109 protein-coding genes and 3 tRNA genes (1 of these 112 cut by a window edge) are annotated in these 114,127 nt (G+C 58.1%); 48 read left to right on the top strand and 64 right to left on the bottom strand.

What is annotated here, in order from left to right; all coding sequences use genetic code 11:
• Nucleotides 1-918, top strand: the 3' portion of a protein-coding gene (locus tag ACIPF8_RS20910) for an isovaleryl-CoA dehydrogenase (RefSeq protein WP_400424818.1). Its footprint begins 729 nt before the window's first position; 918 of the gene's 1,647 nt are visible here — the last part of the coding sequence; the start codon falls outside the window, past its left edge; it ends in the stop codon at nt 916-918.
• 44 nt (nt 919-962) lie between these two features.
• Here ACIPF8_RS20910 and ACIPF8_RS20905 read toward each other — a convergent pair whose 3' ends face one another.
• The 5 genes from ACIPF8_RS20905 to ACIPF8_RS20885 all read right to left on the bottom strand — a co-directional run bounded on the left by ACIPF8_RS20905 (nt 963) and on the right by ACIPF8_RS20885 (nt 9,923).
• Nucleotides 963-2,999 carry an alpha/beta hydrolase family protein gene (locus ACIPF8_RS20905; RefSeq protein WP_400424816.1) on the bottom strand — a complete coding sequence of 679 codons (2,037 nt, stop codon included), beginning with the start codon at nt 2,997-2,999 and terminating at the stop codon, nt 963-965.
• Nucleotides 3,000-3,224: 225 nt separating this feature from the next.
• On the bottom strand, nt 3,225-5,654 hold the full coding sequence (locus ACIPF8_RS20900) for a penicillin-binding protein 1A (RefSeq protein ID WP_400424813.1): 2,430 nt from the start codon (nt 5,652-5,654) through the stop codon (nt 3,225-3,227).
• Between the two features lie 74 nt (nt 5,655-5,728).
• Entirely contained in the window at nt 5,729-6,544 is an 816-nt protein-coding gene (locus ACIPF8_RS20895) for an alpha/beta hydrolase (RefSeq protein WP_400424810.1), read from the bottom strand.
• A gap of 113 nt (nt 6,545-6,657) precedes the next feature.
• Nucleotides 6,658-9,072: a DNA internalization-related competence protein ComEC/Rec2 gene (locus tag ACIPF8_RS20890; protein ID WP_400424807.1), complete on the bottom strand. Its 2,415-nt coding sequence runs from the start codon at nt 9,070-9,072 to the stop codon at nt 6,658-6,660.
• Between the two features lie 53 nt (nt 9,073-9,125).
• A complete protein-coding gene (locus tag ACIPF8_RS20885) occupies nt 9,126-9,923 on the bottom strand; it encodes a TatD family hydrolase (protein ID WP_400424804.1) in 798 nt (265 codons plus the stop codon).
• Nucleotides 9,924-10,116: 193 nt separating this feature from the next.
• Here ACIPF8_RS20885 and ACIPF8_RS20880 point away from each other — a divergent pair, with 193 nt between their 5' ends.
• Nucleotides 10,117-11,121, top strand: a complete 1,005-nt coding sequence (locus ACIPF8_RS20880; protein WP_400424801.1) for a flavin reductase — start codon at nt 10,117-10,119, stop codon at nt 11,119-11,121.
• A 29-nt stretch (nt 11,122-11,150) separates the two neighbouring features.
• Here ACIPF8_RS20880 and ACIPF8_RS20875 read toward each other — a convergent pair whose 3' ends face one another.
• The 3 genes from ACIPF8_RS20875 to ACIPF8_RS20865 form a co-directional block, all read right to left on the bottom strand.
• On the bottom strand, nt 11,151-11,948 hold the full coding sequence (locus ACIPF8_RS20875) for a DUF1223 domain-containing protein (protein WP_400424798.1): 798 nt from the start codon (nt 11,946-11,948) through the stop codon (nt 11,151-11,153).
• Nucleotides 11,949-12,722: 774 nt separating this feature from the next.
• Entirely contained in the window at nt 12,723-13,493 is a 771-nt protein-coding gene (locus tag ACIPF8_RS20870) for an SDR family oxidoreductase (RefSeq protein ID WP_400424928.1), read from the bottom strand.
• A 35-nt stretch (nt 13,494-13,528) separates the two neighbouring features.
• Nucleotides 13,529-13,831: a 4a-hydroxytetrahydrobiopterin dehydratase gene (locus ACIPF8_RS20865; RefSeq protein WP_400424795.1), complete on the bottom strand. Its 303-nt coding sequence runs from the start codon at nt 13,829-13,831 to the stop codon at nt 13,529-13,531.
• Between the two features lie 253 nt (nt 13,832-14,084).
• Between ACIPF8_RS20865 and ACIPF8_RS20860 the strand changes: the two genes are divergently transcribed.
• Together ACIPF8_RS20860 and ACIPF8_RS20855 are read left to right on the top strand one after the other, a co-directional pair.
• Nucleotides 14,085-14,336: a hypothetical protein gene (locus ACIPF8_RS20860; protein WP_400424792.1), complete on the top strand. Its 252-nt coding sequence runs from the start codon at nt 14,085-14,087 to the stop codon at nt 14,334-14,336.
• A 138-nt stretch (nt 14,337-14,474) separates the two neighbouring features.
• Nucleotides 14,475-15,014 (top strand): NADPH-dependent FMN reductase, encoded by a 540-nt coding sequence (locus ACIPF8_RS20855; RefSeq protein ID WP_400424789.1) that lies wholly within the window; start codon nt 14,475-14,477, stop codon nt 15,012-15,014.
• Nucleotides 15,015-15,027: 13 nt separating this feature from the next.
• On the opposite strand, the gene ACIPF8_RS20850 is transcribed toward ACIPF8_RS20855, so the two are convergent.
• Complete coding sequence (locus ACIPF8_RS20850) at nt 15,028-15,387, bottom strand: DUF1304 domain-containing protein (protein ID WP_400424786.1); 360 nt, start codon at nt 15,385-15,387, stop codon at nt 15,028-15,030.
• 131 nt (nt 15,388-15,518) lie between these two features.
• On the bottom strand, nt 15,519-16,169 hold the full coding sequence (locus ACIPF8_RS20845) for a glutathione S-transferase family protein (protein ID WP_400424783.1): 651 nt from the start codon (nt 16,167-16,169) through the stop codon (nt 15,519-15,521).
• Nucleotides 16,170-16,609: 440 nt separating this feature from the next.
• On the opposite strand from ACIPF8_RS20845, the gene ACIPF8_RS20840 reads away from it, so the two are divergent.
• On the top strand, nt 16,610-17,011 hold the full coding sequence (locus ACIPF8_RS20840) for a YXWGXW repeat-containing protein (protein WP_400424780.1): 402 nt from the start codon (nt 16,610-16,612) through the stop codon (nt 17,009-17,011).
• A 63-nt stretch (nt 17,012-17,074) separates the two neighbouring features.
• Here ACIPF8_RS20840 and ACIPF8_RS20835 read toward each other — a convergent pair whose 3' ends face one another.
• From ACIPF8_RS20835 to ACIPF8_RS20810, 6 genes are all read right to left on the bottom strand, one after another.
• Nucleotides 17,075-17,290 (bottom strand): hypothetical protein, encoded by a 216-nt coding sequence (locus ACIPF8_RS20835; RefSeq protein ID WP_400424778.1) that lies wholly within the window; start codon nt 17,288-17,290, stop codon nt 17,075-17,077.
• A gap of 62 nt (nt 17,291-17,352) precedes the next feature.
• Nucleotides 17,353-17,550 carry a hypothetical protein gene (locus ACIPF8_RS20830; protein WP_400424775.1) on the bottom strand — a complete coding sequence of 66 codons (198 nt, stop codon included), beginning with the start codon at nt 17,548-17,550 and terminating at the stop codon, nt 17,353-17,355.
• A gap of 84 nt (nt 17,551-17,634) precedes the next feature.
• Nucleotides 17,635-19,521 (bottom strand): protease pro-enzyme activation domain-containing protein, encoded by a 1,887-nt coding sequence (locus ACIPF8_RS20825; protein ID WP_400424772.1) that lies wholly within the window; start codon nt 19,519-19,521, stop codon nt 17,635-17,637.
• Between the two features lie 504 nt (nt 19,522-20,025).
• Nucleotides 20,026-21,006 carry a DMT family transporter gene (locus ACIPF8_RS20820; protein ID WP_400424769.1) on the bottom strand — a complete coding sequence of 327 codons (981 nt, stop codon included), beginning with the start codon at nt 21,004-21,006 and terminating at the stop codon, nt 20,026-20,028.
• 125 nt (nt 21,007-21,131) lie between these two features.
• Nucleotides 21,132-21,881 carry a 2OG-Fe dioxygenase family protein gene (locus tag ACIPF8_RS20815; protein ID WP_400424766.1) on the bottom strand — a complete coding sequence of 250 codons (750 nt, stop codon included), beginning with the start codon at nt 21,879-21,881 and terminating at the stop codon, nt 21,132-21,134.
• Nucleotides 21,882-23,120: an argininosuccinate synthase-related protein gene (locus tag ACIPF8_RS20810; protein ID WP_400424763.1), complete on the bottom strand. Its 1,239-nt coding sequence runs from the start codon at nt 23,118-23,120 to the stop codon at nt 21,882-21,884. It lies immediately after the preceding gene.
• Nucleotides 23,121-23,255: 135 nt separating this feature from the next.
• Here ACIPF8_RS20810 and ACIPF8_RS20805 point away from each other — a divergent pair, with 135 nt between their 5' ends.
• The gene (locus tag ACIPF8_RS20805; protein ID WP_400424761.1) at nt 23,256-24,206 is read left to right on the top strand and encodes a LysR family transcriptional regulator; all 951 of its coding nucleotides are present in this window, start codon (nt 23,256-23,258) and stop codon (nt 24,204-24,206) included.
• Nucleotides 24,207-24,208: 2 nt separating this feature from the next.
• Here the strand turns inward: ACIPF8_RS20805 and ACIPF8_RS20800 are convergent, their stop codons facing one another.
• The 4 genes from ACIPF8_RS20800 to ACIPF8_RS20785 all read right to left on the bottom strand — a co-directional run bounded on the left by ACIPF8_RS20800 (nt 24,209) and on the right by ACIPF8_RS20785 (nt 29,779).
• Nucleotides 24,209-24,649: a GtrA family protein gene (locus tag ACIPF8_RS20800; RefSeq protein WP_400424758.1), complete on the bottom strand. Its 441-nt coding sequence runs from the start codon at nt 24,647-24,649 to the stop codon at nt 24,209-24,211.
• Nucleotides 24,646-25,611 carry a glycosyltransferase family 2 protein gene (locus tag ACIPF8_RS20795; protein ID WP_400424756.1) on the bottom strand — a complete coding sequence of 322 codons (966 nt, stop codon included), beginning with the start codon at nt 25,609-25,611 and terminating at the stop codon, nt 24,646-24,648. Before ACIPF8_RS20795 ends, ACIPF8_RS20800 begins: the two co-directional genes overlap by 4 nt.
• Nucleotides 25,612-25,683: 72 nt before the next feature.
• Complete coding sequence (locus ACIPF8_RS20790) at nt 25,684-27,255, bottom strand: hypothetical protein (protein ID WP_400424753.1); 1,572 nt, start codon at nt 27,253-27,255, stop codon at nt 25,684-25,686.
• A 232-nt stretch (nt 27,256-27,487) separates the two neighbouring features.
• Nucleotides 27,488-29,779, bottom strand: a complete 2,292-nt coding sequence (locus ACIPF8_RS20785) for a YfhO family protein (protein WP_400424750.1) — start codon at nt 29,777-29,779, stop codon at nt 27,488-27,490.
• 378 nt (nt 29,780-30,157) lie between these two features.
• Between ACIPF8_RS20785 and ACIPF8_RS20780 the strand changes: the two genes are divergently transcribed.
• The 20 genes from ACIPF8_RS20780 to ACIPF8_RS20685 all read left to right on the top strand — a co-directional run bounded on the left by ACIPF8_RS20780 (nt 30,158) and on the right by ACIPF8_RS20685 (nt 49,596).
• Nucleotides 30,158-30,466: a hypothetical protein gene (locus ACIPF8_RS20780; protein WP_400424747.1), complete on the top strand. Its 309-nt coding sequence runs from the start codon at nt 30,158-30,160 to the stop codon at nt 30,464-30,466.
• A gap of 50 nt (nt 30,467-30,516) precedes the next feature.
• Nucleotides 30,517-31,461 (top strand): 4-hydroxy-tetrahydrodipicolinate synthase, encoded by a 945-nt coding sequence (dapA, locus tag ACIPF8_RS20775; RefSeq protein WP_400424744.1) that lies wholly within the window; start codon nt 30,517-30,519, stop codon nt 31,459-31,461.
• Between the two features lie 7 nt (nt 31,462-31,468).
• Entirely contained in the window at nt 31,469-32,083 is a 615-nt protein-coding gene (locus ACIPF8_RS20770) for a hypothetical protein (RefSeq protein ID WP_400424741.1), read from the top strand.
• A 107-nt stretch (nt 32,084-32,190) separates the two neighbouring features.
• Nucleotides 32,191-33,273, top strand: coding sequence for a calcium:proton antiporter (locus tag ACIPF8_RS20765; RefSeq protein ID WP_400424738.1), 1,083 nt, complete (start codon nt 32,191-32,193; stop codon nt 33,271-33,273).
• A gap of 456 nt (nt 33,274-33,729) precedes the next feature.
• Entirely contained in the window at nt 33,730-34,983 is a 1,254-nt protein-coding gene (urtA, locus tag ACIPF8_RS20760) for an urea ABC transporter substrate-binding protein (RefSeq protein WP_400424735.1), read from the top strand.
• Between the two features lie 55 nt (nt 34,984-35,038).
• Nucleotides 35,039-35,371, top strand: coding sequence for a hypothetical protein (locus tag ACIPF8_RS20755; protein ID WP_400424732.1), 333 nt, complete (start codon nt 35,039-35,041; stop codon nt 35,369-35,371).
• Between the two features lie 280 nt (nt 35,372-35,651).
• Nucleotides 35,652-37,256: an urea ABC transporter permease subunit UrtB gene (urtB, locus tag ACIPF8_RS20750; protein ID WP_400424729.1), complete on the top strand. Its 1,605-nt coding sequence runs from the start codon at nt 35,652-35,654 to the stop codon at nt 37,254-37,256.
• Entirely contained in the window at nt 37,253-38,392 is a 1,140-nt protein-coding gene (gene urtC / locus ACIPF8_RS20745; RefSeq protein WP_400424726.1) for an urea ABC transporter permease subunit UrtC, read from the top strand. The genes urtB and urtC overlap by 4 nt, the downstream gene beginning before the upstream one ends.
• Entirely contained in the window at nt 38,389-39,267 is an 879-nt protein-coding gene (gene urtD, locus ACIPF8_RS20740) for an urea ABC transporter ATP-binding protein UrtD (RefSeq protein ID WP_400424723.1), read from the top strand. The genes urtC and urtD overlap by 4 nt, the downstream gene beginning before the upstream one ends.
• A 6-nt stretch (nt 39,268-39,273) precedes the next feature.
• The gene (gene urtE / locus ACIPF8_RS20735; RefSeq protein WP_400424720.1) at nt 39,274-39,972 is read left to right on the top strand and encodes an urea ABC transporter ATP-binding subunit UrtE; all 699 of its coding nucleotides are present in this window, start codon (nt 39,274-39,276) and stop codon (nt 39,970-39,972) included.
• A 6-nt stretch (nt 39,973-39,978) separates the two neighbouring features.
• Nucleotides 39,979-40,875 (top strand): urease accessory protein UreD, encoded by an 897-nt coding sequence (locus ACIPF8_RS20730; RefSeq protein WP_400424717.1) that lies wholly within the window; start codon nt 39,979-39,981, stop codon nt 40,873-40,875.
• Nucleotides 40,876-40,950: 75 nt separating this feature from the next.
• Complete coding sequence (locus ACIPF8_RS20725; protein WP_061532893.1) at nt 40,951-41,253, top strand: urease subunit gamma; 303 nt, start codon at nt 40,951-40,953, stop codon at nt 41,251-41,253.
• A 20-nt stretch (nt 41,254-41,273) separates the two neighbouring features.
• Nucleotides 41,274-41,618, top strand: coding sequence for an urease subunit beta (locus ACIPF8_RS20720; protein WP_400424713.1), 345 nt, complete (start codon nt 41,274-41,276; stop codon nt 41,616-41,618).
• A complete protein-coding gene (ureC, locus tag ACIPF8_RS20715) occupies nt 41,615-43,318 on the top strand; it encodes an urease subunit alpha (protein ID WP_400424710.1) in 1,704 nt (567 codons plus the stop codon). The genes ACIPF8_RS20720 and ureC overlap by 4 nt, the downstream gene beginning before the upstream one ends.
• 23 nt (nt 43,319-43,341) lie before the next feature.
• A complete protein-coding gene (gene ureE / locus ACIPF8_RS20710) occupies nt 43,342-43,857 on the top strand; it encodes an urease accessory protein UreE (protein ID WP_400424707.1) in 516 nt (171 codons plus the stop codon).
• Nucleotides 43,858-43,873: 16 nt separating this feature from the next.
• Nucleotides 43,874-44,554 carry an urease accessory protein UreF gene (locus ACIPF8_RS20705; RefSeq protein WP_400424704.1) on the top strand — a complete coding sequence of 227 codons (681 nt, stop codon included), beginning with the start codon at nt 43,874-43,876 and terminating at the stop codon, nt 44,552-44,554.
• A gap of 37 nt (nt 44,555-44,591) precedes the next feature.
• Entirely contained in the window at nt 44,592-45,221 is a 630-nt protein-coding gene (ureG, locus tag ACIPF8_RS20700; RefSeq protein WP_061537543.1) for an urease accessory protein UreG, read from the top strand.
• A 28-nt stretch (nt 45,222-45,249) separates the two neighbouring features.
• Nucleotides 45,250-45,852, top strand: coding sequence for a HupE/UreJ family protein (locus tag ACIPF8_RS20695; RefSeq protein WP_400424701.1), 603 nt, complete (start codon nt 45,250-45,252; stop codon nt 45,850-45,852).
• A gap of 174 nt (nt 45,853-46,026) precedes the next feature.
• Complete coding sequence (locus ACIPF8_RS20690; protein ID WP_400424698.1) at nt 46,027-46,899, top strand: pirin family protein; 873 nt, start codon at nt 46,027-46,029, stop codon at nt 46,897-46,899.
• Between the two features lie 462 nt (nt 46,900-47,361).
• Complete coding sequence (locus ACIPF8_RS20685) at nt 47,362-49,596, top strand: NADP-dependent isocitrate dehydrogenase (RefSeq protein ID WP_400424695.1); 2,235 nt, start codon at nt 47,362-47,364, stop codon at nt 49,594-49,596.
• Between the two features lie 867 nt (nt 49,597-50,463).
• Here ACIPF8_RS20685 and ACIPF8_RS20680 read toward each other — a convergent pair.
• From ACIPF8_RS20680 to rpoE, 20 genes are all read right to left on the bottom strand, one after another.
• Nucleotides 50,464-50,539: transfer RNA gene (locus ACIPF8_RS20680), tRNA-Gly, on the bottom strand.
• 10 nt (nt 50,540-50,549) lie between these two features.
• A tRNA-Cys gene (locus tag ACIPF8_RS20675) sits at nt 50,550-50,623 on the bottom strand.
• 122 nt (nt 50,624-50,745) lie between these two features.
• A tRNA-Gly gene (locus ACIPF8_RS20670) sits at nt 50,746-50,821 on the bottom strand.
• Between the two features lie 127 nt (nt 50,822-50,948).
• Complete coding sequence (gene pgsA, locus ACIPF8_RS20665; protein ID WP_400424692.1) at nt 50,949-51,554, bottom strand: CDP-diacylglycerol--glycerol-3-phosphate 3-phosphatidyltransferase; 606 nt, start codon at nt 51,552-51,554, stop codon at nt 50,949-50,951.
• A gap of 128 nt (nt 51,555-51,682) precedes the next feature.
• Nucleotides 51,683-53,551 (bottom strand): excinuclease ABC subunit UvrC, encoded by a 1,869-nt coding sequence (gene uvrC / locus ACIPF8_RS20660; RefSeq protein ID WP_400424690.1) that lies wholly within the window; start codon nt 53,549-53,551, stop codon nt 51,683-51,685.
• Nucleotides 53,552-53,570: 19 nt separating this feature from the next.
• On the bottom strand, nt 53,571-54,635 hold the full coding sequence (nagZ, locus tag ACIPF8_RS20655; protein WP_400424687.1) for a beta-N-acetylhexosaminidase: 1,065 nt from the start codon (nt 54,633-54,635) through the stop codon (nt 53,571-53,573).
• Nucleotides 54,632-55,024, bottom strand: coding sequence for a holo-ACP synthase (gene acpS, locus ACIPF8_RS20650; protein ID WP_400424684.1), 393 nt, complete (start codon nt 55,022-55,024; stop codon nt 54,632-54,634). The genes nagZ and acpS overlap by 4 nt, the downstream gene beginning before the upstream one ends.
• A 15-nt stretch (nt 55,025-55,039) precedes the next feature.
• Nucleotides 55,040-55,795: a pyridoxine 5'-phosphate synthase gene (gene pdxJ, locus ACIPF8_RS20645; protein ID WP_400424682.1), complete on the bottom strand. Its 756-nt coding sequence runs from the start codon at nt 55,793-55,795 to the stop codon at nt 55,040-55,042.
• A 48-nt stretch (nt 55,796-55,843) separates the two neighbouring features.
• Complete coding sequence (locus ACIPF8_RS20640; RefSeq protein ID WP_400424679.1) at nt 55,844-57,046, bottom strand: benzoate/H(+) symporter BenE family transporter; 1,203 nt, start codon at nt 57,044-57,046, stop codon at nt 55,844-55,846.
• A 72-nt stretch (nt 57,047-57,118) separates the two neighbouring features.
• Nucleotides 57,119-57,997 carry a DNA repair protein RecO gene (recO, locus tag ACIPF8_RS20635; protein WP_400424677.1) on the bottom strand — a complete coding sequence of 293 codons (879 nt, stop codon included), beginning with the start codon at nt 57,995-57,997 and terminating at the stop codon, nt 57,119-57,121.
• Nucleotides 57,998-58,007: 10 nt separating this feature from the next.
• On the bottom strand, nt 58,008-58,934 hold the full coding sequence (gene era / locus ACIPF8_RS20630; RefSeq protein WP_400424675.1) for a GTPase Era: 927 nt from the start codon (nt 58,932-58,934) through the stop codon (nt 58,008-58,010).
• Nucleotides 58,931-59,881, bottom strand: a complete 951-nt coding sequence (gene rnc, locus ACIPF8_RS20625; protein ID WP_400424673.1) for a ribonuclease III — start codon at nt 59,879-59,881, stop codon at nt 58,931-58,933. The genes era and rnc overlap by 4 nt, the downstream gene beginning before the upstream one ends.
• A gap of 42 nt (nt 59,882-59,923) precedes the next feature.
• Nucleotides 59,924-60,295, bottom strand: a complete 372-nt coding sequence (locus ACIPF8_RS20620; RefSeq protein ID WP_400424671.1) for a DUF4845 domain-containing protein — start codon at nt 60,293-60,295, stop codon at nt 59,924-59,926.
• 20 nt (nt 60,296-60,315) lie between these two features.
• The gene (lepB, locus tag ACIPF8_RS20615; RefSeq protein ID WP_400424669.1) at nt 60,316-61,233 is read right to left on the bottom strand and encodes a signal peptidase I; all 918 of its coding nucleotides are present in this window, start codon (nt 61,231-61,233) and stop codon (nt 60,316-60,318) included.
• Complete coding sequence (lepA, locus tag ACIPF8_RS20610; RefSeq protein ID WP_400424668.1) at nt 61,230-63,023, bottom strand: translation elongation factor 4; 1,794 nt, start codon at nt 63,021-63,023, stop codon at nt 61,230-61,232. The genes lepB and lepA overlap by 4 nt, the downstream gene beginning before the upstream one ends.
• A gap of 502 nt (nt 63,024-63,525) precedes the next feature.
• A complete protein-coding gene (locus ACIPF8_RS20605; protein ID WP_400424666.1) occupies nt 63,526-63,798 on the bottom strand; it encodes a glutaredoxin family protein in 273 nt (90 codons plus the stop codon).
• An 83-nt stretch (nt 63,799-63,881) separates the two neighbouring features.
• The gene (locus tag ACIPF8_RS20600) at nt 63,882-65,378 is read right to left on the bottom strand and encodes a DegQ family serine endoprotease (RefSeq protein WP_400424925.1); all 1,497 of its coding nucleotides are present in this window, start codon (nt 65,376-65,378) and stop codon (nt 63,882-63,884) included.
• 12 nt (nt 65,379-65,390) lie between these two features.
• Nucleotides 65,391-66,410, bottom strand: a complete 1,020-nt coding sequence (locus ACIPF8_RS20595) for a MucB/RseB C-terminal domain-containing protein (RefSeq protein ID WP_400424663.1) — start codon at nt 66,408-66,410, stop codon at nt 65,391-65,393.
• A 1-nt stretch (nt 66,411) separates the two neighbouring features.
• Entirely contained in the window at nt 66,412-67,035 is a 624-nt protein-coding gene (locus ACIPF8_RS20590) for a sigma-E factor negative regulatory protein (RefSeq protein ID WP_400424660.1), read from the bottom strand.
• A gap of 58 nt (nt 67,036-67,093) precedes the next feature.
• Nucleotides 67,094-67,696 (bottom strand): RNA polymerase sigma factor RpoE, encoded by a 603-nt coding sequence (rpoE, locus tag ACIPF8_RS20585; RefSeq protein ID WP_061532876.1) that lies wholly within the window; start codon nt 67,694-67,696, stop codon nt 67,094-67,096.
• 290 nt (nt 67,697-67,986) lie between these two features.
• Between rpoE and ACIPF8_RS20580 the strand changes: the two genes are divergently transcribed.
• The gene (locus tag ACIPF8_RS20580) at nt 67,987-68,274 is read left to right on the top strand and encodes a hypothetical protein (RefSeq protein ID WP_400424657.1); all 288 of its coding nucleotides are present in this window, start codon (nt 67,987-67,989) and stop codon (nt 68,272-68,274) included.
• Between the two features lie 69 nt (nt 68,275-68,343).
• Here ACIPF8_RS20580 and fabF read toward each other — a convergent pair whose 3' ends face one another.
• The 8 genes from fabF to ACIPF8_RS20540 form a co-directional block, all read right to left on the bottom strand.
• Nucleotides 68,344-69,585 (bottom strand): beta-ketoacyl-ACP synthase II, encoded by a 1,242-nt coding sequence (fabF, locus tag ACIPF8_RS20575; protein ID WP_400424654.1) that lies wholly within the window; start codon nt 69,583-69,585, stop codon nt 68,344-68,346.
• 30 nt (nt 69,586-69,615) lie between these two features.
• Nucleotides 69,616-69,858 carry an acyl carrier protein gene (acpP, locus tag ACIPF8_RS20570; RefSeq protein ID WP_061532874.1) on the bottom strand — a complete coding sequence of 81 codons (243 nt, stop codon included), beginning with the start codon at nt 69,856-69,858 and terminating at the stop codon, nt 69,616-69,618.
• A gap of 171 nt (nt 69,859-70,029) precedes the next feature.
• On the bottom strand, nt 70,030-70,800 hold the full coding sequence (gene fabG / locus ACIPF8_RS20565; RefSeq protein ID WP_400424651.1) for a 3-oxoacyl-ACP reductase FabG: 771 nt from the start codon (nt 70,798-70,800) through the stop codon (nt 70,030-70,032).
• Nucleotides 70,797-71,729, bottom strand: a complete 933-nt coding sequence (gene fabD / locus ACIPF8_RS20560; protein WP_400424648.1) for an ACP S-malonyltransferase — start codon at nt 71,727-71,729, stop codon at nt 70,797-70,799. Before fabD ends, fabG begins: the two co-directional genes overlap by 4 nt.
• A gap of 192 nt (nt 71,730-71,921) precedes the next feature.
• Nucleotides 71,922-72,908 carry a beta-ketoacyl-ACP synthase III gene (locus ACIPF8_RS20555; RefSeq protein WP_400424646.1) on the bottom strand — a complete coding sequence of 329 codons (987 nt, stop codon included), beginning with the start codon at nt 72,906-72,908 and terminating at the stop codon, nt 71,922-71,924.
• Entirely contained in the window at nt 72,905-74,026 is a 1,122-nt protein-coding gene (gene plsX / locus ACIPF8_RS20550; RefSeq protein ID WP_400424643.1) for a phosphate acyltransferase PlsX, read from the bottom strand. The genes ACIPF8_RS20555 and plsX overlap by 4 nt, the downstream gene beginning before the upstream one ends.
• A gap of 148 nt (nt 74,027-74,174) precedes the next feature.
• Nucleotides 74,175-74,357, bottom strand: coding sequence for a 50S ribosomal protein L32 (gene rpmF / locus ACIPF8_RS20545; protein ID WP_014006864.1), 183 nt, complete (start codon nt 74,355-74,357; stop codon nt 74,175-74,177).
• A gap of 189 nt (nt 74,358-74,546) precedes the next feature.
• Entirely contained in the window at nt 74,547-75,047 is a 501-nt protein-coding gene (locus tag ACIPF8_RS20540) for a YceD family protein (protein WP_400424640.1), read from the bottom strand.
• Between the two features lie 127 nt (nt 75,048-75,174).
• On the opposite strand from ACIPF8_RS20540, the gene ACIPF8_RS20535 reads away from it, so the two are divergent.
• Together ACIPF8_RS20535 and ACIPF8_RS20530 are read left to right on the top strand one after the other, a co-directional pair.
• Nucleotides 75,175-75,816, top strand: coding sequence for a Maf-like protein (locus ACIPF8_RS20535; RefSeq protein ID WP_400424638.1), 642 nt, complete (start codon nt 75,175-75,177; stop codon nt 75,814-75,816).
• Between the two features lie 12 nt (nt 75,817-75,828).
• On the top strand, nt 75,829-76,581 hold the full coding sequence (locus ACIPF8_RS20530; RefSeq protein WP_400424635.1) for an SAM-dependent methyltransferase: 753 nt from the start codon (nt 75,829-75,831) through the stop codon (nt 76,579-76,581).
• A gap of 409 nt (nt 76,582-76,990) precedes the next feature.
• On the opposite strand, the gene ACIPF8_RS20525 is transcribed toward ACIPF8_RS20530, so the two are convergent.
• The 4 genes from ACIPF8_RS20525 to ACIPF8_RS20510 all read right to left on the bottom strand — a co-directional run bounded on the left by ACIPF8_RS20525 (nt 76,991) and on the right by ACIPF8_RS20510 (nt 80,205).
• Entirely contained in the window at nt 76,991-77,974 is a 984-nt protein-coding gene (locus tag ACIPF8_RS20525) for a S49 family peptidase (protein ID WP_400424632.1), read from the bottom strand.
• Between the two features lie 52 nt (nt 77,975-78,026).
• Nucleotides 78,027-78,398: a Rieske (2Fe-2S) protein gene (locus ACIPF8_RS20520; protein WP_400424629.1), complete on the bottom strand. Its 372-nt coding sequence runs from the start codon at nt 78,396-78,398 to the stop codon at nt 78,027-78,029.
• A 39-nt stretch (nt 78,399-78,437) separates the two neighbouring features.
• Nucleotides 78,438-79,097 carry an HAD-IIIA family hydrolase gene (locus ACIPF8_RS20515; RefSeq protein WP_400424627.1) on the bottom strand — a complete coding sequence of 220 codons (660 nt, stop codon included), beginning with the start codon at nt 79,095-79,097 and terminating at the stop codon, nt 78,438-78,440.
• A gap of 106 nt (nt 79,098-79,203) precedes the next feature.
• On the bottom strand, nt 79,204-80,205 hold the full coding sequence (locus tag ACIPF8_RS20510) for an RluA family pseudouridine synthase (RefSeq protein ID WP_400424624.1): 1,002 nt from the start codon (nt 80,203-80,205) through the stop codon (nt 79,204-79,206).
• 694 nt (nt 80,206-80,899) lie between these two features.
• Between ACIPF8_RS20510 and ACIPF8_RS20505 the strand changes: the two genes are divergently transcribed.
• The 7 genes from ACIPF8_RS20505 (at nt 80,900) to ACIPF8_RS20475 (ending at nt 89,790) form a co-directional block, all read left to right on the top strand.
• The gene (locus ACIPF8_RS20505) at nt 80,900-84,070 is read left to right on the top strand and encodes an Rne/Rng family ribonuclease (protein ID WP_400424622.1); all 3,171 of its coding nucleotides are present in this window, start codon (nt 80,900-80,902) and stop codon (nt 84,068-84,070) included.
• A gap of 186 nt (nt 84,071-84,256) precedes the next feature.
• The gene (moaA, locus tag ACIPF8_RS20500) at nt 84,257-85,369 is read left to right on the top strand and encodes a GTP 3',8-cyclase MoaA (protein ID WP_400424620.1); all 1,113 of its coding nucleotides are present in this window, start codon (nt 84,257-84,259) and stop codon (nt 85,367-85,369) included.
• Nucleotides 85,370-85,381: 12 nt separating this feature from the next.
• A complete protein-coding gene (mobA, locus tag ACIPF8_RS20495) occupies nt 85,382-85,987 on the top strand; it encodes a molybdenum cofactor guanylyltransferase MobA (RefSeq protein ID WP_400424617.1) in 606 nt (201 codons plus the stop codon).
• A gap of 46 nt (nt 85,988-86,033) precedes the next feature.
• Nucleotides 86,034-87,344 carry a gephyrin-like molybdotransferase Glp gene (gene glp, locus ACIPF8_RS20490; protein ID WP_400424614.1) on the top strand — a complete coding sequence of 437 codons (1,311 nt, stop codon included), beginning with the start codon at nt 86,034-86,036 and terminating at the stop codon, nt 87,342-87,344.
• Between the two features lie 28 nt (nt 87,345-87,372).
• A complete protein-coding gene (locus tag ACIPF8_RS20485) occupies nt 87,373-88,677 on the top strand; it encodes an MFS transporter (RefSeq protein ID WP_400424611.1) in 1,305 nt (434 codons plus the stop codon).
• 73 nt (nt 88,678-88,750) lie between these two features.
• The gene (locus tag ACIPF8_RS20480) at nt 88,751-89,311 is read left to right on the top strand and encodes a GNAT family N-acetyltransferase (protein ID WP_400424608.1); all 561 of its coding nucleotides are present in this window, start codon (nt 88,751-88,753) and stop codon (nt 89,309-89,311) included.
• An 86-nt stretch (nt 89,312-89,397) separates the two neighbouring features.
• Nucleotides 89,398-89,790 (top strand): VOC family protein, encoded by a 393-nt coding sequence (locus tag ACIPF8_RS20475; RefSeq protein WP_400424605.1) that lies wholly within the window; start codon nt 89,398-89,400, stop codon nt 89,788-89,790.
• A gap of 89 nt (nt 89,791-89,879) precedes the next feature.
• Here the strand turns inward: ACIPF8_RS20475 and ACIPF8_RS20470 are convergent, their stop codons facing one another.
• Nucleotides 89,880-90,143 (bottom strand): hypothetical protein, encoded by a 264-nt coding sequence (locus ACIPF8_RS20470; RefSeq protein ID WP_400424602.1) that lies wholly within the window; start codon nt 90,141-90,143, stop codon nt 89,880-89,882.
• 328 nt (nt 90,144-90,471) lie between these two features.
• Here ACIPF8_RS20470 and ACIPF8_RS20465 point away from each other — a divergent pair, with 328 nt between their 5' ends.
• From ACIPF8_RS20465 to ACIPF8_RS20440, 6 genes are all read left to right on the top strand, one after another.
• Nucleotides 90,472-92,730, top strand: a complete 2,259-nt coding sequence (locus ACIPF8_RS20465) for a TonB-dependent hemoglobin/transferrin/lactoferrin family receptor (RefSeq protein ID WP_400424599.1) — start codon at nt 90,472-90,474, stop codon at nt 92,728-92,730.
• Between the two features lie 27 nt (nt 92,731-92,757).
• Nucleotides 92,758-93,852, top strand: coding sequence for a hemin-degrading factor (locus ACIPF8_RS20460; protein ID WP_400424597.1), 1,095 nt, complete (start codon nt 92,758-92,760; stop codon nt 93,850-93,852).
• Between the two features lie 26 nt (nt 93,853-93,878).
• A complete protein-coding gene (locus tag ACIPF8_RS20455) occupies nt 93,879-94,748 on the top strand; it encodes a hemin ABC transporter substrate-binding protein (protein WP_400424923.1) in 870 nt (289 codons plus the stop codon).
• Between the two features lie 19 nt (nt 94,749-94,767).
• Nucleotides 94,768-95,877: a FecCD family ABC transporter permease gene (locus ACIPF8_RS20450; protein ID WP_400424594.1), complete on the top strand. Its 1,110-nt coding sequence runs from the start codon at nt 94,768-94,770 to the stop codon at nt 95,875-95,877.
• 30 nt (nt 95,878-95,907) lie between these two features.
• A complete protein-coding gene (locus ACIPF8_RS20445; protein ID WP_400424591.1) occupies nt 95,908-96,729 on the top strand; it encodes an ATP-binding cassette domain-containing protein in 822 nt (273 codons plus the stop codon).
• Between the two features lie 67 nt (nt 96,730-96,796).
• Nucleotides 96,797-97,180, top strand: coding sequence for a VOC family protein (locus tag ACIPF8_RS20440; RefSeq protein ID WP_400424589.1), 384 nt, complete (start codon nt 96,797-96,799; stop codon nt 97,178-97,180).
• 39 nt (nt 97,181-97,219) lie between these two features.
• Here the strand turns inward: ACIPF8_RS20440 and rmuC are convergent, their stop codons facing one another.
• From rmuC to ACIPF8_RS20395, 9 genes are all read right to left on the bottom strand, one after another.
• Entirely contained in the window at nt 97,220-98,686 is a 1,467-nt protein-coding gene (gene rmuC / locus ACIPF8_RS20435; protein ID WP_400424586.1) for a DNA recombination protein RmuC, read from the bottom strand.
• A gap of 55 nt (nt 98,687-98,741) precedes the next feature.
• Nucleotides 98,742-99,188, bottom strand: coding sequence for a group II truncated hemoglobin (locus ACIPF8_RS20430; protein ID WP_400424583.1), 447 nt, complete (start codon nt 99,186-99,188; stop codon nt 98,742-98,744).
• Between the two features lie 72 nt (nt 99,189-99,260).
• On the bottom strand, nt 99,261-101,765 hold the full coding sequence (locus ACIPF8_RS20425) for an ABC transporter permease (RefSeq protein ID WP_400424580.1): 2,505 nt from the start codon (nt 101,763-101,765) through the stop codon (nt 99,261-99,263).
• A gap of 134 nt (nt 101,766-101,899) precedes the next feature.
• Nucleotides 101,900-102,484: a DUF4126 domain-containing protein gene (locus ACIPF8_RS20420; protein ID WP_400424578.1), complete on the bottom strand. Its 585-nt coding sequence runs from the start codon at nt 102,482-102,484 to the stop codon at nt 101,900-101,902.
• A 90-nt stretch (nt 102,485-102,574) separates the two neighbouring features.
• Nucleotides 102,575-103,336, bottom strand: a complete 762-nt coding sequence (locus tag ACIPF8_RS20415) for a sulfite exporter TauE/SafE family protein (protein ID WP_400424575.1) — start codon at nt 103,334-103,336, stop codon at nt 102,575-102,577.
• A gap of 98 nt (nt 103,337-103,434) precedes the next feature.
• Nucleotides 103,435-104,526: a chorismate synthase gene (gene aroC / locus ACIPF8_RS20410; protein ID WP_400424572.1), complete on the bottom strand. Its 1,092-nt coding sequence runs from the start codon at nt 104,524-104,526 to the stop codon at nt 103,435-103,437.
• 190 nt (nt 104,527-104,716) lie between these two features.
• Nucleotides 104,717-105,787, bottom strand: a complete 1,071-nt coding sequence (locus ACIPF8_RS20405) for a nucleoside hydrolase (protein ID WP_400424569.1) — start codon at nt 105,785-105,787, stop codon at nt 104,717-104,719.
• Nucleotides 105,788-105,827: 40 nt separating this feature from the next.
• Nucleotides 105,828-107,714: an MFS transporter gene (locus tag ACIPF8_RS20400; protein WP_400424566.1), complete on the bottom strand. Its 1,887-nt coding sequence runs from the start codon at nt 107,712-107,714 to the stop codon at nt 105,828-105,830.
• 156 nt (nt 107,715-107,870) lie between these two features.
• Complete coding sequence (locus ACIPF8_RS20395; RefSeq protein ID WP_061532846.1) at nt 107,871-108,317, bottom strand: CBS domain-containing protein; 447 nt, start codon at nt 108,315-108,317, stop codon at nt 107,871-107,873.
• 148 nt (nt 108,318-108,465) lie between these two features.
• Here ACIPF8_RS20395 and ACIPF8_RS20390 point away from each other — a divergent pair, with 148 nt between their 5' ends.
• From ACIPF8_RS20390 to ACIPF8_RS20375, 4 genes are all read left to right on the top strand, one after another.
• A complete protein-coding gene (locus tag ACIPF8_RS20390) occupies nt 108,466-109,797 on the top strand; it encodes an O-acetylhomoserine aminocarboxypropyltransferase (RefSeq protein ID WP_400424562.1) in 1,332 nt (443 codons plus the stop codon).
• 1 nt (nt 109,798) lies between these two features.
• The gene (locus tag ACIPF8_RS20385) at nt 109,799-110,686 is read left to right on the top strand and encodes an alpha/beta fold hydrolase (RefSeq protein ID WP_400424559.1); all 888 of its coding nucleotides are present in this window, start codon (nt 109,799-109,801) and stop codon (nt 110,684-110,686) included.
• A 41-nt stretch (nt 110,687-110,727) separates the two neighbouring features.
• Nucleotides 110,728-111,045 (top strand): Mpo1-like protein, encoded by a 318-nt coding sequence (locus ACIPF8_RS20380; RefSeq protein WP_400424556.1) that lies wholly within the window; start codon nt 110,728-110,730, stop codon nt 111,043-111,045.
• 137 nt (nt 111,046-111,182) lie between these two features.
• Entirely contained in the window at nt 111,183-111,380 is a 198-nt protein-coding gene (locus ACIPF8_RS20375) for a hypothetical protein (protein WP_400424554.1), read from the top strand.
• Nucleotides 111,381-111,383: 3 nt separating this feature from the next.
• Here the strand turns inward: ACIPF8_RS20375 and ACIPF8_RS20370 are convergent, their stop codons facing one another.
• The gene (locus ACIPF8_RS20370) at nt 111,384-112,673 is read right to left on the bottom strand and encodes a YihY family inner membrane protein (RefSeq protein WP_400424551.1); all 1,290 of its coding nucleotides are present in this window, start codon (nt 112,671-112,673) and stop codon (nt 111,384-111,386) included.
• A gap of 88 nt (nt 112,674-112,761) precedes the next feature.
• Here ACIPF8_RS20370 and wrbA point away from each other — a divergent pair, with 88 nt between their 5' ends.
• Both wrbA and ACIPF8_RS20360 read left to right on the top strand, forming a co-directional pair.
• Nucleotides 112,762-113,406, top strand: a complete 645-nt coding sequence (wrbA, locus tag ACIPF8_RS20365) for an NAD(P)H:quinone oxidoreductase (protein ID WP_400424548.1) — start codon at nt 112,762-112,764, stop codon at nt 113,404-113,406.
• Nucleotides 113,403-113,846 carry a DUF2069 domain-containing protein gene (locus tag ACIPF8_RS20360; RefSeq protein ID WP_400424545.1) on the top strand — a complete coding sequence of 148 codons (444 nt, stop codon included), beginning with the start codon at nt 113,403-113,405 and terminating at the stop codon, nt 113,844-113,846. Before wrbA ends, ACIPF8_RS20360 begins: the two co-directional genes overlap by 4 nt.
• 61 nt (nt 113,847-113,907) lie before the next feature.
• Here the strand turns inward: ACIPF8_RS20360 and ACIPF8_RS20355 are convergent.
• Nucleotides 113,908-114,127 (bottom strand): hypothetical protein (locus ACIPF8_RS20355; RefSeq protein WP_400424542.1); only part of this gene is annotated, 220 nt, incomplete at its 5' end.

Here is a 114,127-nt window from a genome sequence, read left to right as displayed (position 1 = left end):
CCACGCTGGCAGCCGGACGGCAGCAAGAATCCGATCCAGATCCAGCGCCTCAAGGACAAGCTCGGCAATCGCTCCAATTCCAGCAGCGAGGTTGAGTTCAAGGATGCTTTCGGCATCATGGTCGGCGATGAGGGCCGAGGCATCCCGACCATCATCGAAATGGCTAACCACACCCGCCTCGATTGCGTCATCGGCGCCGCTGGCCTGATGCGCCAGGCGCTGGTGCAGGCGCTGCACCATGCACGCCACCGCAGCGCTTTCGGCCGCCTGCTGGCGGAGCAACCGCTGATGCAGAACGTATTGTCCGACCTGGCGCTGGAAAGCGAAGCCGCAACGCTGCTGATGCTACAACTGGCGAGCGCATTCGAACATCCGCAAGATCCGCTGCAACGCGCCTGGCGCCGCATCGTCACACCGGCAGCCAAGTTCTGGATCTGCAAACGGGCGCTGGAATTCACCGGCGAATGCATGGAAGTCTGGGGCGGCAACGGTTATGTCGAAACCGGCCCGATGGCGCGCTTCTACCGGGAGGCGCCGGTCAATTCGATCTGGGAGGGTTCAGGCAATGTAATGTGCCTGGACGTGCTGCGCGCGATTGAACGTGAGCCGGCCGGCTTTGGCCTGCTGCTGGAACAACTGGCCGAAGTAGCCAGCGGCCACGCCGGCCTGCGCGCCATGCTGGATGAGTTGCTCAAGGATCTGGCGACGCCGCCGGAACAACGCGAAATGCTGGCGCGCCGCTTTGTACAACGACTGGTGCTGACCGTCCAAAGCGCCCTGATGCTGCAGCACGCACCGACTGCAATCGCCGACGCGTTCATCGCCAGCCGCAATGAAGCAGCCGGCGGCCGCGTCTACGGTACGTTGGCGGCTGCGCATCTGCAACGGCAGATTTTGCAGCGCGCCTGGCCGCAGTAATCATCGTCCGGCCTGATGAGATCGGGCCGGACGCGAATTGCTCGCTATTGCGGCTTGCCGATCTGCTGATCCAGGAATTTGGCGACACGCGTCCAGAAGTCGACGTTATTCTTCTCCAGCCGCCAGCCGTGGCCCTCTTCCGGATATTCGATCCACTCGACATTCGGATTGCCCGCCTTGACTGCATCGCGGAATTTCGTGCCATGCACAATCGGCACCCGCACATCGGAGCCGCCGTAAGCCAGCAACAAAGGCTGCTTGATGCGCGCCGCATTCTCTAACGGAGAAGTCGCCTTCAATTGCGCAGCGTCCTTTTCCTGATCGCCAACCAGTACCGGCATGCCGAATCGCAGGTATTCGTTCGACATGTCACTCCAGCTAACGTCGTACATCAAGTTGATGTCAGTCACCCCGGCCCATTCGAATCCGCAGCGATACAGCGACGGATCGTTGACCAGCCCCATCAGCGTGGCGTAACCGCCGTAGCTGGCGCCGGCGATGCAAATCCGCTTTGGATCGGCGATGCCCTGTGAGATCGCCCATTTGGCGCCATCGGCAACATCGTCCTGCATCTTCAGTCCCCACTGTTTCCAGCCGGCGCGGAAATGCTGCCAGCCAAAACCGGTGCTACCCCGATATTCCGGCTCCAGCACCGCGTAGCCGCGCGATGCCAGGAACTGCACTTCACGATTCCAGCGCCAGGCGCCGTCGCGCACGTAAGGACCGCCATGCACCAGCACCACCAACGGCAGATTGTTCTTGCCGGCGCCTTTCGGCATGGTCAGGTAGGCCGGAATTTCCAGGCCATCCCTCGCCTTGTAGCGCACCATGTCCTTGGGCGACATTTGCTGCGGATCGATCTGCGGCATCGAATTGCCAAGCATTGTCAGTTTTTTTGTTGCGCTGTCGAAGAGGAAGTAAACCGTCGGCTGGACATCGGAAAACGATTGCACCAGGACATAGGAAGTCTCGGGACGATAAGCGACGCTGATCTGGTTGACCGTTGACGGCAGCAAGTCATTGACCGATTTTTGCATCGCCTGCATTGCCGGATCCAGCCATTTGGTATCGTCAGCGTCCGTTTCGAAACGCACACCCAGTATCTTTTTATCGTTATTGACAATCGAACCCGAAAAATCGTAATCCTTGAGTGAGATCAACGGCTCAGGATCGATGCTGTTTTTGCTCAAGTCATAGCGATAGAGCGACACCTTGTCATGACCGTGCCGGGCTCGCACATACAGGGAACCATCTGGGCCAAAGAAATACGGCGCGAAGCCATCACCGGTATAAGAGTTGAACTCGGCCAGCTTGCGCCAGGCGTTCTTCTCTGGATCACGATAAAACACCGACTCCATTTCGCCATCTATCGTCGTGGCGATGCGTGGCTCCCCTTGCTGATCGATGAGCCAGGAGATCGTCAAGCCAGGGCGATCAATAATCGTTGAATGACCGGTTTTGGTATTCAGGCGCAATAAATTGGTCGGCTTCACCGAACGGTTCTTGACCGCGCCCCACGTCACATCAAACTGATAGACATAGATATCGTCGGAATCGTGAATCGTGGAGAAGAACGAAGTATTCCAGGGCAAGGCGCCGCGCACGCTGCTACTGGATCCCTGCAGGAAAGCAACCGTGCGATCAGCCAGCTGACGAAATTCCGTGCCATCCCGATTGATCGCATACAAGCCCGCCCCTTGCGTCTGGTTGCCGACACCGACTTTCCTGTCACCGGCATCGAACACCAGCCTGTCGTTATTCACCCAGTGGAACTGCCGGATATCGGCATCATCGAAACTGGCAATCACTTTTGGCACACGATCGACGACATCCATCACTCCCAGCCGCACATAGCCATCCTTGGCCGGCACCAGCATTGCGACGTAGCGCGCATTCGGGGACAGCTGGGCACTGGTCAGGGTCGGGTAGTCGAAAAAACTTTGAACGCTTGGCGGTTTGGCTGGCGCTGGCGCTGGAGCTGGGGCCGGGGCTTGCGCCGTGGCGATTCCGCACATCGCAGAAAAAGACAGTATCAGTACAACTGGAAAAAGCCGGATTCTTTGCAAAGTACGAAAAGGCATTGCATGTTCCTTTAGGCTAGCCGTTAGTTATCAAACAACAAGATCGTTATAGACAATCTGTCCGTACAGAAAGTTAGCCAGTTTATTTCTATTTCCATAAAAAAACTATATTGCCGTCGATGCAATTGGCAAAGCTGAAGCAAACCTCTACGCAGCGCTAAAAAAAACCGGCAATACCCTCAACGGGTATTGCCGGTTTCTTTAACTTCCCGACTCTATGCTGACTCAATGACCGCCGAATAATTTGAGGATGTTCTGCTTCTCATCTTCCTGGCTCGTGGTTGGTCCCGGGGTGCCGGCTGCCGCGGGCGCCGGCGTCACAGGCACGCCGTCAGGACCAATGTCGATGGGGGCGCCGCTACCGCCGCCCAAACCGAGCGAGGCGATGAAGCCGTTGCCCGGCGTGAAGTTATCGAAGTAAAACTCATTGTTGATCATGGTGATCCCCGCCGGCATCGGCATCTGGTATTCAGGAACGCCACGCAACGCGCGCCCCATGTATTCGGTCCAGATCGGCAGCGCCAACTGTGCGCCGAACTCGCGGCTGCCCAAGCTCTTCGGCTGGTCGTAGCCCATCCAGGCTACCGCCACCAGGCTGTTCTGGTAACCGGCGAACCAGCCGTCGAACGCATCGTTGGTGGTGCCGGTCTTGCCGGCCAGGTCGGTCCGATGCAGCACATTGGTGCCGGCGCCAGTGCCGCGCTGCGCCACCGATTGCAGCAGGCTGGTCATGATGTAGCTGTTGCGGGCATCGAGTACACGCGGCGCATTCTGACCGGCTATCTGCGGCTCAACCTTGGACAGGTCGACGCCACGCGCGTCGGTCACCTGTGCGATCAGATAGGGATTGACCCGGTAGCCGCCGTTGGCCAATACCGCGTAAGCGCTCACCAATTGCAGTGGCGTGACTTGCCCTGCCCCCAATGCCAATGGCAGGTAAGGCGGCGTTTTATCGATGTCGAAACCGAAGTGGCTGGTCACGAATTCCTGTGCGTACTTGACGCCGATGGCATCCAGCAGGCGGATCGACACCAAATTCTTCGAGCGTTGCAAGCCGGTGCGCAGTGGCATCGGTCCATCGGGCTGGTCGTCATCCTTCGGCTCCCAGGCATCCTGCCCCGGGCCGCCAGGATAGGACACCGGCGCGTCGTTGATGATCGATGCCGGGCCGAAGCCTTTTTCCAGCGCCGCCGAGTAGATGAACGGCTTGAAGGTGGAACCAGGCTGGCGCCAGGCTTGCGTAACGTGATTGAATTTGTTCTGGTTGAAATCGAAACCGCCGACCAATGCCCGGATCGCGCCAGTCTGTGGCGTCAGCGAGACCATGGTCGCCTCGACTTGCGGCAGCTGGGTGATCTGCCAGCCCTTGGCGGTATTGATGACGCGAATCACCGAACCCGGCTGGATGCGCAAGCCTTTACCCGCCTTTGGACTCAACGCCGATGCCGCCAGACGCAAGCCTTCGCCGCTGATGGTCACCGCATTATCGCTGCGCAACATCACTTGCACCTGCTTGGCGTCAGCGCTCAACACCACGGCCGGCACGATGTCGTCATTGTCGGGACGGTCCTGCAACGCATCCTCGATGGCCTGGTCGCGGTCATCGCCGGCGGGCGGCAACTCGATAGTGGCTTCCGGACCGCGATAACCATGACGGCGATCGTAATCCATCACGCCCTTGCGCACCGCGTCATACGCGGCGGTCTGGTCGGCCGAATTGAGCGTGGTGATGACGGTCAGGCCGCGCGTGTAGGTATCGTCCTTGTATTGCGCATACAGCATCTGCCGCACCATTTCGATCGCATATTCGGCGTGCACACTATAGGTGTTGCCCTTGGTCTTGACCTGGATATCTTCCGCGATGGCCTGGTCGTATTGTTCCTGGCTGATGAACTTCAGCTCCAGCATGCGCTTCAGGATATATTCCTGGCGGATTCTCGCGCGCTTCGGATTGACCACCGGATTGTAGGCCGACGGTGCTTTCGGCAAACCGGCCAGCATCGCGGCTTGCGCCAGCGAGATATCTTTCAGGTCCTTGCCGAAATAGACGCGTGCCGCTGCGGCGAAACCGAAGGAGCGCTGCCCCAGATAGATCTGATTCATGTAAACCTCGAGAATCTGATCCTTGCTCAGCGCAGTCTCGATCTTGTAGGCCATCAGCATTTCGTAGATCTTGCGCGAATAGGTCTTTTCGCTCGACAGGAAGACGTTGCGGGCGACCTGCATCGTGATGGTGCTGGCCCCTTGCGTAGCGCCGCCGTGCATGACATCGCTCAGGACAGCGCGCATGATGCCGATCACATCGACCCCGCCGTGCTGATAGAAGCGCGCATCTTCGATGGCCAGCACCGCATTCTTCATGTCGGCAGGAATGTCATCCAGCTTGACCAGGCTGCGTCGCTCTTCGCCGAATTCGCCGATCAGGACATGATCGGCCGTATAAATGCGCAGCGGTACTTTGGGCCGGTAATCGGTGATGGCGTCGAGATCGGGCAGTTGCGGCATCATGACCACCAGCGCATAGGTCACCAACAATCCGCCGATGACCGCGCCGGCCAGCACCAGGCCGCCGATACTCAATAGCAGTGCGCGGGTCAAACTACCGCTCTGCTTGGACTTGTTTACATCTTGATTGGATTTCTTTGTTGATGACATAGCAATATTCGATGGAAATAGCCCTGTATCCTACAACATGCGAGGGCTAAGGGCGTCGAAATGGCCAGTTAACTTTATGCGCGAGGCGTCGACAGCAACGATTCAATCATCTGCCGCGTCGTCGCAGCGGCCAGTTCCGGCGTCTCCATCGGGAACAGATGGCCACCTGGAATTTGCCGGAAAAACTTGCCGACCAGGCGTTTGGTTGCCTCCAGGCCGGCCTGCCGGCATTCGACCGAGTCGACGCCACCGACAAAACCGATCGGCACCGGAAAACTGCGCTTCAGCACCCGCCCCATGTCATGCGGCAGGGTTCGATAGACCGCCGTTTCGATATCGCGCCGGAAGCGCAGGACCATATTGCCCTGCTCTTCTTCCAGGCCGTAATTGATGTAATCGCGCAGCACCTGCGGCGCCCAGTTGGCGAACACCTGCTTGCTGGCGAAATGCTGATAGGCCGCTTCCGCGCTCGGCCACAGGTTGCGGCGCTTGGCTGAAAAGCGCGCCTGCGAGACCCGGTTGTCCAGACCCAGCGCCTTTGCGCCGCGCAGCAAGCCGGCGCGCCAACCCGTCACCACCGGCGTATCGAGCATCACCACACAACGTACCAGGTCTGGACGCTGCTGCGCCGCCAGCAACGCCAGGCCGCCCCCCATCGAATGCCCGACCAGGATCACCGGTTGGTCGTAACGCGCAGCCAATTCATCGATCAGTTCCTGCACCAATGCCGGCCAGCCATCGGTCACCGGATACTTAGGGTTATGGGCATGGATGTCCAGCGAGCGGACATCGTAGTCATGCCGCAGGTAGTCCAGGAACTGCCGATAGGTACCTGACGGGAAGCTGTTGCCGTGGATGAAGTGCAAAATCGGGTGTTTCGGATAGCTCATAGGTGGGACAAGAAAGCGGATTTAATTTTAGAGCCCATTAAAAACCGAAAACAACGGTGCGACAAAGGGAATTTTAGAGCTTGCGCTCAGAACCGAAAGCCGATTCCTGTGCGCTAGCGGCCATACCAGTAGCGGCGATGCTGCTCGCGATACGCGACCGCGGAGAGGCCCGTATCGAATTTCAGCAGGATTGCACCATCCTCATCGCTGCGCATAATCTTTATGCCCAGTTCACGATATCGCTCCAGCACTTGCTGCTTCGGATGCCGAAAACGATTGCGATATCCAGCCTGGAACAGCGCGATTTGCGGATCGACTTCATTCAGGAAAGCCGCGGTCGATGAGGTGCCGCTACCGTGGTGCGGCGCCAGCAGGACGCTTGCCTTCAATTGACCGGCATGGCTGGCAACCAACTCCTTTTCCTGCAGCGCCTCGATATCCCCGGGCAATAGAATCGCCTGATCTCCATGCGTGATCTTGATGGTGCAGCTGACTGCATTCGGTTTGTCGATTTTCTTCGCCGGCTGCGCAGCATAATGATCCAGTCGCGGATACAGCATTTCAAACCGCGTGCCTCCCCATTGCCATGCCTGCCCTTCGTGGCAGCGTCGATGGTCGGCGGCGGCCGCGACAATCGGATGCGTCGCGGCCAACGATGAATACACCGTCGCCACATTGATGTGGTTCATCACAGACAAGGCGCCTCCTGAATGATCGATGTCGGCATGCGAAACGATCAGCACATCCAGCGCATCGATGCCGCGCGCCCGCAGGTACGGAACGATAATGCGATTGGCGGCGTCGGACTTGCCGCCATAGCCCGGGCCGGTGTCGTACAACAGGCGCTGCGTAGGCGTCTCCACCAGCACCGCCATGCCTTGCCCGACATCCAACGCAGTGACCCAGACCTCTCCGGCGCCTGGCCGGCTGCCGCCATCCAGCAGCAACGGCAACCAGCCGCATAAAGCCAGCCAGCGCAACGGCCAGCCACGCGGCGCAAGCATCCACAAGGTGGCAAGCAGCGCGATGGCAAGCGTCCACGGGCTGGGAAACGCCGCCTGCCACACCGCAAACGGCAACGCGCTCAGCCAGCCCAGGAGTCCCGCCAATTGTTCCACCAGCGCGTGCGCCGCAATCAGCAGCCAGGTCGATACCGGCGCCGGCAGCACACAGGCAGCCAGCGCCAACGGCGTAACCGCCAGCCCGATCACGGGAATAGCCACTGCATTGGCCAGCGGACCAATCAACGACACGCGTCCAAACAGCAATATCGTCAATGGCAGCAAACCGATGGTGACTGCATATTGCGTCATCCCGGCCGCCTTGAAGCCGTGCCACCAGTTGCCGGCTGTCGATGCCTGTTCGGCGGCGCCTGGCTGCATGCGCCCCAGCCCGGTATAAAGGATGACGCCGACAGCGAAGAATGACAGCCAGAATCCGGGCCATAACACCGCCCACGGATCGATCAGCAAGACCAGCGCCAAGGCAACGCAAAGCACATGCGAGACGCTGACGATACGGCCGCTCCACAAGGCCAGCGCGACTACTAGCAGCATGTATAGCGTGCGCTGCGCCGGCACGCCGAATCCGGCCAGCAACACGTACACAAGCGCCGCCAGCGCTCCGCTCAACGCCGCAACTTTCTGCGCCGGCAACAGCAACGGCAATCTGGCCTTGGTAAAAAATGAGCGACGCCACAGCGCTCCCATGACGGCAGCAAAAAGCGTCGCAATCATCGTAATGTGCAAACCTGAAATGGCGACCAGGTGGCTCACTCCGGTCCGATTGAACACTTCCCAGTCGGACTGATCGATGGCGCGCTGGTCACCGATCACCAACGCCACCAGCACGCCGGCATAGCGACGATCGGGCAAGGCATGCAAGATGCGGTCGCGCAAATTGCTGCGCGCGGCTTCAATCAGATTTCCTGGACTGAGCACGAACGCTGTCAGCAACTGGTTTTTCAACTGCTGCTTCTGATCAGAACGGACATAGCCGGTGGCGCGCAGATTGCGTTCCAGCAGCCACGCTTCGTAGTCAAACAGATGGGGATTGGCGTTGCCATGGGGGCGCTTCAAACGCACGGTCAGCCGCCAGCGCGAACCCGCCTCGATTAGCGGAAGATTCGCTTCGGCCATGTCACCTGGTGCTGAGGATGTTTGGGTCGCCGGACGATACCAGGCCAATGACAAGCGTTCGGGAACGACCGGCATCTCGCCGTCCTGTTCCAGCACACTCTCCACCGCAAAGGTAAAGCCGACGCCGCGCTCGAAATGCGACGGCAAGCCATCCACCGTGCCAATCAGCGTGATGTCTCGCCCCTCCCACTGCGTCGGCAACTCCTGGCGCAAATAGTATTGGGCAAACAAGCCCGCCCAGGCAAAGCCGAATATCGCACCTACCAGGAATTTTAAAGGCAGCGCAACATGCCGATTACCGATCTTGCTCGCAACGACATAGACTCCGATTGCCAGCACCAGCAGACAACACAGCATCCAGCTGGCCGGCAATGCCGGTTGAGTTTGCAAAAAGACAATTCCAAGCGCGAACCCGATAATGGCGCTGCGCATTCCGGCCCGACTTAGCGGAGTGCCGCCAATCGCGGCAAGGCTGCGCGGGCGTTGGCCGATGTCGCCGCAGCCAGCTCGGAGATTGGCATACCGCGCAATTCGGCCAGCACCGCGCCGATCCGGGGGATTTGTTGGGGACTGTTTTTTTCCGGATGCAACCAGGCCGGCGACATATCCGGCGCGTCGGTTTCCAGCACCAATGCACTCATCGGCAGTTCAACCGCCAGGCGCCGAATCTGCAAGGCACGTGTGAAAGTCATCGCGCCGCCGAACCCAAGCCGGAAACCGAGCCGAATAAATGCCTCGGCCTGCTGGAAACTGCCGTTGAATGCGTGGGCAATGCCGCCCTGCACCTTGATGCGGCGCAAATGCTTGAGCAGGATGTCTTGCGAACGCCGCACATGCAGCAGCACCGGCAGATCGAATTCGCGCGCCAGCTTCAACTGCTCAACGTAGAAATGTTCCTGTTTTTCGCGCGACGGCCCGTGTTCCATGCCGGGTACGAAGAAGTCCAGGCCGATTTCGCCAATCGCTACAAAGCGCGGATCGGCCATTGCTGATTCGATTGCCGTACGCAATGCGAGCAGATCGGATTCATCAGCCTGCGGTGCATACAGCGGATGGATGCCCAATGCATAGGCACAATTTGGCAGCTGCGCCGCATGCCTGGCGACGGTCTCGAAATTGGCGCGCTCGACTGCCGGAATGACGATCCACTGCACCTGTTGTTGTGCCGCTTCAGCGGCGACCAGCGCCTGCTCGCCGGAAAATTCGGCGGCATCCAGATGGCAGTGCGTGTCGATCCACATCCGGGAACCTTTAGAAATGATGAGGCCAAAATACCGACAATCGGTAGTGGCAAGAATTGATAGATTGATATCCTAGCATGTGACAACAGCCGGCTGTTTAAGCATCTGCATAAGGCATCCGTATAAACAATCCCGTCGCGCAAAGCCAGAGCCTGATAACATGATGCCAAAAAGTATTTAGAAAGCAATGCAGATGTCTACCGCAAACCAGCCTTCGGTTCCTCAACAAGTGTTCGACCAGCGCGAATTCCGTAATGCACTGGGAACCTTCACCACCGGCGTTACCATCATCACCGCGTGCCAGCCCGACGGCACGCTGGTTGGCGTCACCGCCAACAGCTTCAACTCGGTCTCGCTCGATCCGCCGCTGGTGCTGTGGAGCCTGGCCAAATCATCCAACAGCCTGCCCGCTTTCGAACAGGCCGAACATTGGGCCGTGCATATCCTGTCGCATGACCAGGATCAACTCGCCACGCATTTCAGCAAGCGCGGCCACGACAAGTTCGCCGGCTTAACTATCGAACGCGGCCTCGGCGACGTACCTTTACTGGCTGGCTGCACCACCCGCATGCAATGCAAAACCGCCTATCGCTATGATGGCGGCGACCACATCATCATGGTCGGCGAAGTCATGAACTTTGAACATTCGGACATGCCGCCGCTGGTTTATCAGCGCGGCAACTACGCCATCGCCACCCGCAAGGAACTGGCCGACGAGGCCGAAGCGCTGATCAAGGCGACCGCCTCATCAAACGGCGGCGACGAGAATTCATTGAGCTACCTGCTCGGCACCGCTTATTTCCAGATGTACGGAAAATTACGCGCATTCGGCGCCGAACACGGTTTGAACGATACCGAGTTCTTCGTATTGAACGCGCTGGCGGCACGCCAGGGCCGCAGCCTGGAAGAATTGAACCGGCTGTTCGTGTATGCCGGCCATTCGCCGTTGCTGCATGTGCTGGACGACATGAGCGCGCGCGGACTGCTGCAAATTGCAGTGGATCAGGGCGACCATCACGCGCGCGGGCTGTTCTACCTGACGCCGCTGGGGCAGGATTTGGCGCAGCAGATTGCTACTGCCGGCCGCCAAAGTGAAGCCGAGATGCTGGCCAACCTGGGCACCGTCGACGCCATCGCCATGCGCACGCTGCTGCGCCGCTTCATCAACCTGCCGGGCTACGACAAGCTCGACGAGTGATGCTTGTTTAATCCAATCTGGCGGCTGATTCAGCGATCGACCACCAGATTGGCCACTTGCAGCACTTCGCCGCTGACGGCATTCTGCACAAACGTCACGATGCCGAAATGATCGGCGCGGATATCGGGCGCGATGCTGTCCAATGCGATTTTCTCGTGGATTTGCGCAACGCCGTTTTTCAGCGCGAATGGCCCGAGCCAGCGCCGCACCACATAGTCGTGATGCAAGGTCACACCGCCGTTTTCGCCCGCCGACACCTTCGATACCAGCTTGTTTTCATACAGCGCGACATAGGCGTTGTGGCTGTCCTTTGAATCCTGGCGCAATTTGACATTGGAGCTCAGGTCGAATGTACGCGCTGTCGTCGAAGCCAATTTGATCGAGATATCCGCCGGCGCGGCTTGCGCGGTGATATTGCTGATTGCGCCGTCGAAGGCGCTGCCGGAGCTCCAGCGCCTTAGCTCTCTGCCGCCGACAAAAATTTCTGGGGTGTACACCACGCGGCTATTCGTGAATGCGGCCAGTTCTTGTTGCCGTACTGTGAAGCGGTGGTCGCCGAAGCGGTCTTTCCAACCGAGGTTGTCCCAGTAGTCGACGTGCAGGGCGAGCGGTACGATGCTGTTGGACTTGGCTTGTGCGCCGAGCTTGGATAGCCATTGGTCGGCGGGCGGGCAGCTGTTGCAGCCTTCGCTGGAATAGAGTTCTACCAGGGCGACGCGGTTGGCGGGGCTTTGGGCGGTGTAGTCGGTGGCGTGTGCGATGGCGGGGATGCTTGCGGCCAATGCGGCCAGGGCCATGGTTTTGGTGAGGTTGACAAGAATTCGCACTTTGGTCTCCAGGGCTGATGAATGTTGTGGTTTAGTCGTACAGTGATCAGCTTCCTTACAGATTTTATGCTCTTGTGCAGCGAATCACCGGGCGGCGCGTGGGAAGCGCACACCACCATTCGATCGACAACGACGCCCCCACGCAGTTAAATGGGGTCGGAGTTTTTTTTCGGCGGTCTTTTGCCGAAAATTACTCTGATCCCATTTAACGGGCCACGGAGTGAGTGCGGTGGTGTATCAGCTTTGTTCGTCTGATTCTAATTAAAACGGTTGCTACTCCGTGGAGACTTGCCGGGGGCGGCCCGGCAGCCGCTCACTTTTTGCTTCGCCAAAAAGTAAGCAAAAAGGCGATCGCACAGCCGTTGCCCGCCTTCGGCGGGTCCCCAAATGAGCCGTGCGCCAGTCGGATGGGACACAAACTCGCTTCGCTCAAACATGTGTCCCATAATTCCCGACTGTCACCCGTCCCATTTGGCAACGTCAGCATGCGAAAAGTCAAAAGCAACGGCAACGTCAAAAGCCAATTCAAAAGCAGCGTCAAAAACAACTTCAACATCAAAACCAACCCCGAGCAGTTAAATGGGGTCAGAGTTTTTTTTCGCGGCTTCTTGCGAAAATTACTCTGACCCCATTTAACGGACCACGGAGTAAGTGCGGTGGCGCATCAGCCCTATTCGCCGAACGTTACTTAAAACGGTTACGACTCCCTGGATGCTAGCCAGGGTCCGCCCGGTGACCTCTCAGCTTTTCACTACAACGATCCTCCACCTGACCTCAAGGCGCACGATAGAGGTTGATTACGTCGCGGTCTACGCGTACCAGGTTTTGGCCGGCGTCGACTACGAATTCGGCGCCGTTGAATGATGGTCTGGTCAGCAGCAGGATGGCGTCGGCGATTTCGGTTACTGGGGCGATGTAACCTAGCGGCGTTGAACGGGCTGAGGAGTATTCGAAATCGGCCTGGGTCTGGTCGCCGCTGGGGGTCATCAGGCCGGGATACAGGGCGTTTACCCTGAGTACTGGAGCGCTGGACATCGCGAGCATTGCGGTCAGGTTGCCTAGCGCGGCCTTGGCCACGGTGTAGCTGAAATCCTCGGGGTGAAAGTTGGCGCGTACTTTCTGATCGACGACATTGATCACTACGCCCTGCTGTCCGCGTTGCTGTGCTTGCTGATAAAAAGCCTGGGTCAGCAGCAGCGGCGCGCGGCAGTTGACTTGCCACGAACGCTCCAGATCTTCCAATGCGAAATCAGCCAACGTATCCGGGAAAAAAATCGCAGCGCAATTGACCAGCACATCGAGCCGGCCGAACCGGGCGTATGTCGCGGCAATCATCGCCTGCAATTGCTGCGGATCCTGCAGATCAGCCTGCTGCAGCAACGACACGCCGCCACCGGCCTCTATGGCCTGCACGGTATCCAGCGCATCCTGTTGCGAACTGCCGTAGTGCACCACGACCGCATAGCCTGCTTGCGCGAAGCGTTCTGCGATCACTCTTCCGACCCGTTTGGCGGCACCGGTAATCAGCACCACGGCTTGTGTCATGTCGGCTAGCGGCGGGGTATTGGGCGCATGCGTGCTCAATTTTTGACGGCAGCGCTGGCCACGCGCTCCATGAATTGCGCCAGGCGCAGGTCGAGGTCGGTGACGCCGTTGGCGTCGTGGGTAGTCAGCAGCACGACCACGCGGTTGTAGACGTTCGACCACTCCGGATGATGATCCATTTTTTCCGCCAGTAAGGCTACCTGGGTCATGAAACCGAAGGCGGCGTTGAAATCGGCAAACAGGAAAGTCTTTTGAATCGCATCGCGGCCGTCGACAGCAGTCCAACCGTTGAGGCCTTGAATCGCGGCGGCGGCGCCGATGTGCGTAGAGTGTGGCATTGGAATATCCGTTCGTGAAAACTCCAATTCTATAACCGGAAGCGATGGAATGAGAAAAAGATATCTACCGGCTGCCACTGCCTGGGCGTGGCACAGGGGAAAACCGCCCCCTTGCGGCGCGGCCTCAAAAGATCAACAATTGTAACGGCAAGATTTTTTTCGAAGTGCTGTCAACCAGCTGCCGCGCCATCGGCGTTAATGAGTTGCCATCAACGAGTTGCGATATCCGTCCTCGTCAATTAAAGGAGCCACCATGAATTCGAAAATCACTGCTGCACTGTTCTGCGCGCTCGCTCTGGCTGGCGCTTCCGGCGCCGCCAGCGCCAAAGGCTGTATCAAGGGTGCCGCCGTAGGCGCGGTAGCCGGCCACTATGCCGGTCATCATGCGGTTATTGGCGCAGTCGGCGGCTGCGTGGCCGGACGTCACCTGGCCAACAAGAAGGCAGCCGACCAAGCAGCAGCCGCGCATGCTGCCGCGCCGGCCGCACCTGCACCCGCCAAATAAGCCGTTCCGCTGCAAACCCGCGCAGGACCTGATCTGCGCGGGTTTTCTCTTGCAAGCCGACAAACCAAGAATGCCATTACCGGCAAACAACACGGCATGTTGGCATAATGAGAGCCCGTATGCATTCCCTTGGGCAACATGAAATTCCTGGCAATCTCCGGCAGCCTGCGCGCCGCCTCCCTCAACTCCGCTTTGCTGCGTGCCCTCGCCCGTGTTTCACCGGATGACATCGAAGTGGAGCTTTACCCTGGCCTGGGTGAACTGCCGCTATTCAACCCGGATCTTGAAGCCGACGATCCGCCAGCTGTCGCTGAATTGCGTCGCCGGATCGTGTCGGCCGATGCACTGCTGATTGCCAGCCCGGAATACGCGCATGGAATTACCGGCGTCATGAAAAACGCACTCGACTGGATGGTAAGTTGCGAAGCGTTCGTGTTCAAGCCGCTGGCTTTGTTGAACGCATCGCCGCGCGCGGTGCATGCCCAGGCAGCCTTGCGTGAGGTCGTCACGGTGATGTCGGCGCGCATTGTCGATGAGGCTTCCATCACCCTGCCGATTCTAGGCGCGCACCTCGATGAACAACAGATCGTCGATCATCCGCAGATTGCCGCAGCACTGCGTGGAGCCTTGACGGCTTTACGCCAGGCCGTGCTGGCACCGCCATCGAGCCCGCACTAATTTTTTCCGTCGCTTAGCGGACGATGAACAGCAACGCCAGAGCGATCAGCGCCGGCAATGCCTGGATGAAGAAAATTTTGCGGCTGGCGGTGAGTGCACCAAAGATGCCGGCGACGATCACGCATGCCAGGAAAAACACCTTGATCGAGAAACCGGGCGCGCCCAGGCAAATGCCCCAGGCCAGTCCGGCCGCCAGGAAGCCGTTATACAAACCCTGATTGGCCGCCAGCGCCTTCGATGCTGCGGCAAATTCCGGAGTCAGGCGGAAAGTCTTGATGCCGAACGGTTTATCCCAGAGGAACATCTCCAGCACCAGGAAATAAACATGCAGCAAAGCGACCAGCGCGATCAACAGGTTGACGACAGTATTCAAGACAAACTCCCTTTTTATTTATTGTGAATGCAACGGCCGATGCCATATCTGGCAGCGCCTGGCCACTTTGATTTACTACGAACACGATCAAACGCCGGCCGGACGACGGCATGTCTGTCGCCGGCCTTCCCTCATTCCTTGGCTGCGACCTGGCTGGCATGCAACGCCGCCAGCTCGGCATCCAGTGCCGCCACGCGCTTGGCTGCCGGGCGCGCATTGATGCGGCCGATGTAGGCCTGGATCAACGGTGTCAGCGGCACCAGCTTGAAGGCTGTGGTCCACGTCAGCGCTGTCCCCCAGAGGATGTCGGCGGCGCTGAATTTTTCGCCCAGGATGTATGGCCCTTTCTCCAGCTGGTCGGTCAGGGTCTTCCACATGGCATCGAAATCGCCGTAGGGGCAGGTGGATGGTGGGGTCGGCGCATGCTTTTGTGCACGGTCGATCAAGGCCGGCTCAAAACACGAACCGTAATACACCATCCAGCGCAGGTACGGTCCGCGCAGCGGATCGTCCAGGGCCGGCGCCAGGCCGGCATCCTGGTACAGGTCGGCGAGATACAGGAACACCGCTGGCTGCTCGGTGATCAGCGCATCGCCATGTTTGATGGCGGGCACCTTGCCCATCGGATTGATCGCCAGATACGCAGCTTGGCGCTGCTCTCCAGCTTTCATGTTGAGCGCGTGCAGTTCGTAATCGGCGCCCAGTTCCTCCAGCAGGATACGGGCGCCGCTTGAACGCGTGTTGGGCGAATGAAAAAACGTAACCCGACGATTCGATGCCATGTTGAGTGTCCCTTTTATCGTTATATTTCCGTGGAAGCCAACCACGTTTTCTGATGGCCGTTTGTGGCCAAAAATATATCGCAATTCATGCCAGCGATCCGGTCGCGGACAGCTGCACACGATAGTGTCGGATACAGTAGGAAACATGCAAGCAATATTGCGCGCTCCGGTTAGTCGAAATACTCCATTTCCAGTGTCAATCGACGCCATTACTTAATCTATTTACAACACCCATTAAGCCATATCGGTCATGTCAATTATGCCCTGTGGATGAGGTTTTTTCATAGAGGAAATCGATGCGGCGCACGTCAATTCTCAGATCGATTTAACAGATTCCGCCTGTAAGTTGAATGTGAAAAGTGTAAGCAAATGCACGGGACACAATTTCTGGCGTCTGACTTCGTACAATCGATAGCACTGAACACATTCAGGAGCGCAAATTGAAACACCCACTCAGCATCGCCGCCATCATCGCCGGACGCTTTTCCAATTTCATATCTTCGCCTCCCAAGGAGTCCGAAGAAATCAACGTTATTCTGAAGAACGCGCCGCCGCCATCCAAAGACGAAATCACGCCTAGCCCACGGGCCGGTATGGTGTGGAGTCCAGGCTTCTGGAATTATGTCGGTGGCTGGTATGTATGGGAAGCGGGTCATTGGGAGCTGGATCGGCAAGACCAGCAGTATCAGAAACCCGGATGGCAGAAGGTCATCCACGGCTGGAAGCTGCAACACGGCGGATGGCGCGTCACATCGGTGAACTTTATCAAATCGGGATTGACAGTTAAGGGCCAGGATGACGGCGTCGAAGCACGTTACGATCCGCTGGCAGCGTTTCGCTGAACCTGGCCGATTGATTTACACGGCAGAGCCATAAGGTAGCTGCCGCCGATTTTCCAACTAAAATTATCCAGGCCGTTTATCGATCGCATCGCGGCGCAGCCGGCTGCGCTCCTGGCAGCGAAAGCAAATCCAGCGCTTGGATTTATTTCGGATGACAAATTCGCCCTCTGCCACTGGCACCTCACCTTGATGATGCGAACAAAAGCGCTTACCGGTCACATTGGCGGTAGCCTGCGTCACCAACGCCAGCCGGTCTTGTCGTTGCAGATATGCGGTCATGACTGATTGCTCCTTCTACGATTTCTTGCCAATACAGGTATTCGTCCTGAAATCCGATGCGGCTATTTTCCGAATGGATTGATGTTGACGGCTTCCTGGGCACTGGCAGCCACGGGCTTGCTGTCACTGACGCCATGTGCGCCGATCGCAACAGCCGCCCTCGCATCCATTCCACCACCGTCCGTTAGCCATACCGCATAAACGCCGCAGGCGCCTAGGATCAGCGCCGCAACAATCCAGGTTAAATTCGACCGGTTCATTTCCATCTCCCCGAACGCAATTAACACCCGGAAGACCTGCTCGGTCCTCCGGGCGAACTGCCCTACATCAAGAACAACGCATCATCAACGAGCAAAATCCGATGTGTTATGGATGAAGGTGTTCAGGTTGGCGATGTTCAGGCTGCCGAAGCCTGTGGTTGCATCCCAGCCTTTGGCTGCCTTGTAGCCGTACGAGCTGCTGGCGCCATTGGTGCCGGAAGTCACGTCGTGCAGCAGCGCAGCATTGGCAGCCAGCGGGAAATACTTGTAGAAGCTGGCTGCCGGGAAGCCCAACGCATTGCCGTTGGCCGATTGCAGACGCGCCCAAGTGCCGGTGAAGATCGGCGCTGCCAGGCTGGTGCCGCCTACTGTGCCGGTTTGGCCGTTGTAGTAGATGGTGGCGCCGCTGGCGCTGGCGGCATCGAATGCGATGTCAGGCAGGCCGCGGGTAGTCTTGCCGGCCGCGATCACGCCCGATTGATAGGAAGGCGCTGCTTCGTACTTGCTGTAGCCGCCACCGGTTGCCCACAGGCGCTTGGTTGGATCGGAATCGCCATTGGCGTCGTACACGCCAATCGCGCTCAATCCTTCATTCCAGACGGTTTCGCTGCTGTAGGCGCCGGATGTGGTGTACAAGGTCGTGCCGCCGACAGCGATCACATAAGGCGAGCTGGCTGGCTCGCTGACGTCATAGGTGGATTTGTTCTTCGGCACGCCTGGTGCGCCGGAGATCGAGCTGGTCTGGCAGTTGTAGGTACCGGCGTCGCCTGTCGAGATCGAGAAGGTCTGCCCTTGCGCCACGGCTTGCTTGAACACGTTGTCGTCAGCGGCCTGGGTGCCGTCGCTATGCGTATCCGATTCGCAGCCGCCGAGCGAGACGTTGATCACTTTTGCCAGGTTATCGCTGACTGCCTGGTTATAGGAGGCGGTGATGCTGCTGAAATTCATGTCTGGCGATGCGTAGAATATCAACTGCTGTACTGCGCCGCCGGAGGTGCCGGTGATGGTCTGGCTGTCCAGGTTCCATTCGACCTGGCCGGACGTATCGCTGTAATCGCTGCCGGCAGGACCGGTTTGCACCACCGAGGTGTTGACGGTGGCGAAGCCGTTGGCTGAAGTGAAGGTTCCCAGATCGGTGATCGTCGGATCGATATTTCCTTCGGAGATGATGGCGACCGTTGTGTTGGATGCGGTCGGCGTCGAGCCAGCGTTATAAATCGACGGGAACTGTGCCGGGCTGTGCGGCGTTGCTACCGGCGTTGCGCTTGGCTTGGCCTTCGCCTTGGCTTGCAGCGCTACGCTGCCTTCTGTATTTGGTATCCAGCGATGATGAGTCTGGGCCACTGCGACGTTTTGCAAGCCGAGCACCGAGCCGACGATATTGCCGAGCGCTGCAGGCACTTGCGCTGCGTCGGTATTGGCGAACACATTGCGGCCATCTTGCTGGAAGCGCTTGAGCGAGGTGCGGAATGCGGTTTGCACGGTAGCAGCTGTACCGTCTGCGAACACCAGTTGGCGGTTAGGCGAAATCCGGATGTTGACAAAGCCGGACTTGCTCAAGTGCGCAACCACCGCGGCTACATCTTTTTCCGTCGGCGCATACAACGCAGCGAACTGCGCGGGCTTCAAGAATTTGCCATAGGACGCAGTGCCTGGCGTATGCAGGTCTTGCAGGAACTTGTCGAGTTTGGCTTCGTTGCGCAGGTTCAGGCTCAGTGTTACATGGACCTGTTCGCCTTGCGCCAATTGCACCGCCGATGCAGCTGGCGTTGCGACGCTAGCGTCAGCCGCCAGGCTTTTCTGATTCGCTTGCACTTGCGGCAAGAATGCCTGGGTCTTGGTTGCTACCCAAGTGCTGGTATCCGCCACAGCAGCATGGACGGACAAGGATGCAAATACCAGGGACAGCGCTAATGACAAAGCCGAAACCTGGGGAATCGCAAAATTTCCTGCTAGTACTTTCGATTTCATATCGCTTATTCCTATTGAATTGAACAGATAAAGGAAGCCTCAGCCCTGCACTGAATGCACAGTGCATAGGTTGGTCTGGCGCTGGAATCTGCGTCACGCGCCGTGACGCAGTTATTAACGGACTTGCAGTCCGCTAAACGGATGGCCGGAGCGTAATCGCTACCTGAGCCTGAAGACGGGAGGGGATGTGGTGCGCAGGGCGCGAGAGATTTCGTCGGACGACGATGGCGGCAAAATGGCGTAAATCAAATTGAATCTGGCGCAAATCATGATGCTTCCCTCTTGAGGATAAACAACGACACTCTTTGCTCTTATGGAGTGATTGCCGTGTGAAAAATCAGTATTTTTTCATCTCTTTTTAAAGCAGAAATCAGATACTTCAATGATCCAGAATATAGACATAATTTCCGTGTGGCAATATCATTTATCGTGATATTTTTTTATATCGATTCGCGTATTTCATTGCATAGGTGACTCAGTCCGGTGTGACGCCTGCGCCCTGCCTCACTGGCCGGGATCGATGCCGGCGCCGGCGATCGGACGGCTCTCCGGCTTGATATCGCGCGCCGTAAAAATCCAACCAAGACTGAATAAAGAGCGCGGCAAAGTAGCCCACAGCGTGGCGCCGACAATCAGCGCGCCGCCAACCCAGGACATGGTGCTAAGCTTCTCACCCAGCCACAGGGCAGCAAACAGCGCACCGAATACCGGCTCGCTTCCCATCAACAGAGAAACCCGTGTGGGGTTGGTCCGCCGTACTCCGTAGTTCTGCGCGAAAAAAGCAAAGATCGTGCAAAACAACACCAGGTAAATCGTCCCAAGCCAAAATCCGGAATCCACCGGAAGAGCCGGCAAACCGCCTTGCGTGAACACGCCGGCGACAATCAGGCTGCCGATTCCCACTACGCCCGACTGCACCGCTGTCAGGGTCAGGGTGGCCATGTTCTTGTCGAGCGTCAGGCGCTTTGTCATGCATACCATCAAGGCCCGCAGCAATGCCGCCACCAGCATCAGGCCGTCGCCGAAATTGAAAGTCAGGTTACTGCCTGAAGTCAGCAGCCAGGTGCCGAGCAGCGAGACGAAAGCAACCAGAAAGGCACTACCGCCAGGGCGCCGCCGCATTACCAGCCATTCGACAAAGGGCGTAAACACGACGCACAAGCTAATCAGGAAAGCGGCATTGGAGGCTTGAGTCAGCACCACGCCGAAGGTTTCGCACATCAGGATGGCAAGCAGGATGAAACCGAGCGGCAGTCCGGCGCGCAGCGCAGCGCGCCCTTCAGGCCTTGCCAGCTGACGCAAGCTTGGCAACAACAGCAGGAAAGTCATGCAAAAACGAATCGCCAGGAAACCCATCACCGGGTAATACGCCAACGCCTCTTTGGCGACGCCATAGCTGGTGCCCCAGACGACAGCTACCAGCAGCAGTAGCAGGTCGGCGACCCAGAGGCTTTTTACAGGTGAGTTGGTGAATGGTTTCGTCACTTCGCTTTACTCCGGATAGCGCTAACAGCACTATCAGTTGGTATAAAAAAGTTCCGTCAACGGGGATAGATGAGCGGAACAAACGGCGGGAGCACCGAGGATATGGGGTCAGGAATAAATCACGTTCATGTTCGGGTATAGGCAATCACCAGCACGTCCCGGAAGGCTTCGCGCTTCGGTTCCAGCGGCAGCACCTTGGTTACGCCATGCATGGTCCTGGCGTCGTCGGCCAGCATCAAGTCCATCGGGTCGGTCAAGGTATAGCGGCACATCAGTTTGCCGGCGATATCCGTGATATAGGTTTCGCCACCAAGCACGTTATGCCGGCGCACCATCATGGTGACGATGTAGTCAACGCCGTCGCGGTGCAAGCCTTCAGGCGTCGGATTGCCAGGAGTATGGTCACTGGCGCGGATCCGGTACGGATGCAGGCGGATATTCCATTTACCGCCCCGTCCCTGCACCTGGTCGAACACCCGGGCCAGCGACAGCAGCAATCCGGACAGGAAAGGACTTTCGACGAAATGCCGCTCCAGCGGTTCGAAGTGGCGCGCGACATCACCGTTGAGCTTATTGATATAGCCCGGCTGTTGGTACGGTCCATGCGGCAATTGGTGCAACACGCCTTCGGCATGATCCAGTTCAAACGCGCCGTAGCGGCGGAAGCGATAACTACCGTTGTCGCCCATGTAGCGGTCTTGCGGCAGATTGTTCCAGCATGCGGAAAATTCGTTCCAGGTCGCAGGATCAACATCGCAAGCAGCCTGCAACGCCCTGCCGGACAACACACTGAACAAGCGCGCCTCGACCTCGTCGCTCAGATGATCAATGATGGGCGGCGCCAGCCTGATCGGCGCCAGGGCATCGATTTCCATTTAGTTTTCCTCGGCCAGTATCTTTTTCACGGCCAGCAATGGATTGGAAGGCAGCGACAACTGACGGCTGGAACGTTGCGCCGCGATGTCTTTTTCCCAGCTGTCGCGATCGGTCAGATACAGCGGCGCCGCGGCCTTGATTGCGCAGACGTCGGCAGCACCGGCACGCAGGCGGTAATTGACAGTACCGGTCACGTATTGTGCGGTTTCTACGATAAAGCGATCGGTCGCCACGCGCAGCGGCGTGAACCAGCGGCCTTCAATCGCTTCACGCACCCAGAGCTGCTCCATCCGCAGTTTTTCGCGCAGCAGTTCCGCATCCAGCACCGCGGTCTCCAGATGGCGATAGGCTTCCAGCAAGGCCATGGCGGCCGGCGCTTCACGCACTTCCAATACTTTCTCGCCCTGCTCCAGATGCTCCAGGCCGCAATAACGACCGATGCCGAATGCGCCGACGCGCCGGTTCAGGCGTGCGATCAATTCGACCAGCGGCAGTGCTTCGCCATCAATCGCAACCGGACGGCCACCGTCGAAAGAAACCGACAGGTCAACGCTGGCCAGTCCCGGATCGGGTGCGGAGGTCCAGTCGAACAACGATTCCGGTACCCAGAACGATTCCGGATTATCGAGCGAGCCAGACTCGAACTCGCGGCACCACAGGTTGGCGTCGCCGCTGATGCCGCGCGCCTGGAAATGCGGTAGGCCGGCAGCGCGCAGTGCTTCGATTTTTTCTTCGCGCGAAATCGCTGTGTATTCATACGGTGTGCCGTAATAGCCGACATAACCGAGTTGCGCAATCGCGCCATTCAGGCGGCGCAGGCTGTTCTGCGATTGGTTGGCGGTGTGGACGATGGCATTGCAGTCCAGCCGCATTGCCGTCTCGACCGCGAAGCGGGCAATGATCGGCCGCGACAGCGACGAACTGATCGGATAGATACCCATGTAGCGGGCATTGGCGCGGATCGCCGGCAGCACCGCATCTTCGGCAAAGGCTTGCTGACCATCGATCACCAGAAGTTCGGCGCCGAAGTGCGCGGTGATCTGCTGCAGGTCGGCGACATTGACACCCTCGCCCAAATCGACCGTCAGGGCGGTCACCCGGCAACCGCTGTCGACCAGGCTTTTCAATGCATAGGTGCTATCCAGTCCACCGCTGAACAAGGTCAGGACGTGCTCACTATGGCTGGCGACACTTTTCAGGTCATCGATACTGCGTATTCTTTTTAGCGGCTGAATCATGGGCGCTCCGGACATCCAAATACAAGATAGTATTAATCAATCGAAAAATATTTCTTCGTGTAACTTATTATGTTTTATTCTGCCGATTACGATAATCTATCGATTCAGAACAACACTTGTGCTCAGTGGGAATAAATGGCTAATCGATACATCAAACTGATGCCGGATATGGCGATTTTTGTACGAGTGGTGGAAACCGGGAGTTTTTCGGCTGCCGCGCTTGAACTGGGCATGACCCCCTCGGCGGTCAGCCGCCAGGTATCCCGGCTGGAGCAGGCGCTCTCGGTAAGGCTGCTTGAGCGCACCACCCGCAAGCTGCGCCTGAGCGAATCCGGCAGTGAGGCTTACCAGCGTTGCCTGGAAATGGTGGGCGCCGCCAGGGCGGCGATGGAAGTGGCTGACAAGTTCGTGGCGATCCCGCAAGGCTTGCTGCGGGTTGGCATGCCGAAGGCCTTCGGTAAATCGGTGGTGACGCCGCTGATCCCCGGCTTTCTGGCGAAATATCCGGAAGTCGATGTGCAATTGATACTGACTGATCGCCATGTCGACCTGATCAACGACGATGCCGACCTGGTGATCCGCATCACCGGCCAGCCGGCCGATGGCTTGGTGGCGCGGCCATTGATGTCAATCGATCAAGTTCTGTGCGCCACTCCCAGCTATCTGGCGCAGCATGGCACACCGAAAGAACCACAAGACCTGTGCGGACACAGTTGCCTGTACCTGGGTGAAACGCCGGGCGATTCCGACTGGCGCTTCCTGCGCCAAGGCGAATCAACCATCATCAAAGTGCGCGGACGCTACGTCGTCAATCACAGCGAAGCGCGGCTGGAAGGTGTGCTGCAAAACCTGGGGATTGGCTGCCTGCCCTATTTCATCGCCCGCGCTCCGCTGGAACAAGGTTTGGTGCGGGCCGTGCTGACCGAATGGGAATTCGTCGCGGCCTATCAGGGAACCGCCTTCATACAATATCTGCCGACACGTTATCTGGCGCCCAAGATGCGGGTCTTCATCGATTACCTGGCAGCGCATATGGAAGCTGACTTGAAGCCGTTGGACCGGCGGCGGCTGGCCGCCGGGAACTGATGTCAGTGGTCTGAATGTGGATACACCCAGCGCCGCAAACTCAGATAATTGAATACCATCGCGGTTCCCGAACCGGCCATCAAGGCAACGACCGGGTACGCGTGCAATACAGGAAAACAAGCGATCAAGGCAGAGAATATCGCCAGGTTCAACAAGGCGCCGGCAGTCTGCACCGCGAGATAGCCTGCGTATTCCCGCTTGGCTCGCACCGGAGCACGTGCCGTAGCTGTCGTGATGAACACGAAGCTGCGGTTCAACAGCCAGGTGACGAACACCGCGACCAGGAAAGACAGTACCCGCGACAGGTAAAGCGGCAAACCGGCGTACTTGTAGAACACCATCATCAGGCAGGCATCGACCACGAAGCCGATGCCGCCCACCACCACAAAACCGAACGCACTGGCCGGCAGCCAGCGGATGTTTTTCAGAAAGCCAGGAGTCATCGGCGTTCCGAACGGGCCAGCCAGCGCAACTCGAACTCCATGCGCTGCTGATGCGCGACCGAATCGAGCACCAGGCCGATACCCAAAGCCATCACCGCCGCCACGCACATGCCGGTGGCCAGGATCGCCAGCGGCACATGATAGATGAATCGATACTGGATCCAGTCATCGAATACAGGCGCCCCGGCCAACAAACCCAGCAACAGCAGCAGCAGGCTCAACACGCTGAAAAAAGCCAATGGCCGGTAATAGCGGAAAATCTGGGCAATCGCAAACAGGACCCGGGTGCCGTCGGAAAAGGTATTGAGTTTGGAAACGCTGCCGCTCGGGCGGTCCTTGTAGGCGACCGGGATTTCGACAATACGCATGCGCTTGTGCAGCGCATGCAGCGTCATGTCGGTTTCGATCTGGAATCCCTCAGCCAACACCGGATAGGTCTTGACGAAATCACGGCTGAAAACCCGATAGCCACTCATGATGTCGACCAGCTTGGCACTGAACAGTTTGTTCACCATCCATTGCACCAGGCCATTGCCGAAACCGTGGAACGAGCGTTGATTCTCACGCGCGTAATCGCCGCCGGACTGGCGGTCGCCGACCACCATGTCGGCGCGCCCCTGCAGCACCGGCTCCATCAGTTCGCGTGCCTGATCCGCCGGATAAGTCAGATCGGCATCGGCCAGCACATAAATATCCGCATTGATGTCGATAAATGCGCGCCTGAGCGCGCTGCCCTTGCCCTGCCGGTTTTCATCGATAACCCCGCCTTGGCAGGCCAGTTCCTGCAAGACCTGGCTCGCAATAGCGCCGGTGCGGTCGCGGGAATTGTTGTTGATGACGTAGATGGCGGCTTCCGGCAATGCCTCACGGAAGGCTCGGATCGTGCCCTCAATCGTCAATTCTTCGTTATAAGCCGGCAGAATAACTGCGACATTTTTCTCTACCGCTTCATTTTTCAGCATGTTTCGTGGTCCCGTTTTTTATCTCTAAGCTCAGTGGCTTTTTTCTCAGCTTATGTAATCCAATTTCGCAAATTAATCATGGAACAACCGCGGGCGACCTAGATGAAATGCATAGCTGCTGATCTTGATCGATACTCCGCCGGTACCTGCCGTCACGCCCGCCCCGGGCACAAACACAAGCTGGTCCGTGTTGATGGGACGATTAAATAAAAGGCGAACTCCCCATGGCGCGGGCAAAAGACGAAAATCTCGTACCTTCTGCAGTTCCTTTCCGTCATACCAAACCCGATGCTCACCGAAGTAGACCTCGGTAAATCCACCGGAAAGCCCGGAAAAATCAATGAAGTCAATTCGGCTTGGCGCAAATCGAAGTTGGAACCCAGCATCAGGAGTGCCGGGACTTGCACTTGCCAACTGAATGTCGCCAGGCGCCGAATGTACCTCATAGCGCGGCATCAGCAGCAAAACTGCGCCTGCGGCCACGATCCCGGATTTTAACATCCACTTTTTGGCGTTGGCCGTCCAAGAGCCCGCGAACACCCAACTCACTACCAGCCAGGCCAACAGGGCCAGGTACGGAAACGCCCATTTGAAATAATGCACATTGTGGTAACGCCAAAGCCCATTCGGCAGGAGATCTCCATAAGGAGCATAGAGACAAAACTGAAAGACAATCGCCAACACGATGGTTCGCAGCAGCCAATCGCCACGGAAAAAGCACCAGCACATCCCCAATATGGAAAATACCAGCCAGGGATAATGCGAAATCAAACCGCTTCTTTGTTCAAGAAAAACGGTACCGCCATCAAACACCAGCGAAAATATTTTACGGAACAACTGCGACGGGAAATATCCGCTCGCGGATGCGGTAGCCTGGAAATACCCGCCCAGGAAGGCGCCGTACACGATCTGATTGAAAATCAAATACAGCAGGATGCCAATCGAAAATCCGAGCCCAAGACCTACTGCCATGAACGCGATGCGACGAAGGCGTTGCTTCAATGGCGCGCCGCTGGCGCCCCGATAACCGACATAAAGGTAGGCTGGGAAAAAGACGGCAACCAGGGCCGAATCAATCGGCCGCGCCAGGACCAGCAAGCTAACGACTGCCGCGTAAACGAAAGCCATCCACGCCCGCTGTCCATCATGTTTGTTATCGGCTTCGCCGGCATCCGACAGTTTCATCAACCCGTACAAGGCAAATGCATAAACTGCAGCGGTAACAGCCGTGGTCCAAGGGACCACAAAATTTGCAAGTATTTCGCGGTTGCAGAACAGGGAAAGCGTCAGCAACGCAAAAGACACCATGCGCGGAACATAACGGTCCGCGATGCGCGCGTACACAAAAACAAACCACAGGAGTGCCGCGCCGTTGACGAAAAAATAGGGATGGTTGGGCCACCATTTATAGAAGATCGCTCCAACCAACGGATAGAGCGGAGGATAACGATGATTTGCAGGATCAAAATTCAGGGAAAAGAATGCTTTGGTCGCTTTAAGATATTCACCTTGATCGAACCATCCCCACCACCCTTCAGGGTAAGTCAGATTGTTGCCCGGCAGCGCAGGGTACTGCAAATAAGCGCCCAAATAAAAGACCAATGCAGTGGCGATGAAGACCCAGATCGGTAATTTTCTTGCCACCAGATACTCCCAACTATCAAATCATTGATTCTTCATCAGACCTCGCGGATCTTATTTGAAAAACATTGAATAACCCATTTTGCGATGCATCCGTTGAATTAACCAGCCAAGCGGCGAGCCAACTTCGGGAGTTTTATCGATCAGGCACATCCGGTCAAGCAGTATCCGACCAATCAAGCCGGTTTCGTCATCACCTTATCTTCTGCACGCCTGCCGCGGATCGAACACGCCCTCAATCCTCTCCTCGCCGCCCAAGAAAATGTCGCAGCAGCACGGCCGCCGCAATCACCAGCGACAGCAGGGACAACAGCAAGCCGTAACGGAAAGTCGATGATGAAAAATACAGTTCAACCTTGTGCTTGCCGGCCGGAATCGCCACGGCTTTGCCCAGCAGTTGGGCGCTGAATACCGGCACCGCCCGGCCATCCACGGTGGCGCGCCAGCCCGGGTAATTGGCGTCCGCCAGGAACAGCCATCCGGGCCTGCTGGCATCGACATCGAATGCGTAGAAAGTCGGCTGCCGGGTCAGGATGGCAAAACTGATGGCGTGCGGATCGTTGTCGGTGTCGGATATGGGCGGCAGTGGCTGCCCCTTTATTGCCTCGACGATCAGCTCAGTTGGGCGTGGGGTTGCCAGCATCTGCAATGCTTCCTCGTCGGAGGCTACCGCGCGGTAGCGGGTGAAAGTCTGGAACAGCGGCTGCGCTGCGGTATTTTCCATGATCCACGTGCCCAGGCGCTCATCATGAACCGCTACCCGCAGATCGGGCGCAGTCAGTTGGCGATCAGCTGAAATGAAACGAATGCCAAGCACATCGATTGCCCGCTGGCCTGGCGCGGTGCGGTTGCGCCCTTCCATCTCATCGACAAACAAGGGATTCAGCATGGTCCGCGCGCGCAGCGGCAAGGCCAGCGCACCGTCTTCCGATGGGATATCCCACAGCAGATTACTGAGCGCCGGGATCGAGGAAAATGCGGTTTGCATGGCGGTGTCCAGGCCATCGGTCTTGGAGTTGCGCATCGCATAAGACACCGAAATACTGTTGTTCAGGAACTTCGCATCCTGCACCGGATAACGTTGCGACAAGGTCTGCAAAGTGGCAGGACGCTGCAACAGCGCCACATCGCCGAAATGGAAGACGTGCAGCCGCAGCGTCATGCATTCAAGTGCTAGCAGCGCAAACATCAGCAGCGGGATATGCGCCGCCTTGCCGCGGGCGGCCAGTGCGGCGACGGCAATCAACGCCGCAGCGACGATGGCGAAATGCTGCCACGGCGCCATCGGCACGTAGCTGACGAACGCCAGAACAGCCCATACAGCCGCAAAAAGAAGCGTGCAGATCCACAACCTCTTATCGCGCAGCCAGCCGGATCCGGCTCGTCGCAGAAAGTCGCTGATGCCGTCGATGGCGCCAGCCGCCAGCACAGCGATGCCGATGATAGCGATCTCCAGATAAGCTTGAGTAGTCCTGAAGAAATGCAGGCCAGGCACCAGATGCCAGTCATACACGAGGCGGAACAACGGCGATGCATTGCCGATGCCGAGCTGAAACAGGATCAATACGGCAATCAAATGGCCCTTGGCGCGCCATGACGAGCGGAACAGGGGAAACATTGAAGCGCAAATGCAGACCAGCAGACTACCGACTACGGGGAACTGATCGACCTGATCACGGGCAAATTCCAATTGGTCGCGGGTGTACAGCAAGCCGCGCAGGATCGACATCGGCGAAAAATAAAAAAACAAACCAACGCCGCCGCTGCGATGCGATAGCGACGCCAGCTCAAGCAAGGGCAGCAACTGGACCGCCGAGAGTCCAAGGAACAGCAATCCCGCGATGAGCGCCGTCGTCATCAGTTGGCGCCGCTGGTTTTGCCACAGCGTCCTGCCATCCGCAGAAAATGGCATCGTGCACAGGGAAAGCACCATGTAGAGCACGGTCGCATGCACCAGTTGCGGATAGCCGGCCAGGATCATCATGGTCGCCGCTGCCGCCAACAAAACCGCTTGCCTGGCCGTCGGCCTCTTGAGCCAGGCTTCCATCGCACACAACGCCCAGGGCGCCCATGCCAGCGTGCCGGATATCGTCAGGTTCTGTTGTTCCTGGATCCAGAGCGCGGAAAAAGCCACCACCAGCGCAGCAAAACCGGCCGACCAGACGCTGTTTCCCAACAGACGGCACAGCGTGAAAACGCCCGTCCCCGCAATCAGCATGCACAACAGATGGAAGATATTGCTGCCCACTATCGGAGGCAGCAGCCAGGCCAGCAAGATATTGAACGGGCTGGCAAAGCCGCCCTGACCTTCAGCAAACAGCGGATGGCCGCCAAAGACTTTGTCGCTCCACAGGGGCGTAGCGCCGCCATGCAGGAACCTGGCATGGAAATCGAACAGCGGCAAACCGTGGATGACGGAATCACCGTGCACCAGCGTTTTGCCATCCATCAGGGTCGGCCACCAGAAAACCACGGCAAACAGGAGCAGTACGAAAAATACGATCAGGGATTTTTTATTATTTATCATGTTGCAAAAAGAGCATCTCCACCCTTGAACAAATTCTCTTTCACAGGGAATTCCATATTGCTGACCACAGCGACAGGCCGCCCGGCATCGACAAACGGGGACCCAAAAATCGACCATGAATTCTATCCTAGCCACAACTTATCAAGCATACAAAAGCAAGCCTTAGTAGCTATCCACTAGGTACGTCGAGCAAACCTGTTTGAGCGATGCGCAACATTTTTACGCGGTGTTTACAAGCGCGCCACCCCTTTTTAGAGAATCTTTACGTGCTGCCTGCTAATCTGTACTTACCAAAACGACCAGTAGATATCCTCTATGAATCAGGTAATTTCAGCAGCATCGACATGGCGCCATTCTTTCCTTCCAGATGAAGAAACAATGGAAATGCAAGCATCTGCTTCGCACTTCCAGCTCGACCCCATTCGCGGCAAATCTCTTCCGACTCAAAAAGATTTCATGATGCGCATCACGGTCGATGCAGCATCGGTTTCAGAATTACGGCGCGTCATCGTCAGTACTTGCGGCGACCTGCTGATTTATATGCGCGTCAAGCCGGTCGACCATGCAACAAAAATGAAATTCTGGCTGTGCCTGAGCAAGACATCCATCGATTCCGTCATCGGCAATATCCTGCGCACCCTGCCGCAAGCCGAATTCGGACGCATTACCCCGGTACTGCCGACCTGAGCGCAAGCAGCCGCCTCAAACAAGATCAATCCACATTGCAAACTAAAACCATGACCACCTTTGAAGGTATTTGGGTTCCACTCGTCACGCCTTTCCGCCAAGGCAAACTCGATCTTTACAGCGCCCAGCAACTCGCATTGCGCCTGTCCGGCGCCGGCATCCACGGCCTGGTTGTATGCGGCACCACCGGCGAGGCGGCGGTGCTGAATGAACATGAACAGGACAAGATGCTGTGCGCGGTCATGGAAGCAGTGCAGGATCGCTGCCCGGTGGTGATGGGCATCAGCGGCAGCGATACGCGCGCGGTCACCGAAAAGGTGACGCGCCTGAATGCCCTTCGTCCAGACGGATTCCTGATCTCCGCGCCATCTTATGTGCGGCCTTCGCAGGAAGGCATACGCCTGCACTTTGAAGCGATTGCCGCGGCCGCGGAAAGCCCGGTCATCCTGTATAACATCCCATCCAGGACCGGCGTCAATATCGATGTCAGTACCGTGATTGCGCTGCAGCGCTGCACCAACATCGTCGCCATCAAGGAATGCGGCGGCAATCTCGCGCAAACCACGGAACTGATCAATCGCACCGGTCTGCAGATCTTGTGCGGCGACGACGCCATGTTGTTCAGCACCCTCTGCCTTGGCGCTCACGGAGCGATCTCCGCCGCTGCCCACATTCGCCCTGACCTGTTCGTACACTTGCACGAATTGGTTGGCGATGGACAAATCGTAGCTGCGCGCACCTTGTTCAGCCAAATGCTGCCGTTGATCCAGGTGCTGTTTTCAGAACCGAATCCGGCGCCGCTGAAGGCGGCGCTGGCCATGCAGGGCCTGCTGCAAGACGAACTGCGATTGCCGATGACGCCGATGTCGGCAACCGGCCTGGTCAAGCTGGGCAAGGCGCTGGAAAAAACGATGGCGATTCCGCCCGTCGAAAAAATCGGCAAGCCCGAACTGCATAAGGCCAGCGAATCCAGGCGGCTGGGGCTGGTGAGATAACAGCATCATGATCCTGACCATCTCATCCCCGACATCTGCCGTTACCTCGTCCGATCCGCTCAATTCAATGGCGGCATCGATCGCCCGCCGGCGGGCACGGGCCGGCCGCAATGTACTGTTTATCTACAAGAAAACGGCGACGCCACGGAACGGCCAACAGCCAGACATGGCCGCCAACGACAGTTGGCTGGCGACAGCAATCAAAACCGGGGCGGAATTACGCGAAGTCGCCGCAGAGGATATTGCAGCTGAACTGGCGTTGGCCAAAATCCAGTATCACGACATCGTCGTCGATATGCCGAAACTGGAAGACGCCAGTTCACTCTATGTACTGGCGACGGCGCAACTGGCCGTATTTGCCATCCAGACCAGCCAATGGCACACCGATCGGCAACTGCTCTCCACCATCCACGCCGCCAGAACCTGGAATCCGGATTTGCCGGCGCTGCTACTGGTCGACGATATGCAAAGCGCGGCTGGGCAGGGATTGCTCTCCACATTCTCGGAGCAGCTAGGAAATGTCCGATTCCTTCAATTGTCGGCGAGCAGGGTCGACGATGCGTCTGTCGGCGCCCTGTACCATTCCATTTATGCCGGCTGCGCTGCTGCCGTCTGCGCCTGATCATCAAAGCCGCCGTGGCCGCGACATGGTCCGGCCAGCAGTTCCTGCGAATCCATAGCAATTAATCAACGCTTGCAAAAAACGCCCGGTACGTGTCAAATCGGCGTATGAAAATTTCAACCTCTCTCCCCATCTGGTCCATTGCAGCCCCGATTGCCGGTTGGCTGTTTCTTGGCGGCGCCACCTTTAACCTAGGAAGCGCCTACACAATACTTCTGGTTATCGGCCTGCTCGGCAGCGTCCTGGCTGCCGTGTACCATGCCGAAGTGGTAGCCCATCGCGTTGGCGAACCCTACGGCACCCTGGTGCTGGCGCTGGCAGTGACGCTGATCGAAGTGGCGCTGATCGTGTCGCTGATGTTGACCGGCGGTGAAGAAACCACCGGATTGGCGCGCGATACCGTTTTTGCCGCCATCATGATCATCCTCAACGGCATCGTCGGCATCTGCCTGCTGGTTGGCGCCAGCCACCATAAAGAACAAAGCTTCGGCTTGTTGGGGGTCAGCGCCTCCCTCGCCACACTGGCGGCAATTGCGGTACTGACGCTGGTGCTGCCTAACTACACCTCAAGCGCGGTGGGGCCGTTCTACACGCCTAGCCAGCTGGCGTTTATTGCCGTTATTTCCTTGATTCTCTACGGCACCTTCGTGCTGGTGCAGACGGTGCGGCACCGCGATTACTTTCTGCCGGAAGAAGCTGTCAATAATGAAGACGTGCATGCGGCTCCGCCTTCAGGGAAAGTAGCTGCAATCAGCGCTGCCTTGCTGCTGATTTGCCTGGGCGCCGTGGTTCTGCTGGCGAAGTCACTGGCGCCAACGCTGGAAACCGCCGTCGCCAGCGTCGGCGCGCCGAAATCGCTGGTCGGCATCATCATCGCCGCCGTGGTGCTGCTGCCGGAGGGGCTGGCCGCAGTACGGGCGGCACGCGCCAACCGCTTGCAGACCAGCCTCAACCTGGCGCTCGGATCGGCGCTGGCCAGCATCGGCCTGACCATCCCGGCAGTGGCCATCGTCTCGCTCGCCACCGGCTGGACCCTGACTCTCGGCCTGGATATCAAATCCACCGTGCTGCTGCTGTTGTCCTTTATCGTCGCCACCTTCTCGCTCGGCACCGGACGTACCACGGTCATGCAAGGCACAGTGCATTTGGTCATTTTTGCCGTCTATCTGTTTACTACCATCGTCCCTTAAGGGATCGCACCACATTACTGCGGCGGAACTGGTTCAACCACCTGGCCCCGCCGCAGTAACCCGCCTTTCCCATCCAAGCACTCCACTCATGTCCTGAAACAGGTCACGCTTGCCGATCTGCGCGCCAGACACCCAACTTTTTGCACTATTCAGGCTTCCTGACGCCCCAACGGGGTGCCGCGCCGTCTTTCGGCACCACGCCGGTGCGTCAATACATCAGTAACAGGCCATCTCACCAAATATGGGCGCTGACAACCGCCGTTGCGCCAACATTGCCCAAATCTCAAGCTCCAGCACTGAAAACGTGGCGTCGCGCCTTGCCATCTGATTGGCATGCATTCTGCTATAGGAAATAGGTAGTCAACGCATTCCTGTTCTTGCCTGCTGTTGGGCGCGCTGCTTTCTTGGTCCGTTTTTAGTTCTATTTCTAGAGTTCATTTACAGGGAGAGAAAATCATGTCACGTCGCACCGTTTTAAAAGCTACCGCGCTCGGCGCTTTCGCACTTGCCTCGGGTTCCTGGCTGCCCTCCGCATTTGCTGCGGACACCATCAAGGTAGGCGTCCTGCACTCGTTGTCCGGCACCATGGCTATCTCCGAAACCTCGCTCAAGGATGTAGCCTTGATGGCTATCGAGGAAATCAACGCACATGGCGGTGTATTGGGTAAACAACTGGAACCGGTCGTGGTCGACCCAGCTTCCAACTGGCCGCTGTTTGCCGAAAAGGCGCGTCAATTGATCTCGCAGGACAAGGTATCGGTAGTGTTCGGCTGCTGGACCTCGGTATCGCGTAAATCCGTGTTACCAGTGTTCAAGGAACTCAACAGTCTATTGTTCTATCCGGTCCAATACGAAGGCGAAGAACTCGAGAAAAACGTGTTCTACACCGGCGCGGCGCCAAACCAGCAGGCGATCCCGGCCACTGAATACCTGATGTCGAAGGAAGGCGGCGGCGCCAAGCGTTTCGTACTGCTCGGCACCGACTACGTCTACCCACGTACCACCAATAAGATCCTGCGCGCCTTCCTGCATAGCAAGGGCGTCAAGGACAGCGACATCGATGAAGTCTACACACCGTTCGGCCATTCCGATTACCAGACCATCGTTGCCAACATCAAGAAATTCTCCGCCGGCGGCAAGACCGCTGTGATCTCCACCATCAACGGCGATTCCAACGTGCCGTTCTACAAAGAACTCGGCAATGCCGGCCTGAAAGCGACCGACGTTCCAGTCGTCGCATTTTCGGTAGGTGAAGAAGAACTGCGCGGCGTCGACACCAAGCCTTTGGTTGGCCACCTGGCAGCGTGGAATTACTTCGAATCGGTGAAGAACCCGGTCAACGCCGCCTTCATCAAGAAATGGAAAGCCTACGCGCTTGCCAAGAACCTGCCGAACGCCAGCACGGTAGTCACCAACGATCCAATGGAAGCGACCTACGTCGGCATCTACATGTGGAAACAGGCAGTAGAAAAAGCCAAGTCCACCGACACCGACAAAGTCATCGCCGCCATGGCCGGCCAGAAATTCAACGCCCCATCCGGCTATGTACTGGAAATGGACGCCACCAACCATCACCTGCACAAACCAGTGATGATCGGCGAAATCAAAGCCGACGGCCAATTCAACGTAGTCAGCAAAACCAAAACCACAATCCGCGCCCAACCTTGGAGCCCTTACATTCCGGGGAATGAAGGCAAGCAAAAACTCTAATAGAGGCCCCCAGCGGGGTTTGTTTTTGACGTTGTAGTTGCGGTTGCAGTTGCAGTTGCAGTTGCAGTTGCAGTTGCAGTTGCAGTTGCAGTTGCAGTTGCAGTTGCAGTTGCAGTTGCTTTTGACGTTGCAGTTGCAGTTGCAGTTGCAGTTGCTTTTGACGTTGCAGTTGCAGTTGCAGTTGCCTTTGACTTTTCGCATGCTGACGTTGCCTTCCCTATGGTCCCCGCCGTGCGACAGTCGGGAATTATGGGACACATGTTTGAGCGAAGCGAGTTTGTGTCCCATCCGACTGGCGCGCGGCTCATTTGGGAACCCGCCAACGGCGGGCAACGGCTGTGCGATCGCCTTTCTTTGCTTACTTTCTTTGGCGAAGCAAAGAAAGTGAGCGGCTGCCGGGCCGCCCCCGGCAAGCACCCACGGAGTAGTGACAGTATTAAGTAACGATGAGCGCCAGTTGTAGATGCACCACCGCACTCACTCCGTGGCCCGTTAAAAGGGGTCAGAGTAATTTTCGGCAAGACCCCGCCGAAAAAAAACTCCGACCCCATTTAACTACGTGCAATTAATTTGACTCTGACCCCATTTAATTCTAGCCCCCGTTTAATTGCTTTTGAGTGTGATTCCGAGACAGTAAAAAAGCACAACCCGCTGGCAAAAACAAACTAATGAAAACCCTAAGAAAAATCATTCTTATCGCAAGTTTGTGCCTGCAACCCCTGCTGGCACAAGCCGCCATCGACCCCGCCCTGCTTAAGCCGCTGGCCGGCGACGACCCCGACGCCCGCATCGCCGCCGTCAACCAGATCGCCGCCCTCGCCAACGACGACGCCCTCAAGATACTCAACGCCCTCAACACCGACGCCCTCTACGCCCGGCCCGACGGCACGGTACTGATCGTCGACGATACCCAAGCCTTCAATCCCGCCACCGACCAAACCCTGCCGACGCCAGAAGACGCCGAAGGCATCAGCGTCAACAACCGCCTGCGCGGCGTAGTCGAAGGTGCCCTCTCCGGCCTCAAGCTATTCTCAAGCAATCGCAAACTGCGCATGGCCGCAGCCACCGACTTGATGAAAAATGCCGACCCAGCCCAGATCCCGCTGATCAGCAAAGCACTCCACAAGGAAAGCGATCCCGATATCCAAGCCATGCTGCAGCAAGTGATCGCCACCGCCAACCTGCACGCCAGCGATGCCGCCACGCGCAAGGCCGCGGTGCAAACCCTGGCCACCAGCACCAACGCCAATATCCGCCCTGCCCTGGAAAACCTGCTCAGCAAAAATCCCGACGGCAGCTACGCCGAACCCGACGAAGCCGTGCGCATTGAAGCGGTGCGTACGCTCGGTGTGCTGGACCGCCACCTGGCCACCGTCGATTTCATCGGCAAGGTGTTCTATGGCATTTCGCTCGGCAGCGTGCTGCTGCTAGCCGCACTCGGGTTGGCGATCACCTTCGGCTTGATGGGCATCATCAACATGGCGCACGGCGAACTGCTGATGATCGGCGCCTACACCACCTACGTCTGCCAGTCGGTGTTCCGCCAGTATTTTCCCGGCGCGCTGGACGGTTACCTGCTGGTGGCCTTACCCGCTGCCTTCATCGTCACCGCCGCGGTCGGCGTCGTGCTGGAACGCCTGGTGCTGCGCTGGTTGTATGGCAGGCCGCTGGAAACCCTGCTCTGCACCTGGGGCATCAGCCTGATGCTGATGCAGATGGTGCGATCGATATTCGGCGCGCAAAACGTTGAAGTCGCCAATCCCAGCTGGATGTCGGGCGGCGTCACCGTACTCGGCTCGCTGGTGCTGTCGTATAACCGCATTGTCATCATCTTCTTCGCGCTGTTCGTGGTGCTGGCGGTATGGCTGATCCTGAATAAGACGCGGCTCGGGCTTTTCGTGCGCGCCGTCATGCAGAACCGCCGCATGGCGTCATGTGTCGGCGTCTCCACCGGCAAGATCGACATGATGACTTTCGGTCTCGGTTGCGGCATCGCCGGCCTCGGCGGCGTGGCGCTGTCGCAACTCGGCAATGTCGGGCCGGATCTCGGCCAGGGCTACATCGTCGATTCGTTCATGGTGGTGGTACTGGGCGGCGTCGGCCAACTGGCCGGCACCGTGATTGCCGCCTTCGGCCTGGGCGAGGTCAACAAATTCCTGGAACCGGTGGCCGGTGCGGTACTGGCCAAGATTGCGATCCTGGTGTTCATCATCATCTTCATTCAAAAGCGTCCGCAAGGCCTGTTCGCGCTGAAAGGCAGGAGCGTCGAATGAACACCGCATCCGCACAAATCTCTGCCATGAAAACACCGCTGTTCTCGCGCCAGGCATGGACAGGCATCCTGATCGGCAGCATGATCCTGGCGCTGCTGCCGCTACTGAATTTATGGTTCCCGGCCGGCCATGTATTGCACATCTCCAGCTACACCGTAGCGCTGATCGGCAAGTTCATGTGCTACGCGATGGCTGCATTGGCGCTCGACCTGGTGTGGGGTTATACCGGCATTCTGTCGCTCGGCCATGGCGTGTTCTTCGCGTTGGGCGGCTACGCCCATGGCATGTACCTGATGCGCGCCATCGGCCGCGACGGCGTGTACCAGAGCAACCTGCCGGACTTCATGGTTTTCCTCGACTGGAAAACCTATCCCTGGTTCTGGTCGATGACCGACAACTTCTGGTATTGCATGGCGCTGGTGGTGTTGGTGCCGGGCGTATTGGCCTTCGTGTTCGGTTACTTCGCGTTCCGCTCGCGCATCAAGGGCGTGTACTTTTCCATCATCACACAAGCGATGACCTTCGCCTTCATGCTGCTGTTCTTCCGCAACAATACCGGTTTCGGCGGCAACAACGGCTTCACTGATTTCAAACGCATCCTCGGTTATTCGATCACCGCGCCGTCGACCAAGGCCGTGCTCTATCTGATCACGCTGGCGTTCCTGCTAGGCGCCCTGCTGCTGTGCCGCTGGATTGTCACTTCCAAGCTGGGCCGGGTGCTGCAGGCAGTGCGTGATTCCGAATCACGGCTGATGTTCATCGGCTACAACCCGCTCTGGTTCAAGCTGTTTGTCTGGACCTTGTCGGCAGTGTTGTGCGGCATCGCCGGCGCCTTGTATGTGCCGCAGGTAGGCATCATCAATCCCTCCGAAATGTCGCCGGCGAATTCGATCGAGATGGTGATCTGGGCAGCAGTCGGCGGCCGCGGTTCGTTGCTCGGCCCAATCATTGGCGCCTTCTCGGTAAATGGGTTGAAGAGCTGGTTCACCGGCGCCTTCCCTGATCTGTGGCTGTATGCGCTGGGCCTGATTTTCATCCTGGTGACGCTATTCATGCCGCAAGGCATCCTGGGCCTGGCCGAGAAACTGAAGAATCATTTGAAGAGCAAGCCGGAAGCCAGCAAGGAGGATGCATGAACCACCCCATCAATCCGCGCATCAGTCCCATTTATGATCCGGCGCAACCGTCTGAAAACGTCGACAACACCCGCCATGCCGACTACGGCACCTCGTATGCGCGGATCAAGCCGGAAGGCGTCGACACCACGCACGGCGCGATCCTCTACCTGGAAAACATCACGGTCTCGTTCGATGGTTTCAAGGCGCTCAACAACCTGAACCTCGACATTTCGGTTGGTGAACTGCGCTGCATCATCGGCCCCAATGGCGCCGGCAAGACCACCATGATGGATGTCATCACCGGCAAGACCCGGCCGACCGCCGGCACCGCCTTTTTCGGCCAGAGCATCGACCTTACCAAGCTGACCGAATACGACATCGCCCACGCCGGCATCGGCCGCAAATTCCAGCGGCCGACGGTATTCGAACAACACACCGTGTTCGAAAATCTTGAGCTGGCGATGAAGATGGACAAGCGTGTCAAGAGCACCTTGTTTTCGCGCCTGACGACAGAGCAGGTCGACAAGATCGACGCCTGCCTGAGATTGATACGCCTGAACGGCAACGAGCGACGCCTGGCCGGCCTGCTCTCGCACGGCCAGAAGCAATGGCTGGAAATCGGCATGTTGCTGATGCAGGAGCCACAGCTGCTATTGCTGGATGAGCCGGTGGCCGGCATGTCCGACGCGGAAACCGCCCGCACCGCCGAATTGCTCAACGAATTGCGCGGCAAGCATTCGATCATGGTGGTCGAGCACGACATGGGCTTCGTCGCCGAAATCGCCCAGCAAGGCAAGGTAACGGTCCTGCATGAAGGCTCGGTGCTGGCCGCAGGGAAAATGTCGGAAGTTCAGGCCGATGAGCGCGTGATTGAAGTTTATCTTGGGCGCTAACTAATTATGTTGAACGTTGACAAACTGAATCAGTACTACGGCTCCTCGCACACGCTGCGCGGTGTTTCGCTGTCCCTCGAAAAAGGAAAATGCCTGGCGCTGCTGGGACGCAACGGCGTCGGCAAAACCACTTTGCTGAAATGCCTGATGGGCGTACTGCCCAGCGCCGCCGGCAGGATCACGCTGGAAGGACGCGACATCACCAACTTGAAGCCACACCAGCGTGCCGCGCTCGGGATTGCCTACGTGCCGCAAGGGCGGGAAATCTTCGCTCGCCTGTCGGTCGAAGAAAACCTGCTGATGGGAATGGCCACCAAGTCCGGCAAAAAGGCATTGCTGATCAAGGATGAAGTCTATGAACTGTTTCCGGTCCTCAAAGAGATGCTGCAGCGGCGCGGCGGCGACTTGTCCGGCGGCCAGCAGCAGCAACTGGCGATTGCCCGCGCCTTGCTGGCGGAACCGAAATTGATCATCCTGGACGAACCGACTGAAGGCATCCAGCCATCGATCATCAAGGATATCGGCCGCGTGATCCGCCTGCTGCGCCAGCGCGGCGACATCGGCATCCTGCTGTGCGAGCAGTACTTCGATTTCGCACGCGAACTGGCGGACAATTTCGTGGTGCTATCGCGCGGCGAAGTGGTGGCCTCCGGCAGCCATGAGGGCATGGATGATGAGAGCGTGAAACGACACTTGGCGGTATAGTGCCGCATGGACAACCTCACCCCATCCCTGCTGCTGCCTGCAGACGATCCGGCATTTGCGACGAAGGTCCAGAACAGCGCCAACCAGGCCTGGCTGTCGTTGCGCTTTGCCGACGACCGCGGCACTACACGCCTGCTCGAACGTGCCCATTACGGCCCGCTGCGGGTGCAGAAGGCGCTCTATCCAGAACATCCATCGGTCTGCCACGCCATCATCGTCCATCCGCCCGGCGGCGTGGTCGGCGGCGACCAATTGACGATCAAGGCCGAGGTCGGCGAACACGGTCACGCTTTCCTGACCACGCCCGGCGCCGCCAAGTGGTATCAAGGCAACGGCAAGATCTCGCAGCAGCAGGTGCGCCTGCAGATTGCCGATAAGGCAACCTTGGAATGGCTGCCGCAGGAAACCATTTTCTTCGACCAGGCCGATGTCGAACTTGACCATCAAGTTGAACTGCAGGGCGACGCACGTTATATCGGCGGCGAAATCCTGTGCTTCGGCCGCACCGCTTCGGGCGAATCGTTCGACAGCGGCCGCATCGCGCAGCACACCACCATCCGCCGCGATGGCAAGCTGTTGTGGTTTGAACAAGGCGCGTTGGGCGGTGGATCGGCCGCCATGCGCAGCCGATTGGGATTGGCGGATTGCACGGTCTGCGCCACGCTGATCGTGGCCGGCAAGGCTTTCCCGGCGGCCTTCGTGCAACAGCTGCGCGACGCCGCCAGCCAGCTATCGGCGGGCCAGGCCAGCGTTGGCGCCAGCCAGATCAAATCGCTGCTGGTGCTGCGCTACCTGGGACATTCCAGCGAACTGGCGCGGCAATGGATGATGCAGGCGTGGCAGCGGATTCGACCCGAATTATTGGAGCGCGAGGCACATATACCGCGTATCTGGAACACTTGATATTCGATGTTGCACGGCTACGTAATAGGCTAAAACACTTCACTATCCGAGCATTGTAAAAATTGGAAAAAACACATGGACCTGACACCGAGAGAGAAGGACAAGCTGCTGATATTCACCGCTGCTCTGCTGGCGGAGCGGCGGCTGGCGCGCGGCCTGAAGCTCAATTATCCCGAGGCCATCGCCTTGATCAGCGCCGCCATCATGGAGGGTGCGCGCGACGGCAAGAGCGTCGCCGAACTGATGTCTTACGGCAGCCAGATCCTGACCCGCGCCGACGTCATGGACGGCATCGCCGAAATGATTCCCGACATCCAGGTCGAAGCCACCTTCCCGGACGGCAGCAAGCTGGTCACCGTGCATCACCCGATCCCATAGTTGAAAAACCGGAGAACTTCATGATCCCAGGAGAAATGCTGATCCAGCCCGGCGATATCGAACTCAATGTCGGCCGCCGATGCAGCACCGTCACTGTCGCCAACAGCGGTGACCGGCCGATCCAGATCGGCTCGCACTTTCATTTTTACGAAGTCAATCCGGCACTGCTGTTTGAACGCCAGGATGCCTATGGCATGCGGCTCAACATCGCAGCCGGCACCGCGGTGCGCTTCGAACCGGGCCAGAAACGCACGGTCGAACTGGTGGAACTGGCCGGCGATCGCGTGGTGTATGGATTCAGCGGCAAGGTAATGGGTCCATTGCAGCCACACGCTTCAGACAATCTCGACGGGATCAAACAATGAGCCGCATATCGCGCCAAGCCTATTCCGAAATGTACGGCCCCACCACCGGCGACCGCATCCGCCTGGCTGACACCGGCCTCTTCATCGAGATAGAAAAAGATTACGCAACCTACGGCGAAGAAGTGAAATTCGGCGGCGGCAAGGTGATCCGCGACGGTATGGGCCAGTCGCAACGCATGCACAAAGACGTGATGGACACAGTCATCACCAACGCGGTAATCATCGACCACTGGGGCATCGTCAAGGCCGACATCGGTATCAAGGGCGGCAAGATCGCCGCCATCGGCAAAGCCGGCAATCCCGACATCCAGCCTGACGTCACCATGGTGATCGGCGGCGCGACCGAAATCATCGCCGGCGAAGGCAAGATCGTCACCGCCGGCGGCATCGACTCGCACATCCATTTCATCTGCCCGCAACAAATCGAAGAAGCCCTGATGAGCGGCGTCACGACCATGCTCGGCGGCGGCACTGGCCCGGCAGCAGGCACCGCCGCCACTACCTGCACGCCCGGTCCGTGGCACTTGCATGCGATGTTGTCGGCAGCCGATGCCTTCCCGATGAACCTGGGCTTCCTCGGTAAGGGTAACATCAGCCTGCCGGGACCATTGGAAGAGCAAATTCGCGCCGGCGCTATTGGTCTCAAACTGCATGAAGACTGGGGCTCGACGCCGGCCGCCATCGACAATTGCCTGTCAGTGGCCGACCGCATGGACGTGCAGGTAGCGATCCACAGCGACACCCTCAACGAAGGCGGCTTCCTGGAACATACGCTGGCCGCATTCAAGGACCGCACCATCCACACCTTCCATACCGAAGGCGCGGGTGGCGGCCATGCGCCGGACATCATCGCCGCGGTTGGCCACGGCAATGTGCTGCCCTCTTCCACCAATCCGACCCGGCCGTTCACTGTCAACACGCTCGACGAACATCTCGACATGCTGATGGTCTGCCATCACCTCGACGCCGCGATTGCCGAAGACGTAGCGTTCGCCGAATCGCGCATACGGCGCGAGACGATTGCCGCCGAAGACATCCTGCACGACATCGGCGCGATCAGCATGATGTCGTCGGATTCGCAGGCGATGGGCCGGGTCGGCGAGGTCATCATCCGTACCTGGCAAACCGCACACAAAATGAAGGCCCAGCGCGGCACGCTGCCTGAAGATGCAGGCAGCAAGGCCGATAATTTCCGGGTCAAGCGCTACATCGCCAAGTACACCATCAATCCAGCCATCACGCATGGCATCTCGCATGTGGTTGGCTCAATCGAGGTCGGCAAGATCGCCGACCTGGTGCTGTGGAAACCGGCTTTCTTCGGCGTCAAGCCATCGACCATCCTGAAGAGCGGCATGATCGCGGCGGCGCAGATGGGCGATCCGAATGCGTCGATCCCAACACCACAGCCGGTACATTACCGCATGATGTTCGGCGCTTACGGCGGCGGCCTCAAGACCTCGCTGACCTTTGTTTCGCAAGCGGCCTACGACGACGGCATCGGCGAACGCCTGAAGCTGAACAAGCCCGTTGTGCCGATCAAGGATGTGCGTCATCTGCGCAAGCATCACATGATCCACAACGGCGCCACGCCGCACATGGAAGTCAACCCCGAAACCTATGAAGTGCGCGCCGACGGCGATCTGCTTGTCTGCGAACCGGCCAGCATCCTGCCGCTGGCACAACGTTATTTCCTGTTCTGAACAACTGAAGAAACCGAATCACGATGTTAACTCTCAATACCAAGATAGAACACGCCGACAGGATCGACGGCGAACTGCGCCTGCCCTACGACCTGCGCGAAAAAAGCCGCCTGCGCGCCAAACTGGCGAACGGCGAAGAAGTCGGCGTCTTCACCGTGCGCGGTACGGTGTTGCGCCACGGCGATTTGCTGAAAGGATCCGATGAGGACGGCGTCGAACGCGTGATCCGCATCCTGGCTGCTGCCGAAGTGACTTACCGAGTCGAATGCGCCAATCCGCAAGCGCTGCTGCGTTGCGCCTTCCATCTCGGCAACCGCCACACGCAAGCGCATGTCGGCGACGGCTTCCTGCGCATCCGCAAGGATCTGGTGCTGAAGGAAATGCTGGAAGGCCTGCAGGCGACGGTGACGGAAGAATTGGCCGCGTTCGAGCCTGAGTCCGGCGCGTATGGCGGCGGCCACCATCATCACGATGGCTTGCTGGCGCCGGTGCCGTTGCGCCAGAAAATCCACCGCCCCGGCGACCAGAACCCAAGCTGATAAGTTGACGGACATCATGCACGCACCCGCGCTGCTCCATTTGCTGCAACTGGCGAGTCCATCGTTGCCGATCGGCGCCTACAGCTATTCGCAGGGGCTGGAGACAGCGATTGACAAAGGCTGGGTCAGTAATCACGAGTCGGCGCGCGGCTGGATCTGCGATCACCTGCAGCAAGTGGTGGCGGTATTCGAAGCGCCGATCCTGTGGCGTTTGCTGCAAGCCTTCGAGCGCCGCGACGGCGCTACAGTGCAGCTGTGGACGGAACGTTTCATCGCCGCCCGCGACAGCGCCGAGTTCCGCGCCGAAACCATCCAGATGGGCTACTCGCTGGGCAAGCTGGCAATCGAATTGCAGATTGGCGATGCTGAACTGCTGGCGATCCTGCAGGCGCAGCCGGAACTGCCGCTGCCTACCGCATTCGCCTACGCCGCAGTGGCGCTGCAGGTGCCGCACCAGGCCGCACTGCTGGGCATGCTGTTTTCCTGGGCGGAAAACCAGGTGCTGGTGTGCGTCAAATCGATTCCGCTCGGCCAGGTTGCCGGCCAACGCCTGCTGCTGTCCCTGCAACCCGAACTGCAACTGGCTGCCGACCGCGCGCAAGCCCTGGCCGATCGCGAACTGTGCAACTGGGCGCCCGGCCTGTCGCTGCTGTCGATGCAACATGAAGAACAATACAGTCGGCTATACCGTTCCTGAATCCATCATCCCCAATATTTTTTAAGCGAATCCAATGATGAACACTTCCTCGACATCCAACCCGCTGCGCGTCGGCATCGGTGGCCCGGTAGGCTCCGGCAAGACCGCCCTGTGCGAAATGCTATGCAAAGGCATGCGCGACAAATACGACATGGCAGTCATCACCAACGACATCTACACCAAGGAAGACATGGAGATCCTGCTGCGCGCCGATGCGCTGCCGGCCGAACGTCTGATGGGTGTGGAAACCGGCGGCTGCCCGCACACCGCGATCCGCGAGGATGCATCGATCAATCTGGAGGCCATCTCGCGCATGAGCGCGGACTTTCCCAATCTCGACCTGATCCTGCTGGAATCGGGCGGCGATAACCTGGCCGCCACCTTCAGCCCGGAACTGTCGGACCTGACCATCTATGTGATCGACGTTGCCGGCGGCGAAAAAATCCCGCGCAAGGGCGGCCCCGGCATCACCCGCTCCGACCTGCTGATCATCAACAAGACCGACCTCGCGCCGTATGTCGGCGCCAATCTTGACGTGATGGCGCATGACGCAAAAAAAATGCGCGGCGACCGCCCGTTCATCTTTACCAATCTGCGCAGCGGTGATGGCGTAGAACAGGTCATCGATTTCATCCGCAAGCAAGGCTTGCTGGATCAACCAAAATAATTTCACATCTCTATCAAGGAGCCCTGCCATGTCCCTTCCTTCCGCCAAAACCTGCGGCCGCGCCAGTGCGCTGGCGCTTGCCGTACTCGGCATCAGTTCCGCCTTCGCCCATCCCGGTCATCCGGACGCTTTCGGCTTCAACGATGGTTTCGCCCATCCGTTCTCCGGCATCGATCACTTGCTGGCGATGCTGGCGGTCGGTTTGTGGGCTGCGCAAAACAAGCGTCCTGCACTCTGGGTATTGCCGCTGGCGTTTCCGTTGATGATGGTGGCCGGGGCGCTGCTGGCGTTCGCCGGCGTGGCGGCGCCCGGCGTTGAAACCGGAATTGCCGCGTCGGTAGCGGTACTCGGCCTGTTGATCGCCTTTGCCATCCGCATGCCAGTTTGGGCCAGCGCCACGGTGGTATCGGTATTTGCACTGTTCCACGGCTATGCACATGGCAGCGAATTGCCGCACGGCGCGTCGGCTCTCTGGTATGGCGCCGGCTTTGTTGCGGCCACCGCGCTGTTGCATTTGCTGGGCTTGAGCATCGGTCTGATCGCCGGCCAGAAAATGGCTGCGCAAGCGGTGCGCGTCGGCGGTATTGCTATCGCTGCAGTCGGCGGTTATCTGCTGTCGGGCGCATTGTAGAAATTCAGTTGCAGCGCAATGGCTAGCGCGGATTGCGATAGCCATTGCATGCAAGAAGGCCGTTGATTTTGCAGCAGGATTGCAAAATCAACGGCCTTTTTTTATCCTCAGCCAAGCCGTGAAAAATATGATAACGTCATCGACCCCGGCTTGCGCTTTCAGACAGGACATGACATGACCACATCAATTGCATATCGGATTCCAGGCCGCGCCCGCGATCTCGGCGAACTGGTAGTACGCCGTGTGCTGCCGGCCGGCCGTCACCAAAGTGTCGGCCCCTTCCTTTTTTTCGATCACATGGGTCCGGTGGACTTCCCCAGCGGCGCCGGCATCGACGTCCGTCCGCATCCGCATATTGGGCTGGCAACCGTCACCTACCTGTTCGAAGGCGCTATCCGCCATCATGACAGCCTCGGCAACGACCAGGAAATCATCCCCGGCGATGTCAACTGGATGACCGCCGGACGCGGTATCGCCCATGCCGAGCGCACACCCGCAGATAAACGCGCCAGTGGCTGGCGCCTGCATGGCATCCAGACCTGGGTGGCATTGCCGCTGGCCGATGAAAAATGCGAACCATCGTTCGCCCATCATGCCGCGTCTACGCTGCCATTGATACGCGGCGACGGTTATCAACTGCGGATCATCGCCGGACGCGCCTTTGGCCAGGAAGCACCGGTCAAGGTGCACTCGCCAACCCTGTACGTTGCCGCGGAAATGCATGCCGGCGCACAATTCACGCTGGCAGCCGAATATCCACAGCAAGCAGTGTATGTCGCCAGCGGCAGCGTCACGATCGATGGAGAAGTTCTGGAAATGGGCGTGCTGGCAGTCTTGGAGGCAGGTGTCGCAGTGCAGATCGCAGCCAGCGAAGCATCGCAAGTCATGCTCTTGGGCGGCGCCCCGATTGATGGACCGCGCACCATCTGGTGGAATTTCGTGGCCAGCGACCCCGCCCTGATCGAAGCAGCAAAAGCCGACTGGCGTGAAGAGCGCTTCGATCCGGTACCCGGCGATGATGAACGGATACCGCTGCCGGAAGCATAAAAACATGCACCGCTACTAATGCTGAATAATCCGTAACCAGCCGCCCAAAAATGCCCGCAAGAATTGTGGGCATTTTTTATTCATGATCACGATTTCCAGCAGGCATCCCGAAAACCGCAAAAAACTATCCCGAAGGCAGCCCATGGCAAGCCGTGAGCCGCCGTCATGCCCCACTTCGGTGCAACAGCCACGTTAAAACCGCCAATCCATGTTATTCGCTAACATTTTTTGGCGCGAAAACCCAACTACGAATAAACTTCATACTTTGAGATGAAATTTCATCCTTCGGGATGAATGTGGACTTCATCCAGGCACGCATTGCCCTCAAATATTAGCAATCTGCAAACTGCGATTTGAAGCCGGGATTTAAAACAGAATTAACACGCCCTTAAGCTTGGTGAAAGCAAACACCAATATCATGTGGCGGCAACAACCAACGCATTAACCGCTAGGAGAGTTACAGTGACTGCAAGTAAATCAACCATCATCTACACCCTGACCGACGAAGCACCGCTGCTGGCGACCGCTTCTTTCCTGCCTATCATCAAGACTTTCGCTGCACCGGCAGGGATCGACGTCGTCAAGAGCGACATTTCGGTGGCGGCGCGGATTCTTGCCGAGTTCTCGGACAGCTTGAAGCCAGAGCAAAAAGTACCGGACAACCTGGCTGAACTGGGCCGCCTGACCCAGCTCCCGGAAACCAACATCATCAAGCTGCCGAATATCAGCGCTTCGGTACCTCAGTTGATCGCGGCAATCCGCGAACTGCAGGCCGGCGGCTACAACATCCCTGACTACCCGGAAGATCCGAAGTCGGAAGAAGACAAGGCAATCCAGAAGCGTTACTCGAAGATCATCGGCAGCGCCGTCAATCCGGTCCTGCGCGAAGGCAATTCCGACCGCCGCGCGCCAGCCGCAGTGAAGCGCTACGCGCGCAAGCACCCGCACTCGATGTCCAAGTGGAGCCCTGCTTCGCGCACCCACGTTTCGCACATGCACGGCGGCGACTTCTACGCCAGCGAAAAATGCCTGACACTGGCTGAAGCCTGCGACGTCCGCATGGAACTGGTCACCAAGGCCGGCGAAACTGTCGTCCTAAAAAATAAAGTATCGCTGCTGGCCGGTGAAATCATCGACAGCATGTTCATGAGCAAGAAGGCCCTGTGCGCCTTCTACGAAGAGCAAATGGAAGATGCGCGCGAAACTGGCGTCATGCTGTCGCTGCACGTCAAGGCGACCATGATGAAGGTCTCGCACCCGATCGTGTTCGGCCATGCTGTAAAGATTTTCTACAAGGACGCTTTCGCCAAGCACGGCAAGCTGTTCGAAGAACTGGGCGTGAACGCCAACAACGGCCTCTCCAGCGTCTACGAAAAGATCGCCACGCTGCCGGAATCGAAGCGCGATGAAGTGATCAAGGATCTGCACGCCTGCCACGAACACCGTCCGGAACTGGCGATGGTCGATTCGGCCAAGGGCATCTCCAACCTGCACGCACCGAACGACGTCATCGTTGACGCTTCGATGCCAGCGATGATCCGCCTCGGCGGCAAGATGTGGGGCGCCGATGGCCGTCCTAAGGATACCAAAGCGGTGATCCCGGAAAGCACCTTCGCCCGCATCTATCAAGAAATGATCAATTTCTGCAAGACCAACGGCGCTTTCGATCCGACCACCATGGGCACCGTGCCGAACGTCGGCCTGATGGCGCAGAAGGCGGAAGAATACGGTTCGCACGACAAGACTTTTGAAGTGCCGGCCGATGGCGTGGCGCGCATCGTCAAGCTCGACGGCACCGTGCTGCTGGAACAGAACGTTGAAGAAGGCGACATCTGGCGCATGTGCCAGGTCAAGGACGAGCCGATCCGCGACTGGGTCAAGCTGGCGGTCAACCGCGCGCGCCTGTCCGGCATGCCGGCGATTTTCTGGCTGGACGAGTACCGTCCGCACGAAGCCGAACTGATCAAGAAAGTTCGCGCCTACCTGAAAGAGTACGACCTGACCGGCCTGGATATCCAGATCATGTCGCAAGTACGCGCCATGCGCTACACGCTGGAACGCGTGATCCGCGGCAAGGACACCATCTCGGTCACCGGTAACATCCTGCGCGACTACCTGACCGACCTGTTCCCGATCATGGAACTGGGCACCAGCGCCAAGATGTTGTCGATCGTTCCGCTGATGGCTGGCGGCGGCATGTTTGAAACCGGCGCCGGCGGCTCCGCGCCTAAGCATGTCAAGCAACTGGTGGAAGAGAATCACCTGCGTTGGGATTCGCTAGGCGAGTTCCTGGCGTTGGCGGTATCGCTGGAAGACATGGGCATCAAGACCGGCAACAACAAGGCCAAGATCCTGGCGAAAACCCTGGACGATGCCACCGGCAAGCTGCTCGACAACAACCAGTCGCCATCGCCACGCACCGGCGAGCTGGACAATCGCGGCAGCCAGTTTTACCTGGCCCTGTACTGGGCACAGGCGTTGGCGGCACAAACCGAAGACAAGGAATTGCAGGCGCATTTCGCACCGCTGGCCAAGACCCTGACCGAGAACGAGCAAAAGATCGCCGCCGAACTCAAGGACGTGCAAGGCCATGCAGTGGATATCGGCGGCTACTTCCTGCCAGACCCGAAGAAGGTCGAAGCTGTCATGTGCCCAAGCGCTACCTTCAACGCAGCATTGAGCGCCGCGCGCGTTTGATCGTAATGTAAAAAATGGATCTGCGCAGCGCGCGCAGAAAACAATCCTGCATGACCCAATGCCGTTCAGTTCAGACTGAACGGCATTTTTATTTGTGAAAGCTGATTCGTCGACGTGGCCGGATGAAATTCACGCGCATAAAAAAACGACCCGCTCGCATTAGCGAACCGGTCGTTGAATATTGGTGCCAAATAATTTTGCAACCTGTTAAAGATGCCGCTGACAAAAGCATCTTTTACCGATAAAGGAGAAGACTCCCGGAACCCAGTCCTATCTGGAAAGTGGCCCCGGCGAAAGGTGAATCTACTCTTGTATCGGCTCCTCGAAAGGAAAACGCTGCGCCCGAAATTGCTGCGGATGTCCGCAGTGTCACCGATAAAGGAGAAGACTCCCGGAACCCAGTCCTATCTGGAAAGTGGCCCCGGCGAAAGGTGAATCTACTCTTGTATCGGTTCCTCGAAAGGAAAACGCTGCGCCCGAAATTGCTGCGGATGTCCGCAGTGTCACCGATAAAGGAGAAGACTCCCGAAACCCAGTCCTATCTGGAAAGTGGCCCCGGTGAAAGGTGAATCTACTCTTATATCGGTTCCTCGAAAGGAAAACGTTGCGCCCGAAATTACTGCGGATGTCCGCAGTTTCACCGATAAAGGAGAAGACTCCCGGAACCCAGTCCTATCTGGAAAGTGGCCCCGGCGAAAGGTGAATCAACTCTTGTATCGGACCTCGCAAGGAGGTGGCGACGATGATGTGACTCCAGAAAAAACCATGCGCGCAGCATACGCTGCAACGGCACATCAGGAGAAAATCAAGGCAGGATTTTTTACTGAAATGGTAAGGAAGATTTAATCATCTTCCTTACCTGGAATATGGAGCGGGAGAAGAGTCTCGAACTCTCGACCTCAACCTTGGCAAGGTTGCGCTCTACCAACTGAGCTACTCCCGCGTATGGAGTCTGGAGGCGGGGGTCGGGATCGAACCGGCGTAAACGGCTTTGCAGGCCGCTGCATAACCACTTTGCTACCCCGCCAGGGGTGTTATACCTACCGCAAAATCAAAGCAATACTGGTTGCACTATAACTTCAACCAACACGATCAGCTACTGACTTCACATAAAAAAAGGAAGCTTTATCCAGCTTCCTTTTTTGAATCTGGAGCGGGAGAAGAGTCTCGAACTCTCGACCTCAACCTTGGCAAGGTTGCGCTCTACCAACTGAGCTACTCCCGCATTTTTTTACTGCTGTTACTTCTTTGTCTGCATCAACTACAGAGACGACATTATAGTTGTTCTGCAGACTTTGTCAATAATTTTAAAAACTTTTCATCAAATATTTTTTAAAACACCGACTTTTACTTCACTGCCTGTTGCTTTCTTTCACTGCAGTGCTTTCTTTGATCAGCGGCCACGCTTTACGTAAATAATAAAACATGGACCAGACTGTCAGCACTGCGGCAATCCACAACAGTACCTGCCCCCAGAAACGGGTGTCGATACCGAACAGGACGCCATAATACAACAACATTGGGATCGCCACCATCTGTGCAGTAGTTTTAATTTTTCCGATAGAGCTGACCGCCACCGATTTCGAAGCGCCGATCTGCGCCATCCACTCACGCAACGCGCTGATCGCGATCTCGCGACCGATGATAACAAACGCAATGATCGGATCGACCCGCCCCAGATGCACCAGCACCAGCAAGGCGCCGGCGACCATCAGCTTGTCGGCGACCGGATCAAGAAACGCGCCGAATGCCGAGGTCTGGTTCCAGCGCCGCGCCAGGAAGCCGTCAAACCAGTCAGTCACGGCAGCAACGATGAATACGATGGTCGATGCCAATCCTAATTGCAAGGTCGAAAAACCGAGATGAGGAAAGATATCCGGAACATAGAAAACGCCGACCACCAACGGAATCAAGGCAACCCGCAACCAGGTCAGTAAAATCGGTATATTAAATGGCATAAATAGTTTTATTGATAAGGAGCTAGCTGTCCGTCTGTCAATTATCTAGCAGTATGCCGCCGTTGGGAAACAAAACCTGCATTCCAATTGACGGCGATGCAACATGCGACACCATCGCCGGCATGAATTCAATGTAACTGCTTATAGATTTCCTCGGCCAGCTGACGCGAAATTCCCTCGACCGACGCAATATCCTCAATGCTGGCATCAGCCACTCCGCGCAAGCCGCCAAAGCGCGCCAGCAGCTTTTGACGACGCTTGGCGCCGATACCCTCGATCTCTTCCAGGCGCGAGCTCTGGCGCGCTTTTGCGCGCTTGGCGCGCATGCCGGTGATGGCGAAGCGGTGCGCCTCGTCGCGGATCTGCGCAATCAGCATCAGCGCCGCCGACTCCTTGCCCAATTCGCGTGCGGCGCGGCCATCGGCGAAAATCAGCGTCTCCAAACCGACCTTGCGCCCTTCCCCTTTGGCGACACCGACGATCAGGCTGATATCCAATCCCAGCTCCGCCAACACCTGGCGCGCCATTTCGACCTGGCCCTTGCCGCCGTCGATCAGCACGATGTCAGGCATCACGCCGTCACCATTGGCCACTTTCTCGTAACGCCGCATCAGCACTTGCCGCATCGCCGCGTAATCGTCGCCCGGCGTGATGTCCTTGATGTTGTAGCGACGATACTCGCCGTTCTGCATCGTGTGATGATGGAACACCACGCAGGAAGCCTGGGTCGCCTCACCGGAAGTGTGGCTGATGTCGAAACACTCGACGCGCAAGTTGTCGATATCCTCGATTTCCAGCGCCAGCACATCCACCAGCGCACGCGTGCGGGCCTGTTGCGATCCCTGCTCCGACAGCAGCCGCGCCAGCGAAATCTCGGCGCCCTTGTGCGCCATCTCCAGCCATTGACGACGCTGTCCCTGCGGTTGGAACAGCAGGTTGATACGATGTCCGCATTGTTCCATCAGTGCCACCATCAGCGCCGGTTCGTCGAATTCAATATTCAGAATCAGGGTGCCGGGAATGAATGCGTCGACATAGTGTTGCGCCAGGAATGCCCTGAGCACTGCAAGCTCGACGGTTTCCCCAACTACCTCTTCCGGGCTCGACAACGCGCCGTCAACATGACTAGGAAAGTAAGCGCGATCGCCCAGGTGACGGCCGCCACGCACCATCGCCAGATTGACGCAAGCGCGACCGCCCTGCACGATCACGGCAATAATGTCGATATCGCTGTCGCCGGTGGTTTCCATGCTCTGCTGGTGCAGCACGCGTGACAACGCAGTGATCTGGTTGCGCACCCCTGCCGCCTGTTCGAACTTCAGTTCGGCGGCGTAGGCATGCATCTTCTGCTCCAATGTACTCAGCACCTCAGTTTGCCGGCCGCGCAGGAATTTGGCGGCATTGTCGACATCCACCAAATAGTCGTCCTGGCTGATCAGGTTAACGCACGGCGCGCTGCAACGCTGGATCTGGTGCAGCAGGCAAGGCCGGGTACGATTGGCAAATACGCTGTCTTCGCAGGTACGCAGCAAAAACACTTTCTGCAGGATCTGCATCGACTCCTTGACCGCCCAGGCGTTCGGGAAAGGACCAAAGTATTGGTTCTTCTTGTCGACCGCGCCGCGATAATAGGCCATGCGCGGATATTCCTGGTTGCTCAGCTTCAGGTAGGGATAGGATTTGTCGTCGCGGAACAGGATGTTGTAGCGCGGCTGCAGCGTCTTGATCAGATTGCTTTCCAGGATCAGCGCTTCCGCCTCGCTACGCGTGACGGTGGTCTCCAGGCGCGCGATACGCTCGACCATCATCGCGGTGCGCGGACTGGCCAGGTTCTTCTGGAAATAGCTCGACACCCGCTTCTTCAGATCGCGCGCCTTGCCGACATACAGGATATTGTCGGCCGCATCGAAATAGCGATATACGCCAGGCAGGTTCGGCAGCTTGGCGACGGTGTCCAGCACCACCGCGCGCGGATCTGGAATCTCTACTTCACTCATGGCTCAACGCTCTTGATCATTACAGCAATGCCTGCACCAGTGCTTTGGCGGCCTGATAACGCGCATCCAGCTGCAACGCAGTCCAATCCAGTGCCGCCGATTGCGGCAGCAGCGTGGCGAGGCGCGCAGCAGATTCGGCTGCCTGCGGATCATCGGCGGCAACGTGCAATCCGGCCAGCAGCTGATCGGCTTTGTCCGGCGAATTACAGATCAGCACCACGTCGCAACCGGCCTGCAGCGCCGCCTTGGCGCCATCGAGCACGCCGCCAGCCGAACTGGCCGCTTCCATGCTCAAGTCGTCGCTGAAGATGACGCCGTTGAAACCGATATCCTTGCGCAAGATGGTTAGCCATTTCTTGGAAAAACCCGCCGAGCGCTTGTCCACTTTCGAATAGATCACATGTGCCGGCATCACTGCCGCCAGGCTCATGCCAAGCCAGTCATACGGCTTCACATCTTCTTCCATGATCTGTTCCAGGCTGCGCTCGTCGACCGGGATCGAATGATGCGAATCGCCCTCGACGTAACCATGCCCAGGAAAATGCTTGCCGCAGTTGGCCATACCGGCCAGCGCCAGGCCGTGGTTCACGCTCTTCGCCAGCAACGTGACGACACGCGGATCGCGATGGAAGGCGCGCTCGCCGATCACCGTCGATCCGCCAAAATCGAGATCCAGCACCGGCGTGAAAGACAGGTCGACGCCGCAGGCGCGCAGCTCACTGGCAAGCACGAAACCGAGCGCAGTCGCCGCCTTGGTTGCACCGAGCACATCGCGTTCCCAATATTGGCCAAGTACGCGCATCGCCGGCAGACGCGTAAAACCGTCGGTGCGAAAGCGTTGCACACGCCCGCCTTCATGATCGACCGCAATCAGGATGCCTGGACGCGCGGCATGAATCGCGGCGGTCAAGGCCGTCAATTGCGCGCGATCCTGGAAATTGCGCGTGAACAGGATCACACCGCCGGTCAGCGGATGCTGGATGCGGCGGATATCGTCTGCCGTCAGGCTGGTTCCAACCACATCCAGCATGACCGGACCAAGCGTATTCACACCAACCTCACCGCCACCTGCAACACCACTCATGACTTCTCCACTATGACGAAGGCGACCGCGTACTCCACTTCATCGGTGATCGACACCTGTGCGGTCAAACCGTTTTTTTTCATAAATTCTTCAAGCGCCTGGTTGACCACCACGATGGGCCGGCCGCTGGGCGCGTTCAAGGTTTGCATCGCGCGCCAGGTCATCGGCATCCTCATCCCCAGGCCGAGCGCCTTGGAAAAAGCCTCCTTGGCGGCAAAGCGCGTCGCCAGAAAACGAATCCCGCGCGCCTCGACCTTGGCTTTGCGCTGCAGGTATTTTTCCATCTCCTGCGGACCGAGTATCTTTCCCGCAAAGCGGTCGCCATTGCGCTGCAGCGCCGCTTCAATGCGTGGAATCTGGATGATGTCAGTACCAATGCCGTAGATCATCGCAAGCCTTCTCTCTTAAGCCACGCGCGCCTTCACCATCAGCGCCTTCATTTCACTGACTGCAGCTTTCCAGCCGACAAAAACCGCGTGCGCCACAATGGCGTGGCCGATGTTCAATTCGGCGATATCGGGAATCGCCGCGATGGCCTGGGCGTTGGTGTAATGCAGGCCATGTCCGGCATTGACCTTGAGGCCGCGTCGCACGCCTTCCTGCACCGCGATTTGCACACGCTCAAGCTCGGCGCGCTGGGTGGCCTCGTCATGCGCTTCGGCATAACGTCCGGTATGCAATTCGATCACCGGCGCGCCAATTTCCGCAGCAGCCTGGATCTGATCGGCTTCCGGATCGATGAACAGGCTGACGCGTATCCCTTCCGCCTGCAACTGTCGCACCGCCGCCTGCACTTCGGAAAAATACTTGACCACGTCCAGGCCGCCTTCCGTCGTCAGTTCATGGCGGCGTTCCGGCACCAGGCAGGAATCGTGCGGCTTGATCTTGCAGGAAAAATCGATCATCTCCTGGGTCACCGCCGCTTCCAGATTCATTCGCGTGCGCAGCAGCGGGCGGATCGCCTCGACATCGGCATCGCGGATATGGCGGCGATCTTCACGCAGATGCAAGGTGATCGCATCGGCGCCCGCTTCTTCCGCCTGCAGCGCCGCTTGTATCGGGTCCGGATAAACCGTGCCGCGCGCATTGCGCAAGGTGGCGACGTGATCGATATTGATGCCAAGGTCGATAATCGACGATGTTGGATTGAGATAGCTCATCGGAGGTTTGGGTGAGTGATGAAATTTTAATGGAAAGGAAATCCTGGACTAATTCTGGCGCGACGGCAAGGCCTGCGTGCTTGCATCGGCAGCCGGCGCCTGCCTCCAGCTTAGTACAAAGTACGCCAAAGCACCTGCCACCAGCCCCCAGAACGCGGCGCCGACGCCAAACAGCGTGACGCCGGAGGCAGTCACCAGGAAGGTAATCAGGGCGGCCTCGCGTTGTTTGTCGTTAGCCATCGCGATCGTCAAACTGTTGGCGATGGTGCCGAACAGCGCCAGGCCGGCAATCGCCAGCACCAGTTCTTTCGGGAAAGCCGCAAACATGGCGCCAACCGTGGCGCCGAACAGGCCCACCAGCAGATAGAAGCCGCCAGCGGCGACCGCCGCCCAGTAGCGCTTGGCCGGATCTTCATGGGCTTCCTTGCCCATGCAAATGGCGGCAGTGATCGCCGCCAGGTTGAGCGAGAAACAACCGAACGGCGCCAGCACCACCGTAGTCAGGCCGGTCCATGTCATCAGTGGCGAAACCGGCGTGTTATAGCCGGAAGCTCTGATCACCGCCACGCCAGGCGCATTCTGCGACGCCATCGTCACCACGAACAATGGAATGCCGACGCCGATGATGGTCGACCAGGAAAAGCTCGGCATCGTAAACACCGGCAGCGCCCAGGCAAAATGGAAATTCTCGAAGTGCAGCAAGCCCTCGACCGCGGCCAACGCGGTGCCGATCAGCAGCACAATGATGATGGCGTAACGCGGCAACCAGCGCTTGCACAGCAGGTAGAAGACGAACATCGCAAACACCATCACGAACTGCGGCTTCATCGCGACAAACACGTTCATGCCGAAATGCGCCAGGATGCCGGCCAGCATGGCGGCCGCAATCGACAATGGAATCTTGCCCATCGCCCGTTCGAACCAGCCGGTGACGCCGCACAAGGTCACCAGCGCGCCGGCAAACACGAAGGCGCCGATGGCGTCCGACATCGGCACGCCGGAAAGGCTGGTCACCAGCAAGGCGGCGCCAGGGGTCGACCAGGCAGTCACCACAGGAGCGCGATAACGCAACGACAAACCGATGGTAGTCAGCCCCATTCCCAATCCCAGCGCCAGCATCCAGGAACTGATTTGCGCCGGCGTGGCGCCGGCGGCGGATGCCGCTTGCAAGACGATGACCGCTGAACTTGTAATGCCGACCAGTACCGTCACAAAACCGGCGGCGACACCGGACCAGGGGAAATTTTTCATCGTTGCATCATCGTTGTTGATTGTCTGTGTGCTTCCATTTACCGACAGAACCAGCTCAAGTCGTCGCGCAGCCTACAACTGCATCAGGTCAATCAGTATCTGGCGCGTGTTCAGCGGCGCGCCACCCAGATGATATGCCAACAGGAAGCGCATCAGCACCTTGCTTTGCGCCTGGGTGGCAACATCGCGGTAATCTTCGCGTTCCATATCCAGCAATGTCTTGCCACTGACGCGCGGCCAGGAATCGGAGGCACGCGCCGTCCGCGGGCCGCGCTCGGGATCGACCACGTACATTTCAGCCGGATCGATCGGCTGGCGGCTGCTGGTGCAGATGGTGAAATCGCCGGCCACGCCGGTCTGCTTGAGCAACGCCCTTTCGAACTGGCGCAACACGATCGGCGCCGGCTCCTGGTGGGCCAATTGGTTGAGTGTGGTGACGTAGTGATTGAATAAAGCGGCATGCGGATCGTCACGCGCCACCAGCTTGACCAGCAATTCGTTCAGGTAAAACCCGCACAGCAGCGCCGACTTCTCCAGCGGCAGCAAGCCGCCAACCCATTCGGCGGCAATCAAGGTACGGATTTCGGATTTACCGCTCCAGCTCAGCGACAATGGTTGGAAAGTTTGCAGCACGCCACGCAGCTTCGACAAGGGGCGTTTGGCGCCCTTGGCGACCAGCGCAATGCGGCCGTAGTCACGGGTGAAGACGTCGATGATCAGGCTAGTTTCGCGGTGCGGGTAGCTGTGCAGGACAAAACCAGGCTGCGCGGTGACGCGGGTATCTTTCTCGGGAATGCGGGCGCGCCGCTTGGGACTGGCGGCGGCGGGAACAACAACGGGATCGGGAGCGGCATCGGAAAATTCGATAGCCGCCACCTCAACCTCAACAGCGTCACCGGCCGACGGCTCGGCTGCCTCTCCGGCAATAGCATCGGCGATGATCGCGTTCATGCTGGTTGGCTTATTCGTAGCCGTATGCGCGTAATCCGGCCTCGTTGTCGGCCCAGCCGGATTTCACCTTGACCCAGATTTCCAGGTACACCGGACCGCCGAACAGGCGCTCCATATCGAGCCTGGCCTGGGTCGAGATATCCTTCAGGCGTGCGCCCTTCTGGCCGATCACCATCGACTTGTGCGTATCGCGCTCGACCAGGATGGCGGCAAACACGCGGCGCAGGTTGCCTTCAACTTCAAACTTCTCGATCAGGACAGTGCTGGTGTAAGGCAGCTCGTCACCGACAAAGCGGAATACTTTTTCGCGCACGATTTCAGCGGCGAGGAATTTTTCGCTGCGATCGGTGATATCGTCTTCGCCAAACATCGGCGGATTGGCCGGCAGATGCTTGCGAATCTCGCCCTGCAGGTTATCCAGCTGGAAACGCAGCTTGGCCGACACCGGCACCACGGCGGCGAAATCGCGCAGCGCGGCGATCTTCTGTGCGAAAGGCAGCAGAATGGCCTTGTCCTTGACCCGATCCGATTTATTGATCACCAATATACATGGCACGTTAGCCGGCAACAGATTCATTACCTGCTGGTCGGCCGGACCGAAAGTGCCGGCTTCGATGATGTACAGGATCACGTCGGCCGCGGTCAGCGTAGTGGTCACGGTGCGATTCAGCGTCTTGTTCAGCGCATTCGAATGACGAGTCTGGAAACCCGGCGTATCGACATAAACGAATTGGGTATCGGCGACGGTCTGGATGCCGGTAATGCGGTGCCGCGTGGTTTGCGCCTTGCGCGAGGTAATGCTGACCTTGGCCCCGATCAGTTCGTTCATCAGGGTCGACTTGCCTACGTTCGGCCGACCGACAATCGCGATATAGCCGCAACGGAAATCAGCTGCCGGCGATGCTGCGGTCGAGGCCTGGGGTGTAGAGTCTGTCATGCGGTTTTCGATTTACTCGTAATAAGAGGTGTTGCGTTAGAAGTTGCAGAAGTCGCGGCGGCAGTAACTGCCGGTGTGGCGACATCCGCGGATGATAACGATACTGCGTTGCCGGCCTTGGCGCTGCCGGCAGCTTTAGTAGATGCCGCAGCCTTGGCTGCAACCGGTTCGTCAAGCGGTGCGTCAGGCGCATCCGGCTGAATCGTCGCAATCCCGGTGAGTTTCAATTGCGCGGTGCGCGGCTTGGTCTTGCGTGGCGCCGCCGGGGCTTTCACGAAAGCCTTTTGCACAGCTTCCAGCGCCAGCTTGGCCGCAGCCTGCTCACCGGCGCGGCGACTACCGCCGCTGCCGAACACCTGGATATCCAGCTTCGGCACCAGGCATTCAATTTCGAATTCCTGATTGTGCGCGGCGCCATGCGTGGCCACGACATTGTATTGCGGCAGGGCGATCTTCTTGCCTTGCAGGTATTCCTGCAACAGCGTCTTGGCGTCCTTGCCGAGTGTTTTCGGATCGACGGTATCGAGGATCGGAATGTACAGGGCGCGAATCACGTCACGCGCTGCATCGAAGCCGGCATCCAGGAAAATTGCGCCGAACAGCGCTTCCAGCGTATCGGCCAGGATCGACGGCCGCCGGAATCCACCGGATTTCAACTCGCCCTCGCCCAGGCGCAGGAACTGCGACAGCTCCAGTCGCTGCGCGATTTCATACAACGATTGCTGTTTGACCAGGTTGGCACGCACGCGCGACAGGTCGCCTTCGTCGATCTTGGTATAACGGTCGAACAACAATGAAGCGACAACGCAATTCAGAATCGAATCGCCGAGGAACTCCAACCGTTCGTTATGCAAGGTGCTATGGCTGCGGTGCGTCAAGGCCTGCTGCAACAACGTAGCATCCTTAAAAGTGTGGCCTAGCCGATTTTGCAATAACATGAGATCCATTTTTTCGCCGACGCTTACTTTGATGTCATCGTCCAATGGTGTTTAAGGGTTCTTGGCGGTGCTGCCCGCATAATTGATCAACAGGCTGACCGGTCCAGCCAGCGGGATTTTCTTTTCGTACGCAAAGCTGATTTGGATATCGTCGCCGTTCTTGGTGATGTCCAGGTCTTTCCCTGCGATCGCATCGATATAGCCTACTTCAGCCTGCTTGTTGAATGCATTCTGGATTTCCTGCACGGTCGTACCGGACGTCCGGGCGCTGGCAATGGCTTTCTTGATTGAGAAATACTCGATCGTTGTCGGCGTCACCTTTGCCGCCACAACTCCGATGAACCCGAGGATCGCCAACCAGACGATCAACCCGAATAGCGTAATCCCTTGCTGCTTCCGTGTATATCCGGAAATTTTTGTCATCCCCGACTCCCGCCTATGGTTTATTTAAAGAAAGTGCCAATACGTTTGAAATTACCCAAATTCATCCACACCAAAAATGCCTTTCCGACAATATTCTGGTCTGGCACGAAGCCCCAATAACGGCTGTCTTCGCTGTTGTCCCGATTATCCCCCATCATGAAATAATTGCCAGCGGGCACTGTGCAAGTAAATCCTTCGGGATTGTAGGAACAATCTTCCTTATTAGGAAAATCCATCACACCTTCCAGCGCAATCGGCGGCCTGCCGCTACGGATCGCAATCGTATGTTGCACGTTTGACAGGTTTTCCGTGAATTGCTGGGAGTAATCCAGGCTGTCCTCATTCAGGTAATCCGGCAACGGCGTATAAGAAAGCGCTTCGCCATTAATCGTTAAACGTTTGTTTTTGTAGGTTATTTTATCACCCGGCACCCCAACCACGCGCTTGATGTAATCCAGCGACATATCCTTCGGATATTTGAAGACCATCACATCGCCGCGCTGCGGGTTGTTCATCTCGATCACTTTTTTATTGATGATCGGCAGACGGATACCGTAAGTGAATTTATTCACCAGGATCAGGTCACCCACCAACAGCGTCGGCACCATCGAGCTGGACGGAATCTTGAACGGCTCATACAAGAACGAACGCAGGAAAAATACCGTCGCGATAACCGGGAAGAAGCTGCCCGAATATTCGACCCAGGTTGGCTGGCGCAGCAGGTTCGCTTCCAGCGCGGCGCGTCCGCTCGCTTCCAGCTTGATACCTTCGGCGCTCAGCTTGGCGTTACGCGCATCGAACTCGGCCAATGCTGCAGTGGCCTTGGCGCGCCGTTGCTTGCTCAGGTAGAAGCGATCCAGAAACCAGATGACGCCGGTAACGATCGTCAGGACAAACAGAATTAATGCGAAATTTCCCAGGATTGATTGCAATGTCATTTTTCATCCACTTGTAAGATTGCCAGGAATGCCTCTTGCGGGATCTCGACAGATCCCACTTGTTTCATCCGCTTTTTACCGGCCTTCTGCTTCTCGAGCAGTTTGCGCTTGCGGCTGATGTCGCCGCCGTAGCACTTGGCCAGCACGTTCTTGCGCAGCGCCTTGACGTTCTCGCGCGAAATGATATTGGCGCCGATCGCGGCCTGGATCGCAACATCGAACATCTGGCGCGGAATCAGTTCACGCATCTTGGCAGCCACAGCGCGGCCACGGTACTGGCTGTTGGCGCGGTGGACGATGATCGCCAGGGCGTCGACTTTTTCGCTGTTGATCAGCATGTCGACCTTGACCACATCAGCCGAACGGTATTCCTTGAACTCGTAATCCATCGAGGCATAGCCGCGCGAAGTCGACTTCAGGCGATCGAAGAAATCCAGCACCACTTCGGCCATCGGGATTTCATAGGTCAGCTTGACCTGCTTGCCGTGGTAGCTCATGTCGATCTGCTGCCCGCGCTTCTGGGTACAGAGCGTGATGACCGAGCCGACATACTCTTGCGGCATGTACAGGTTGACCGTGACGATAGGCTCGCGCACCTCTTCGATATGCGACGGGTCCGGCATCTTCGATGGATTATCGACCAGCATGACGGTGCCGTCGCGCTTGACCACTTCATAAATGACGGTCGGCGCGGTAGTGATCAGATCCATGTCGAACTCGCGTTCGAGGCGTTCCTGGACGATTTCCATATGCAGCAAACCGAGGAAACCGCAGCGGAAGCCGAAGCCCAGCGCCTGCGATACTTCTGGTTCATATTGCAAGGCGGCGTCATTCAATTTGAGCTTTTCCAGCGAGTCGCGCAGCGCATCGTACTGGTTGGCCTCGACCGGGAACAGGCCGGCAAACACTTGTGGCTGCACTTCCTTAAAGCCCGGCAAGGCTTCAGCCGCTGGCTTGGACGCCAACGTCACCGTGTCGCCAACCTTGGCCGCCTTCAATTCCTTGATGCCGGCGATGATAAAGCCCACCTGGCCGGCCGACAGCGATTCGCGCGATTGCGACTTTGGCGTGAACACGCCGACGCTTTCAGTCAAATGCTGGGAGCCGGTGGCCATCAGCAAAATCTTGTCCTTCGGACGCAACGTGCCGTTCTTGATCCGCACCAGCATGACAACGCCGACGTAGTTATCGAACCAGGAATCGACGATCAGCGCTTGCAGAGGCGCATCCGGATCGCCCTTTGGCGGCGGCACTTTGACGATCAGCGACTCCAGCACTTCGCGCACGCCGAGGCCGGTCTTGGCCGAGCAATGTACTGCGTCGTGGGCATCGATACCGATGACGTCTTCGATTTCAGCAATCGCGTTATCTGGATCGGCAGAAGGCAAGTCGATCTTGTTCAGCACCGGCACCACTTCGACGCCGAGATCAAGCGCGGTATAGCAGTTGGCCACGGTCTGGGCTTCCACCCCTTGCGAGGCGTCGACCACCAGCAGCGCGCCTTCGCAGGCCGACAGCGAACGGCTGACTTCGTAGCTGAAGTCGACGTGTCCGGGGGTATCGATCAGGTTCAGATTGTAGATCTGGCCATCCATCGCCTTGTACGTCAGGGCTGCGGTCTGGGCCTTGATGGTGATGCCACGCTCGCGCTCGATATCCATCGAGTCGAGTACCTGCGCCTCCATCTCGCGATCGGACAAGCCGCCGCAAGACTGGATGATACGATCCGCCAGGGTAGATTTACCGTGGTCGATGTGGGCGATGATGGAGAAATTACGGATGTTGTTCATTGACAGACGCGATTACAAAAAAAGCGCTCTGAGCCGGGCCCAGTGCGGTGCCTTGTACTTGTTGGCGCAAATAAAAGGAAGGATTCCTGCTCCAGACTGGGCACGCATCGGAGCGATAGCGAACTATCGACAGGATGCGCAACGGCGTATGGGGCAAAAAGACGAACTGTTATGTGCCGGCAAGTACGAAACACTGCACCTGTGTCCCAGGCGAGCGCCTTTTATGACAGGTTATTCAGTGCCGCCATTTTACCGGATTTCAGGGGGGAAAACCGACAAATCAAAGGCCTCGGGATTTCCCTCAACAGTATAGCAAGCAAAGCAAGTTATCTACATACTCTACCGTGTATGTGGTAAAGCCATTGAAAACAGGGGTACATCAGGCTCTTTTTGCAATTTTCGCAGGAGTATGCAGAAATTCCAGGCATTTTGATGGCCTGCGGAAAGGGCCTGCACATTTATATCCAACCCAACTACCGAGCTCGGTACAGCCAGAAGCGGCTCAGCCCGCCAAAAAAGCCTTCACCCGCTCCGGGTCAAGGAAATAGTGACAAAGCTGCAACGGCGCCGAACCGTCCACACTGCCGACCAGCACCGGCACCAGTTCGTCGTAGCGGGCGACCAGTTCAGAATCCGCATCGACATCGATAACATCGACGGTAAACCAGCCCGCCCCATGTTCATGCTGCCCGCGCAAGGCCAGCAACGCCTGCAGCATGTCATCGCAAAGATGGCAATAAGAACGGCCATATAAAATAAAGTGCGGCTTCGGCATCAATATTCCCTTCGGAAGCAGGCAAAAACAAAGAGCTGCAGACCTCGACGATCTGCAGCTCCGGATAATGCAAGTTACCTGTGTCAGTTAGTTGGACGCAGCGGCACGAATTGCGAAGACTCGCCGCGACGCACCAGCAGCACCGCCATCTTCTTCGGCTCCAGCTTGGCTACCAGCGCATTGAATTGCTTGGCATCCTTGATATCGGTATTGTTCAGACGCTGGATCACGTCGCCCGGAAGCAAACCGACCCGCGCCGCGCTACCCTCTACCGCATCAACCTGGATACCGCCATCGATGCTCAGCTCTTTCTTCTTGGCATCGCTCAAATCGCTGACGATCAACCCCAGCGCATTCGCCACCTGCTCCTTCTTCGGCTTCTTGTCTTCATCCGAATTGGTCGCCACCTTGTCTGCGGCAAGCTCGGCAATCGTCACCGAAAAATCGCGATTACTGCCCTTGCGCCACACGGTCAGCGTGCCACGCACGCCAGGCTTGGTATTGCCGACCAGACGCGGCAGATCGCTCGCCTTGTCAATTGTCGTGCCATTGAATTTCAGGATGATATCGCCAGCCTGCAATCCGGCCTTCGCGGCAGGACCATCCGGCTCAACCCGGGCAACCAGCGCACCTTCAGCTTTCGGCAAACCGAGCGATTCAGCGACATCCTTGGTCACTTCGCCGATTTGCACGCCGATACGGCCGCGCGTCACCTTGCCGCTTGTTTTCAGCTGCTCGGAAACGCGCATCGCCTCATCGATAGGCACCGCAAACGAGATGCCCATGAAGCCACCGGAACGGCTGTAAATCTGGGAGTTGATACCCACAACTTCGCCACGCAAATTGATCAGCGGGCCACCGGAGTTGCCAGGATTGACCGCCACATCGGTTTGGATCAAAGGCAGGTAGTCGCCGGTATCACGCGCTTTCGCCGACACAATCCCGGCTGTCACGGTATTTTCCAGGCCGAATGGCGAACCGATTGCCAGCACCCACTCGCCGACCTTGATCTTGTCGGAATCACCCATGACCAACAACGGCAGGTTCTTGCCATCGATCTTCAGCAATGCGACATCGGTACGCGTATCCGCGCCGACGACCTTGGCCTTGAATTCGCGCTTGTCTGTCAGCGTCACGTAAACATCGCTGGCGCCGTCGATCACGTGCGCATTGGTCATCACGTAACCGTCCGCCGAAATGACAAAACCGGAGCCGACACCGCGAGGCACTTCTTCCTGCTGCTTTGGATCACTCTTGCGTCCGCGCGGACCTGGCGCTTGCGGACTTGGTTTTCCCGGAATAGGGACACCGAAGAATCGCCGGAAAAATTCCTGCATCTCGGCATCGCTCGGATCATCCGAATCATCTTGCGAGGAACCGGACTTCACTTTTTCAGTGGTGCGAATATTGACGACTGCTGGGCCCGTCTTTTCAACGATCTCGGTAAAATCCGGCAACCCAGACAATGGTGCCGCTACCGCGACAGGGCCGACGCCGACCATTGCAGGAACAAAAAAAGCGGCTGTCGCACCGACAACCATTGCAGATAAAACATAACGAGCAGAGCGCAACATCTTCATAGTCATGGAGTTTTATTTGTTTTTGAGTTCAATCGAATTCGCCACCTGCCTGATCGCAGCCGATGGCACCTCACCTACAATCGTCAGCCAGTAGTCGCCCTGACGCTTGCCCACGATATTCAATGCTCCCTGCTGCAGGGAACCCTCAGTGCGACTTTGACTGCCCGGCTCGATAAATATCGAAATCGCGGCGAGTCCGTCGGAAAAGACCAACTGCGACACTTCGCGCCGCGTCACCTGGGTGACGGCATTATTCGAAGCCGGCGCATCGGTTACCATGCGCTTGAGTTCACGCACTTTCTTGAAGCCGACCGGCATACCGGTCACCGTCCACTCATTCAGGTTGGCCGGGTTCATCACGCTGCTTTCGACATGCCAGCCATTGGTATTGCCGAAACTCGACTTCAAATGACTGTGATCAACGTTGCCGATACCGATCTGCGTAAACGAAATCTGCTCGACGATCTCATTCTTGCCATTCAACGTCTGTGCGCGCAACAGCAGGCCGGTATTCTTTTCCGCCCACAGCTTGTAGCCATAACGCATGTTGTCTTTCGGCTCAAGCAGCACAGCCTGGCAGTCGAAGCCGGCAACACGTCCGGTTTCGCCCATTTTCACATCGTAATAGTCAGTCAGATCGGCCGGCAGAGCCGCCAGGATGGCTGGAAACGCATCTTGCGTGACGCGCTTCTCGACCAGCTTGGTCCTGGTTTCCGGGATGTAGCAAGTGACATCCTCATTGCGACGAATATATTCGCGCGGCTGCCCGTCCAGGATTTCCAGCTTCTCTATTTCATTCCGGCCTTCCAGCACATGCGTAATGCGTGAAGTCCGAATCTGGTTCGACTGCTGGTAAATGAAGGTGCCGGAATAATTCAACTTCTGCGCTGCCGACTGGATTTTTTTCAACAGGGCCTGCGCCTCCTGCTTGTCGGCGACTTTTACGGCATCCGTGCCTTCCGCGTGAGCGGAAAGCATGATGCATGTCGACAGAAGGATAACAACCCGAAGCAAGACCTGTGTCTGCCGCATATTATTTATCAGCATCAGGTGCAAATGTAGCGGAACGCGCATATTGCGCAGCGCTGTATAAAGAAGGAGAGAAACGCTGGTGCGCCAACAGATATTCATCCATCCGCGGATCACGCAGCACTTCGCCGGTATGCGTGGCATGGACATCGCTTGCCGATGCCAATGCCAGCTGCGGCGTCGCTACAGCTGCCGGTGACGGGCTGTTAGCCACCATGATTTGCGGCGAGATGATGAACGCCGCAGCGGCTACTGCCGCAGCCGCCATGCCTGGCAACGCAAAGCGCTTGATCGTACGTCGGGTACGAGTACTGCCGAAACGCACAGGCTGGCCGCCGCCGATCGCAATCTGCTCGGATTCGTGCTGAGGAGCAGCAGCGGCCAGGGGCGCGGAAATATAGACAGGTTCCGCATCGAGCCGCGCCGCCATACGGGCGGAAAAATCGGAGCTCATTGTCAACGCCATATCATCGGAGCGCAAGATATCACCAATCTGGTGGTATACGTCCCATGTATCGCGGCCTTCCGTTTGACGCAAAGCCGCCAATGCCATATCCACATAGGCATTGGACAACTCCCCGTCAGCCAAGGCAGAAATCTGCTCTTGGGTCATTTCTTTGGTATTCATAAGTCACCTAGTTAAAACCTGGCCAACCCCTTCGTTCCCGAAAAACCACTATCTTTTTTTACCAACGTTTGTCGATGGCCGTCCCCAGCAACGGCCTCAACTTGTCTGCGATAGCTTCCCGTGCCCTAAATATTCGACTGCGTACCGTACCTATCGGACATCCCATTGCTTCAGCAATTTCGTCATAACTTAACCCCTCAATCTCGCGCAAGGTAATTGCCGTACGCAATTCCGTCGGCAAAGCCTCCATGGCAGTATTCACAGTTTGCGCTATCTGCTTGGTTGCCAGCAAAGATTCAGGAGTGTTTATATCCCTTAGTTGCTCGCCGTCGTCAAAAGTTTCTGCTTCCTCTGAATTTGCTTCGGTGGAGGTCGGAGCCCTACGGCCCTGGGTCACAAGATAGTTCTTGGCGGTATTAATGCCAATTCGATACAACCAGGTATAAAAGGCAGAGTCGCCCCTGAACTGAGGCAGCGCCCGGTATGCCTTGATAAAGGCTTCCTGCACAACATCCTCAGCTTCTGCCTGATCGCGCACCAGCCGCGAAACAAGACGCATCAGCTTGCGTTGGTATTTAACAACCAAGAGCTCGAACGCCTTCTTATCGCCACGCTGTACGCGCTCGACAAGCAGTTGATCAATTTCGCGTTCTGTCGTCAATCCACATTCCCTTGTTTTTTTGCGACTAGCTTGTGGACCCGAACGTAGACTGGAAGCAATAACATAATTTCAACAAACAGCTATTCATTACCCAATCAATCGGGCGCCATCTTGTCTGTGCGCATCGAAATCCATCGACACGCCACGGACAAAACTCTAAAAGTATCATTAGGAACACAATCAGGCAGTATAGCGATTGTTCTGACTGAGCCGCTATCTAATCGAAGACGCAATAGCAGCAAATGTGACCAGAGGGTAGTGCCTTGCAGCAAATATGCGTTTGCCGGCACATGTACCGGGATATTCCCGCTCCTTGCGGGTATAACGTCCGCAACCCGGATTTGGCCGACCGCGGAGATATCGATTCGAACCAATCGGTTGCTACGCATGTAACTGAACATGCCGTACAAGGCCGCCGCCAAGCAGGCTACGGCCAAAAACATTTGCTCAGCCTGCATCAGATCGCCAACGACACCCGCCGCAATCAAGGCGCCGGACAGTCCGATCAGCGAACACAAACCACCCACCATGAACAACAGCATCCTGGACGGTCGGATCATCGCAGACACGGCAATTGACATGATGGCAAGCTTTATAAAAAACTTCGAGCCGTCATCCAGAGACGACGGCTCGCATCTTCCATATTACTAGATTTTGCCAAAAACTAAAGTGCCATTCGTGCCACCAAAGCCGAATGAGTTTTTGACTGCGATGTCGATTTTCATCTCCCGCGCCGTGTTGGCACAGTAGTCAAGATCACATTCCGGATCCTGATTGAAAATATTTGTCGTCGGCGGCGAAATCTGGTTATGCAAAGCCAGTACGGTAAATACTGACTCCAAACCACCAGCGCCACCCAACAAGTGACCGGTCATCGACTTGGTCGAATTCACAACCAGCTTGTAGGCATGATCGCCAAAAGCTGCCTTGATCGCTTCGGTTTCATTCTTGTCGCCCAATGGAGTCGAAGTTCCATGTGCATTCAAGTACTGAACCTCATCAGCATTCACACCTGCATCGCGCAGAGCATTACCAACACAGCGACGCGGACCATCCAGGCTCGGCGCAGTCATGTGGTAAGCATCGCCGCTCATGCCGAAGCCGAGCAGTTCCGCATAGATCTTGGCGCCGCGCGCCTTGGCATGCTCATACTCTTCGAGCACCAGCACGCCAGCGCCTTCGCCCAGCACGAAACCATCGCGATCCTTGTCCCACGGACGCGATGCCGTAGCAGGATCGTCATTTCGCGACGACAAGGCACGGGCCGATGCGAAGCCACCGACGCCAAGCGGAGAAACGCTAGACTCGGCGCCACCAGCGATCATGACATCGGCATCGCCGTACTGAATCATGCGGCCGGCCGCACCAATACAATGCAAACCGGTGGTGCAAGCCGTCACTATCGCCAGATTCGGTCCCTTGAGACCATATTTGATCGACAAGTTACCCGAGATCATGTTGATGATCGATGCCGGGATAAAAAACGGGCTGATGCGCCGCGGACCGCGAGCGGTCAGTTCGGCGTGTGTTTGTTCAATCAAGGGCAAGCCACCAATGCCGGAACCGATGATGACACCGATCCGTTCAGCATTGGCTTCGGTCACTTCGAGACCGCTGTCTTGCATCGCCTGCATCCCCGCAGCCATGCCATAGTGGATAAAAGTATCCATATGCCGTGCTTCTTTGGCGGGAATGTAATCTTCGATATTGAAGCCCTTTACTTCTCCCGCAAAACGCGTGGAAAAAGCAGTGGCGTCAAACTTGGTGATGGCTGCGATCCCTGACTTGCCTGAGATAATCGCACTCCACGCATCGGCAATCGTATTGCCGACCGGTGAAATGCAACCCAGGCCAGTGATCACAACGCGACGTTCACGTGTGCGGCTCAAGCGGTTCTCCTGGATACGTTCAAAGCTAGCTTAGGCCGCCTTAACGTGGGCCTTGGCGTAATCAATAGCTTGTTGCACTGTAGTGATCTTTTCAGCTTGTTCGTCAGGGATTTCCATTTCGAACTCATCTTCCAGTGCCATCACCAATTCCACGGTGTCGAGCGAATCTGCACCCAGATCGTTAACAAACGACGATTCAGTCTTGATGTCAGCTTCTGCGACGCCCAGTTGCTCAGCGACGATTTTTTTAACGCGTTGTTCGATATCGGACATGTGATGCCTCCATTAGGTTACAGAAAGTGCGCGCATTTTAGCAGGTTTGCGCATTGAAAATTCACTTTCGACATTTGTCTTTAATAATTAATAAAACAACGTCAAAAGTGTCTAAATAGGTACTACTTACATTGAACTCTCAAATTGGCCGCCAAACTGGCAGCACCAATATCAACTCATGTACATGCCGCCGTTGACGTGCAGCGTGGTGCCGGTGATGTACGCAGCTTGCGAAGATGCCAAAAAGGCAACCGCAGCAGCGATATCTTCAGCAGCGCCTAAGCGTCCCAGCGGGATCTGTTGCAGCAGGGAGGCGGTTTGTTGCTCGCTCAACGCCTTGGTCATGTCGGTATCGATAAAGCCCGGGGCAACGCAATTGACCGTAATGTTGCGGCTACCGATCTCACGCGCCAGCGCACGGCTCATGCCGGATACGCCAGCCTTGGCTGCTGCATAGTTCATTTGGCCCGGATTGCCGGCCGAACCGACCACCGACGTGATATTGATGATACGGCCGTGCTTGGCCTTCATCATGCCACGTAGGACCGCGCGCGACAGACGGCCGACAGCCGTAAGATTAGTCGCAATCACCGAATCCCACTCTTCGTCCTTCATGCGCATCGCCAATTGATCCTGGGTGATGCCGGCGTTATTGACCAAAATCGACAATCCGCCGAATTCTTTCTGGGTAAATTCGATCGCAGCGTGACATGCCTCTGCATCATTCACATTCAATACAATACCGCGGCCATTGCCCGGCTGGGTAGCTTCCAGATATTCGCCGATTGCCGCCGCACCAGACTCCGAAGTCGCCGTGCCGACAACCTTCGCGCCACGCTTGAGCAACTCCAGCGCAATGGCGCGACCAATACCGCGCGACGCACCGGTCACCAGGGCGACCTGGCCGTCCAGATCCTGTACAACTGAATTTTGTGAGGTCACTTCAATGTCTCCAACATTTTATCCAGCGATGCCTGATCGACAATCGCTTCGCTAATCAATCCGTCATTAATACGCTTGGTCAAACCAGCAAGAACCTTGCCCGGTCCACACTCGACCACATGGCTGATACCTTCGCCGGCAATTTTCTGCACCGTTTCAACCCAGCGCACCGGGCTGGCCGCCTGGCGCACCAATGCATCCTTGATGGCTTGCGGGTCGTTGACGATTGCCACATCGACGTTATTGATCAAGGCAATCTGCGGCGCCGAGAAAGTCAGTTCCTGCATGTACTCACGCAAGCGATCCGACGCCGGCTTCAACAGCGAGGAATGAAATGGGGCCGAAACCGGCAATGGCAAGGCACGTTTCGCACCTTTTTCCTTGGCGGCAACGCAGGCGCGCTCAATCGCTCCCTTGTGGCCGGCGATGACGACCTGCGCCGGCGCATTGAAATTCACCGCCTCGACAACTTCGCCTTGCGCCGCAGCCTGGCAAACTGCGCGCACGTCGTCGTCCGACAAACCGAGGATGACGGCCATGCCGCCCTGCCCGACCGGAACCGCCTGCTGCATGGCTTGCGCACGAAAACGCACCAATGGAACCGCATCCTTGAAAGCAATCACGCCGGCGGCAACCAGCGCCGAATACTCGCCAAGGCTGTGCCCTGCCACCAGCGACGGCGCAGCGCCGCCCGCTGCCAGCCACGCGCGGTAATAAGCAACCGCAGCGGTCAACATCACCGGCTGGGTATTGGTCGTCAGGTCCAGCTCTTCTTTCGGTCCTTCGGCAATCAACTTACCGAGATCAAACTGCAGCGCTTCGGAAGCCTCCGCCACAGTATCTTTCACCACCCGATTGTCGGCGAAGCCGTTCAACATGCCAACGGCTTGCGAGCCTTGGCCCGGGAAAACAAATGCGAATTTATTCATGCCTTACCTGTGGATATCAAATTCAAATTTATCAAATGCGTGCTTACGACGACTTGGAATGCCTGCAAAGACCACAACCGCAGTTGTACCGACCTGGCTCGCTGCTTGATCGGGAAGCGCGCACCTGCAAGGCAGGTACGGCGCACGACACAAGGTGGAGATCGGGTTGCACGGCAGGCCGGCAAGCTCTCCTTACATGCGGGCCAGAATCGCACCCCAGGTAAAGCCGCCGCCAACACCTTCCATCATGACGTTGTGACCTGGCTTGACGCGACCGTCGCGTACCGCCTGGTCGAGCGCCAACGGAATCGATGCAGCCGAGGTGTTGCCGTGCTGGTCGACAGTCACCACCATACGCTCCATATCCAGACCCAGTTTGCGCGCGGTGCTTTGCATGATGCGGATATTCGCCTGATGCGGAATCAGCCAATCGATCTCGGACGACTCCATCCCGGCGATTTGCAGCGCTTCGTTGGCAACCTTTTCCAACACCGACACCGCCAGCTTGAATACTGCCTGACCATCCATGTACAAGAAGGCGCTGCCTTCCACGACACCGGCGTTGACCTTGCCCGGAACGCACAGGATTTCCTTGTGGCGGCCGTCGGCATGCAACTTGGTGGCAAGAATGCCAGGCTCGGTCGAAGCGCTCAAGACCACCGCGCCGGCGCCATCGCCGAACAAGACGCAAGTGGTGCGATCTTCAAAATTCAGGATGCGCGAAAACACTTCGGTGCCGATCACCAGCACATTCTTGTGCGCACCGGTCTTGATCATGCTGTCGGCGATCGATACCGCATACACGAAACCGCTGCATACCGCCTGCACGTCGAACGCGGCGCCGCCATTGGTGATGCCCAGCTTTTGCTGAACCACGCAGGCGGTGCTCGGGAAACCACCGAAATGATCCGGGGTCGAAGTGGCCACGATGATCAGGTCGATATCGTCAGCCTGCATGCGCGCCATATCGAGCGCCTGCTTGGCCGCAGCGACCGCGAGATCGCTGGATTGCACATCGGCGTCGGCATAGTGACGCGCGGCGATGCCGCTGCGCGAAAAAATCCATTCATGGGATGTCTCGATCCCTTTTTCAGCGAGCTGTGCGGCGAGCTCCTGATTGCTTACCCGTTTCGGCGGCAAATAGCTGCCGGTACCGACAATTTTGCTATATGTAGTCATGCTGTCTTTTGTTGGGAAGATTCAGTCGTAGTGATTTGGCCCGATGCCGCATCCACACCAGCCTCAATCGGCTTGGCCACTGCTTCGGCAGATGGCTGCGGCATCAGTTCCGCAATTGTGGTGGCAATACGAGACAATACATCATATTTCGCAGCATCGAATGCGCGCTGTATCGCCCATTCGTAACCATAGGCATCAGCGCCGCCATGGCTCTTGAAAACCAGGCCGCGCAAACCCAACAGGCTGGCGCCGTTATAACGCGAAGGATTCAGGCGGCGTGAAATCGCCTTGATCGCACCACGGGCAATCACCGCACCGACCATGTTCAAGATGCCGCTTTTGAATTCCGTGGTCAATACGGCCTTGACGAAACGCCCCAATCCTTCCGATGCCTTGAGCGTCACGTTGCCGACAAAACCATCGCAAACGACGATGTCGGTAGTGCCTTCGAAAATATCGTTGCCTTCAACATTGCCGTAAAAATTCAGGATACCCTTTTCGTGATCGGCACGCAGCAATTCGGCGGTCTGCTTGACCACTTCATTACCCTTGATATCCTCCTCGCCGACGTTCAGCAAGCCGATCGTCGGACGTGGCTTGCCTTCCATGGCCGACACCAGTGCCGAGCCCATCAATGCGAATTGATGAAGATGCAACGGCTCGCAGTCGACGTTCGCGCCCAGATCGAGCATGTAGGTCGGACCGTCTTTTTGATTGGGGAGGATGGTGCAGATTGCAGGGCGGTCAACGCCATGCATTGTCTTCAGCAGATAACGCGATACCGCCATCAAGGCGCCGGTGTTGCCGGCCGATACGCAGGCTTGCACCTGCTCATCCTTGACCAGGCGCAACGCAACACGCATTGAGGAATCTTTTTTACGGCGCAAAGCAGTTTCGATGGAGTCGTCCATCGTTACCACTTCCGATGCATGCAGCACCGATAACCGGGGATGTGCGCTAGCCTTGTGCTTTTTCAGCTGCGCCCGAATTTCTTCTTCGAGGCCAACCAATACCAATTCGGCCTCAGGCTCGCGGTTGGCAAATGAAATAGCAGCAGGTACGGTAACCGACGGGCCGTGATCGCCACCCATGCAGTCGATAGAAATTTTGATTGTCATTGTTTTGATTCAGTGCCTACTCTAAGCCGTATTATGAGGCAGATTGGGCGCGATTCAAAATGACGCGAGGAATTATTCCGCATACAAAAACGGCGCTACTGAGTAAAACTCATCGCGCCGCCTTCAACCTGCATCGCAAGAACAAGTATTACTCGTCGTTCTTGGTCTTCAACACTTTACGGCCACGGTAAAAGCCGTTCGGGCTGATGTGGTGACGCAAATGTGTTTCACCAGTCGTTGGCTCGATAGCCAGCGGAGGTGCAACCAGAAAATCGTGGGCACGGTGCATGCCGCGCTTCGATGGGGTCTTCTTATTTTGTTGAACTGCCATGATAACTCCTGCTTTCTTAAGATCTTAAAGTTTAACATATCCAACCCTCAGAACAGGGAAAGGCTGGATATTCCTGCCGCGTTTGTGCGCGGATTTTACTACCTATTGCCACACCTTAGTCACACGGAATCACATTCATGTGAAAATCAGCGCGACAAATTTACCGCAATTCTTTACTTAACTTACTTTTTACTGCTGCTTCAAATTCTTCAGCATCGCGAAAGGCGATTCTTTTTTGACACTTTGCACACCTTCAAGCGCGGACTGATCCGGGCAAACCGGATGCTTCGGCGACAGTGGCAAGGCCAGCAAAGCCTCATCTTCAACCAACTCAACAATATTCAGTGATTTAGTGCCGACGATGACGTCAATTTCGTCATTATCGAGAAGCGCATCAATCGCATCGGCACTTTCTTCGTCCTTTGCCAGTACCAGCACCGACTCCGAATCGATGTCGAAAGCAAATGGGGTCAAGCAACGCTGGCACATGATCTTGGTAGAACCGCTGACCGACATCGTCAACTGGGGATGCCCCAGCTGATCGACACCGCCGACCAGAACCCAATGCAGCACACCGGAACGATCGGCTGATTCAGCAGCTAGGCGACTCAAGTCAGCCACGGCGATTTCGCCTTCGCGGCGCTCTTTATGGCGCGAATACTCAAACGCGTCGATGATAAAAGCACTCATAGTCTGAAGCCGAACCCGGAAAACCTGCGATAATAACAGCCTTTTCCCTTATTCGTCAAAGTGTTAGCGCACTTTCCGTTGATAACCGGTGTTTTGTTGCCCGGCAAGTGCTCAAATAACCAACACCATGACCACTTTACAACAGATGCCCCCTGCCCCAAGCTCACCGTCACTGCCGCGCCTGATCCTCGGCTCCAGCTCCAGATACCGCAAAGAATTGCTTTCCCGACTAGACATTCCGTTCGAAGTCATGGTTCCGGATATTGACGAAACTCCCGCCCCAGGTGAGAGCCCCGAAGCCACCGCTCTGCGCCTGGCCCGTGAAAAGGCCCGTGCCGTCGCATTGCTGGCGCCCGGCGCCCTGGTGATCGGTTCGGATCAGGTTGCAACGCTGGACGGCGAGCAAATCGGCAAGCCGGGCAACCATCAGAATGCACTGGAGCAATTACGAAAAATGCGTGGTCGCCGCGTGATTTTCCATACCGCACTATGCTTGTGGGATGGTCGCCAGAGCGAGCCTGAAGCCGCCGCCCAGATCGAAAACATCCAGACTTTCGTCACCTTCCGCGACCTGCCGGATGCCGAGTTGGAAGCCTACCTGCACATTGAACAACCTTACGACTGCGCCGGCAGCGCAAAAAACGAAGGCCTGGGTATTGCTATCCTGGAAAAGATAGAGAGCACCGACCCCACCGCGCTAACCGGTTTGCCTTTGATTACACTGACCAGTATGCTGCGCCGTGCCGCTTTCCCGTTTTTCACAAGATAATAAAATTCTACCATGCCAGGCATCCTGTACTTAATTCCCAACACGCTGGGTCAAGACGCAACCGAACTCAAGCAACCACTGGCGGCCGTTATCCCGCTCGAAGTCCAGGCTCTCACTGCCCGCCTCGATTATTTCATTGCTGAAAATGCAAAGACCACGCGCGCTTTCCTGAAGCTGATCGACGCGGCGCAAACGCTGACCAAGCCGCTGCAGGAAATCGAGATTGCCGAACTCAACGTGAACACCGCCAGCAACGCCCTGCCGGCATTGCTGGCGCCGTTGCTGGCCGGACGCGACGCCGGCCTGATTTCCGAAGCCGGCGTGCCGGCGGTGGCCGACCCCGGCGCCAATCTGGTTCGGCTGGCACATGCGCACGCGATTCAGGTTCGGCCGCTGGTCGGCCCGTCGTCGCTGTTGCTGGCAGTGATGAGCAGCGGCTTGAACGGCCAGAGTTTTGCCTTCAACGGCTACCTGCCGACTGATGCGGAACAGCGCAGCAAGCGCATCAAGACATTGGAGCAACGCTCACGCCAGGAACAACAGACACAACTGTTCATCGAGACGCCGTATCGCAACACGGCTTTCCTGGAAGCGCTGGCCAACAATTGTCAGGCTGGCACGTTGATTTGCGTGGCCACCGATCTCACCTTATCGTCGGAATCCATCAAGACCCAAACGGCAGCCAAATGGAAAGCGGCACTGGCCGCCGGCAAGGCGCCGGATTTCCACAAGAAGCCAACAGTCTTCCTGTTGCTCGCGCAATAAATTCCAGGCCACTTCCGCAGAAATGCCTGCAGAACGCAAAACGGCGACGGTATTGCGCCGTCGCCGTATTTGCCTGTCTCGAAAGACATTATCTTGAGAAGTCGAAAACTTCTCGGTGCCGCATTCGCGATGCGGTGGTTTGTCAGGTAGCTAATTTACTACGCCAATGCAAGGGGTTGTTTTGCGATGGAATAGACTTCTTGCTACCCAAACAATTGCAACTGAGTGGCCAACGATTTTGATCTATCTATAATCGCCTCCTCCATTCGCTATTCCTCGAGTCCTTTTAATATACGACAGGATCGCGCAGATACAAGGCGAATTACAGTATTACGATATGCCGATTTTTCTTCGATGATGCAACGGCAATTTTTCTCCGCCGCACCACCAAACAAGCATTAAATAAAACTCAACGCAACACCGGCTTGACGTTGCTCATCAACGATTGCACGACACCCACACCCATCGCCACGCCGAATTTTTTCAGGACGCGCTCAGGCAAGCCTTCGCTCTTGGTGTAATCGACAATATCTTCCTGCTTCAAGACATCGCGGGCAACGCTATCGACCGTACCGAAGCCATCCGCCAATCCCATTTCGACCGCCTTGGAGCCGCTCCAGAACAGGCCGGAAAAGGTTTCCGGGGTTTCCTTCAAACGCGCGCCACGACCTTTGCGCACGACATCGATGAACTGTTGATGGATCTCTGCCAGCATGTCTTGCGCATAACCCTTCTGGGTCGCGCTCATCGGACTGAACGGATCGAGGAAGCCCTTGTTCTCACCGGCGGTCAGCAAGCGCCGCTCGACGCCAACCTTGTCCATCAAGCCAGTGAAACCGAAGCCGTCCATCAGCACGCCGATCGAGCCGACGATGCTGGCCTTGTTGACGTAAATCTTGTCAGCTGCAGCGGCGATATAGTAGCCACCCGATGCGCACATCTCATCGACCACTACATACAAGGGCTTGTTCGGATACTCCTTGCGCAGGCGCACGATTTCATCATTGATGATGCCGGCTTGCACCGGGCTGCCGCCAGGGCTGTTGATGCGCAGGATGACGCCGACCGAATCGTCTGCAGCGAAGGCATTATCCAACGCCGGCACCACTACGCTGGCAGAACCGTTGCCTTCCGATTCGATGGCACCGCTGATCTTCACCAGCGCGGTGTGCGCACCGACGGTCTGCGTATCGGAACCTTCGTAATTGATACCCAACCAGAACGCGAAGCAGATCACGCCAAGAAATGCCAGCTTGAAGAAGACACCCCAGCGCCGCCGCGCACGCTGCTCACGCAATGAGGCGTAAGCCAGTTTTTCCAGCAGTTCGCGCTCCCAACCTTCTTTTTTGTCGGACATGGCTGTTTCCATATTGTCAAATTCGTTATTGCTCATGGTGCTCACTCACATCGATTGTTCGAGATCATTCATTGGAGGCTACAGCCAATCAGGCAATGACTGGCCGCACATACTCATCAGGGATCCAGAACACCTGATCATTGCTTTCTTCAACCAAAATCTTGCGCAAACTGCCGCCGCGACACGGGCCGCCGGCACACTTGCCGGTTTCCGGTTCGTACACGGCGCCGTGCGTGGCGCACATCAGGTACATGCCGCTGGACTCGAAGAACTCGCCCTCAAGCCAATCCAGCTCCATCGCCACGTGGGCACAACGGTTCAGGTAGGCGTGGACCACATTGTGATGGCGAATTGCAAACGCCACCGCATCCTCGCCACCGGCGGTAACCGGGAAACGCACGCCTTTGCCGCGCTCAGCCAGTGCGGAAGAAGGACAGATAGGGATTAGGGTATTACTCACTGGTCGCTCGCGTATCGGGTAATCGACTGACCGCCAACATCAGGCGTTGTCATTCAGCCAGGCATGCAATTGCACGGTCGAAGTCGCACTGAACAATGGATTCAGCGCCTGCAATTCGTGCGCCGGATGCGCGCCGTACTGAACCGCAATCCCTGCTGCACCGGCGTTGACCGCCATTTGCAGGTCATGTGTCGTATCGCCGATCATCACGGTGCGCTTCAGATCCTGCCCCAGTTCACGCGTCAATTCCTGCAACATCGCCGGATGCGGCTTGGAGAAAGTCTCGTCGGCACAGCGCGTAGCGTCGAAAACCGATAGCAGCTTGGTTTCATGCAGCGCGCGATTCAGGCCAACCCTGCTCTTGCCGGTAGCGATCGCCAGGAAATAGCCTTGTTGCGACAAGTCCGCCAGCATTTCACGGACGCCGTCAAACAGGGTCAGATCCTGATCCTGCGCCAGGTAATGATAACGATAGCGCTCCACCACGCGCGGATATTGGCTGGCGTCCAAACCCGGCATTGCCACCTGCATCGCCTCCATCAAACCCAGTCCGATCACATGCGAGGCCGCCTTGTTGTCCGGAATTGCCAGTCCCAAATCCTTGGCCGCTGCCTGGATACATTTCACGATGATGGCGGTACTGTCCATCAAGGTGCCATCCCAATCAAATACGATTAAGTCAAAATTCTTTCGCGCCATATTGCCTGGCAATTCCTTGCCAGCTCCTGATCATGTTATTGGACAGCCTGCCGACAAACCGGCAAACCAATAAATAAGTATTAATTGCTATTCATTAATTGCTATTCTAATCGTCCCCGGCTTCCGGTGTTGCAGTGGCAACATCGTTGGGCAGGCTTTTCAGGAATTTCTCGCACTCCGGCGGCAGCGGCGCCTTCAAGGTTACCGGCTTGCCTGTTTCTGGATGAGCGAAGGTGATTTGATAGGCATGCAGAAACATGCGCTTCAGCGCGACACGCTGGCCGTCGGCCTTCTGCAAAGTGCGATTCAACGCAAAATCGCCGTACTTGTCATCCCCTGCAATCGCGAAACCGCTCGACGACAGATGCACCCGGATCTGATGGGTGCGGCCGGTTTTCAGTTCCGCTTCAAGCAACGCATATTCACCGTAGCGGCGAATCAGGTTGAAAATCGTATGGGAAGCCTGACCATCGGCCTGCACGCGCACGCGGCGCTCGCCGTCGGCGGCCGTATATTTGTGCAGCGGCAGCTTGATATGCTGTCTTTCGTTCTGCCAATCGCCGTGTACCAGCACCAGGTAACGCTTGTCGGTCTCACCGTCGCGCATTTGCTCGTGCAGGTTGGTCAACGCAGAACGTTTCTTGGCCAACAACAAAATACCTGAGGTATCGCGATCCAGGCGATGCACAAGTTCCAGGAACTTGGCTTGCGGACGCGCCGCGCGTAACTGTTCGATGACACCGTAGCTGACGCCAGAGCCACCGTGCACGGCAACCCCGGCAGGCTTGTCGATCACCAGCATGTGGTTATCTTCAAGCAATATCTTAAATTCCGCTCCTGGCACCACTTGCTCTTGCTTTTCAGCAATTCTAATTGGCGGCACCCGAATCACGTCGCCTTCCAGCAAACGATAGGTCTGGTCGATACGTCCTTTATTGACCCGCACCTCGCCGGAACGCAGCACGCGATATATATGGCTTTTGGGTACACCTTTACAAATACGCAACAAAAAATTGTCGATCCGTTGACCGGCATCCTCTTCGCCGATGGTTAACAATTGAACTTGCAGGGGCGCGGGAGGCGACTTCACCTCTTGCGCCACGGCCATTTTGGGCTCAGCCTTGTGCTTGAGCGCGGCTTGTGTCCGCGGCTCCGGGCGAGACTTGACTCGCCCTCCAGAAAATCTCGCTAAGTCCTTCATTTTGAATATATAATTGTTCCGCAATTGTTCAGAAACAGTTGCTGGTGTAAGAATAAAAAGACCATTCTACACAGGGGCGTCCCCATCAGCCTCGCCAATTTGCAAATTTGATGGGAAATGTGTACGCATCACCCCTGCGCGAGTCAAGGTCGCACCGTTGTTGTCATCGGATAGCGCGCACGGATGCTGAACAAGAATGTCTGGATGATTAGGATAACGTCCGGCAAGCCCGATGCGATTTATGATTGCGACGAGCTCGCCGGCAGATGTAGTACTTATAAATTTGTCGATTAGATTACTGAAACCAATGCTTTATTTGGCTCTACCAAGCTGCTCACCGCCAGGCGTCATGCTCGCGATCCGCGAACTGCACGACGCTGTACCGGTACGCGCTGGTGGTATTCGGTAAGACGACAGTACTGCATCCGCGCCTGTGCATTGCGCCCTACTTAGTAGATAGGCGCTGCATACCAAGGCAATTCTCTCCCCCCTGACACTCCGTTCTCGCGTACATCCCTGTACTTTTTGTCGCTGACAGAAATGCTGAAGAACAGCATCTGGAAGCGCCATTGAATTGACCCAAGGGTCACGGAGCGAAAAAATGAAACGCATGTTGTTTAATGCTACGCAGCAAGAAGAGCTGCGCGTGGCAATTGTTGACGGGCAAAAGCTCATTGACATCGATATCGAAACCACCGGACGCGAGCAACGCAAGTCCAATATCTACAAAGGTGTGATTACCCGTATCGAGCCGTCACTGGAAGCCTGCTTCGTCAACTACGGTGAAGAACGCCACGGCTTCTTGCCGTTCAAGGAAGTTGCCCGCACCTACTTCAAGGAAGGTGTCGACGTCCGCAGCGCATCGATCAAGGATGCATTGCGCGAAGGCCAGGAAATCATGGTGCAGGTCGAAAAGGAAGAGCGCGGCAACAAAGGCGCCGCCCTGACCTCCTTCGTTTCGCTGGCAGGCCGTTACCTGGTCCTGATGCCGAACAATCCACGCGGCGGTGGTGTTTCCCGTCGGGTTGAAGGCGAAGATCGCCAGGAACTGCGCGAAACCATGGATCAACTGGACCTGCCAAGCGGCATGTCGGTGATCGCCCGCACTGCCGGCATCGGTCGCAATGTTGACGAATTGCAATGGGATTTGAACTACCTGATGCAACTCTGGCGCGCCATCGAAGGCGCCGGCACTGAAGGCAAAGGCGCCTTCCTGATTTATCAGGAATCGTCGCTGGTGATCCGCGCGATCCGCGACTATTTCCAACCGGATATCGGCGAAATCCTGATCGACACCGATGAAATCCACGACCAGGCCCAGCAGTTCATGGCCCACGTCATGCCCGACATGGTGCATCGCGTAAAACGTTATCGCGACGACGTACCGCTGTTCTCCCGCTTCCAGATCGAACACCAGATCGAAACCGCGTACTCGCGCACCGTGCCGTTGCCATCCGGCGGCGCCATCGTGATCGACCATACCGAAGCACTGGTTTCTGTCGACGTCAACTCGGCTCGCGCTACCCGCGGCAGCGACATCGAAACCACCGCGTTCAACACCAATTGCGAAGCCGCTGAAGAAGTTGCGCGTCAATTGCGTTTGCGCGATCTGGGCGGTTTGATCGTGATCGACTTCATCGACATGGAGAATTCAAAGAACCAGCGCGAAGTCGAAACCCGCCTGAAAGACGCCCTGCGCTATGACCGCGCCCGCGTCCAGATGGGCAAGATTTCACGCTTCGGCCTGATGGAATTGTCGCGCCAGCGCCTGCGTCCGTCGCTGTCGGAAGGCAGCCACGTGACTTGCCCGCGTTGCAACGGCACTGGCCACATCCGCGATACCGAGTCGTCCGCATTGCAAGTCCTGCGCATCATCCAGGAAGAAGCAATGAAGGAAAACTCGGCAGCGATCCACGTCCAGGCGCCAGTCGATGTTGCGGCTTTCCTGCTCAACGAAAAGCGCGGCGAAATCCTGAAGATCGAGACGCGTCACCGCGTCAGCATCATCCTGATCCCGAACAAGCATCTGGAAACCCCGCATTACAAGCTGGAACGTCTCAAGCACGACGATCCGCGCCTGGAAGAAACCCACGCCAGCTATGCGATGGCAGAGCAAGCCGATACCGACATTGGCTACAGCAAGACCCAGAAGGAAGAAGGCCGTCCGCGCCAGGAAGCCGTCGTCAAGGGCATCACTCCGGACCAGCCTGCGCCTATCGTCGAACGCAAGCCGGTCGAAGCCCGTCCAGCTGCCACAGCACCGGTCGCAAGCAGCCCGGCGGAAGCAGGCATCCTCAGCAAGATCTTCGGTTTCTTCTTCAGCAAGCCTGCAGCGCCAGTCGTCGCTCCAGCCGCTACGACTGAAGCCAAGGGTCCGCAACAGCGCGGCGACCGTGGCGACCGCAACAATCGCGGCGGCCAGCGTGGCCGCAATCGTAACGGCCGTAATCGCGACCGTAACGAAGAGCGCGATGGCAACACCCAGGAAGCACGTGACGACAACGCCAAGAAGCCGGTAGTCGAAGCAACGGAAGCCAAGACGCAACAACAACGTCAGCCGCGTCCGCCGCGTGAAGCGCGCGAACCTAAGGAACAGCGCGACAACAACGAAAGCAAGTCGGAAGCACGCAACGAAAACCGTCGCGAACGCGGCGAGCGCCCACCACGTCCGCCACGCGAAGAGCGCAAGGAAGTCGTCAGCGAAGCCAAGGTCGATGAAACCTTGCTGAAAAGCGGCGCCGTAGTAGCTGCCGGCGTTGCCGCAGCAGGCGTTGTCGAAGCGATCGAGCCGAACCAGATCGATGGCGGTCCTGTTGAAGCCAAGACCAACGAGCAAGACGAGGAACCACGTCGTCGTCGTCGTCGCGGTGGTCGCAACCGTAATCGCCGTGATCGTGATGCAACTGAAGGGTCGACGGAAGAACTGGAAACTGGCGAAACATCGGCAGAAGCCGCGCCGGAAGCCGGTGAAATGGCTGCACCTGCAGCAGCACCTGCCGCCGAACCGGTCAGCGCCCCAGTGCAAACTGAAGCGCCAAGCCATGCCAGCAGCAACGTGCCGATGATGGCCTCCTCGGTTCCTGCATCGCAAGAAGTTGCGGCGCCGGTAGCGGAAGAAACGCCAGCAGCGCCGACAGCCCTGTCGAACGCAGTTGCAGCGCCGTTGGTGCCGCAAGTGGTCGAATTGCAACCGGAAACAGCGCCGGTAGCGGCAGTCGAACCGACACCGGTAGCAGTTCCGGCGCCAGCGCCAGTTGCAGCGCCGGCAGCGGTTGAAGTCAAAGCCGAGCCTGTGCCATTTGCGCCAAGCGTAGCCGTGGCAACACCGGAAGTGGCCGCAGTTGTGGTCAACGAACCGGTGGCAGTTGCGCCGCAGGTCGAAGTTGAAGCACCGATTGCGGCGCCTGCGCCAGTAGTCGCCGCTGTTGCTGAAACAGTCGTTGCTCCGGCTCCTGTCGTCGTTCCTGTGATTGCTCCGGTCGAAGCTGCTCCAGTCGTCATCGCACCGGTTGAAGTGGCGCCTGTTGCCGCCACTCCTGCCGCAGTCAAGCCTGCTGCTGCGCCAGCATCGCCTAAGGTCGAAGACCTGCAAAGCGTATTGGCAGCTGCCGGCCTGACTCTGGCTGCGACTGATCCGAACAAGCTGCGCGCTGCCCAGGAAGCAAACGCAAACGTCGTCGCGGCACCACGTGTACCGCGCGAACGCAAGCCATTGCCGCAGCAATCCAGCGAACCGCTGCAGCAAGTCGAAACCCAGCGCTCACAGGGTTAAGCAGCTCAGCAGTATCTTGCTGCGCCGCGTTATGCGTGGCGAAGCAAGATGGCAATATAACAAAGGGAGTCCCAGACTCCCTTTGTCACGTCTGGCCACAACAGAGCTAAAAACTGATCTCCATGGTATCTTGTAGAGGTTGCAACCCAGTAGAGAAATGCCAGAACATTTCCCCAGAAACACATCATGACTAAAAAAGTCATTCCGCTGATCGATAGCCGCAGCTTCCAGCCGCCGACCTTGCCCTCGATACTTGAAACGCCGACAGGCTTGTTGGCGGATGAGTTAGGCAGGCCGCTGCACGACTTGCGCATTTCGGTCACTGATCGCTGCAATTTCCGCTGCATCTATTGCATGCCGCGCGAAGTGTTCGACAAGGATTACACGTTCCTGCCGCACACCTCGCTGCTTTCGTTCGAAGAAATTACCCGCCTGGCCAGCCTGTTCGTTGCCCATGGCGTGCAGAAGATCCGCCTGACCGGCGGCGAGCCGCTGCTGCGCAAGAACATAGAGCGCCTGATCGGAATGCTGAGCGCCTTGAAAACGCCGGACGGCAAGGATCTCGACCTGACGCTGACCACCAACGGCTCGCTGTTGGCGAGGAAAGCCCAGTCGTTGAAAGATGCCGGCCTCAACCGCGTCACCGTTTCGCTCGATGCACTTGATGAAGCCATTTTCAAACGCATGAACGATGCCGACTTCCCGGTTGCCGACGTGCTGCACGGGCTCGACGTTGCGCATCAGGTCGGACTCGGTCCGATCAAGGTCAACATGGTGGTCAAACGTGGCGTCAACGATCAGGAAATCCTGCCGATGGCGCGCCACTTCAAGAACACGCCGTATATCCTGCGCTTTATCGAATATATGGATGTCGGCGCCTCGAACGGTTGGAAGATGGACGAAGTCATGTCGTCTGCCGAAGTAGCCCAACGCATCCAGAGCGAGTTGCCGCTGCAGCCGATCGCCGCCAACTACATCGGCGAAACCGCGCAGCGTTGGCGCTATGCCGACGGCAGCGGCGAAATCGGCTTGATCTCCAGTGTCACCCAGGCTTTCTGCCACGATTGCTCGCGCGCGCGCCTGTCGACCGAAGGCAAACTGTACACCTGCCTGTTCGCCACCGCCGGCCACGACTTGCGCGCGTTGTTGCGCAGCGAAGGCAGCGACCGCGAAATCTCCAGCGTGATCGCCCAGTTGTGGCGCGCGCGCGATGATCGCTACTCTGAACTGCGGACGCAAAATACCGAAGGGTTGACGCCGGCCCGGAAGAAAGTGGAAATGTCGTACATCGGCGGCTGACCACGGTACGCCATGGCAGCCACTCTTCCTCCCACCTCATCAAATATCACCGGTCTGATACTGGCCGGCGGGCGTGGCACACGCATGGGCGGCGTCGACAAAGGCCTGGTCCTGCTCGACGGCAAGCCGATGGCGACGCACGTGATCGCGCGCCTGGCGCCGCAGGTCAGTTCCCTGCTCATCAACGCCAACCGCAACCAGGACGCCTACGCGGCGTTTGGCTGGCCGGTATGGGCGGACGAGCAGCCGGACTTTGCCGGCCCGTTGGCGGGGCTGCAGGCCGGCCTGCAGCACTGCGCCACACCCTATCTGGCGACGGCGCCCTGCGACTCACCATTCCTGCCGCAGGATCTGGTATCGCGTCTGGCGCAAACCTTGCAGGACGCCGATGCCGACCTGGCGGTGGCAGCCACGCTGGATCCGGAAACCGGAGCAGTCCAGCCGCAACCTGTATTCATGCTGCTGAAAACCACTTTATTGACCGACCTCAATGACTACCTGCTGGATGGCGGGCGTAAGATGGAAACCTGGTATCGACGCCTGAACTACTGCGAAACGCTGTTCAGCGATACTGAGGCGTTCCGCAACATCAACACCCGGCAGCAACTAGAACAATAAATACGTGATAATTGCCCAACAACCGCGGCAGCCACAACACATAAAGATGACCAATTTGAACAATCCGAGCCGCCAGGCCAAGCCGTCATTATCAGAACTGACCAGTTGCCTGTCGGACTACGATCCGCATGCAATGCCGGTACCGCAGGCGCAGGCCGTCATCCGCGATTTCGTCACGCCGGTCACGGCAATTGAAAAAGTCGCGTTGCGCAGCGCGTTGGATCGGGTGCTGGCCAGCGACATCATTTCGCCGATCGACGTTCCGGCGCACGATAACTCGGCCATGGATGGCTACGCATTCAACTCTATCGACCTGCGCCATGATAGCGATACCATCCTGAGCGTCGTCGGTACATCCCATGCCGGCCGCGCCTACGAAGGAGCGATCGGACGCGGCCAGGCGATCCGCATCATGACCGGAGCATTGATGCCGGCCGCGCTCGACACCGTGATTCCGCAGGAATTTGTCGGCGGCGCGACAGCCGATTCTGTCACCATCCCGGCCGACGCCGTCAAACCTGGCGCCAATCGACGCCTGGCTGGCGAAGACCTGAAATCCGGCACACCGGCGCTACGCCAGGGCCGTATCCTGCGTCCGGCCGATCTCGGCTTGCTGGCATCGCTGGGCATCGCCGAAGTGCCGGTGCGGCGGCGCTTGCGCGTGGCGTTTTTCTCGACCGGCGACGAATTGCGCTCGGTCGGCGAAATCCTCGATCCGGGTTGCGTCTACGACTCCAATCGCTACACGCTGTATGGCATGCTGCAGCGCCTCGGCTGCGACATCATCGACATGGGCGTGGTCGGTGACGATCCGCAGGCTCTGGAAGAGGCCTTCCGCAGCGCCGCCGAAAATGCCGATGCCATCATCACGTCGGGCGGCGTCTCGGTCGGTGATGCCGATCACACCAAGCAAATGATGGCGAAGCTGGGCGACGTCGCCTTCTGGAAAATCGGCATGCGTCCGGGACGCCCGCTGGCGTTCGGCAGCATCGCGTCTGGCGGCAAGCAGGCACTGTTTTTCGGCTTGCCCGGCAATCCGGTCGCGGTCATGGTGTCGTTTTATTTCTTTGCCCGCGATGCGCTGCTGCAGATGATGGGAGCGCAAGTTGCCGCGTTGCCACTGATGCCCGCCGTTGCCGCCGTCAATATCCGCAAACGACCGGGCCGCACCGAATATCAGCGCGGCATCCTGACCATGAGCGATGGACGATGGTCGGTGCGCCCCACGGCAGCGCAAGGCTCCGGCATCCTGCGTTCGATGGCAGAAGCCAATTGCATGATCGTGCTGGGGCACGACCAAGGCGATGTCGCCGGCGGCGATATGGTCGAAGTGATCCTGTTTGATGGACTGATCTGAAATTCACGCCAGCCGCCACGACAAAAGCATGATCCAGAAATTCAAGCGCGACCTGGCCCAACTCGGCAAACCTTTTCTCTTCGTGCTGGTCAGTGAAATGGCGACGCTCAGCGCGCTACTGCTCGGCAACATGACCATATCGTGGTGGATCGCGCAGCGCGGAGGTGCCGCCGACCTGGCTACTTTCGGCGTGATCGTGGCTGCCGCCAGCCTGCTTGCCATCCCCCTGCTCTCGCCTCTGGGCGACCGTTATCCAAAGAAGCGTCTGATGGCCATAGGCTTCGTCGCCATCGCCGCCGAAAGCGTGGTCCTGGCGCTGCTGGCGCAAGCGCATTACTACCATCTCTATACAATCATCGCCTGCGAAATGATCGGCGTCTGCGCGATGGCGATCATCATGCCGTGCATTCAAACCATTGCGGCAGAACTGGTGGCGGCGGACAAGGTATCGCTCGCCATGAGCATGCAAAAAGTCAGCGGCTCAATCGGCGGCATTCTCGGGCCGGCACTGGGCGGCAGTATGATTGCGGCGAGCGGCATCGCCAGCGCGCTGTGGCTGCATGTGGCGTTATTGTTGGCGGCGGCGTTTGCCGCGACCAGATTGCCCAAAGTAGTTAGCGCCAGCACTCGTGCCTCTTTGGGACTGGGGCAATGGATGCACGATCTGCGCGCCGGCCTGCGCATAAAGTGGCATGTGCCGCTGGAGCGCAACTGGACCTTGGTCAACCTGGTTGTCGGCATGTTTTACGCACCGGCGATCGGCATGATGGCGGCTTTGCGGATAAGCAATCTGGACTTGTCCGCAGCGTGGCTAGGCGCCACCAATATGGGGATCATGTCCGGCATGTTCCTGGGCTTCCTCGGATGCGCATCCTTCGCCTCAAAGAAATTGGGACGCTTCCGGGCGCTAATGAGTGCAGCGGCGCTGCGTGTGTTCGCCCTGCTTGCGGTCGGTTTGACAACTGCGCCGGCGGCGATGGTTGCTGCGTTTTTCATGCTGGGCATCTCGCAATCCACAACGCAGTTTGTCGGCGTAACGCACCGCCTTCTGGCCATGCCTGCCGAGTATCGCGCGCGGAATGCTTCGGTCAACATCCTCGCATGGCAGATCTCATCAACGCTCGGGCCGGCGATTGCCGGCGTTGCCTTGCTTGGCGCATCCGTGGCGCAGTGCTATATCGCGTTCGGGATATTGATTGCGATCTGCACGATGGGCCTGTTGCTGGTGCCTCGAATTCACGTCTTCCTGGGTCTCGATCACGATGCGGTGACGGGATGGTATCGAAGGGAATATCCGGGGGCTTTCCCGGGCAAGACGCGCGCCGACGCATAATCCAGTGCAAAGCGGTTGAAAGGCATACCGGAAATGAGGCAAACTGGTGCATCCTCACCATCAGCCGACAGCCATGCAATATAGCGACCTGCCACAACTGACGCACGATCTTGTCTACCTGCGCCCTCTGTCCCGGGCTGATGCCGCCGCCTGGTACGGCTACCTATGCATGCCGCATGTTATCGAACACACCAGTTGGGATCTGCGCTCGATCGATGAACTGATGCCGAAATTCGACGCACTCGAATCCTCAAACCCATCTTCGGAAATCCGTTTCGCGATTGCCCTACGCAGTTCGCACGAGCTGGTCGGAACGATAGGCTTTCACACGATATCAACCATCAACAAGACCGCCGAACTGGCGTATGACCTGTCGCCAACTATCTGGGGCCAGGGCATTGCACCCGCCGTGTGCGAATCGGTGATCAGTTGGGGTTTCGGGCAGCTTGGTGCGATCCGCATCCAGGCCACCGTGCTCGAATCAAATGATCGCTCAATCAGGGTCCTGGAAAAATCCGGTTTTGAACGCGAGGGACTGCTGCGCAGTTTTCGCATGGTGCGCGGACGTCCGGGAAATTTCTGGATGTATTCCCGCCTACGCCTCGCGGACAGCTCGGCACTCCGGATCGGATAATTATTGATAGCGCGGGCCGGCGCAATGCTCCCATCGCGCCAGAGTCGGCGAATCAGCTCGGCTACGATTTATTGAAAGGATGGCCCATGATCTCCCACGTATTTGTCGGCATCACAGACTTCGAGCGCGCATATCGTTTCTATTCGGCCATCATGGTGGAGCTGGACGTGCAGTTGAAATTCTGCGAGACCGAGCATTCATGGGCCGGCTGGATGGCGCGCGACACATCGCGCCCGCTATTCGTCATCAGCTTGCCGTACAACGGCGAGATTGCCAAACCCGGCAACGGCCAGATGACCGCACTGCTGGCGCCATCACGTACAGCGGTCGAGCGCGCTCATGCCGCGGCCTTGCAACATGGCGGTTTGTGCGAAGGCCCGCCCGGGCTGCGACCACATTACCACGCCAACTATTACGGCGCTTATTTCCGTGATGCCGACGGCAATAAAATCTGCGTGTGCTGCCACGATGCTCCGTAAGAACGCAACGTAAAGGCAAGACGTAAAAACAGGACATCAATATCGCTATTCATGTCCTGCAATCGCTTCGTCTATTTCCGCAATCGGCGTCAGAAGGTCGTGCACTGCGTGAAGCCTGGATGACCGAAGCAACTCATGGTTGCCGGGTAGCGCTCAGTATTATTTTTCGTATCCATGCGCAGCACGCAGTCGCGCCACTGATTCGAATCGCTTTGATATCCCAAGCGCTGGCAAGCCGGACCATAGACACGAACCATTTCATCGACATCGCGCTGCGCCTGGGCGGAGCGTTCAGCTTCTGTTGCACAACCGGCAAGTAGTGCAGTCAAGGCCAATAACATGATGGTACGCATAATCGCCTCCTTCTTTTTGTGGCAGTTTGCACTTGTATTAGATACACAAAATCGGCTTCAGGTTTGGCAAACATTGTAAGCAAATGTATAGCCATACCCTACTGCGCCACCGTCCCTCAGATCACGAAACATAAGCTCCGCCTGGCTTCATATGACACGTAACAAATTTCCAATCCGTGCTTTTAATGGAAATGATTCTCATTTATAATTGAGACCAAGGTAACCCCCTCTCTTTCCGGTGGCCCGCCCACAAACATCCACCCTCGTTCAGCCAGCCGCACCTTTAGCGTCGCCAGCCAATAAAAATCTTTATTGTTTTGGAGTCGCTTTGTACAACTCATATTCCATCCGTTTCTCGTTGCCGGGACTGCCTGCGGCCGCGAACCTGGTCATTGTTGCTTCGATTGCCGCCGCGTTGCCGGCGTTCGCCCAGAGCGCCGGCACCCAGTTGGCCAGCAGCAGCTATGCCGCCAATCATGCGCTCGATGAAATTTCGGTGACAGCAACTCGTAGCGAAACTGCGATATCGCAAACTCCCAGCAGCATCTCGGTCATCAACGCGGAAACCATCGAAGAGCAGCAACCGCGCGACGTCAAGGATCTGTTGCGGTACGAGCCGGGAGTGACGGTCAGGCGCGGGCCTTACCGTCCAACCTCCGCAGCCACCGCCGGTGGACGCGGCGGCAACGAAGGCATCAATATCCGCGGCCTGGAAGGCAACCGCATCCTGCTGATGGAAGACGGCATCCGCCTGCCCAGCTCATTCAACTTCGGCCCGCTGGAAGCCGGGCGCGGCGACTATGTCGAGATGGATATGTACAAACGGGTGGAAATCCTGCGCGGCCCAGCCTCGGCCATGTATGGCAGCGACGGTCTGACCGGCGCGGTCAATTTCATCACCAAGGATCCTGCCGACTTCCTGAAGATCTTCAACAAGCCGACCTATTTTTCGATCAAACCGACCTACGACTCCACCGACGGCAGCACCTCGACCACTGCCGTCGCGGCATTCGGCGGCGAACGCTTCGAGGGCTTGTTGATCGCCAACAAGCGCGACGGTCACGAGGTCGACACCAAAGGCACACGCAATATCAACGGCCCGAACCGCGACACCGCGAATCCGCAGAATGTCCACGGCAATGCCCTACTCGGCAAGCTGGTATTCAAGGCCAGCGCGCGAGACACTTTCACGGCCGCGATCAGCCATCAGGAACAGAAGACCGATTCGGACGTGCTGTCCGCCGTCACCCAAAGCACGCTGGCGCTGCGCGCCAACGACAAACTGGAGCGCAATCGCTACAGCATCGATTACAACTTCAAGGACAGTGACAACCCGTATTTCCAGAACGCTCACGCTCAGATTTACTTCCAGGAAGCCAAGAACCACCAGTTTTCCTATGAAGACCGGTTCCCGGCGGTGGACCGCACTCGCGACAACACTTACCAGGAACGCACCGTCGGCGGTTCGGCGCAAGCCGAAAGCAGCTTTGCCACCGGCAGCCTGCAGCACAAGCTGGTATATGGTTTCGATATCAGTACGGCGCACATCGACGGCCTGCGCAACGGTACCGTCCCCGGCGTCGGCGAATCGCCCTTCCCCAACAAGGCTTTCCCCACCACCGACTACACCTTGTTCGGCGCATTTTTACAGGATGAATTCCGCCTGTCGGCCAATAGCCCGCTCATCATCACGCCTGGCCTGCGCTTCGACGGCTATCGCCTGACACCGGAGAAGAACGATCCGGCGTATACAGGCAAGCCGACCGATTCCAGCGGCAATGCAGTGTCGCCGCGCCTGGCTCTCATGGTTGAAATCAGCCCGGCTTTGCTGCCCTACGTCCAGTACGCACGTGGCTTCCGCACACCGACGCCGGACCAGGTCAACAACAGCTTCGGCAATCCGATCTACGGCTACGCCACCATCGGCAATCCCGACCTGAAACCGGAAACCAGCAACACCTTTGAGCTGGGCCTGCGCGGCAAGCTGAGCGGCGGCGAAAGCGTCCTGCGCTACAGCATGGCGGCATTCACTGGCCGCTACAGCAACTTCATCTCGCAGGAAGTGGTCAGCGGCAGCGGCCGGCCATTCGTCGATCCGCTGATCTACCAATACGTGAACCGCGCCAAGGCCCGCATCAGCGGCGCCGAAGCGCGTATCGACTGGCAGCTCGCCAACGGCATCGGCGTCAAGGCCGGCATGGCGTACACCAAAGGCCACACCGAAGGCGCCAACGGCAGCAGCACGCCGCTCGACACCGTCAATCCATTCATGGCAGTGCTCGGCCTGCGTTACGAGCCGAGCGAAGTCTGGTATGGCCAGGCCGATTTCATCTATCAAAGCGCCAAACGCCGCAGCGACATGAGCAAGCAGTCCGATTTCGCACCGCCGGCGGCATTCGTGATGGACTTGCGCGGCGGCTACAACATCAGCAAGAACGTGGCGCTGTATGCCGGCATCCACAACCTGTTCAACCGCCAGTACTGGAACTGGTCGGACGTACGCGGCCTGGCTGACAGTTCCACTGTCAAGGATGCCTACACCGCACCCGGCCGTAGCTTCAATGTCGGCTTGAAATTCCAGTACTAACCGTTCCACTTCCCGGAGGAGAATCCAATGCTTACCACTACTCGCAAGCCACAATCCGATATGCAGCAACTGCGCCGGCAATTCCTCGCAGCCAAGAGTGAACAGAAATTGCGCAACCGCGACGCCGCTGCCGCGATCGGCGTTTCCGAAGGCGAAGCGCTGGCGGCCTGTGTCGGCGCCGAAGCAATCCGGCTGCTGCCGAATTTCGTCGAGATCTTTGAAGAAGTACCACAACTGGGCGCGGTCATGGCGCTCACCCGCAACGACAACGTGGTGCATGAAAAGGATGGCCAGTACGAGAAAATGAGCCATAACGGCCATGTCGGACTGGCGCTGGGTGAAGCCATCGATTTGCGGATTTTCTACAAACAATGGCATTTTGGCTGCGCCGTCATCGAAGAAATCAGGCGCGGCAACGAAATCAGTTTGCAGAAAAGTTTGCAGTTCTATGATTTGCATGGCGAAGCCGTGCACAAGGTATTCTTGCGCGACCACAGCAACCATGCCGCCTTCGACGCCCTGGTAGCGCGCTGGCGCGATCCGGAACAGCTGCCGGGAATCACCGTCGAGCCGGCGCCGCTCCCTGCCATCGACAAAGCCGACGATGAAATCGACGGCGATGGCTTCCGCGCTGCCTGGAGCAACATGCAGGACACCCACGAGTTCTTCGGACTGCTGCGCGACTTCGGCGTCAGCCGCACCCAGGCCTTGCGCCTGGCGCCGCCACAATTCGTTCGCCAGGTAGACAATAGCGCCGCACGCCTGATCCTCGAGCAGGCCGCCGCCAGCAGCTTGCCGATCATGGTCTTTGTCGGCAACCGCGGCATGATCCAGATCCACTCCGGCCCGGTCTTCAACATCAAACTGATGGGGCCTTGGCTGAACGTGCTTGATGCCGGCTTCAACCTGCATCTGCGGGAAGACAAGATCGTCTCCAGCTGGGTGGTCAGCAAGCCGACCAGTGATGGCGAAGTCACTTCGCTGGAACTGTTCGACGCCGACGGCGGCACCATCGCCATGCTGTTCGGCGTGCGCAAACCGGGCCAGCCGGAACTGCCGGCATGGCGCGCCGCGGCCATGAACCTGCCGCTGCTGCAAGCAGCAGTTGAGGTGCAAGCGTGAAACATCCTATCGACAACCAGCGCCGCATGCTGCTGGGAACGGCTGCTGCCGGCATGCTTCTGACGATGCTGCCGGCTGGCGCTGCCAACGCCAAGCCGTTGCGGGTAGCAGTGGCCGGCGGCGCCATCACTGAAGTGGTATATGCGCTGGACGCCGGCGCCATGCTGATCGGCAGCGACACCACCAGCACCTATCCTGCTGCCGCGCTGGCGCTGCCCAAGATGGGCTACCAGCGCGCACTGTCGGCGGAGGGCGTGCTGTCTTTGCGCCCCGACCTGCTGCTGGCTTCGGCCGAAGCCGGTCCGCCGACTGCAATCCAGCAGATCGCTGCTGCCGGCGTGCGCGTCATCACCTTGTCCGAACAGCATGATGTGCAATCGGTGCGTGACAAGATCAGCGGTAGCGCCAAGGCGCTGGGTCTGACGGCACGTGGCGCCAGCCTGTTGCAAAGCTTCGATAGCGACTGGCAGGCAGCCACGGCGGCGATTCAGGCGCAGCGCCAGCAGCAGCCGAGCAAGCCGCCGCTGCGAGTGCTGTTCATCCTCAGCAATAGCGGCACCCAGGCCATGGTGGCCGGACGCGACACCGCTGCCGACGCCATGATCCGCTATGCCGGCGCGGTCAACGCCCTCGGCGGCAAGGATGGCTTCAAAGGCTACAAGCCGCTGACCGCGGAAAGCGCCATCGCCGCTGCACCCGATGTCCTGATGACCACCAGCGAAGGCCTGGCCGCCATGGGCGGCCTTGCACAATTGCTGAAAATGCCCGGCCTGGCCCTGACGCCGGCGGCCCGCAACCAGCGCGTGATCGCCGATATGGACGCATTGCTTCTGCTTGGCTTCGGTCCACGGCTGCCGACGGCCTTGCGTCGCCTTTCCGCTCAACTGATTGCCTGAACTGATTGCCTGATTTCTCATGTCGTCTTCTTACTCTGCTGCCGTGCAAGCGCCGACGCCAACGGTTGCCATTTCTCCGCTGACAATCGCGCGCCATTCACGCCAGCGCATGGTGCTGCTTGTACTGGCACTGTTGCTGCTAGTGGTCATGGCCTTGTGCGCAGGCCTGGGCGCTTATCGCATCGATCCGTGGCAGGTACCGCGCTTGTTGTGGTCCGGCGCCGAACTCTCGGCCGCGGACGCGCAGGCGCGCGCGGTGCTGCTCGACATCCGCATGCCGCGGGTGCTGCTGGCGGTGCTGGTCGGTTGTGGCTTCGGCGCCGCCGGCAGCGCGCTACAAGCCTTGTTTCGCAATCCCTTGGCCGACCCGGGCCTGATCGGCGTCTCCAGCGGTGCAGCCCTCGGCGCCGCCACCACCATCGTACTCGGTGGTGTGCTGTGGCCGACGGCGTTAAGCGTGGTCGGCATCTATGCGCCGATGCTGGCGGCGTTTGCCGGCGCCTTGGCAGTGGCGCTGCTGGTGTACCGGATCGGCGCCGCCAAGGGCCGCCTGGCGCTGCCTATCCTGCTGCTGGCAGGGATCGCCTTCAATGCCATCTCGATGGCTGGCATCGGCGTGCTCAGCTTTATCGCCGGCGACGCCCAGCTGCGCACCCTGACCTTCTGGAATCTCGGTAGCCTGGCCAGCGCGCACTGGTCGCTGCTGGCGGTGGCGGCGCCTGTGGTGCTGCTGTGCGTGGCTGCCATGGCGCGCCATTCGGCTGCCCTGAACGCGATGCTATTAGGCGAAGCGGAAGCCCAGCATTTGGGTGTGCCGGTACAACGCATCAAACGCCAAGTGCTGATCGTCAGTTCGCTATGCGTCGGTGGCTTGGTGGCATGCACCGGCACCATCGGTTTCATCGGCCTGGTTGCGCCGCACTGCATCCGCCTTGCCTGCGGCCCCGACCAGCGCGTGGTACTGCCAGGCGCCATGCTGTTCGGCGCGCTGTTGACCCTGCTGGCCGATCTGGCGGCACGCACCATGGTGGCGCCAGCGGAACTGCCCCTTGGCATCCTGACAGCGCTACTGGGCGGCCCCTTCTTCATTGTGCTGCTGTGGCGCCGCCGTGCTCAGCTTGGCTTGTAGCGCCACCTTGAAACCAAACGGAAAACCATCATGCTAGCTGCCACCGATCTTTCTCTACAGCGCGGCCACAAAACCATCCTGCGCAATCTGAACCTGTGCATCCAACCCGGCCAGATCGTGGCTTTGCTAGGCCGCAACGGCGCCGGCAAGAGCAGCCTGCTGAAAGCCATGTCGGGCGAATTTCACGGCAAGCTGCAAGGCAGCGACGCCCGCCTCAGCGGACAGATATCGATCAATCAGTGCGCGCTCGATCAACTCTCTCCCCAGGAGCTGGCGCAGATCCGCGCGGTGCTGCCGCAAAGCGTGCAGTTTTCGTTTCCTTTCACGGCGATGGAAATCGCCTTGCTGGGGCGCTATCCGCATGGCGGCGGCAACAGCATGAACGACCGGCTGATCGCCATGGAAGCGCTGGCCCTGGCCGGCGCGGCGTCACTTGCAGAGCGCGACGTCACCACTCTCTCCGGCGGCGAATTGGCGCGCGTGCAGTTCGCCCGTGTGCTGGCGCAGTTGCGGCCGCAAGACGTCGACAGCGGAGCACAGCCGACACCGCGCTACCTGCTGCTGGATGAACCGACCGCCGCGTTGGACCTGGCGCATCAGCATCATCTGCTAGGCACCTTGCGGCAGTTGGCAAAGGAGTGGAATATCGGCGTGCTGGCGATCATGCACGACCCCAACCTGGCCGCGCGCTACGCCGACCAGTTGGCATGGCTTGCCGACGGTACGCTGCTGGTGCAGGACACGCCGGCACTGACCATGACGCCGCATATCGTCAAGGCTTGCCTCGGTATTGATGTCGAAATAATCCGGCAAATTGGCAAGCCGCCATTTGCGATGCCTTGCATGGCTTGACGACGCGTTGTACATTGCCATTCCAAGCAATGCCAACGCACAGAACAATCAGTCAAGGAACAACCGCATGCCCGATCCATCCACGCCATTCGTTGCCTTGCGGCCTTTCATTCCAGCCCGCGATTTCGCCGCCAGCAAACGCTTCTACCTCGACCTCGGTTTTACCGTGACGTACGACGGCCCGGATGTCGCTGTGCTGGAGAACGGACCGCACAGTTTTCTATTGCAGAATTATTACGATGCCGGCTGGGCGAATAATTGCATGATGCAGATAGTAGTCAGCGACCTGGATGGATGGTGGCAACGCATGATGGCGCTGGGACTGCCGGAGAAGCACGACATACCGACGCCAGCCGCACCGAAGATGCAGCCGTGGGGCATGCGCGTCGCTTTTCTGCACGATCCGGCGGGGGTGTTGTGGCACATCGCTGAACAACCGCAACAGCCGTAGCTGGCTGCGCGGTGATGGGACTGAAGATGAAATGCCGCTTCAGCCCTCTTCGTCGGACAACAAATCAGGCTCCTTGCCCAGCAAGCGCTGAGCCGCCTCGCTCGGCAACGCTTCTACCGATTTCAGTTTGCGCGCCATCTGGCGACTGCGCACCTCGGCCTGGTCGATATTCTTGGCGGCGCGTTCCAGCGTCAACTTGGTGGCGGCCAGCACATCGCCGAACTTGCCGAATTCGGTCTTGACGGCGCCTAGCACCTGCCAAACTTCCGATGAACGCTTCTCCAGCGCGAGCGTGCGGAATCCCATCTGCAGGCTGTTCAGCAGCGCCGATAAAGTCGACGGCCCGGCAATGCTGATCCGGTGCACGCGCTGCAGTTCGTCGGCCAGACCCGGACGACGCATGACTTCGGCATACAAGCCCTCGGTCGGCAGGAACAGGATCGCGAAATCGGTGGTCAGCGGCGGCGACAGGTATTTTTCGGCGATGGTCTTGGCTTCGCCACGGACCGCACGCTCCAATTCCTTGGAAGCTTGTGCAACGCCTTCCACATCGGCCCGATCGGCCGCTTCCGCCAACCGTTCGTATTGCTCTTTCGGGAATTTGGCATCGATCGGCATCCATACCGGGGTGCCGCCATCGTCGTTGCCCGGCAGCTTGATGGCAAACTCAACCCGCTCGCCGCTGCCCGGAACAGTCTCCACGTTCTTGGCGTATTGCTCCGGCGTCAGCACCTGCTCCAGCAGCATTTCCAGCTGCACTTCACCCCAGGTCCCGCGCGTCTTGACGTTGGTCAGCACGCGTTTGAGATCGCCGACGCCGATTGCCAGTTGCTGCATCTCACCCAGCCCCTGATGTACTTTTTCCAGGCGGTCGGAAACGATCTTGAACGACTCGCCCAGACGCTGTTCCAGCGTCGCGTGCAATTTTTCATCAACGGTCTTGCGCATCTCTTCCAGGCGCAGGCCGTTGTCGTTTTGCAGGTCTTTGATCTTGGCTTCGAGGGTAGCGCGCACTTCTGCCATGCGCTGCGCATTCGATTCAGTCAGCGCCGCCAGCGTCTGGTTCAGGGTGTCGCCAAAACGCTTCAACGACTGCGCCTGTTCTTCGCGGTTGGTTTGCGCCTGCTGGTTCATCGCGAGCCGCATGCTGTCGAGTTGCTGGGCGTTGGTTTCGTTGAGCTTGACCAGTTGCTGGGCGAAGGTATCGATCTGATTGTTCTGCAAGGTCGCGACGCTGGTCATTTGCGCCGCCAGCGTTTGCTGTAGCTGGCCGAAACTGCTGCCCAGTTCCTGCCGCATGCCCTGAGCGCTGGTCTGCACTTCGCTACGCAGTTCGCGCTGCTGGCGGTCACCGAAATCCTGTTGGTGGCGTTGCAAATCGTTTTGCAATTGCGCCAACTGTTGCGCCGGATCCGTGCCACGGGCGCTACGCACAATGGCAATGATCTGCAGCGCGATGATGACGGCGGCGACTGCCAGCAGGATGAGCAATTCGGATGAGGTCATGTATTCCCTGGTAAAACTGAAATTGCGAAATTAAAAATTGCGAAGTAACGCAGCATCACGGCTGAACATCAGCCTTGTTGCGCATCCAGTCGGCAGTCTGGAAGAAAGAAGTCAGCAGGCGCTCCTGCAGCCATTCTTCCATGCCGACTTCGTGCATCGCCATTGCCATGCAGCGCAGCCACTGGTCACGCTCCGGCGTCGCGATCGCATAAGGCAGATGACGCGCGCGCAGGCGCGGATGGCCGAAGCGTTCTATGTACAAATCGGGGCCGCCGCTCCAGCCGGTCAAAAACCAGTAGAACTTGTCGCGCGAGCCTTCCAGCGTCGTTGGATGCAAGGCGCGGATCACGGCGAACTGCGGCTCCAGGTCCATCAGGTCGTAGAAGCGGTCGACCAGTTCGCGCAGCTTGTCGGCGCCACCGATCAGCTCGTACAAGGTGGCTTGCGGTTGTTTCTCTGATTGCTCGGCCGTATCGGCGGAGATGCTTGGTTCTGTAGTCATGGGGAAATAATGAAGGCGTAAGCCAGCATTATCCCCGAAATGACGCCTGCGGGTGGCCTAACCAGGCTGAAATCAGGTTCCGCGCAGGGTTTGCAGCGGCGGCTGGTTCAATACGTTGCGCAATCCGACCCAGCCGCCGGCAAACGTGCAGGCCGCGCCTATCGCCATGCCGGCCAGCCAAACCAGCGGGCTGAAGGTCCAGGTGAAGTTGAACACGTAATGCGCCAGCGCCCAGCCGATTGCCGCCGCGCCGGTCGCCGCCAGGAAACCGGCCAGGCTGCCGACCAGCGCAAATTCGATCCATTGCGACTGCGACAACTGTTTGCGCGTTGCGCCCAGTGCCCGCAGCAGGCCCGCTTCTCTGGTCCGCTCGTCCTGCGAGCCGACCAGCGCCGCATACAGCACCAGTGCGCCCGACGCCAAAGTGAACAGGAACAGGAATTCAACCGCCGCCACCACCTGATCGATCACGCCCTGGATCTGCTTGATGACGCTGCCGATATCGACCACGGTCAAGTTGGGGAAATCGCGCGTCAGCTGATTGGCGAAATTCACATGCGCATCCGGCAAATTGAAAGCAGTGATCCAGGTCTGCGGCATATCGGCCATCAGCTTGGGATTGAGGATGACAAAGAAATTGACTCGCATCGAACCCCATTCCAGCTTGCGCAGGCTGGTGATCGGCACGCTGACCAGTTGGCCGGCGATGTCGAATTGCAGGCGATCACCAATCTTCAGGTTCAGGGTTTTAGCCAGGCCTTCTTCGACCGAAGCTGCCGGTTGCTGATCGGTAAACCAATGACCGGCGGTGAGTGTGTTCTGCTCCGGCAGTTGATTCATGGTGGACAGGTTGAACTCGCGATCCACCAGACGCTTGGCGCGATCGTCGGGATAGGTATCGGCCGTGATCGGCTTGTCGTTGACTTGCGTCAGGCGGCCGCGAATCATTGGAAACAATTCCGGTTGGGCGATGCCGATTGCCTGCAGGCGATGCGTGATCTCGGCACGCTGGTCTTCCTGGATATTGATCACAAAACGGTTCGGCGCATCAACCGGTGTGGCCTGGCGCCAGGCGCCGACCAGGTCGCCGCGGATCACCGTCAGCAGCAGCAAGGCCATCAAACCCAGCGACAAGGCGACGATCTGCACGATGGTGGCGACCGGACGTCGTTGCAGCGCGGTCAGCGCGAAACGCCAGCTCGGATTGCGCGACAAGCCGCGTACATGACGCGAGGCCTTCAGCGCCAGCCAGCCCAGTAGTGCAAACAAACCGAAGCCGCCAAGGAAGCCGAGCGCGGTCAGCAAACCCAGTTTCAAGTCGCCGGCCTGCCACAACAGCAAACCGATAAATGTCAGCGTGCCGAGGGCATAGATGGCCAGCACCATCGCCTGCGGCGCATCCTGTTCGCGCCGGATCACACGGTTATGCGGCACATTGCGCAGTTGCAGGATCGGTGGCAGCGCAAAGCCAATCAACAGCAGCAAGCCGGTAATCAAACCTTGCAGCGCCGGCATTACACTGGCCGGCGGCAGATCGCTGGAGACAAACTTGCCGAGCAACTCAAGTAGCATGAAATGCGCGCCGAAACCCAGCAGTACACCGATCACGCTGCCGGCTATGCCGATCAGCAGGAATTCCAGCAGATACAGTTGCGTCACCTGGCCCTGGGTCAGGCCCAGGCAGCGCAACATTGCACAAGCATCCAGATGGCGCAGCATGAAACGGCGCGCCGCCATCGCCACCGCTACCGCCGCCAGCAAGGCCGACAACAACCCGACCAGCGACAAGAACTGTTCGCCACGATCCAGCGTGGCGCGCATTTCGGGCCGGCCGTTTTCCAGGCCCTCGATCCGCACGCCTTTGAGGTTCTCGCGACTGATATCGCTTTCGACCCACTTCTGGAAGTCCTGGATCTGTCGCGCTGCGCCACTCAACAGCAAACGGTAAGTCACGCGCGAGCCGTCCTGGATCAGATTGGTGGAGGCCAGATCAGCCATCGACAGCATCACGCGCGGCGCGAAATTGATGAAGCCGCTGCCGCGGTCCGGTTCGACCACCAGCACTTTGGCAATCTTGAAGGTGCGATCACCCAGCTTGAGCGGATCGCCGACCGCCAGGTTCAGCGCGATCAGCATATTGGAATCCAGCCACACCGTGCCGGCCGCCGGTATCTGGTGGGTAGTCTCGTCGGCGCCGCCCACGCGGTCGGAAACGACTAGATTGCCGCGCAACGGATAACCGGTGCTGACTGCTTTCAGGGAGGCGAGCTGCGAGCGGGTGGCATCACCTTCACCGGCAATCGCCATGCTGGGAAACACGACCGTATCGGCCAAGGTCAGCTGGCGGCGTGCCGCTTCGTCGCGCCAGCTTGGCGTTATGCGCTGATCGGCCGAAATCAGCAGATCGCCGCCAAGCAACTGGTGTGCATCGCGCGTCATGCCGGCGCGCATGCGATCGACAAAAAAGCCGACTGCCGACAACGAGGCAACGGCCACAATCAAGGCAATCAACAGGAATCGTAGTTCACCGGCGCGCCAATCGCGCTGGGTCATGCGTAGGGATTGAAATAAAATCATTCTAGATTCGGTAGTTGAACGGGTGCGAACCTGTAGCGCTCTTCCCCCGATAGGTGAGCATCATTAAAAAAAAGAAATTCAATACGCATAAAGCCTGCCAAACATAACTAAGCGGTCAACTGCCGAATCTAGAATCAAGTAGCCAATCGTTGAAATACCCAGCGTATGCCGCGCCATAATTTGGGCAGCAGCCAGATCGCAAACAGGAAAAATAGAATCAGGAATGCAAACAATAACCAGGGGTGAAAAAACGCCGCCCATAAACCGCCCAGCACCGTGGCGTCTTCGGAAAACGACGCGGTCCAATTGCTCAGAGGCTCCGGCGTGGTGTTGATCATGGCCCGGCTGCCGGCCTTGGTGGCATGCGCGCCCAATGCAAAGGTGCCGCCGACCAGCGCTGCTACCGTGGTCCAGGCTGGATCCATGTGGCCCATCGCGGCTACCGCCAGGATGGCGCCGGCCGGAATCCGGATGAAGGTGTGAATGGCGTCCCACACCGAATCCAGGCCGGGAATCTTATCCACCAGGAATTCGATGGCTGTCAGCAATCCGGTAACGCCGATGACCCATGGCGACTCCAATATCTGCAGCGCCTGCGGTAGATCGATCCAGCCGGCGCGGCCAAACCAGCCGGCAATGAAGAGCGCCATATACAGCCGAATGCCGCTGGCCCAGGACAAACCGCCTGCGAGGGCGGCACTGGAAAGTGTATCAATCATGATGTCCCCTTCTCTCCGGATTCGATCTGATGTTGAGACTTGATTTGGGTCTCGATTTGAATCTTCGCACTAGCGTAACGTAAACCACCATCAGCCGCGCAAGATTAGCCATCCTGCCAGCAAAATCAATGCCGTACTGAAGCTCAGGCGCAACTTGCGCTCAGGCAGGTGATGCGCCAGCGCGACACCGGCGGAGACGCTGAAGATGCCGCCGATGGCCAGCGGAATGCCGATATGCCAGTCGACATGGCCGGCAAAGGCGAAGGTGCCGAGGGCAATCACCGCTCCCGGCGAGACCAGCGCCAGCGCCATGCCTTGGGCTGCAGTCTGGGTCATGCCGAAAAAAGCCACCAGTGCCGGTGGCGCAACCACGCCGCCGCCGACCCCGAAAAAGCCGGAAATGGCGCCGCCGATAACGCCCACCACCGGCAGGTAACGGGGCCCCAGCAAGGGTGGGCCGGTCCGCAACGGCTTCTTGCGGGCGGCGTTCCAGAACAGATACAGTCCCAACACTCCCATGAAAACCGCGAAAGCGACGTGCAATCTGGCGGAACTGATGACGGTCGCGTACCAGGCTGCGGCATAGGTCACCAGTATGGCCGAACCGCCCAGCACCGCTGCAGAGCGTAATTCCAGGCCGTTGCGCTGGCGGTAACGCCAGAAACCGAGCATCACGTTCGGCGCCACCATGACCAGCGCCGTGCCTTGCGCCAGTTGCTGGTCCATGCCGTACAGCAGGCCCAGCACCGGGATCGCGATCAGGCCGCCGCCAATGCCGAACAAGCCGCCGACACCGCCCAGCACGCCACCTAGAAGCAGGTTGCCGCAAAATAGCAATAGTCCGTCAAGCATGGGAATCCGGTGGTTGGCAACGGCCTTTCCGGCGAGCGGAAAAGCACGAGATGATGAATGAAGACAGGCGCCGCTGGATAGTGGCGGCGCCAGAGGAATTACTTGGGGTCGACCAGTTGTGCGACGCGGACATCGCCGCATTGCGCGCGGTTGCGCAACGCATGGTCCATCAGCACCAGCGCCAGCATCGCTTCGGCAATCGGCGTGGCGCGGATGCCGACGCAAGGATCGTGGCGGCCGAAGGTTTCAACGGTGGCCGGATTGCCCTGCTTGTCGATCGACTGGCGTGGCGTGCGGATGCTGGAAGTCGGCTTGATGGCGATCGAGACAGTGATGTCCTGGCCGCTGGAAATGCCGCCCAGGATGCCGCCGGCGTTGTTGGTCAGGAAACCATGGCGGGTAATTTCGTCGCCATGCTGCGACCCCTTTTGCGCCACCGAGGCAAAGCCGGCGCCGATTTCCACGCCCTTGACGGCGTTGATGCCCATCATCGCGTAGCCGATCTCGGCATCGAGCTTGTCGTACAGCGGTTCGCCCAAACCGACCGGAACATTGGAGGCCACCACATCGATGCGCGCGCCGCAGGAATCGCCATCCTTGCGCAACGCATCCATATACGCCTCAAGTTCGGCGATCTGGCTGATATTGGCGGCAAAAAACGGGTTGTTGGGTACATGCTCCCAGGACTCAAAGGTGATCGGCAGTTCACCCAGCTGGCTCATGCAGCCCTTGAACGTGGTGCCGTATTGTTGCAGCAACCATTTTTTTGCGATTGCCGCAGCGCCGACAATCGGCGCCGTCAGCCGTGCCGACGAACGGCCGCCGCCGCGTGGATCGCGGATGCCGTATTTTTGCCAGTAGGTGTAGTCAGCATGCCCGGGACGGAAAGTCTCGATGATGTTGCCGTAGTCCTTGCTGCGCTGGTCCTGGTTGCGGATCAGCAGCGCAATCGGTGTGCCAGTGGTCTTGCCTTCGTAGACGCCGGACAGGATTTCGACGGTGTCCGGCTCCTGGCGCTGGGTCACATGGCGCGAAGTGCCGGGCTTGCGGCGATCCAGGTCAGGCTGGATATCGGCTTCCGACAATTCCATCCCCGGCGGACAACCATCGATCACGCAGCCGATGGCCGGGCCGTGGGATTCGCCGAAATTGGTGACGCTAAACAGACTGCCGAAGGTATTGCCGGGCATGATGATCCAGATAAAAGGGCTGAAAAACCCGATTTTACCAGTGCGGCCCCCATGGGGCTACCTGGACGGCAAAATTATTGTCTTTCAGACATCTATCATGCCGTTCAACCATGGCGAACCCATTCTCATCTGCAACCATGCCTATCTGCACTCCGGCATTGGCGCGGTGATCGATGTTGCCGGACCGCCCTCAAGACAAGCGGGCCAGCCGAGTGGTGAGCAAATCGAAAAAACCCTGCGCATCCCCTTCGGTGATCCAGCGCGCGTTGGCCGGGCGCTTGGTGACGTGGTAGTAGTCGACAACCGTCTGGCCGAAGGTCGGCCCTTCGCGCGTATCGACCTCGACATTGACCATGCGTCCCTTGAACATCTCCGGCCGCAACAGATAGCCGATGGTGGTCGCATCGTGCACCGGGCCGCCCGGCAGGCCGTATTGCTTGATATCGTGCTCAACGTAGGCGTCGAGGATGTCGGCGGCGATCTTGCCGGCCTGGTTGCCGATATTGCGCAGGCGCGCGATGCGCTCGGGACTGGTCAGCATCTTGTGGGTGACGTCGAGCGGAATCACCGTGATCGGCAAGCCGCTCTTGAACACGACATCGCTGGCATGCGGATCAGCGAACACGTTGAATTCCGCCACCGGCGTGATATTGCCGCCATTGAAATGGGCGCCGCCCATCATGACCACTTCACGGATGCCCTGGCCGATTTGCGGATTCTGGATCAGCGCCAAGGCCAGGTTGGTTTGCGGGCCCAGCGTCACGATCGTCGTGCTTTTCGGCTTGGCGCTTGCCAAGGTATCGATCAGGTATTGCACCGCATTGCCCTCGGCCAGCGGCTGCTTCGGTTCGAACACCTTGACGCCGGTCACGCCTTCGGCGCCATGCACTTCGGCCGCATAGATCGGCGTGCGCAACATCGGCCGCGCGCTGCCGGCATAGACCGGCACATCAGGCCGATTGGCCCACTCGCGCACCATGCGCGCATTGCGCGAGGTGTAACTCAACTGGACATTGCCTGCCACCGTGGTCAGCGCCCGCACATCGAGCTGATCGCGCGCCGACAAGGCCAGCAGCAAGGCGATCACATCGTCGGCGCCAGGATCGGTATCGATGATCAGCGGCAGTGGCACAGCGTCTGTCGCCAGTGCCGAACCCATCGGCATCGCGCTCAACAGCAGGCTGCCGCCAAGCAGCTTGCCGCCCTGGGTAAGAAAATTGCGCCGGGCCATAACGGCGTCCTCCGTAGTCTTGTTCTTCATCGTCGATTCTTTCGCAATGTGTTTTGGAAAAAACGACAGTTTACTGCCAAGCGCCGCGCAAGGCCTGCACTTGCTGCTGCAAATACTCAGGCGTAGCTTGTGCCGGCGCCACCGGCTCGCCCACCGCCAGTTGCAGCGCCGACAACGGGCCGCGCTTGAACGAACGATGGAAAGGATTGCCGGCGCTGCGGGTCCACATGCTGCCCCACAGGCCGCTCAGCGCCATCGGAATGACCGGCACCGGAGTGCGGTCGACGATCTTCTTGATGCCACCGCGGAATTCATTCATTTCGCCGGTGCTGGTCAGCTTGCCTTCCGGGAAGATGCAGACCAGGTCGCCATCCGCCAACGCTGCTGCGATCTGGTCGAAAGCGTGCTCCATCAATTCCGGATTTTCCTTGGCCGGCGCAATCGGGATTGCCTTGGCGGTCTTGAAGACCCAGGCCAATACCGGAATCTTGAAGATGCGATGATCCATCACAAAACGGATCGGACGCGGGCTGGCCGCCATGATGACGATGGCATCGACATAGCTGACATGGTTACAAACCAGCACCGCAGCGCCTTCGGCGGGAATCAGATCGCGGTTGATGGTCTTCACCCGATGGATGGTTTGGATCAAGATCCAGGCAATGAAACGCACCAGGTATTCCGGCACCACCGTGAAAATGTAGATCGCGACAATCGCGTTAAGAATTGCGGTAATCAGGAAAATCTGCGGAATCGTAAAGCCGGATTGCAGCAGCACCATCGCCACCAAGGCCGCCACCACCATGAACAAGGCATTCATGATATTCATGCCGGCGATCGTGCGCGACAGATGCCGGCGGTCGCAACGGGTCTGGATCACGGCGAACAGCGGCACGATGTACAAGCCGCCGAACAGGCCGATCATCACGCAATCGAAGAGGATGCGCCAGCTGCCGTGCTGCTGTACAAAACCGCCCATGTCGACTACTACGGTATTGGTGTAACTGATGCTGGCCAGGAACAGATCCAGGCCGAATACCGACAAGCCGATCGCACCGAACGGCACCAGGCCGATTTCCACTTTATGGCCGGACAAGCGCTCGCACAACAGCGAACCGGCGCCGACGCCGAGTGAAAACACCGTCAGCAGCAGCACGAATACGCTATGGTCGCCATGCAGATAATTCTTGGCGTACAACGGGAACTGCGCCAGCACGATGGCGCCGTAGAACCAGAACCAGGAGTTGGCCAGCATTGCCAGGAACACCGGACGGTTCTTGCGCGAGAAACCAAGATTGCGCACGGTTTCGGTAATCGGATTCCAATTGACCTTCAGTGCCGGCTCCGCCGCCGGCGTCAGCGGAATGCGGCGGCTGAACAGCCAGCCGACAATCGCAATCGCCACCGTGCCACCGGCCACCAGCTCAATGCCCCACGGCTTGTGGACCACCAGCACCGCGCCCAGCACTTCGCCCAGCAGGATGCCGACGAAGGTTCCCATTTCGATAATGCCGTTGCCGCCGACCAGTTCATCCTGGCGCAGTTGCTGCGGCAGATACGCATATTTGACCGGTCCGAAAATGGTCGAATGCACGCCCATGCCGACAATCGCCAGAATCAGCAGCCACAAGGAATGCGTCATCCAGCCGACGGCGGCAATCGACATGATGACGATTTCCAGCACCTTGACGTAACGTGTCAGGCGCGATTTCTCGAACTTGTCGGCCAGTTGGCCGGCAGTCGCCGACAACACAACGAACGGCAGGATGAACAAACCTGGAATCAGGTTGTTCAGCAGGTTGACGTCCATGCTGGTCCAGCTCAGCGCTTCGTAGGTCAGGATCGTCAACAGCGCGGTCTTGAATACGTTGTCGTTGAATGCACCGAAAAACTGGGTCCAGAAGAATGGTGCGAAGCGTCGCTGTCGGAGTAGGGAAAATTGACTGGATTTGGACATGGATTAGACAAATGGGAAAGGATTGCGCGCTCCGGCAATAATTGGCGGCGACGAATAAATTTCTTTTTTGATATTTTATTTTTGTGCAGCTTACACAAAAAAACCGTTTGCGGCATCATCCTGCCACAAACGGTTTCCCCAGACTTCAGACAAATCCTATTCTTCGGTGGTCGACGGCCAGTCGCGAATATAGGCTTTCAGCATCTTGTTCTCAAAGCCCTGCGCATCCAGCACGGCTTTTGCCACGTCATAAAACGACATCACACCGAGCAGCGTGCGCGCATCCATGATCGGCACATAACGCGCGTGGCGTTCCAGCATGATGCGGCGTACTTCGTTGACCTCGGTGTCGGGGGTAACAGTAATCGGGCTGTCATCCATATGCTTGCGCACGGTATTGCTGCCGACCGCACCGCCATTCTGGTGGATCGCCACCAACACTTCGCGGAAAGTCAGCATGCCCACCAGCGAACCGAACTCCATCACCACCAGCGATCCGATATCTTTCTCCGCCATGGTATTGACGGCATCAATCAGCGGCGTATCGGGTGTCACCGTGTAAAGGATATTGCCTTTGACTTTGAGGATTTCGGAAACTTTCATGGGGTCATCCTGCCTTTGCTTGGGTTATGCTTGGGTTATGCTTATGTACTGGAATGTAGCCTAAGCGAGACCAAAAATCTACCGCGCAGCGCAGCATCACTAGAGTGATTTCTCATATTTTATAAAAATTGATGGAGACCCAAGCGCCATGAGCAGCCCTCACTACCCCGGCTTCGACACCCTGTCGCTACATGCCGGCAGCGCCCCAGATCCGGCCACCGGCGCGCGCGCCACGCCGATTTACCTGACTTCGGCGTTTGTATTCAAGGATTCCGACCACGCCGCGTCGCTATTCAATATGGAACGCGCCGGCCATGTCTATTCACGCATTTCCAATCCGACCAACGCGGTGCTGGAAGAACGCATCGCGGCACTGGAAGGCGGCGTTGCCGGGATCGCGGTCGCCAGCGGACAAGCTGCCATGCATCTTGGACTAGCCACCATCGCCGGCGCCGGTTCGCATATCGTGGCCTCGCGCGCACTGTATGGCGGTTCGCACAACCTGCTCTCCTACACCTTGAAACGCTTCGGCATCGAAACCACCTTCGTCGATCCGAGCGACCTGGATGCCTGGCGCGCCGCGATCCGGCCGAATACCAAGGTACTGTTCGGCGAAACGCTCGGCAATCCGGGACTGGACGTGCTGGATATTCCGCGTATCGCGGCATTGGCGCATGAACACTATCTGCCGTTGATGGTGGATTCGACGTTTACCACGCCTTATCTGCTGCGCCCGTTCGATCACGGCGCCGATCTGGTATTCCACTCCGCCACCAAGTTCCTGTGCGGACACGGCACAGCGGTCGGCGGACTGCTGGTGGACGGCGGCACTTTCGATTGGCAGCAGGCCTACGACAAGAGCGGCCGCTTCGCCGAACTGTGCGAGCCGTATGAAGGTTTCCATGGCATGGTGTTTTCGGAAGAATCGACCGTTGCGCCGTTTTCCCTGCGCGCGCGGCGCGAAGGATTGCGTGACTTCGGTGCAGTGATGAGCCCGCACAATGCATTCGCGATCCTGCAAGGCGTTGAAACGCTAGGGTTACGTATGGAAAAGCATGTCGCCAACACCCGCAAGGTCGTCGAATTCCTGGCGGCGCATGCGGCGGTCGAATCGGTCGCCTATCCTGAATTGCCTTCACACCCTGGTTACGCACTGAGCAAAACGCTACTGCCCAAGGGCTGCGGCGCCGTGTTCTCATTCAACCTGAAGGGCGACCGCGCTGCCGGACGACGCATGGTCGAATCGCTCAAGATTTTCTCCCACCTGGCCAATGTCGGCGATGCCAAATCGCTGGTGATCCATCCGGCTTCGACCACCCATTTCCGGGTTCCTAGCGAACAATTGGCCGCCGCCGGCATCAGCGAAGGAACACTGCGCCTGTCGATCGGACTGGAAAACGTTGACGATCTGATCGAAGACCTGTCGTATGGTTTGAAGATGTCGCAGCGCACTGAACACGCCGGCCGCAAGGAGAAATGAGATGCTATTGAAAACACATTTCCGCGGCGGCGATTACGACACCTATTGCTATACCGGCGGCAAACCATTCAATCCGGCGTTGCCGACCGCGGTGTTCCTCCACGGCGGCCAGAACGACCACTCGGTCTGGATCCTGCAGACCCGCTACTTCGCCCACCACGGCTTCGGCGTGCTGGCAGTCGACCTGCCGGGACATGGGCGCAGCCAGGGACCGGCGCTGGCGTCGATTGAAGACATGGCGGACTGGTTATCGGCATTGCTGGATGCCGCCGGCGTTGGCACTGCCATCCTGATCGGGCATAGCATGGGTTCGCTGATCGCCTTGGAAAGCGCGGGTCGCAGCGGCTCTGCGGCGCGCATCGCCGGCATTGCACTGGTCGGCACCGCCTACCCGATGAAAGTCGCCGATGCGCTGCTGGATGCCGCCAATAATGACCAGCAAACCGCCATCGACATGGTCAACATCTGGTCGCATTCGACCATATCGCCGAAACCGTCGGCGCCCGGCCCCGGCTTTTATGTACAAGGCGCCAGCCAACGCCTGATGCAGCGCATCGCGCGCCAGTCGGAACAAAAGCCGACCGTGTTCCATACCGATTTTGCCGCCTGCAACGCCTATGCCAATGGCGAGCAGGCAGCGCGCGCGGTGACTTGCCCGACCCTGTTCCTGCTCGGCCAGCGCGATGTGATGACGCCGGCCAAAGCGGCAGCCGGGCTGATCGCCGCCATCAAGCAAGCCAAGGTGGTGCAGATTGCCGCCAGCGGCCATGCGTTGATGGCTGAACAGCCGGATGCGGTGCTCGACCAATTGTTCCAGTTCGCCACTGCCGCCGCGATCAGCGCACTGCAATCGGCGCCATCGGTTGCACCTGTGGCCGTGGGAGACTAAGCTTAAAGAACAGCACCAACGAGTAACAACCAGGAGACGCCATGCCTACCGTGCTTGAAAAGAAATACGAGACCTTCGCCGAGTTTTACCCGAGCTATCTCAGTCAGCACAGCAATCGCACCTGTCGCCAGTTGCATTTTTTCGGCTCGACGCTGGTGCTGCTGGCGCTGATTGCGCTGGTAGTGACCGGCGCCCTGTATTGGCTACTGGTGGCGCTGGTTTGCGGTTACGGTTTTGCCTGGATCGGCCATTTCGTGTTCGAAAAGAATCGCCCGGCCACATTCAAGCAGCCGCTCTATTCCTTCCTCGGCGACTGGGTCATGTATTGGCAAATGCTGACCGGCCAGGTTTCGTTTTAATTGGCTTTGTATTAATAACTTGCAGCAATGTGAACCGTTTGTCCCGTAAAATAGCGATATCTTTATATTTAGACATCACTTCAGCGATCGGCCGAATCTCGAACGGCCAATCCTGATATGCGAACAGGGGGAGTTACATGGAAACAGCCAAAGCAGGCATTACGCCGGGAGTGGAACAGCAAAACCAGCTGGCAGAGCCGCCTACGCCGCCGTCGGCGCCGACAGTGTTCGCGATGAACTACTCACGGCCAACCTACAACAGCACAGTGCAAATCAGTTATTTCTGGAGCCTGCGTTCCATGTACGGAGCGCTGCTCAAAGTCCCCATGTCGTGAACGTCACTGGCGAACCGGCAAGTTGCTGCCGTGCGTAAAATACGACGCCAGCGTCTGTTCCAGACCCTGCTCGATTGCCACTTCGACCTGTTGCGCCAACTCCGTTTCCGCCATCTTGTCGGCCGCCAGATTGCAGACGAACAGACGATAGATATCGGCCAACTTCAATGCATCCGGATTTGCCAACAGGATCCAGCCGTCGACGCTGACCCGCACTTTACGCCCCCATTGGCTGCGCGTCGGCATTTCGGTCTGTACACAGCCAACCCAGCCGACCTCCAGCATCTGCTGCAACAGGCTCTCCGATTCATCGAAACCAAGCCGGGTCGCCTGTCGGATCTGTGTCGCATCAACCGCAGCCGATTCGCTTCCGTTCCTTGCCTGATATAACACCCGCAACACCGCCATCGCATCGACAAACGCGCTGCCCGGCGTCGGCACATGCCACCAGCGCTCGTACTTCACCACCGGCAAGGCAGCCACCAGCAACGCGCCGAACAGTGTGATCATCCATAGCATGTAGATCCACAACAGGAAAATCGGCAACGCAGCCAGCGCACCGTAGACCATGGTGTAGGTCGGAAACTTGATGATATACGCGGCAAAGACCCGCTTGGCGATCTCGAACGCGATACCGGCCAGCAAGCCGCCCCAGATGGCATCACGCCAATTGACTCGCTGATTCGGCACGGCGACGTACAGCAGCGTAAAGGCGCCGGTGGTCAGCGACACCGACAGCAGCGTATAAAACCAGGCGCCGACCCAACTGACGACCAGCCCGTTGGCGGCAGCCGACAGCGAAGAAGTGACCGTGATCGAAATACCGATCAGCAATGGCCCCAGCGTGATGATTGCCCAGTACACCAATACCCGCTGGATCCAGGGGCGCTGGGTCTTGACGCGCCAGATGCGGTTGAATACGTGATCAACGGTCGACATGGTCAGCACCGAAGTCACGATCAGCGCCACCCCGCCAACCGCCGACAAGCGCGCCGATTTGGTCGCAAACTGGTTGAGGTAATTCAGGATGGTGTCGGCTACGCCCTTGGGCATCAGGTTATGTACGAAATACGCTTCCAGCGAAGCGCGGAAGGTGCTGAACAGAGGGAAGACCGTAAAAATCGCCAGCGCGATGGTCAGCATCGGCACCAGCGCCAGGATCGTGGTGAAGGTCAGGCTGCCGGCCACTTGCGGCAGGCGCTCCTCGTCCAGGCGGCGCGCCGCAAAGCGAAACAGATCGCGCAATTGCGACCAGGACAGGCCGCGTAATCCGGAAAATTTTATCAACTTCATGCTCTACCTAATTTTGCCGGTCGGCGCAGTCGCGTAAACGCACGTTTTGCCTCATGGACCGACACTAAAGCGCCCTATAATACCAACTATGAACTCATCCAACATTATCGTTAATACACCGATTCTGGTTTTGTACTACTCGCGCCATGGCTCAACCCGCAAGCTGGCCGAGCTGATCGGCCAGGGCATCGACTCGGTGGCGGGCTGTGAAGCGCGCTTGCGCACGGTGCCGGCCGTATCAACCGTGGTCGAAGCCAGCGCACCCGACATCCCGCTGGAAGGCGCACCCTATGTCGAACTGGCGGACCTGGTGCAATGCGCCGGTCTGGCGCTGGGATCGCCGACCCGCTTCGGCAACATGGCTGCCGCCATGAAATATTTCTGGGATGGCACCAGCACCGACTGGCTGGCGGGCACCCTGGCCGGCAAGCCGGCCTGCGTGTTCACCTCCACCGGCAGCCTGCACGGCGGCCAGGAATCGACATTGATGTCGATGATGACGCCGCTCTTGCACCATGGCATGCTGGTGATGGGCTTACCCTACACCCTGCCGGAACTGATGACCACCTCCAGTGGCGGCACGCCCTATGGCGCCAGCCATTGGTCGGGCATGAACGGCAGCCAACCGATTTCCGCTGAAAGCCGCACCCTGGCCATTGCCCAGGGACGCCGCCTGGCTGAAACTGCACTAAAATTGAATGCACCGCTCAACACAGGCCAACGGGGGGCATGATGACCACCAAACTGAAACCGAGCACGCCGACCCACCCGCTGCCGCACGCAGCCCGCCAGCCGCGCTTCTTCTACTTCGGAGCGGTCGGCAGCCTGCTGGCCCTGATTGCACTGGGCGTGGCCTGGGAACTGCTGCTGGCGCCGTTGCGCCCGGGCGGCTCCTGGATGGTGTTGAAAGTCCTGCCGCTGCTACTGCCGCTACGCGGCGTCATGAAGCGCGATGTCTACACGATGCAATGGGCCTCGATGCTGATCCTGCTCTACCTGGCCGAAGGCATCGTCCGCGCCACCAGCGACAGCAACCTCATGTCCGCCCGCCTGGGCTGGATCGAAGTCGCCCTCAGCTGCATCTTCTTTCTATGCACCATCCTGTATTTACGCCCCTACAAAAAAGCCGCCAAGGAAGTTGCGCAAGAGGTAATCAAGAAGGCGTCGCAATAGTTAAAAGCTGTTGGTTGGTTTGATGGTGTCGTCGCATTTGGGGCACGTACTCCGTGGTCCGTTAAATGGGGTCAGAGTAATTTTCGCAAAAGGCCGCGAAAAAAACTCCGACCCCATTTAACTGCTCGGGGTTGGTTTTGATGTTGTTGTTGTTGGTTTTGACGTCGCTTTTGAATTGGCTTTTGTCGTTGCCGTTGCTTTTGACTTTTCGCATGCTGACGTTGCCAAATGGGACGCGCGACAGTCGGGAATTATGGGACACATGTTTGAGCGCAGCGAGT

This window comes from Collimonas sp. NPDC087041 (assembly GCF_044745265.1).
Lineage (GTDB): Bacteria > Pseudomonadota > Gammaproteobacteria > Burkholderiales > Burkholderiaceae_D > Collimonas.
This window is presented reverse-complemented; position numbering and strand designations above follow the sequence as displayed.

What these genes read in the sequence shown, in the direction of transcription:
- pgsA (WP_400424692.1), bottom strand. Translation starts at nt 51,554, where the DNA reads ATGCCATTTAATATACCGATTTTACTGACCTGGTTGCGGGTTGCCTTG.
- ureE (WP_400424707.1), top strand. Translation starts at nt 43,342, where the DNA reads ATGTTAACTCTCAATACCAAGATAGAACACGCCGACAGGATCGACGGC.
- ACIPF8_RS20510 (WP_400424624.1), bottom strand. Translation starts at nt 80,205, where the DNA reads ATGGCCGTGGCGCAAGAGGTGAAGTCGCCTCCCGCGCCCCTGCAAGTT.
- ureG (WP_061537543.1), top strand. Translation starts at nt 44,592, where the DNA reads ATGAACACTTCCTCGACATCCAACCCGCTGCGCGTCGGCATCGGTGGC.
- ACIPF8_RS20805 (WP_400424761.1), top strand. Translation starts at nt 23,256, where the DNA reads ATGGCTAATCGATACATCAAACTGATGCCGGATATGGCGATTTTTGTA.
- ACIPF8_RS20395 (WP_061532846.1), bottom strand. Translation starts at nt 108,317, where the DNA reads ATGAAAGTTTCCGAAATCCTCAAAGTCAAAGGCAATATCCTTTACACG.
- ACIPF8_RS20895 (WP_400424810.1), bottom strand. Translation starts at nt 6,544, where the DNA reads ATGAGCTATCCGAAACACCCGATTTTGCACTTCATCCACGGCAACAGC.
- ACIPF8_RS20390 (WP_400424562.1), top strand. Translation starts at nt 108,466, where the DNA reads ATGAGCAGCCCTCACTACCCCGGCTTCGACACCCTGTCGCTACATGCC.
- ACIPF8_RS20375 (WP_400424554.1), top strand. Translation starts at nt 111,183, where the DNA reads ATGGAAACAGCCAAAGCAGGCATTACGCCGGGAGTGGAACAGCAAAAC.
- ACIPF8_RS20415 (WP_400424575.1), bottom strand. Translation starts at nt 103,336, where the DNA reads ATGCTTGACGGACTATTGCTATTTTGCGGCAACCTGCTTCTAGGTGGC.
- ACIPF8_RS20505 (WP_400424622.1), top strand. Translation starts at nt 80,900, where the DNA reads ATGAAACGCATGTTGTTTAATGCTACGCAGCAAGAAGAGCTGCGCGTG.
- ACIPF8_RS20515 (WP_400424627.1), bottom strand. Translation starts at nt 79,097, where the DNA reads ATGGCGCGAAAGAATTTTGACTTAATCGTATTTGATTGGGATGGCACC.
- ACIPF8_RS20725 (WP_061532893.1), top strand. Translation starts at nt 40,951, where the DNA reads ATGGACCTGACACCGAGAGAGAAGGACAAGCTGCTGATATTCACCGCT.
- ACIPF8_RS20900 (WP_400424813.1), bottom strand. Translation starts at nt 5,654, where the DNA reads ATGTCATCAACAAAGAAATCCAATCAAGATGTAAACAAGTCCAAGCAG.
- ACIPF8_RS20780 (WP_400424747.1), top strand. Translation starts at nt 30,158, where the DNA reads ATGGAAATGCAAGCATCTGCTTCGCACTTCCAGCTCGACCCCATTCGC.
- ACIPF8_RS20370 (WP_400424551.1), bottom strand. Translation starts at nt 112,673, where the DNA reads ATGAAGTTGATAAAATTTTCCGGATTACGCGGCCTGTCCTGGTCGCAA.
- ACIPF8_RS20380 (WP_400424556.1), top strand. Translation starts at nt 110,728, where the DNA reads ATGCCTACCGTGCTTGAAAAGAAATACGAGACCTTCGCCGAGTTTTAC.
- ACIPF8_RS20485 (WP_400424611.1), top strand. Translation starts at nt 87,373, where the DNA reads ATGATCCAGAAATTCAAGCGCGACCTGGCCCAACTCGGCAAACCTTTT.
- fabD (WP_400424648.1), bottom strand. Translation starts at nt 71,729, where the DNA reads ATGAATAAATTCGCATTTGTTTTCCCGGGCCAAGGCTCGCAAGCCGTT.
- rnc (WP_400424673.1), bottom strand. Translation starts at nt 59,881, where the DNA reads ATGGATCTCATGTTATTGCAAAATCGGCTAGGCCACACTTTTAAGGAT.
- ACIPF8_RS20870 (WP_400424928.1), bottom strand. Translation starts at nt 13,493, where the DNA reads ATGACACAAGCCGTGGTGCTGATTACCGGTGCCGCCAAACGGGTCGGA.
- ACIPF8_RS20605 (WP_400424666.1), bottom strand. Translation starts at nt 63,798, where the DNA reads ATGCCGAAGCCGCACTTTATTTTATATGGCCGTTCTTATTGCCATCTT.
- ACIPF8_RS20800 (WP_400424758.1), bottom strand. Translation starts at nt 24,649, where the DNA reads ATGACTCCTGGCTTTCTGAAAAACATCCGCTGGCTGCCGGCCAGTGCG.
- urtE (WP_400424720.1), top strand. Translation starts at nt 39,274, where the DNA reads ATGTTGAACGTTGACAAACTGAATCAGTACTACGGCTCCTCGCACACG.
- ACIPF8_RS20430 (WP_400424583.1), bottom strand. Translation starts at nt 99,188, where the DNA reads ATGACTACAGAACCAAGCATCTCCGCCGATACGGCCGAGCAATCAGAG.
- ACIPF8_RS20460 (WP_400424597.1), top strand. Translation starts at nt 92,758, where the DNA reads ATGCTTACCACTACTCGCAAGCCACAATCCGATATGCAGCAACTGCGC.
- ACIPF8_RS20590 (WP_400424660.1), bottom strand. Translation starts at nt 67,035, where the DNA reads ATGAATACCAAAGAAATGACCCAAGAGCAGATTTCTGCCTTGGCTGAC.
- era (WP_400424675.1), bottom strand. Translation starts at nt 58,934, where the DNA reads ATGACAGACTCTACACCCCAGGCCTCGACCGCAGCATCGCCGGCAGCT.
- plsX (WP_400424643.1), bottom strand. Translation starts at nt 74,026, where the DNA reads ATGACAATCAAAATTTCTATCGACTGCATGGGTGGCGATCACGGCCCG.
- ACIPF8_RS20470 (WP_400424602.1), bottom strand. Translation starts at nt 90,143, where the DNA reads ATGCGTACCATCATGTTATTGGCCTTGACTGCACTACTTGCCGGTTGT.
- ACIPF8_RS20695 (WP_400424701.1), top strand. Translation starts at nt 45,250, where the DNA reads ATGTCCCTTCCTTCCGCCAAAACCTGCGGCCGCGCCAGTGCGCTGGCG.
- mobA (WP_400424617.1), top strand. Translation starts at nt 85,382, where the DNA reads ATGGCAGCCACTCTTCCTCCCACCTCATCAAATATCACCGGTCTGATA.
- wrbA (WP_400424548.1), top strand. Translation starts at nt 112,762, where the DNA reads ATGAACTCATCCAACATTATCGTTAATACACCGATTCTGGTTTTGTAC.
- ACIPF8_RS20385 (WP_400424559.1), top strand. Translation starts at nt 109,799, where the DNA reads ATGCTATTGAAAACACATTTCCGCGGCGGCGATTACGACACCTATTGC.
- ACIPF8_RS20640 (WP_400424679.1), bottom strand. Translation starts at nt 57,046, where the DNA reads ATGAAAAATTTCCCCTGGTCCGGTGTCGCCGCCGGTTTTGTGACGGTA.
- ACIPF8_RS20425 (WP_400424580.1), bottom strand. Translation starts at nt 101,765, where the DNA reads ATGATTTTATTTCAATCCCTACGCATGACCCAGCGCGATTGGCGCGCC.
- ACIPF8_RS20830 (WP_400424775.1), bottom strand. Translation starts at nt 17,550, where the DNA reads ATGAACCGGTCGAATTTAACCTGGATTGTTGCGGCGCTGATCCTAGGC.
- ACIPF8_RS20860 (WP_400424792.1), top strand. Translation starts at nt 14,085, where the DNA reads ATGAATTCGAAAATCACTGCTGCACTGTTCTGCGCGCTCGCTCTGGCT.
- ACIPF8_RS20450 (WP_400424594.1), top strand. Translation starts at nt 94,768, where the DNA reads ATGTCGTCTTCTTACTCTGCTGCCGTGCAAGCGCCGACGCCAACGGTT.
- ACIPF8_RS20815 (WP_400424766.1), bottom strand. Translation starts at nt 21,881, where the DNA reads ATGGAAATCGATGCCCTGGCGCCGATCAGGCTGGCGCCGCCCATCATT.
- rpmF (WP_014006864.1), bottom strand. Translation starts at nt 74,357, where the DNA reads ATGGCAGTTCAACAAAATAAGAAGACCCCATCGAAGCGCGGCATGCAC.
- ACIPF8_RS20765 (WP_400424738.1), top strand. Translation starts at nt 32,191, where the DNA reads ATGAAAATTTCAACCTCTCTCCCCATCTGGTCCATTGCAGCCCCGATT.
- ACIPF8_RS20405 (WP_400424569.1), bottom strand. Translation starts at nt 105,787, where the DNA reads ATGAAGAACAAGACTACGGAGGACGCCGTTATGGCCCGGCGCAATTTT.
- ACIPF8_RS20525 (WP_400424632.1), bottom strand. Translation starts at nt 77,974, where the DNA reads ATGAGCAATAACGAATTTGACAATATGGAAACAGCCATGTCCGACAAA.
- recO (WP_400424677.1), bottom strand. Translation starts at nt 57,997, where the DNA reads ATGAACGCGATCATCGCCGATGCTATTGCCGGAGAGGCAGCCGAGCCG.
- ACIPF8_RS20580 (WP_400424657.1), top strand. Translation starts at nt 67,987, where the DNA reads ATGTACCGGGATATTCCCGCTCCTTGCGGGTATAACGTCCGCAACCCG.
- ACIPF8_RS20620 (WP_400424671.1), bottom strand. Translation starts at nt 60,295, where the DNA reads ATGACAAAAATTTCCGGATATACACGGAAGCAGCAAGGGATTACGCTA.
- ACIPF8_RS20360 (WP_400424545.1), top strand. Translation starts at nt 113,403, where the DNA reads ATGATGACCACCAAACTGAAACCGAGCACGCCGACCCACCCGCTGCCG.
- ACIPF8_RS20600 (WP_400424925.1), bottom strand. Translation starts at nt 65,378, where the DNA reads ATGAAGATGTTGCGCTCTGCTCGTTATGTTTTATCTGCAATGGTTGTC.
- ACIPF8_RS20530 (WP_400424635.1), top strand. Translation starts at nt 75,829, where the DNA reads ATGCCAGGCATCCTGTACTTAATTCCCAACACGCTGGGTCAAGACGCA.
- ACIPF8_RS20730 (WP_400424717.1), top strand. Translation starts at nt 39,979, where the DNA reads ATGGACAACCTCACCCCATCCCTGCTGCTGCCTGCAGACGATCCGGCA.
- lepB (WP_400424669.1), bottom strand. Translation starts at nt 61,233, where the DNA reads ATGACATTGCAATCAATCCTGGGAAATTTCGCATTAATTCTGTTTGTC.
- ACIPF8_RS20795 (WP_400424756.1), bottom strand. Translation starts at nt 25,611, where the DNA reads ATGCTGAAAAATGAAGCGGTAGAGAAAAATGTCGCAGTTATTCTGCCG.
- ACIPF8_RS20420 (WP_400424578.1), bottom strand. Translation starts at nt 102,484, where the DNA reads ATGATTGATACACTTTCCAGTGCCGCCCTCGCAGGCGGTTTGTCCTGG.
- urtB (WP_400424729.1), top strand. Translation starts at nt 35,652, where the DNA reads ATGAAAACCCTAAGAAAAATCATTCTTATCGCAAGTTTGTGCCTGCAA.
- ACIPF8_RS20885 (WP_400424804.1), bottom strand. Translation starts at nt 9,923, where the DNA reads ATGTGGATCGACACGCACTGCCATCTGGATGCCGCCGAATTTTCCGGC.
- acpS (WP_400424684.1), bottom strand. Translation starts at nt 55,024, where the DNA reads ATGATCTACGGCATTGGTACTGACATCATCCAGATTCCACGCATTGAA.
- ACIPF8_RS20535 (WP_400424638.1), top strand. Translation starts at nt 75,175, where the DNA reads ATGACCACTTTACAACAGATGCCCCCTGCCCCAAGCTCACCGTCACTG.
- ACIPF8_RS20595 (WP_400424663.1), bottom strand. Translation starts at nt 66,410, where the DNA reads ATGCGGCAGACACAGGTCTTGCTTCGGGTTGTTATCCTTCTGTCGACA.
- urtD (WP_400424723.1), top strand. Translation starts at nt 38,389, where the DNA reads ATGAACCACCCCATCAATCCGCGCATCAGTCCCATTTATGATCCGGCG.
- lepA (WP_400424668.1), bottom strand. Translation starts at nt 63,023, where the DNA reads ATGAACAACATCCGTAATTTCTCCATCATCGCCCACATCGACCACGGT.
- ACIPF8_RS20455 (WP_400424923.1), top strand. Translation starts at nt 93,879, where the DNA reads ATGCTGCTGGGAACGGCTGCTGCCGGCATGCTTCTGACGATGCTGCCG.
- ACIPF8_RS20540 (WP_400424640.1), bottom strand. Translation starts at nt 75,047, where the DNA reads ATGAGTGCTTTTATCATCGACGCGTTTGAGTATTCGCGCCATAAAGAG.
- moaA (WP_400424620.1), top strand. Translation starts at nt 84,257, where the DNA reads ATGACTAAAAAAGTCATTCCGCTGATCGATAGCCGCAGCTTCCAGCCG.
- ACIPF8_RS20865 (WP_400424795.1), bottom strand. Translation starts at nt 13,831, where the DNA reads ATGCCACACTCTACGCACATCGGCGCCGCCGCCGCGATTCAAGGCCTC.
- ACIPF8_RS20855 (WP_400424789.1), top strand. Translation starts at nt 14,475, where the DNA reads ATGAAATTCCTGGCAATCTCCGGCAGCCTGCGCGCCGCCTCCCTCAAC.
- ACIPF8_RS20770 (WP_400424741.1), top strand. Translation starts at nt 31,469, where the DNA reads ATGATCCTGACCATCTCATCCCCGACATCTGCCGTTACCTCGTCCGAT.
- ACIPF8_RS20905 (WP_400424816.1), bottom strand. Translation starts at nt 2,999, where the DNA reads ATGCCTTTTCGTACTTTGCAAAGAATCCGGCTTTTTCCAGTTGTACTG.
- urtC (WP_400424726.1), top strand. Translation starts at nt 37,253, where the DNA reads ATGAACACCGCATCCGCACAAATCTCTGCCATGAAAACACCGCTGTTC.
- ACIPF8_RS20400 (WP_400424566.1), bottom strand. Translation starts at nt 107,714, where the DNA reads ATGTCCAAATCCAGTCAATTTTCCCTACTCCGACAGCGACGCTTCGCA.
- pdxJ (WP_400424682.1), bottom strand. Translation starts at nt 55,795, where the DNA reads ATGAGCTATCTCAATCCAACATCGTCGATTATCGACCTTGGCATCAAT.
- ACIPF8_RS20690 (WP_400424698.1), top strand. Translation starts at nt 46,027, where the DNA reads ATGACCACATCAATTGCATATCGGATTCCAGGCCGCGCCCGCGATCTC.
- ACIPF8_RS20705 (WP_400424704.1), top strand. Translation starts at nt 43,874, where the DNA reads ATGCACGCACCCGCGCTGCTCCATTTGCTGCAACTGGCGAGTCCATCG.
- nagZ (WP_400424687.1), bottom strand. Translation starts at nt 54,635, where the DNA reads ATGAGTGGTGTTGCAGGTGGCGGTGAGGTTGGTGTGAATACGCTTGGT.
- ACIPF8_RS20440 (WP_400424589.1), top strand. Translation starts at nt 96,797, where the DNA reads ATGCCCGATCCATCCACGCCATTCGTTGCCTTGCGGCCTTTCATTCCA.
- ACIPF8_RS20810 (WP_400424763.1), bottom strand. Translation starts at nt 23,120, where the DNA reads ATGATTCAGCCGCTAAAAAGAATACGCAGTATCGATGACCTGAAAAGT.
- ureC (WP_400424710.1), top strand. Translation starts at nt 41,615, where the DNA reads ATGAGCCGCATATCGCGCCAAGCCTATTCCGAAATGTACGGCCCCACC.
- ACIPF8_RS20445 (WP_400424591.1), top strand. Translation starts at nt 95,908, where the DNA reads ATGCTAGCTGCCACCGATCTTTCTCTACAGCGCGGCCACAAAACCATC.
- aroC (WP_400424572.1), bottom strand. Translation starts at nt 104,526, where the DNA reads ATGCCCGGCAATACCTTCGGCAGTCTGTTTAGCGTCACCAATTTCGGC.
- ACIPF8_RS20825 (WP_400424772.1), bottom strand. Translation starts at nt 19,521, where the DNA reads ATGAAATCGAAAGTACTAGCAGGAAATTTTGCGATTCCCCAGGTTTCG.
- ACIPF8_RS20475 (WP_400424605.1), top strand. Translation starts at nt 89,398, where the DNA reads ATGATCTCCCACGTATTTGTCGGCATCACAGACTTCGAGCGCGCATAT.
- ACIPF8_RS20720 (WP_400424713.1), top strand. Translation starts at nt 41,274, where the DNA reads ATGATCCCAGGAGAAATGCTGATCCAGCCCGGCGATATCGAACTCAAT.
- ACIPF8_RS20480 (WP_400424608.1), top strand. Translation starts at nt 88,751, where the DNA reads ATGCAATATAGCGACCTGCCACAACTGACGCACGATCTTGTCTACCTG.
- urtA (WP_400424735.1), top strand. Translation starts at nt 33,730, where the DNA reads ATGTCACGTCGCACCGTTTTAAAAGCTACCGCGCTCGGCGCTTTCGCA.
- ACIPF8_RS20785 (WP_400424750.1), bottom strand. Translation starts at nt 29,779, where the DNA reads ATGATAAATAATAAAAAATCCCTGATCGTATTTTTCGTACTGCTCCTG.
- rmuC (WP_400424586.1), bottom strand. Translation starts at nt 98,686, where the DNA reads ATGACCTCATCCGAATTGCTCATCCTGCTGGCAGTCGCCGCCGTCATC.
- ACIPF8_RS20835 (WP_400424778.1), bottom strand. Translation starts at nt 17,290, where the DNA reads ATGACCGCATATCTGCAACGACAAGACCGGCTGGCGTTGGTGACGCAG.
- glp (WP_400424614.1), top strand. Translation starts at nt 86,034, where the DNA reads ATGACCAATTTGAACAATCCGAGCCGCCAGGCCAAGCCGTCATTATCA.
- uvrC (WP_400424690.1), bottom strand. Translation starts at nt 53,551, where the DNA reads ATGAGTGAAGTAGAGATTCCAGATCCGCGCGCGGTGGTGCTGGACACC.
- acpP (WP_061532874.1), bottom strand. Translation starts at nt 69,858, where the DNA reads ATGTCCGATATCGAACAACGCGTTAAAAAAATCGTCGCTGAGCAACTG.
- ACIPF8_RS20845 (WP_400424783.1), bottom strand. Translation starts at nt 16,169, where the DNA reads ATGGCATCGAATCGTCGGGTTACGTTTTTTCATTCGCCCAACACGCGT.
- ACIPF8_RS20880 (WP_400424801.1), top strand. Translation starts at nt 10,117, where the DNA reads ATGTCTACCGCAAACCAGCCTTCGGTTCCTCAACAAGTGTTCGACCAG.
- ACIPF8_RS20555 (WP_400424646.1), bottom strand. Translation starts at nt 72,908, where the DNA reads ATGACTACATATAGCAAAATTGTCGGTACCGGCAGCTATTTGCCGCCG.
- dapA (WP_400424744.1), top strand. Translation starts at nt 30,517, where the DNA reads ATGACCACCTTTGAAGGTATTTGGGTTCCACTCGTCACGCCTTTCCGC.